The sequence below is a fragment of the Weissella paramesenteroides genome (genome assembly GCF_036327715.1).
Lineage (GTDB): Bacteria > Bacillota > Bacilli > Lactobacillales > Lactobacillaceae > Weissella > Weissella paramesenteroides.
Window position 1 is genome coordinate 1 of sequence record NZ_CP130559.1, and the last position, 115,343, is coordinate 115,343.

The following is a 115,343-nucleotide window of genomic DNA, read 5'->3' on the forward strand; positions in this document are numbered from 1 at the left end:
ATGGATCCTATCCAACTTTGGAACGCTATTAAAGAAGAACTGCGAAATTCAATCTCGCAAGGCTTTTCTTATACAAATTACGTTGACACACTCAAACCATTGCAACTGGTTGAAAACGAAAATAATACGGTAACCTTACAGTTGACAACTGCTTATGAACAAGTTGCATCAGAATGGTTAAACGCCAATAGTTCTTACTATCAAGCCTTTATGCAAGCTGCCATGACGGCTACATTAAAATTAACGGGACAACCAACGTTCATCATTCCTTCAGTAACGTATGTCTCACCAACACCAACAACATTATTTGATTTACCAGAAGATGAAGAAAAGGTGCAACAACAAAACAATGCCAGCCTTGCATCTGAATTCGTCACACAATCTATTTTGAATCCAGAATTCCGCTTCGAAACATTTGTTTCTTCAGATGAAAATCGTGAAGCCTACGCTGTTGCACAAGCTGTTGCTGATAAACCCGGTACACAATGGAATCCTTTACTTATCTATGGTGGTGTTGGTCTAGGTAAAACCCACTTAATGCAAGCAATTGGTAACAAAGTTTTAGAACGGACACCAAATGCGAACGTTAAATTTATTACGACTGAGGACTTCATCAATGACTTTACTGAAGCCTTGCGTCGCGGACAAAAAGAAACTGAAGCTTTCAAACGTGAATATCGGTCAACTGATTTACTAATGGTCGATGATGTACAATTCCTAGCTGGTAAAGAAAAAATCCAAGAAGAATTTTTCAACACATTTAATGCCATTACACGTGAAAATCATCAAATTGTACTGACATCTGATAAATTGCCAAAAGAAATCCCAGGTCTAGAAATGCGTTTAGTCACACGCTTTGGTCAAGGATACTCGGCAAACATTACAAAGCCTGATTTACCAACACGTGTCGCTATCTTAAGAAACAAATCCGATCTTGAAAATCTCAGCATTCCAAATGATGTCATCGACGAAATTGCTGCTGCTGTAGATACCAATGTTCGTGATCTAGAAGGGGTTTTCAATCAAGTTGTCGGCAAAATGCGTTTTTCAAACGTACCCGTCACTGTTGAAACTGCTCGTACAATATTAGAAACAATGAACTTCAAAAGACAGCGAGCAATTACGATTCCCATCATCCAAGAAGCGGTCGCTAACTTCTTTAACGTCACTGTCCAAGATTTAAATGGTAAAAAGCGTAATAAAGAAATCGTGGTTCCACGACAAATTGCAATGTACATTGCCCGCGAATTAACACAAGATTCTTTGCCTCAAATTGGTCGTGCATTTGGTGGTAAAGATCATACAACAGTCATGCATTCAACTGAAAAAATTGAAAATGCCATCGAAAATGATAGTATTTTAGCTGAACAAGTGCAAAACATTCGTGAAGAATTGAGCAATTGATAAAAATGTCATTGTGAATAATTCACTAACTATACAAAAGTTATCCACAGGTTTGTATACATAGACCAATTCTTGGTGTAATGGTATAGATTCTAGTTATCCACAATTTACACACCCCTTATTACTATTATTATCTTTTTTATTTATAATTAAGTAAGGCATTACGCACTTCATAATTATGTTTTTGTGCATTGAGGAGATCTTATGGAATTTACAATTAATCGAGCAGCTTTTATAAAAGCAATGAATAATGTTAATCGTGCGATTTCATCACGAACATCAATGACGATCTTAAAAGGGATCAAATTAGTTCTTGATGAAACCGGATTAATCTTAACTGGATCAAATACAGATATTTCAATTGAAATTTTAATTCCAGCTAATGATGATGAAGCTAAATTACAAATTATGGAGTCAGGTGCCATTGTTCTGCCAGCCACTTTCTTTTCAAATATTGTTAAGCGATTGCCTGGTGAAACATTTAAGTTAACCAATGCTTCTGGTTTACAAACGAAAATCACATCTGAAAATGCCGAATTTGATATTAATGGGCAAGATGCAAATAATTACCCACATCTACCTGAAGTTGAGGTACGTAATGATTTGACATTATCTGCTGACACATTGAATGAAGTTATTGGTCAAACCGTAATTGCGGTTTCAAAACAATTAAGTCAACCCATTTTGACAGGTGTTCACTTTATTTTGGCAAGTGGTAATTTAACAGCAGTTGCGACTGATCGCCATCGCTTAGCGCAACGTTCTGTTGCATTCGATGATTCAGATGTTAATGCAGATATTATTGTGCCAGGAACTTCATTGACACAGTTGCAAGCTATGTTAGATGAGGTTGAGAGTGTTGATGTTCGTGTTGCTGAAAATCAAGTTATTTTCCAATTAGGAGAAAATACAACTTTTTACTCACGATTATTAGAAGGAAATTATCCAGATGCGTCACGGTTAATTCCTACTGAAAAGCGAACGACTTTGACGATTAATGCTCGTGATTTGTTACAAACAATTGAACGTGCAGCTTTGTTAAGTCATGAAGGCCGTTCAAATGTTATCCAATTTGCAATCACAAGTGAAAAATCTTTAATTTCATCAAATTCACCAGAAGTTGGTCGTGTTGAGGAACAGATTTTTGCTGCTGAGACAGCCGGCGATGATTTAACCATTTCATTTAACCCAGACTATATGCGCGAAGCATTACGTTCATTTGGGGATGAACAGATTCAAATTGGTTTTAAAACAGCCCTGGACCCATTCACATTAGTACCAACAAATAATGAGACTAACTTTATTCAATTGATTACACCAGTTAGAACTTACTAAAAACATTTAAAAAGCCGAAAATTGCTATTTTACGATGAAAAAGCAATTTTCGACTTTTTTATTTAAACGTTATTAAACAACCTGAGAGACGCTATGAAGCCGTAATTAGATTGTGAAAAGCTACAAAAAAGCGTATAATATAAATAATATGGAACCGTGTAAATGCCATTTTAATTAATGGTAGGAAGGATGGAAAATTGGCAACAGAAGTGCAAATTCAAGCACCCTTTATTACATTAGGGCAATTGTTAAAAGAAGAAAGTATTATTGCAACTGGTGGTCAGGCAAAATGGTTCTTACGAGAGAATACTGTTTTAGTGAATGAAGAGCCTGATGATCGACGTGGTCGTAAACTATATCCAGGAGACGTGATTGCAGTCCCATCTGGTGAGCGTTTTGTTATTAATGGGACAGGTGCTAGTACGGACTAATGGAACTAATGTCGTTAAAACTAAACAACTTTCGAAATTATGAATCATTAGATGTTTCATTTTCATCGGGCGTTAATGTCTTTTTGGGTCCAAATGCACAAGGTAAGACCAATTTATTAGAAGCCATTTATGTTTTAGCTTTAACTCGTTCACATCGTACGTCAACTGATAAAGAATTAATTAGTTGGCAAGCAAAAGAAGCCCAAGTTGCTGGTACAGTGGCGCGTCAGTATAGTGATGTCCCATTATCGTTAAAATTTACAAATAAAGGTAAAAAGGCACGTATTAATCATTTAGATCAAGCAAAATTAGCTAATTATATTGGTCAATTAAATGTCATTTTATTTGCACCAGAAGATTTAGACTTAGTAAAAGGTGCACCAAGTGTGCGACGCAATTTTATTGATCGAGAATTTAGTCAGATGAGTGCAAAATACTTATATACTGCAAATCAGTATAAAGAGGTATTAAAGCAACGCAATCGTTATTTAAAACAGTTACAAAGCAAACAAGCCTCAGATAAATTATATTTGGATGTTTTAACCGAACAATTGGTCAATTTTGCGAGCGAATTAATTACTCGTCGTGTCACATTAATTAAAAAGTTGGATGCTGCAGCCCAACCAATTCAAGCGGCAATTACACAAAACAATGAACAGTTACACATCCAGTATGTTTCACAGCTTAATACTGAATCATTAGCTAATATTGAATCGGTTAAACAAGCAATGTTAACAAGATTTAAACAATTACGTGAACGTGAAATTATAATGGGGACGACACTGTTAGGACCACATCGTGATGATTTGCGTTTTGATGTGAATGAACATGATGTGGCTAATTTTGGCTCACAGGGCCAACAAAGAACGACTGCTTTAGCAGTTAAGTTAGCTGAAATTGATTTGATGAAAGAAGAGACAGGTGAATATCCAGTCCTATTATTGGATGATGTTCTTTCTGAGTTAGATAGTGATCGGCAAACACATTTATTAGCTGCAATGCAAGACAAAGTGCAGACATTTATTACCACACCTTCGCTAAGTGATGTGGCACGTCAGTTAATACATGAACCAAAGATATTTCATGTGGATTCAGGGCATTTAGTAGAAACTGAAGATGTTAAGGTAGACGATACTAGCGAAAATAACTAGTTGTTGAGTTTAAGGAGGGAAGCATGGCTGAAGAAGATGTATCACAAATGCATACACAGGCAGATGATTATGATGCCAGTCAAATTCAAGTTTTGGAAGGATTGGAAGCAGTTCGTAAGCGTCCAGGTATGTATATTGGATCGACATCAAGTCAAGGACTACACCATTTAGTGTGGGAAATTGTCGATAATGGTATTGATGAGGCCCTAGCAGGGTTTGCAAACCATATCACAGTAACGATTGAAAAAGATAATTCAATTACTGTTATTGATAATGGTCGTGGTATCCCGGTAGATATTCAAGTTAAGACTGGTAAACCAGCTCTTGAAACCGTGTTTACGATTTTACATGCTGGAGGAAAATTCGGCGGTGGCGGTTACAAGGTTTCAGGTGGGTTACATGGTGTTGGTGCTTCAGTTGTTAATGCGCTATCAACGAACCTAGATGTACTGGTTGTGCGTGATGGTAAAGGCTTTGCCATGGACTTTGAACGCGGTCATGTAAAGACAGAAATGCATGAGATTTCCGTTGATGATAAACCTGTTTCACGTGGAACAATTGTTCATTTTGCGCCAGATCCAGATATTTTCCGTGAAACAACTGTATTTGATTATAAGACATTGATGAATCGTGTTCGCGAACTAGCTTTCTTAAATAAGGGACTACGTATTTCAATTACTGATATGCGTCCTGAAGAGCCAGTTGTTGAATCATTTCACTATGAAGGTGGTATTAAGGAATACGTTGATTTCTTGAACGTTAACAAAGATGTCATTTTTAATGAGCCAATTTATGTTGAAGGCATGGAAAATGATATCGATGTTGAAGTATCACTACAATATACAGATGATTTCCACAGCAATTTGCTATCATTTACAAACAATATTCATACGTATGAAGGTGGAACGCACGAAACTGGGTTCAAGTCAGCTTTGACTCGTGTGATTAACGATTACGCTCGTAAAAATAAAATACTAAAAGATAATGATGACCCACTTTCTGGCGATGATGTTCGCGAAGGATTGACAGCCATCGTATCTGTGAAACATCCAGATCCACAATTTGAGGGTCAGACAAAAACAAAATTAGGTAATTCAGACGCACGAACAGCTGTTGATCGCATGTTCTCAGAAACATTTGCTCGTTTTATGATGGAAAATCCAACAACGGCTAAGCAAATAGTTGAAAAGGGAATTTTAGCTGGTAAGGCGCGTATGGCGGCAAAACGTGCACGTGAGGCAACACGTAAGAAGTCAGGATTGGAAATTGCTAACTTACCTGGAAAACTTGCTGATAATACATCAAAAGACCCAGAAATTTCTGAACTATTTATCGTTGAGGGTGATTCAGCCGGTGGTTCTGCTAAGCAAGGACGTGAGCGTTTAACCCAAGCCATTTTGCCAATTCGTGGAAAAATTTTGAATGTTGAAAAGGCATCAATGGAAAAGATTTTGGGTAATGATGAAATTCGTTCATTATTTACGGCGATGGGAACTGGCTTTGGAACAGACTTTGATGTGACAAAGGCAAAATATCATAAATTAATTATCATGACTGATGCCGATGTCGATGGTGCCCACATTCGTACATTGTTATTAACGTTAATTTATCGTTATATGCGACCACTATTGGAAGCAGGATACGTTTATATCGCACAGCCACCACTTTACCAAGTACGTCAGGGTAAATTTATTAAATATTTGGATGCTGATTCTGAACTTGAAGCACTGGTGCCAACATTACCAGCATCTCCCAAGCCAATTATTCAACGATACAAGGGTCTTGGAGAAATGGACGCTAGCCAATTGTGGGAAACAACCATGGATCCATCAGTTCGCCGTTTATTGCGTGTGGAAATGGATGATGCAATTGAAGCAGATATGATTTTTTCAATGCTTATGGGTGATAAGGTTGAACCTCGTCGTAAATTCATTGAAGAAAATGCACAGTATGCTGAATTAGACGTCTAAACAGGCACACAATTACAGTAAGAGAAAGGAAGTCAAATGGCTGAAGAAGAACAAACAAACAGCCGCATTAAACCTGCTAAACTTGGCGAGCAAATGCGAACATCTTTCTTGGATTATGCCATGTCAGTTATTGTGGCACGTGCACTACCAGATGTACGAGATGGGTTAAAACCAGTTCATCGTCGTATTTTGTATGGCATGAATGAGTTGGGTGTGACCCCTGATAAGCAACACAAGAAGTCAGCCCGTATTGTTGGGGATGTTATGGGAAAGTATCATCCACACGGAGACTCAGCGATTTATGAATCAATGGTCCGTATGGCGCAAGACTTTTCATATCGTTACATGTTAGTTGATGGTCATGGTAACTTTGGGTCTGTCGATGGTGATCCAGCTGCCGCCATGCGTTATACTGAGGCCCGATTGAGCAAAATTGCGACTGAAATGTTACGTGATATCAACAAAGATACGATTGATTTCCAAGAAAACTATGATGGTACTGATCGTGAACCGGTTGTTTTACCGGCTCGTTTTCCTAACTTACTAGTTAATGGGGCAAATGGTATCGCTGTTGGAATGGCAACGAATATTCCACCTCATAATTTGGGTGAAGTTATTTCGGGACTTCATATGTTGATGAAGAATCCAGATGTGACGACAGCTGAATTAATGGAAGCTATTCCAGGACCTGATTTTCCAACGGGTGCAATCGTCATGGGAAAATCGGGTATTCGTAAGGCTTACGAAACTGGAAAAGGTGTGGTTACCGTCCGTGCAAAAACGGAAATCGAGACTGAAAAATCAGGTAAAGAACACATCATCGTGACTGAGTTACCTTATATGGTTAACAAAGCCAAGTTGATTGAGCGCATTGCTGAATTGGGTCGTGATAAGCGTATTGAGGGTATCACTGGCGTTAATGATGAATCTGACCAAGAAGGTAATCGAATTGCAATTGAAATTCGTCGTGATGTGTCAGCATCTGTTGTACTGAACAATTTGTACAAAAATACGTTGATGCAAACAGGATTTAGTTTCAATATGCTTGCAGTACAAGATGGTCGACCAAAGTTACTTAGTTTGAAGGATATGTTGGTCGCTTATCTTGATCATCAGCAAAAAGTTGTTCGTCGTCGAACAGAATTCGAATTACGTAAAGCGCAGGCACGTGCACACATTCTTGAAGGGTTGCGCATTGCTTTAGATCATATTGATGCCATTATTAATATTATTCGGCATTCAGAGACATCAGAAATTGCTAAGCAAAAGTTGATGGTTGATTATGCCTTATCTGATAAGCAATCACAAGCTATCTTGGACATGCGTTTGGTTCGTTTAACTGGCTTGGAACGTGACAAGATAGAAAAAGAATATCAAGGATTGTTAACAGCAATTGCTGATTTCCAGGATATTTTAGCTAAACCTGAACGTATTGATGAAATTATCTATACTGAATTACTTGAAGTGCAATCAAAGTATGGTGATGAACGTCGTACTGAATTGCAAATTGGTGATGTCACAAGCATTGAAGATGAAGACTTAATTGAAGAAGAAGATATTATTGTTTCATTGACACATGCTGGCTATATCAAGCGCATGCTACAATCTGAATTCCGTGCGCAAAACCGTGGTGGTCGTGGTATTCAAGGTATGGGTGTCAATGATGATGACTTTATCGATGAATTGATTGGTACGTCAACCCATGATACGTTATTGTTCTTTACAAATTCAGGTAAAGTTTACAAAATGAAGGGATATGAGATACCAGAATATGGTCGTACAGCCAAGGGTATCCCAGTCGTCAATTTGCTCGGCATTGAATCTGGTGAGAGCATTCAAACGGTTATTAATGTCCGTGGTGATGCTAGCGAGAGTAGTGATTATCTCTTCTTCACAACCCGTCAAGGTGTGGTAAAGCGTACACCAGTTAATGAATTTGGTAATATTCGTGCGCATGGTTTGAAGGCAATTAACCTGCATGATGGTGATGAATTAATTAACGTCCTTGTTACCGATGGTGATCAAAATATCATTATTGGAACACATGGTGGTTATGCAGTATCCTTCAACAGTGAAGCAGTTCGTTCAATGGGGCGTTCTGCTGCCGGTGTTCGTGGTATTACCTTACGTCCTGATGATTATGTTGTGGGTGCCCAAGTATTAATTGATAACGGACATGTCCTCATTATTACTGAAAAGGGTTATGGTAAGCAAACGCCAGTAGACCAATATCCAATTAAGGGACGTGGTGGTAAAGGTATTAAAACTGCACAAGTCACTGAAAAGAACGGTCCATTGGCTGGTCTAAAGGTTGTAGATGGTAGTGAAGACATCATGTTGACAACTAACAAGGGTGTCATGATTCGCTTTACAGTTGATTCTATCTCAGAAACCGGTCGTGCCACACAAGGTGTGCGTGTTATCCGATTGGATGATGACTCAGCTGTGGCAACTTTTGCCAAAGTAGAGCACGTCGTTGCCGAAGAGGTTGATGATGAAGATACTGATTTATCTGAAGCATCTTCTGACTTACCAACGGCACCTACTGAAGGTGAACAGCCAGCGGAAGTAACTGAATTATTGCATCGTGCTGAAAACGATGATCAAGAGTAGTATTATTTTAATTGAATTTTGGAGGTTGGAACAAAAAATTTGTTCCAACCTTTTTGTGCTAAAATGTATTAATTATAAGCATGTCGGTTTTATAGCATAAACGCGCTCCAAAACGACTTTTGTCACGCGCTCTTTTTCAAAATAAATTGGGGGTACAATAATGAACAAAGCAGGATATCAAGCACATCAAAAAACTTGTACAACTATTCTAGTTGGCAAAAATGCAACAATTGATGGTTCGACCATGATTGCACGTAACGAAGATGGTGGTGATCAGCCTAATCCACAAAAGTTTGTTGTCTATCCAGCTAATGCTGCCAGTACAACTTATGAATCTGGAGCTAATCATGTCAAAATTCCGTTGCCTGGTAATAGTTTGCGGTATACTGCGACACCAGATGCAGATGATTCATTTGGTGTTTGGGCAGGAGCCGGCATTAACAGTGAAAATGTTGCAATGACCGCAACTGAAACAAGCACAACGAATACACACGTGCTAGCTGCCGATCCTTTGACTGATGATGGCATTGGTGAAGCCGATATCACGACGTTAGTGTTGCCGTATATCAAGTCTGCACGTGAAGGTGTTGTCCGTTTGGGAGAATTACTAACAGAATATGGTACTTATGAATCTAATGGTATTGCCTTTTCTGATCATGATGAGGTTTGGTATTTTGAATCAATAGGTGGTCATCATTGGGCAGCTATCCGAATTCCAGATGATGCGTTTGTTGTGGCACCAAACCGTTTTAATATCGATTATTTTGATTTTAATTCAAATGATACGATGTCATCAGCAGATTTAGAACAATTTATCGCTGACCATCACCTTAATCCAGATATTGATGAGACAACCGTCAATCTTTGTCATATTTTTGGTAGTGCAACTGATAAAGATCGCATTTATAACAATCCACGTGCTTGGTATGTGAATCAATTATTTGCCAAGGATAGTGAGAATGAGCAACCTGAAGATCAAAATTTACCATTTATCGTTTATCCAAAGAAAAAATTGTCAATTGATGATGTGAAATTTGCCTTAAGTTCACATTACCAAGGCACAGCCTTTGATCCATATGATCATGTAGAGAAACCAATAAAGTATCGACCAATCGGAATTAATCGTAATCAGGAATCACATATTCTACAAATTAGACCAAATGTTCCGGCTGATATTGCAGGCGTTCATTGGTTAGGATATGGTCCAAATACCTTTAACGCATTTGTGCCTTTTTATGTCAGTGTGTCAGCTACGCCAGCCAGTTTTGAAAAAACAACCCCAACATTTGATGTATCAACGAGCTACTGGCTGACACGAGTAATTGCAGTCATTGCGGATAAGGATTTTTCAACCTATCAAGATATGCAAGCCAGGTTTGAACAACAAATTGTCGCAGATAATGTACGATTACAACAACAGACGGATAAAGCTATCCAATTAGGCCAAACAGTTGATTTAGAAGCGGTCAATCAAAAAATGGCTGATAATTATATGCAGGCAGCCAATACGTTACTTGGCCAAATGACTATTTTGGGAACAAAGAGGATGCATCTACGTTTTTCAGTAGCAGATTAGAAGGTAGATGTTTAGTTATCTTAAAAAAATAAACTGAAATATATCATATATTGAACCTTGACAGTAACAGTTAATGAGTTTAAAATTCATATCAGATTAAAATAAGATTAAAAAGCAATGAAAAGATGAGTAAGTGCGTAATGTTTTCAGAGAACTTGTGGTGGGTGTGAGCAAGTAACTAAGCGAACTGAAGATGGTCTTTGAGCGAAAGATAGTGAGCTTTAGTAAGCTATCAATGGTTGACTGCCAATATCAAGTTAATTATGGCAACATGATAAGCTGGTTTTTACCAGGAATTAAGGTGGTACCGCGTACAAAACGCCCTTAGGAAAGATATATTTCTTGAGGGTGTTTTTTTAATCTGTCTATCAAGTTAAATAATGTGAGTCGGAAAGTAGTTGCAAAACAAATTTACAGAAAAACGATAAATGATGAGAGTCGTGATTTAGTTTGTAAACGAAAAATGGCCGATGATTAGGCAGTGTGAGCAATCATGTCAGCACTGTTCGGGTTGTCTCCGTTATTGGACAGACCGAAATATAGGTAAAGTATCTACATTTTGGTTAATGAGGTTTGTCAGAGTAATCGACAAACGAATCAGAATGGTAACGTGGTGCCCTCACTTCTGTTGTTACAAGCAGAAGTGAGGGTTTTTAATTTGTTATGAAAATGGCATTGAAAAGGGGATATAAACATGGGAAAAACAGCAATTATTACTGGTGCGGGTCAAGGGATCGGCGAAGCTGCGGCGTATCGTTTAGCTAAAGACGGCTTTAGTATTGCGGCAGCGGATATTAATCAACAAACGGTCACCAAAGTTGTTCAAAATTTACGTGATCAAGGATTCCAGGCAAAGGCTTACGTATTAGATGTTGCTGATCGGCAGGCTGTATTTGATTTAGTTGATGAGGCTGTTAGTGACTTGGGTGAATTAGCAGTATTTATCAATAATGCGGGAATTGCTTTTATTGATTCAGTGATTGATTCAGATCCAGAAAAAATATCTAGACTGTTTGATGTTAATTTGAAAGGAACTTATTGGGGAATTCAGGCTGCTGCAGCTAAATTTAAACACCAAGGTCATGGTGGTCGTATTATTAATGCAGCTTCGCTTGCTGGTATTGAAGCATCGGCTTTGCAAAGTGCTTATTCGGCTTCAAAATTTGGTATCCGTGGTTTAACGCAATCTGCGGCAAAGGAACTTGCACCAGATCAAATTACTGTGAATGCATATTGTCCTGGGATTGTTCGAACGCCATTACGTGACGCAATCGATGAGAAGACATCGCAAATTAAAGGTATCTCTGTTGCACAACAACAGGCGAATTGCTTAACAGAAATTGGTTTAGGTCGTGAAGCTACCTCAGAAGATGTGGCTGAAATTATTGCTTGGTTTGCATCGCCAAGCGCGGCCTACATTACCGGTCAATCGCTATTGGTTGATGGTGGTATGCATTTTAGCTGATTAATAGTCTTTATTGTTAGCAACAAAGAAAATAAAGGGGGACCATGCAATGGGTGTAGCAGATATTGCAATTGATCTGCAAGATATTAATGTTACTTTTAAGCGAAAAAATGAAACAGTAACCGCTGTCGATAATGTCTCATTACAAGTAAAAAAAGGGAGTATCTATGGCATTATTGGTTATTCAGGTGCTGGTAAAAGTACCTTGGTGCGCGTGATTAATTTATTACAACGACCTACCAGTGGTAAAGTGACAGTATCTGGCAAAGATTTACAGCAATTAACTGATAAAAAATTACGGGGTGTCCGACAAAAAGTGGGGATGATTTTTCAACACTTTAATTTATTACGTTCACGAACAGTTTTGAATAACGTTGAATATCCATTACTCAGTCGGAAAATACCACGTAAACAACGGCAGGATAAAGCCCTTGAATTACTGAAATTGGTTGGACTAGCAGAATATGCCCAGTCATATCCAGAAGAACTGTCAGGTGGGCAAAAACAACGTGTTGCAATCGCTCGTGCTTTAGCAAATGATCCTGACATATTAATTAGCGATGAAGCCACCAGTGCGTTAGACCCACAAACGACAGAATCTATTCTGAAGTTATTAAAAAAATTGAATGATGAGTTGGGTCTGACAATTGTGTTGATTACTCATGAAATGCAAGTGATTAAATCAGTTTGTCAGGAAGTAGCGGTAATGGAAAATGGCCAAATTATCGAGCGAGGTCCCGTTGGTGACCTATTCACCGAACCAAAACAACCATTAACAAAGAAGTTTGTTGAGTCAGCAGCAAATGTAACGGAAATGCGGCAACAGATCGTAGAAGATGAATTAGTAGAGAAATTGCAACCAAATGAACGGTTGCTCTATCTAAGGTTTTCAAGTAAGTCAACGAGTGAATCAGTTATTTCAGAATTGGCGATTCAGTATGACGTGAAGGCCAATATTATCTTTGCGAACGTACAAAAAGTAGCCCAATTATCTTTGGGTTACATGTTAGTTATTTTATCTACAGCAGATGGTCAATTTGATCAAACGTTCCATTATTTAGAGACAGCTGATGTGAAGGTCACTGATTTTTCTAATGATGTCAGAAAGAAAGGGGCAGCATATGTTAGCTAATTGGTTTCCAAATGTTGCTAGTATCTGGCCACAATTTGTCCAGGCTACTTGGGAAACATTGTATATGACATTTTGGTCAGCAGTAATTGCTGGTGTATTGGGTCTTGGTACTGGTATTTTTCTTGTGGTTACCCAACCAGGTGGCATCAATGCCGATCCACCATTTTATAGTTTTCTAGATAAAGTCGTTAATTTATTGCGATCGGTGCCATTTATTATCCTGCTAGCAGTGATGGCACCAGTTACAAAGTATATCGTTGGTACAACAGTTGGTACACCAGCAGCTTTAGTGCCATTAATTGTTGGTATCTTTCCATTTTATGCACGCCAGGTTCAAAATGCGTTACTAAATATTGAACCATCAGTCATTGAAGCTGCGCAAGCAATGGGATCAAGTACAACTGAAATTATTTTTCGTATTTATTTACGGGAGTGTTTACCAGATATTATTCGCGTTTCAGTCGTTACGATCATTAGTTTACTTGGTCTGACAACAATGGCGGGTGCTATTGGATCCGGCGGACTTGGTGATATTGCAATTAGTGTTGGCTATGCTCGTTTTGAAAATGATGTGACAATTGCGGCACTATTGGTCATTTTAGTTTTGGTATTTATGACACAAATTATTGGTGATTGGGTCGCTCGTCGAGTTGAACGACTATAGTATCAAACAATTCATATCTAGTCATCATAGTAAGGAGGGGCAGAAAGTGAAGATAAAAAATTGGTTGATATTAATTGGTAGTTTGGTGATACTTGGTGTTATTTCAGTTGGCTTGCATACGTTTAATACTTATAAAATAGTAAATGCACCTGACCAAATTACAGTTGGTTCAATGGGGAGTGATTATGAAGTCTGGCAGTACATTGCTAAAAGCAAAGAGGCTAAGGCACTTAATTTAAAAATTCGTGTGAAGCAAATCAATGATGGGGTGCAGCTGAATAATGCGACTTCAGAGCATAATGTCAATGTGAATGCTTTTCAATCATATTCATATTATGAGGCTTACAATCACGAGAATCCAAAGCATCAATTAACGGCGTTAGGAACCATATACTTAGAGCCAATGGGTATCTATTCAGATAAGTATCAATCAATTAAAGATATTGGTACTGGGGCAACCATTGCGATTGCAGATAATCCAGCAAATACAGCACGAGGATTGTTGCTATTACAAGATGCTGGACTAATTAAATTGAAGGCAGGCTTTAATTCATTAGGAAATGTGGGTGACATTGTATCAAATCCACGTCATTTACAGTTCAAGAAGATTGATGATACAACGGGTCCACGTGTATTAAAAAGTGTTGGTGCGGCTTTGATCTCGAATACAGTTGCGCTGGAAGGACATCTTAATGTATTGAAAGATTCACTGTATCATGAAAAAATTAATCAAAGTACACGCCAAAATATTAATATTTTAGCAACAGCAGCTGATATTTCTAATAAAGACAAGAAAGTGTATCAGAAATTAGTTAAGCTTTATCATGAGCCAGCTATCCAAAAGCATGTGAAAGATAAATATCAAGGTACAAAGATTGACGTACAAAAACCAGTTTCTTACTTGAAGTAGCATTGGTATAAAAAAGCAGGTAGATTGCTTATTAGTTGCGATTTACCTGCTTTTTTGATTAAATTAATTAATTTCTGGAAATTCTTCTGTTTGGTAAATACTGTCTAATATTTGATAATCATTAAACATATCATATTTATTTTCATGCATTTCATTCCAAAGTAAAATACCAACCATTTTACCAATATCCCAAAAAATCTTATCGTCTTTTTGCGTTGTAATTAACAATTCAATAAAATTACTTTGGATGGTTTTATTAAAGTCATGATCATTTTGTTGCTGGGTGATGATTTGTTCTAAAGCAGAAAAATAGACATCATGGATACTTTTAAATGGTTGTTGCTTGAAATGTTTAAGATTGATCGACTGATTTTCAAATAGGAAAGTTACCCCTTGTGATAATAAATCATATTTATCATTAAAGTACTTGTAAACGGTATTACGATGAACTAATGCTTTTGCAGCAATTTCAGTCATTGTGATTTCAGAAAATCTTTTTATAGCTAATAATTCACCAAAACTTTCCAAAATTATTCTTTTAATACGTTGTTGGCTTAAATTACTCATACAATTATCCTCCATTGCCTATTTTGTGTGCACTTCACATTAATTGTACATGGAATCTTTTTGTGAAATCAATTAAATTAAGTAAATGATAATATAGTCATGTATTGTTAGAAGGAGAGAGCGTATGAAAAATGGTTTAGCCAAGTTTGGAAAATGGGTTTATAACAATAAGTTTAAATCCATCCTTGCTTGGATTGTTATATTAATTGTTTTTGTAGGTAGTTTGGCCACAATGGGCTCAAACTTTAATACAAATTTGAAGATTTCAGGTGTACCATCAACTGATATACAGAGCGTTTTAAAGAAAGAATTTAATCAGTCTGTTGATGCTGGGACAATGAATATTGTTGTTCAGAATAAAGATGATGATAGTATTAAATCATCTGCTGATAAGCAACGTATTAACGCAGCAGTTGCCAAAATAAAGTCAGAACATAAGGATGATATCAAAACAATTACGAGTCCTTATGATTCACAAACAATCAGTTCAGATAACACGACTGGTATTATTAGTGTGACTTTTAAAAAAGAAGCGAATAATGTTTCAAAAAGTGTCGTTCATGACATTGAAAAAATTGGTAACGATAAAATTAAGTCACAAAATCTAAAGGTTGCTTACTCGGGAAATACGGTCGCTAGTTATGACATCGGTGGTACTTCTGAAATTATTGGTATTGCGATTGCCTTTGTTTTGCTATTAGTTTTGTTCCGTTCTTTTGTCACAGCTGGTCTGCCAATTATTTCAGCGCTTGTCGGTCTAGTAAGTGGGCTAGTGCTAGTTATGATTGGTACGAATTTCTTCTCAATAGCTAGTGTGGCACAAACATTATCAATTATGATCAGTTTGGCTGTTGGTATTGATTACGCGTTATTCATTATTCATCGTTTTATTGGGGAGTTGCGCACAAGTCGCCAGCATGAAATGGATAACTCAGGAAAAGTACTTGCGCCAGATGAAGCTATGGGAGTAACTTTAGCTAGTGCAGGAAGTTCAGTATTATTTGCTGGAATTACGGTTATTATTGCTTTAGTTGGGTTGTCATTAGTACGAATTAGTTTCCTAACTCAAATGGGAATTGCGGCAGCTGTGGGGGTCGTGTTTGCTGTCCTTTCAGCGATGACCTTATTACCAGCACTGATTTCACTACTGCACAAGTTTGTTAAACCATCAGAAAAGTCAGTCAAAGTAGCTAAGAATAAGAAGGATGGCTGGTTTACAAAGTCAATTATTCAGCATCCAATTATTATGAGCCTGTTGAGTGTCGTTGTCTTGGTTGCCTTTATGGTACCGGCAGGTCATATGCGCTTAGGGATGCCGTTTGATGGTGTATTACCTAAGAATAATACACAACGTCAAGCTTATGATATGACTGCAGACAAGTTTGGGGATGGTTATAATGCGACATTGGTTGGTGTCGTTAAGTTAGACACCTCCAATACTGATGCACAAAATAATAAAATTTTAGAGAAGGTCACAAACCACATCAAGAACATGGACAATGTGAAGATGTTGGCGCCAGTGGTTAATGAAGCAGCAGTCGCTAAGTTTAAGACACCAGAAATGCAACAAAAGTTGAAGGCAGAAGGTCAACAATATGTCCAAACTAAGGTGATGGACTATATGAAGGCTAATCCAACAGCTAGTCAAGCAGAACAACAAAGTGTTACAAAAAAGTATACCAGTGAATATCAGGCAAAAGTAAAAGCTGATATGAAAAAGGCAGCTATGTCAGGCGTACCAGCCAAAATTAGTAAGGATAAAAAATATGCTTTGATTGTCGTAATGCCTAAAACAAATACGGCGTCAGCTAAAACAGAAAATCTAGCGAAGAAGATAAATAGTTATTCTGATTCGCTAAAAAAGAGTGATCATACAAAGATTACATTGACAGGAACCAATGCGGTTAATATTGATATTACTGAAAAACTAAATAATGCGATTCCAATGTTTATGGGAATTGTTATGCTACTCGCATTTGTTTTGTTGATGTTCATGTTTAAGTCATTTATCATTCCACTAATGGCAATCATCGGCTTTGGTTTATCATTGATTGCATCATTAGGATTGACGACATTGATTATGCAAGATGGTGTTTTCCATATTAGTGAAGGATCACCAATTATTGCATTTTTGCCGGTTATTATGATTGGAATTGTCTTCGGCCTGGCGATGGATTACGAAGTGTTTATGGTTTCACGGATTAGGGAGACATACATTGCCACTGGAGATACAAATCGGGCTGTTAAAACGGGATTGCAAGAAAGTGGTCCAGTCATTATTACAGCCGCTTTGATTATGATCGCCGTCTTTGGTAGCTTTGCCTTAGTTGATGATCCAACAATTAAGTCAATTGGTATTTCATTAGCCAGTGGGGTCCTATTTGATGCCTTCTTGGTTCGTCTGATTATTATTCCAGCGACAATCAAGATATTTGGTCGCGCTAACTGGGTATTCCCAGGAGCAAATTACTATAATAAGTTTAAGGATGATGCCGAGTAATTAGGTATTTTGAAATTAAAAATATTTTTTAAGGAGTGATGTTGTTCACTCCTTTTTTTATATGTTTATGTTGCACTTTTGATGGTTTTACTATTTATAAAGCAATGCGAATAATTTTATTTTTAGGGTAATAAGATATAAAATAATACTAACTTGGCATTTGATATTTATAAAAGTTATGGGGGAGTAGCTGTGATAAAAACCAAAAAAACCAGCCTTTTCATTGGATTGATTTTGGGGGCAAGTTTAGGAATATATGGCAATATTGATGATGATGTTATGGCTGCAAAAACTGACAGTCAAACAACTAAGGCGGTAAAGCAGGCAAAATCATTAAGTCAACAGTACCAATATAAAGAAGCAAAATCAGTGTTATCTGGGCACAAAGGGTCAACGGTTAATCATCTAAAGAAGAGTATTAATAATCAACAGTCAAAGTTGGTCACATGGAATGATCCGACAAAAATTTCACATCTTTTTTATCATTCACTAATTGTTGATCCTGGTAAGGCTTTCTCATCTAAGCAGGCACAGGGATACAAAGATTATATGGTGACCATCGACGAATTTATGCCGATGCTGAATCAGTTATATGATAATGGCTATGTATTAATTAACTTTAAAGATATTATTTCGATTGATAAACAAGGGAAGGTGACTTTCAAACCAGTCAAATTACCTGAAGGCAAGAAACCTTTAATTATCTCACAGGATGATGTTAACTATTATGAGTATATGAAGAACTCGGGATTTGCAGATAAATTAGTCGTCAATAAGCAAGGTGATGTTAAAAATCAATATACCAATAATGGTCAGAAGAAAATTGGTGATTATGACATGGTACCAATTATTGATACCTTCATCAAAAAACATCCAGATTTCTCATACGGTGGCTCAAAGGGTGTGATTGCCGAAACGGGTTATAATGGGGCGCTAGGTTATCGTTCATCAGAGAGTCAATATGGTGATACAAAAAAGACACATCGTGAAGCTAAGAAGGCGAAAAAGGTTGCTAATGCCATGAAAAAGGAAGGTTGGCAGTTTGCATCGCATTCATGGGGTCATATAAATATGACTACGGCCAGTGTTGATGATATCAAAAAAGACACTGCGCTTTGGCAAAAGGAAGTACAACCAATTGTTGGTAAAACACCAGTATTGATTTTCCCATTTGGAGCAGATATTGGCTCATTTACAAATTATACAAATGATAATGCAAAGTACACTTATCTTAAGAGTAGCGGTTTCAGCATTTTCGATAATGTTGATGCGTCACAGACATCATGGGGTCAATTAACAAATGATTATTATCGTAATGCGCGGATAAATGTCGATGGTATTCGTTTACATGAAACAATGACTGGTGAGAACACGGTTCTAAATGACTTCTTTAATACAAAAGATTTTTATCATCGTGATAAATAATGAAGAGCGCGAGACAAAAGTCGTTTATGATTATTTAACGACTTAGGACTCAGTTATTAAATTAATAGAAAAATAGTTAAGATTCACTATTGATTTGTAAATTCGCGGTATAATGGTACGCAAGAGCAATATGTAGTGGAGGAAAGATTTATCATGGGAAAAAATCGCGTACCTGCTGAGGCAGTTCGGAATGCGTTAATACATTTTATTAAGAAACGTAATATTTCCATTCCGATTATTTTAAAGTCTGTTGATATCTCTAGATCGCGTTTGTATGACTATTTAAATGGTAATGGTCGAGTTAGCGCAACGACGTTTGTGAATTTGTTGAGCACAATTGGTGTATCTTACGATGAGCTTTTACTACATATTTATTTGAATCAGCCCGAATTGGTTGATTCAACGATTAAAGAATTGGGATTAGACCCAAATTCTTATACGCAAACACCAAATGAAGATATGGTGTATCAGGTCTTGGCGTTATTTGAAGAAACACAAGATACCCGATTATTGCTAAATGTAGTACGCGCAATTAATGCGCAAGTGGTTGATTTTGGGCAACGTTACCGCTTAGTTGAAATCGCTCGTCCTGCAATTGTGAAATTGTTAGGTCACCGTGATTCATATTCTTCGACAGATATGCTGTTGTTTGCGAATATCATTCGTCATGAACCATACGAAACGGTCAAGGTCATGGTAAAAAAGATGTCTGATCAAGTGCAACAAATTGCAACATTAGAAGGCTATGGTCTAGTGGAGATGGATAACTTTTTGCCAGCAGCTGTTTGGAATGTTGGTCTCTTAAACTTCCAGATGTTATTAATAGCTTTAGAAAATGGTGATCAGGAAACTGTTGAGGGGACATTGACCTTTATTAAAGAATGTCAATTACCAGACTTTGGTAGTTACTTTACATTCGTTAAGAAATTATCAGAAGTGGTTAAGTTAACCTTGGATGATCAGCAAGATGAAGCAGAAAAACTTTGGCAATCAACAGTTCATGCTTTAAAGTTTATGGTTGATGATCGTTTCTGGCCAAGTTTCACATACTTGTCACAGCAATCGTATCATGAATTTATCAAACCAGTTATCGATTATCGTCGTGTGATCGATGCAAAATAAAACAATATGAAAAAGAGAGCAAGACAAAATCATTTCGTTGACTTTTGTCTTGCTCTTTTTTTAGCTTTTATCTACTTTATAAAGTTAGAATCATATGGCGGTGATCAATGTTGGCATCTTTGAAAACAGGACCTTCAGCAATGAACCCAAGTTTTTCATAAAAACCAATTGCCGTTACTTGAGCACCTAAGTCAAGTGTTTGTACCTGTGCTTGCTGGGCATCAGCAATAATTTGTTTTAGCAGGGTCGCAGCATAACCTTTTCCACGAGCGTCACGTAACGTGGCAACACGCTGAATGTGCCAATTTTTGGTAGCTTCATTAATAGCCACTCGAGCAGTTGTTACTGGCATGTGTGATAGAAAACCAACATAGTGATTGGTTTGGTGATCAAGATTATCTATTTCAATAGTTGTTGGGACACCTTGTTCTTCGATGAAGACACGTTTGCGAATAGTTAGGGCAGCGTCATTGATGGCACCAAGACCTTGCGCATGTTTAATTTCTAATTTATTTTCTGACATAATGTGATCCCCACTTAATGATGTTTTTATTATTTTAACGCATATTTCTTAATTTAGAAAAAGTCTAAGGTGTATCAATCAAAATTACGCTATAATGGAAAAGATTATTATTTTTGGAAGTAATGAAACAAGATTTAGAAAGAAGAGAACAGACAACTATGATGCATAAGGGTCGTTTTTCTTGGATCAATACACGATTTGGTTTTGTTATGGTATTGATTGTATTGGTCTGGGCAAAAACACAACTAGCAAATATAATGGATTTTCATCTCTATTCAGGTGCATCTATTATTCAGGTAATTACCTTGTTGCTCAATCCAATACCGATTGCTGCGTTATTAATCGGAATAGCTTTTTATTTTCGGAAATCTAAGTTATTTTACCCCGTAGCAATTATTATGTATCTCATCAATACATTGTTGATACATTTAAATGTTATTTATTATCGTGAATTTACAGATTTTATGTCTGTGGCAACGATGTTGGGATACAACAAGGTCAATCAAGGATTAGGCGCATCTGGATTTGCGTTAACTAACATTCATGACCTACTGTACTGGATTGATGTACCTATTTTTATTGTATTGTTCTTATTAAAGAAGATGCATTTTGATAAGCAAGCAACAACGAAATTCATGGGCTTTGCATTTTCAACTTTTGCAATTTTTGGCGCCATGACGGTACTAGTACTAGGCGAGGCTGATCGTCCACAACTAATTACGCGCCAATTCGATAGTAAGATGTTAGTGAAATATCTAGGGATCGATACTTATACTGTGTTAGACGGTATTAAAACACACGGTGTAACAGAGATGCGTAAATCAGCTAAAAAGTCTGACATCGATAATGTATTATCATATGTTAATAATCATTATGCAGATGCCAATGCAAAATATGCTGGGATGGCTAAAGGAAAGAACGTTTTTGTGATTCATCTAGAATCATTCCAACAGTTTTCGCTTGATTTGAAAGTTAATAATCAAGCGGTCACACCAAATCTGAATAATATTTATCATTCGGATTCAACCATTGCCTTTGATAATTTCTTCCACCAGGTTGGACAGGGTAAGACCTCTGATGCTGAAAATATGCTAGAAACTTCAACGTTTGGCTTACCACAGGGATCGCTATTTGCTACCCAGGGGAATAATCAAACATTTGAAGCAATGCCTAATATTTTGAAACAAAATGGTGGTTACTCATCAGCAGTGTTCCACGGTAATAATGCTAGCTTCTGGAATCGTAGTAATGTGTACAAGAATATGGGTTACCAATATTTCTTTGATGCCAGTTATTATGATACTTCTGGTGATAAGGCGACTGGATATGGTTTGAAGGATAAATTGTTATTCTATGATTCAATTCCATATTTGGAAAAATTGCAGCAGCCGTTCTATGCAAAGTACATTACGGTAACGAACCATTTCCCTTACAGTCTTGATAACGAGGATAAGGATCCTAATTTTACAACAACGAATACAGATTCAGACGTTGTTAACGGATATTTTGAAACAAATCATTATCTAGATCAGTCAATTGGTGAATTCTATAACTATCTGAAGAAATCGGGATTATATAATAAATCAATTATTGTGCTGTATGGTGACCATTATGGTATTTCAAATTCTGAAAATAAGCAGTTAGCATCAGTATTAGGAAAAGATCCTAGTGATTGGAATGATTTTGATAATGCCCAATTACAACGTGTGCCATTTATGATTAATATTCCTGGTTGGCATGGGGGTGGTATTAATCACACATACGGTGGTGAGATCGATGTTATGCCAACATTGCTACATCTTCTAGGTGTTAATACTAAGAAGTATGTACAGTTAGGACAAGACTTACTAAGTACTAAGCGTCAACAGGTTGTTGCTTTCCGTGATAAGGACTTTGTCACACCGAAGTACACGTATACTAATCACGTGTTGTATGATAATGCTACAGGTGAAGCAATTAAAAATCCTTCTAAGAAGGTAAAAGCGCAAGTTGCTAAGTATAAACAAGAAGTTCGACAACAATTAAGCGTTTCAGATAATTTGAATCAAAAAGATTTGTTACGTTTTTATAAACCAAAAGGCTATAAATCAGTTAATGCTTCGGACTACAACTATTCAAATGGACTTGCTAAACTACAAAGGCTTGATAAACAGTTAGGAACCGGTTCAACTTCACTATGGCATGAACGTGGTGACAAGAAATCACAGTCGCTATATGAAACAGATGCACCAGAAAAGGACAAGCCAAAGTCTGATACGTCACGTATTCAACAGGTCAATCCAGATGGTGGTGATGATACTGATGGTGGCGATGATACACCAAATCCTTAGTAGTAAGAGAGCGAGACAAAAGTCGTTTTGAAGACGGTGTGTAACGTGATTTATGCTATCAAACTAACATGCTTTTAATTAATAACTTTTAGCACAAAAATTAGAGGTTGAGACAACATCCGTCTCAGCCTCTTTTTTTGATTTAAATTAAATTGTGCTATTTTTAACGAAGTTGACAAATTTGTTAGATAACCTGACAATAAAGGCGATGATATTTGAAGGAGAGAGATGATGGCATTTTCAGGAGAACATCACTTACGAATGAAAGCTTTAGCATCTGAATTGTTTCAATTCCGTATTGGTGAATTAGCGACAATGACTGGTGTGTCAACTCGCCAATTACGGTATTGGGAGAGTAAGGGCATTATTTCCTCATTAGAACGTGAGGGAGAACAAGATGCACGTGTCTATAATTATACGGCTTACGTCACTGTTGCTGCGATTAAGGAATTTTTAGATGATGGCTACACATTAAAAGGTGCTGTCAAAAAAACAAAAGAGCATCAAGAGAACTGGCAGGTCTTGCATGATGTGATGCATAATGCGGTGAAAGGCGTTGTTTTGTTAGACAATAAACCCGTTGTTGATCTAGGATTTTTTAATGAGGATGAAACCCAACGTTTGTATGCAACTATAGATAAAAATAACCAGGTAAAGTATTTAGTCCAATCTTGGCCAAGTGATGCAGAGAGCATTGAGTAGATAGAGGTTTCAGGTTTTTTGGAACGTGTTTATACTGTAAAACTAACATACTTTTAATTACTACTTTTTAGCACAAAAATTAGAGGCTGAGACAACATCTGTCTCAGTCTCTCTTTATATAAAACGCAAAATCTTGTTAAGAACTGTTAAACTAATAATAGATTAAATAAAGAGGGATAATGTATGACAAATTGGCATAGTTTTTATAAACGACCATGGTCAGAACGTCTAACTATTTTGACCGATAATCAAAATTTAACGATTGATGAACAGCAATTAATGCAGGACCAATATGATGATATCGGTGCGCAACAAGTTGAAAATTATATTTATAATTTTGGTGCACCGACAGGTCTATTATTACAATTACCAGTAGACGGTCAAGAATTTATTGTACCTATGACAACTGAAGAGCCTAGTGTCATTGCAGCTGCTAACAATGGCGCTCGTATGATGCGACAAGGTTCTGGCGTGAAGACGAAACGGCGAGAACATCTCATGCGTGGTCAAATTATGCTTGTTAACCTATCAGACATGGCGAAACTGCAGCAATTCATCCAGAATCAGGAGTTGCAATTGTTGCAAATTGCAAATGATGCTCATCCATCAATGGCAGCTCGTGGCGGTGGTGCAAAGCAGTTGACCATCGATGTGCTAGATGAAAAAACTGCGGCGGTTAATGTGTTGGTAGATACTAAAGAAGCTATGGGTGCAAATACAGTAAACACAATGGCGGAGGCTGTAGCAACACAATTACGTCAGCAAGGCTATCAGGTTTTGATGGCTATTTTGTCTAATTATGGCACAGAGGCATTGGTGGAAGCAGAAGTAGCTATCCCGGTGACAGCATTAGCAACGAAACAAGGGGTGTCAGGACAGACGATTGCAGAAAAAATTGCCTTGGCAAGTCATTTAGAAGAATTATCCCCACATCGGGCAGTCACATCCAATAAGGGTATTTTGAATGGTATTGAAGCAGTTGTATTAGCAAGTGGTAATGATACAAGGGCTGTTAATGCTGCTTTGCACGCATATGCCGCACATACTGGTCAATACAGTGGTTTGATCTCATGGCAAGTAGAACATGATCAATTAGTTGGTCGTACTGTCATGCCAATGTCAATTGGTGTTGTTGGCGGATCGATTGGTATCGTGCCAGCAGTGAAATTGAACCACCACATTATGGGTAATCCAAGTGCAGAACAATTAGCAGGTATTATCATTGCCACCGGTTTAGCACAGAATTTAGCAGCTTTGCGAGCCCTTGTTTCAACTGGTATTCAGGCAGGTCATATGGCTTTGCAGGCTAAATCACTAGCTATACAAGTCGGTGCGATGAGTGATGAAGTTGAACAATTAGTGGCGCAGCTAAATCAAACTAATCAGATCAACGCAGCGATGGCGCGTCAATTATTACAGAAGATGCGTGATTCACACGCAGAGAACTAAAGATAGGACAGAAAAAATGAAATTTGCGAAAGAAACAATTACATTGTTAGACCAGGTCAATGCACTATATCCTGGCTCAGTTGTCTTACGAGGTAACGAAGACGCTAGTGGCATAATTACTCACGATCAAGTATCAACATCAATGTTAGGTACACGACTAATGGTTGAAGTCAATGATGGGACTGCACCTGATTTTTTGGCAACATCAGAATTATTGCTGATGCTTTTGACATTGAACGGGTACCCACAGGTTTATTTCCAATTGAAAGATGATGATGTGGAATTAACGAACCAATTAATGGTTATGGCAACCTATCTTTATCAACCAGCATTACGTGCCATTGTTTATCGTGAGCAGGCAGCGCATGGGCTACTTACGGATGATGTTGTGGAAGGCGTGGTTGCTGGCGTACAGCAGACGATTTCAAAAGAGATTGCGGATGATAATGGTGAAGCAGCATTACGATTATTGACGTTATTAGATTTCCAAGTATTTTTGCATGCTGTGCCAAATGACACGACAGCAATCGTTGAAAAAATGGTGGCACTTTATCCAAAAGCTTGGTCAGCAGCTGAAAAAATAGCAATTGCTATGAAGATTGATGATATTAAAGATCCATTCAGTGTCCATCGTGCGGTTGTGACAGCTTTTTCAATGTTTGATGAGCAAATGGTTGCTTGGGACTTGCCAGAAATTTATGCTAGCGAATTTGCAACATTGACACCAGTTCTATCGGAACGTCAATTGCGGTTACCTCTTGCGCAAGTATTTGATATTAAACACATGACGATGAAAGATCGCCATACGGATAAAGATGCTTATGCAGGGTTATTAAAGGCTTCAGGTCAAAATAGTTTTGTACTTGCTGCACCAGAAGATAAGTTGGCTGACTTTTTTAAGGAACTCTATCAAACGCCAGTTAAAGAGGTGCTGACTAAACTTGGACAACCATTCGCAATACGATAGGAGGAAATGATGGCATTGGTAACATCAGACATACAACAACTATTTGATGATGCAAAGAATATCGTTTTTTTGACGGGTGCAGGTGTATCCACGGCTTCAGGTATTCCTGATTACCGATCAAAAGGTGGTATCTATGATGGTATGACATTACGTCCCGAGTATTTATTGAGTACGGAGGCATTAGCAAAAGAACCAGAAAAAATGTATGAATTTGCTAAGGAAAACATGTATTTTCCAGATGCACGACCAAATATTATTCATCAAAAAATGGCTGAATTGACGCAAAAAAATCGTGCACGTATCATTACGCAAAATGTTGATAGCTTGCATTTAAAGGCTGGGGCTAAGAATGTTATTGAATTTCACGGATCACTTTATAACATTTACGCAACAAAGGATGGTAAACCTAGTGATGTGAATACCTATTTACATTCACTTTATCGTGAAGATGGTGCGCTATTACGACCAGCAATTACATTGTATGGCGAGATTCCATTTAGAGTAGATGAGGCAGCCCAATGGATGTCGCAAGCAGATTTGGTTGTAATCGTTGGGACTAGCTTTGTGGTTTATCCATTTGCTGGGTTGCTACAGTATGCTCGTCCAAATGTACCGATACTAGCAGTTAATTTGGAGAAAATTCCTGCACCAGCTCATGTTGAGCAAATTGTTGGGGATGCACGCGAGTTTTTCTCAGAGTTGCAAGTATAGGGTGTGTTTGTCAGCTTAGCAATTATACTAATTTTTGTTACATTGAGGCTTCAGACTTTTGGAACGCGTTTATGCTATCAAACTGACACGCTTTTAATTAAGATATTTTTAGCAAAAAAAGTTGGAACATTTTCTGTTGTTCCGACTTTTTTGTTATATATCCGCGACTTATTTTTTTAGACTCGTTCTGTTTAATGAATTGTAATGTTCGTAAAAAAATAAAAACGATAATCTATTGACGAACATTATGATTGCTGGTATGATATTTAAGTGGTCGCGTGAGACAACTTAGTTACTAAAATTATTGATTAATAATTACATTAATTAATAGTTGACAATCATTTGATTGTACTGTAATATTAATTAAGTTGTCAGCGAGACAACAAAGATGTAGATCATTGAAAACTGAATATCGTTTCGATGAAACAAATGTGTAGGGTCATCAAGTATTTTACTTGATACAAAAACATTTGCGAAGTCAATTCGCTAGTAAATTCGTTTAACTTCTGTTAAACAACAAATAACAAATGAGTTATACTCAAGCTTTTAAAATGAGAGTTTGATCCTGGCTCAGGATGAACGCTGGCGGCGTGCCTAATACATGCAAGTCGAACGCTTTGTCTTTAACTGATATGAAGAGCTTGCTCTGATTTGATTTTATCTGACAAAGAGTGGCGAACGGGTGAGTAACACGTGGGTAACCTACCTCTTAGCAGGGGATAACATTTGGAAACAAGTGCTAATACCGTATAATACCAACAACCGCATGGTTGTTGGTTGAAAGATGGTTCTGCTATCACTAAGAGATGGACCCGCGGTGCATTAGCTAGTTGGTAAGGTAAAGGCTTACCAAGGCGATGATGCATAGCCGAGTTGAGAGACTGATCGGCCACAATGGGACTGAGACACGGCCCATACTCCTACGGGAGGCAGCAGTAGGGAATCTTCCACAATGGGCGCAAGCCTGATGGAGCAACGCCGCGTGTGTGATGAAGGGTTTCGGCTCGTAAAACACTGTTATAAGAGAAGAACGGCACTGAGAGTAACTGTTCAGTGTGTGACGGTATCTTACCAGAAAGGAACGGCTAAATACGTGCCAGCAGCCGCGGTAATACGTATGTTCCAAGCGTTATCCGGATTTATTGGGCGTAAAGCGAGCGCAGACGGTTATTTAAGTCTGAAGTGAAAGCCCTCAGCTCAACTGAGGAATGGCTTTGGAAACTGGATGACTTGAGTGCAGTAGAGGAAAGTGGAACTCCATGTGTAGCGGTGAAATGCGTAGATATATGGAAGAACACCAGTGGCGAAGGCGGCTTTCTGGACTGTAACTGACGTTGAGGCTCGAAAGTGTGGGTAGCAAACAGGATTAGATACCCTGGTAGTCCACACCGTAAACGATGAGTGCTAGATGTTCGAGGGTTTCCGCCCTTGAGTGTCGCAGCTAACGCATTAAGCACTCCGCCTGGGGAGTACGACCGCAAGGTTGAAACTCAAAGGAATTGACGGGGACCCGCACAAGCGGTGGAGCATGTGGTTTAATTCGAAGCAACGCGAAGAACCTTACCAGGTCTTGACATCCCTTGCTAATCCTAGAAATAGGACGTTCCCTTCGGGGACAAGGTGACAGGTGGTGCATGGTTGTCGTCAGCTCGTGTCGTGAGATGTTGGGTTAAGTCCCGCAACGAGCGCAACCCTTATTATTAGTTGCCAGCATTCAGTTGGGCACTCTAGTGAGACTGCCGGTGACAAACCGGAGGAAGGTGGGGATGACGTCAAATCATCATGCCCCTTATGACCTGGGCTACACACGTGCTACAATGGCATATACAACGAGTCGCCAACCCGCGAGGGTGCGCTAATCTCTTAAAGTATGTCTCAGTTCGGATTGTAGGCTGCAACTCGCCTACATGAAGTCGGAATCGCTAGTAATCGCGGATCAGCACGCCGCGGTGAATACGTTCCCGGGTCTTGTACACACCGCCCGTCACACCATGAGAGTTTGTAACACCCAAAGCCGGTGGGGTAACCTTTTAGGAGCCAGCCGTCTAAGGTGGGACAGATGATTAGGGTGAAGTCGTAACAAGGTAGCCGTAGGAGAACCTGCGGCTGGATCACCTCCTTTCTAAGGAAAATCGGAAACCTACACATTCAACGAAACGATATTTAGTTTTGAGTGGTTTACACTCAATGAAGACAGAGAGTCGAATCTCTGGGACTGTAGCTCAGCTGGTTAGAGCGCACCCCTGATAAGGGTGAGGTCGGAGGTTCGAGTCCTCTCAGTCCCATGATATGGGGAATTAGCTCAGCTGGGAGAGCACCTGCTTTGCAAGCAGGGGGTCATCGGTTCGAACCCGATATTCTCCATAACAACCATCTGGTTGTTAATTAGTTCTTTGAAAACTGAATCATAATTGTAAATTTTTAAATTCATTATAATTGATCATATCAATTAAATTGAGCCGAAAAAATACACCGCGTAATTTTTTGAGTTTTTTAAATAAGTTTAAAATCGCTTGTGACCATCGAGTCACAATACTCAAACGAAATCATCAACGACAGTTGATCGGTTAAGTTATTAAGGGCGCATGGTGAATGCCTTGGCACTAGGAGCCGATGAAGGACGGGACTAACACCGATATGCCTCGGGGAGCTGTAAGTAAGCTGTGATCCGGGGATTTCCGAATGGGGGAACCCAACTTGTGATGCAAGTTATCGTTTAATGAATACATAGTTAAACGAAGGTAGACGTTGTGAACTGAAACATCTCATTAGCAACAGGAGAAGAAAGAAAAATCGATTCCGTCAGTAGCGGCGAGCGAACGCGGAGGAGCCCAAACCAGAGTGCTTGCACTCTGGGGTTGTAGGACTACCGTTGTGGAGTTACAAATTTGTTTATTAGCAGAATCAGCTGGGAAGCTGAGCGAAACAGGGTGATAGCCCCGTATGCGAAAGTAAGCAAACTCCCGTGTAGGATCCTGAGTACGGCCGGACACGTGAAATCCGGTCGGAAACTGCGAGGACCATCTCGTAAGGCTAAATACTCCCTAGTGACCGATAGTGAACCAGTACCGTGAGGGAAAGGTGAAAAGCACCCCGGAAGGGGAGTGAAAAAGTTCCTGAAACCATGTGCCTACAACAAGTTAGAGCCCGTTAATGGGTGATAGCGTGCCTTTTGTAGAATGAACCGGCGAGTTACGATAGCATGCAAGGTTAAGGTGGAAAGACCGGAGCCGTAGCGAAAGCGAGTCTGAAATGGGCGTTTTAGTATGTTGTTGTAGACCCGAAACCAGGTGACCTACCCATGTCCAGGGTGAAGGTGCGGTAAAACGCACTGGAGGCCCGAACCCGTACATGTTGAAAAATGTTGGGATGAGGTGTGGGTAGCGGTGAAATTCCAATCGAACTTGGAGATAGCTGGTTCTCTCCGAAATAGCTTTAGGGCTAGCCTCGGAAGATAGCGTGTTGGAGGTAGAGCACTGTTTTGGTGCGGGGCCCATCTCGGGTTACTAAATTAAGATAAACTCCGAATGCCAATCACGTATGTCCGGGAGTCAGACAGTGAGTGATAAGATCCATTGTCGAAAGGGGAACAGCCCAGATCGTCAGTTAAGGTCCCTAAGTGTGTGTTAAGTGGAAAAGGATGTGAAGTTGCATAGACAACTAGGATGTTGGCTCAGAAGCAGCCACCATTTAAAGAGTGCGTAATAGCTCACTAGTCGAGTGATTCTGCGCCGAAAATGTACCGGGGCTAAACACACCACCGAAACTACGGGTGCCACATCAGTGGCGCGATAGGAGAGCGTTCTAAGGGCAATGAAGTCAGACCGTGAGGACTGGTGGAGCGCTTAGAAGTGAGAATGCCGGTATGAGTAGCGAAAGACAGGTGAGAATCCTGTCCACCGTATGACTAAGGTTTCCTGGGGAAGGCTCGTCCTCCCAGGGTTAGTCGGGACCTAAGGCGAGGCCGAAAGGCGTAGTCGATGGCTAACAGGTTGAGATTCCTGTACCAGGTGAACATGTTTGAACGATGGAGGGACGCAGAAGGCTAACAGAACCCAGCGGCTGGAAATGCTGGGCCAAGCAATAAGTCTTAGTGTGAGTCAAATGCTTGCACTTATACGGACAAGTTGTGATGGGGACCGAAATAAAGTAGGGAAGTCTGTGATGTCACGCTGCCGAGAAAAGCTTCTAGTTAGTGTTTACCTGCCCGTACCGCAAACCGACACAGGTAGTCGAGGAGAGCATCCTAAGGTGAGCGAGTGAACTCTCGTTAAGGAACTCGGCAAAATGACCCCGTAACTTCGGGAGAAGGGGTGCTCAGCGCAAGCTGAGCCGCAGTGAATAGGCCCAGGCGACTGTTTATCAAAAACACAGGTTTCTGCAAAATCGTAAGATGACGTATAGGGGCTGACGCCTGCCCGGTGCTGGAAGGTTAAAAGGAGTGCTTAGCTTCGGCGAAGGTACGAATTGAAGCCCCAGTAAACGGCGGCCGTAACTATAACGGTCCTAAGGTAGCGAAATTCCTTGTCGGGTAAGTTCCGACCCGCACGAAAGGCGTAACGATCTGGGCGCTGTCTCAACGAGAGACTCGGTGAAATTTAAAGACCCGTGAAGATGCGGGTTACCCGCGACAGGACGGAAAGACCCCATGGAGCTTTACTGTAGCTTGATATTGAGTGTTTGTGCAGCTTGTACAGCATAGGTAGGAGCCGTAGAAATCGGGACGCTAGTTTCGATGGAGGCAAACGTGGGATACTACCCTCGTTGTATGAACACTCTAACTCACACCACTCAGCGTGGTGGAAGACAGTGTCTGGCAGGCAGTTTGACTGGGGCGGTCGCCTCCTAAAAGGTAACGGAGGCGCCCAAAGGTTCCCTCAGAATGGTTGGAAATCATTCGCAGAGTGTAAAGGCACAAGGGAGCTTGACTGTGAGACTTACCAGTCGAGCAGGTACGAAAGTAGGGCTTAGTGATCCGGTGGTTCCGCATGGAAGGGCCATCGCTCAACGGACAAAAGCTACCCTGGGGATAACAGGCTTATCTCCCCCAAGAGTCCACATCGACGGGGAGGTTTGGCACCTCGATGTCGGCTCATCGCATCCTGGGGCTGTAGTCGGTCCCAAGGGTTGGGCTGTTCGCCCATTAAAGCGGTACGCGAGCTGGGTTCAGAACGTCGTGAGACAGTTCGGTCCCTATCCGTCGCGGGCGTAGGAAATTTGAGAGGAGCTGCCCTTAGTACGAGAGGACCGGGGTGGACGTACCACTGGTGTATCAGTTGTTCCGCCAGGAGCATCGCTGAGTAGCTATGTACGGATGAGATAAACGCTGAAAGCATCTAAGTGTGAAACTCGCCTCGAGATGAGATTTCCCATTCAGCAATGAAGTAAGACCCCTCAGAGATGATGAGGTAGATAGGCTAGAGGTGGACGTGCGGTGACGCATGGAGCGGACTAGTACTAATGGTTCGAGGACTTAACCAAGTAGCAAGTGGTGTAAGGCAAAAAATCGCAATTATGATTCAGTTTTGAGGGAACTAAGTTCACTCAATAAAAAAACGTGTCGTGATGATGGCACTGAGGTCACACCTGTTCCCATACCGAACACAGTAGTTAAGCTCAGTAGCGCCAAAAGTAGTTGGAGGATCGCCTCCTGCGAGGATAGGACATTGCGATGCAAATGAAAGTAGCTCACAGTAAAATGTGAGCTGCTTTTTTTGTATGAATTAATACGTTTTTAGCACAAAAATTAGAGGCTGAGACAACATCCGTCCCAGCCTCTTCTCGTAAATTTATATTAATAGACTAACATTAAAAATGTGGTCGTTGGCCATCACCAAATCCACCATGAAAATGATGTGGATGTCCATGACGGTGGGCATGTTCTGCATCCAACATACGTGAACGCTCACGTTCAAAACGAGCGCTCATTCTATCGAAGTGATTCCAACGTTCATCATCACTAAATACATCATGTAGTTGCTTTTTAAAGTCGTCATTTGAAATATTATCTATTAATCTTGTAAGATAATTATCAAAATTCGTCAGTTCATCATCAGTGAAGTCTTTAAACAAGGCATCTTGCAATGATTGTCCAGTTGCATCACTTTCGATTAAGCTTTCACGTCCTTTATCAGTTAGTTTTAAATAATTGATTCGGGAATCCGTGCCAGATTTTTCACGCGTAACCATACCACTGTCCTCCAATTTCTTAACGATCTGTGAGACACTTGAGGGTTTGATATCAAATTTTTCTGATAGGTAACTTGCAGTTACGTTCTCAGTAGTTGATAAAATTTTTAATGTTTCGATTGACTTATCATTCTGTGTATCTATTTTTGTAGAAAAGACAACATATGGTTGATGAGCAATAGTCAAAATATTTTTGATAATAGTTTCTTTTTTCATAATATCCTCCATTGAGTGTGTTTTATTATTTAGTTCGCTAATATATTAACTAACTAAATAATAAAACAATTTAGTTAGATTGTCAAATATTAAACTAACTATTAACAGGAAATTTAATTTCGAATTTGATTTTTCAGCGAGAAGTTCTAAACTTTGCTATAATTATTGTCAGACAAACAATATAGATACTAAATTAACACCTTACTCATTTGTAAGGTGGGAGGTAAAACGGAACATGGCAGAAGAGAAAAAAACTTTTTACATTACGACACCAATCTACTATCCATCTGGTAAATTGCATATTGGTAATACATACACGACAGTACTTGCTGATGCAGCAGCACGTTACCACCGCTTGTTAAATGAAGATGTATATTTCCTAACAGGAACTGATGAACATGGGCTAAAGATTGAGCAAAAAGCAGAAAAGCTAAATATTTCACCAAAAGAATATGTAGATCAGATGGCCGCAGATATTCAAAAATTATGGTCTGATTTGGAAATCAGTAACGATGGATTTATCCGAACAACTGATGATTATCATGAAAAAGCAGTTCAAAAGATTTTCCAGAAGTTTTTGGATCAAGGTGACATCTACAAAGGTCAATATGAAGGTTGGTACTCAGTTGATGATGAAGAGTATTTTACAGAGTCACAATTAGCTGAAGTATATCGTGATGATGATGGTAATGTGATTGGTGGGAAAGCACCTTCTGGTCATGAAGTTGAGTTAGTAAAGGAAGAATCGTACTTCTTCAATATGAGCAAGTATGCTGATTGGCTACTTGATTACTACAAGACACATCCTAATTTTATTCAACCTTCTGCTCGTATGAATGAAATGATCAAGAACTTTATTGAACCCGGTTTGGAAGACCTAGCTGTGACACGTACAGCATTTAAGTGGGGTGTTCCAGTAGCATCAGATCCAGATCATGTGGTTTATGTGTGGATTGATGCACTATCTAACTACATTACTAAGTTAGGTTATATGTCTGACGACACCACTATGTTTGATAAGTATTGGCCAGCTAATGTGCATCTAGTTGGTAAAGAAATCGTTCGTTTCCACACAATTTACTGGCCAATTATGCTACATGCATTAGGCTTAGAATTACCAGAAACCATCGTGGGTCACGGTTGGTTGACGATGCGTGATGGTAAGATGTCAAAGTCTAAGGGAAATGTGGTTTATCCAGATACATTGGCTGACCGCTATGGTATTGATGCTGTTCGTTACTATTTGCTCCGTGCAATGCCGTTTGGAAATGATGGTATCTTTACACCAGAAGACTTTGTCTCAAAGTTAAACTATGACTTAGCAAATGATTTGGGTAATTTGCTAAATCGTACGGTTGCGATGATTAATAAATATGAAGATGGTGTCATTCCTGAGCTAAATACAGGATTGACTGATTTTGATCGTGAATTAGTACAAACAGCCCAAGACACGATTGCAACGTATAATGCTAACATGCAATCAATGCATACTGCAGACGCTTTGGCAGCAATCTGGCAACTTATTTCACGTGCTAATAAGTACATTGATGAAACAACACCATGGACCTTAGCCAAGGATGACAGCCAAGCAGATGTTTTGGCATCAGTTATGGCACACTTAGCCGCTGCGCTTCGTGTTGTTGCTATCCTATTACAACCAATTTTGACACAGGCACCACAAAAGATTTTCCAACAATTAGGTTTGCAAGATTCTAATGTACAGATTTCTGAATTACAATTTGAAGATTTGCCTACAGGTGGCAAGGTTGTTGAAAAAGGTCAACCTATTTTCCCACGTGTTGATGTTGAGGCTGAAGTTGAATACATCCGTAACAACATGACAGGTAACGGTGGCAAGCAAACACGCTCAAGTACTAATCCAAAGGCACCAAAGAAGATAACAACCAAGGACGAGATTGTATTTGATGACTTTGATAAGGTTGAGTTACGTGTTGCTGAAATCAAAGAAGTATCAGAAGTTGAAAAATCTAACAAGCTATTACGCTTTAAGTTGGATGATGGTTCAGCTGATGGGCGAACAATCCTATCTGGAATTAAAAAATTCTATCCAGAATATGGGGAATTAGTTGGTAAGAAAGTTGCTTATGTTGCTAACCTAAAACCACGTAAGATGATGGGTGAGTTATCTGAAGGAATGTTACTTTCCGCAGAAAAAGATGGTAAGGTAACCTTATCAATTTTGCCGGATGAGATTGCAGCTGGTTCAGAATTAGGATAATTATTTATATCTATTGAATGGTTTAAAGGATTGGGGAATTTTCTCAATCCTTTTTTATTAAAACGGTCTACCAAATCCGAGGAGGAGATTGTTATGGCGACATTTTATGCATTAGCCTATGTATGTTTAACGATTATTATCGCTAATTTTTTAACACAAGCATTTCCAAAAATGCCCCAAGCTCTCTGGCAAATTATTGGCGGTATTTTATTAGCTAGTTTACCAGTGATCAATAAATTTGTGATTATGTTAGATCCTGAGTGGTTTATGATGTTAGTCATTGCACCATTATTGTTTTATGAAGGACAGCGAACACAAGCAAAGTTAATTTCGAAGCATTTTCGTTCGATTATTGAATTAGCAGGTGTCTTGGCGGTCTTAACGGTTGTGGTTTTAATGACTTTTGGTCATTTTGCAATTGGTTGGGCTTTGCCGTTTGCGTTAGCGTTGGCAGCAATCGTTACACCAACTGATGCAACCGCCCTTGAATCAGTTACAAACGGATTGGACATGCCAAAGAATATTAAAAGATCGCTAAGTTTGGAATCTTTGTTTAATGATGCCACTGGTTTGGTTATTTTAGAGTTAGCTATTTTGTGGATGAATACAGGAAAATTTTCTTTCGTACACGGATTTGGTCAATTCTTGATTGTTGCAATAGGTGGTGTTGTTGCGGGTGGCGTTGCTGGATTTATTTATATATATCTTCGTCAACACTTATTAAAAGGTGAGTTTGACGATACAGTTGCACATGTTTTAATATACTTTATTGCACCAATCATCGTTTTTGGGATTTCAGAACATGTTTTGGGCGTCTCAGGAATTATTGCTGTTGTTGTGATGGGTGTGATGTCTAATATTGAACAGCAACAAACACAGTTTATGGCGCCAAAATTAAATCATTTAACGCTGCAACTAACAGATATTATTGCACAACTCTTAAACGGCTTAGTGTTCGTATTGCTTGGTACATCATTGGTTAAGGTTGCAAAAGAGTATATTCTACAACCAGTTAGAACATGGCTGACACTGATTGGTATGGGGTTAGCGTTATATATCGTTATGACGGTGTTTAGATACCTTGCGCGACGTTATAGTGATCGTCGTAGTAATGATCCAAATACAAAAATGGATAGTTTTGTATTTGCTATTGGTGGCGTCCATGGAGCGGTTACAATGTCAATGGCGTTCTCATTACCATTTACATTAAGTCATGGTGTTGCTTTTACGGAAAGAAACGACTTGTTATTGGTTGCATCGACTGTCATCATTTTGAGTTTACTAGTGCCAGTAATTCTGTTACCTAAATTACTAAAACGATCAGCACCTTCTTTTGAAGAATCAGCATATGTTCAAGTGCATACAAGCATGGTGAATGCGGCCATTGCCTATGTTAGTGATGTTGAGACGTCTCAAAACACAAAGCATGAAGTTATGAAACAATTGCAAGATCAGCTTGGCTATAGCGACTTACAAATAAGTAAATCTGAACGTAAGCAAGCGTACCGTACGTTGTTTGAAGTTGCAGATAATGCAATGGCAAAAGCCACTGAAAATAGTGCGGTTTCAGATCAGGCACTCATGTTGTATAACCGTATGCAATCATTACAGAATGGATTTGGAAAAGTTGGTAAGCATCGGTTCAAAATTTGGCAAGGGCTTATTAAACGATTGTTTATCCATAAATCAATCAATAATCAAAAACTAAGAGCGTATAGCCATAGTCAAGCTGTGGAAGAAGTAATCAACATTATGAATACCGCAATGACGGATTATATACAGCAGCTACCAAAGGAGACAGATAATCCACGACAATTGATTGCTTTACGAAATGCTTATACACAACAACAAGCAATGCTACAAAATCAAAAATCAAATTCATCAGACCAACAACGTATTCTATTGGAAGCCTTTCAAGTTGAATTAACTTATATCCAAGAACAACGTGCAAGTGGCGATAGTAATCCAAGTTTGCTAAAAACATTGTACGATGAAGTGATTAATGCGGAAGCAATTACATTGGCAAATAGTGTCGAAGAATAGATGGATAAAAACCGAAATTACTATGTTGTGGGATTGGCTGTCGTGTTATGCTTAATACACTGGTATGAGTGAGTTTTTTGGTATTTTTAAAAGACATTTGCTAGAATAATAAAGGTCTAGCATTAAAAAAATGAAGAAAAAATAAGTAATGATATAGAGGAGTCAAAATGGCAATTTATAATTCTGGTAATCAGCCAGCAGATGGCTATGATACACATACACATTTGAATGATGATACATTCTGGCACGATGTTGCTGCTTACTGGGCACGTGCACGTGAATTCCGAATTGTCGAAATGAATATTGTGGGCTATGATATGCAATCAAATGAACGTGCGCTTCAATTAGCTCGTGAATTTAAGGGTATGCATGCAATTATTGGATGGCAACCTGAAGATATTTCAGAAATTAATGATGACACATTAGCTATTTATCGCGAACAATTACAAGATGATCAAGTTATTGGTGTTGGTGAAACGGGCTTGGATTACTATTGGGATGAAAATCCATCAGCAGCTAGTCAAAAAGAAGCTTTCCGTCAACAATTAGCCTTGGCACGTGAATTTAAACTACCAGTGACGGTTCATACACGTAGCGCAATGAATGATACGTACAACTTATTAACAGAGGCGCATGTTGAAGAATTTGGTGGCGTTATGCATTCATTTACGGGAACACCAGAGGAAGCAAAACAGTTTATTGATTTAGGCATGTATATTTCATTCTCGGGGATTGCAACATTTAAGAATGCTAAGGATGTCCAAGAGACAGTTAAATCAGTACCCTTGGATAGATTATTAGTAGAAACAGATGCGCCATATTTGGCACCAACGCCTATGCGTGGTAAACCTAATGAACCAATGTATGTACATTATACAATTGCATATATTGCTGAGCTATTAGGCAAAAGTTACGATGAAATTGCTGAAATTACGACAAATAATGCCCATCGCTTATGGCATTTAGATCAAAAGTAGATGAAAATTAGAGAAGTTATTGTCGTAGAAGGACGTGCAGATACGGAAGCACTTCGACGGGCCGTTGTTGCTGATACGATTGAGACGAATGGGTCTGCATTAAATGAGCAGACGGTGGCAGCAATCAAGCAAGCAGCAGCGACGAGAGGCGTAATTATATTTACTGATCCCGATTTTAATGGGGAGCGTTTAAGAAAATTAATTAGTAAATCTGTTCCTGAAGCAAAACATGCTTTTTTGACCAAAGATGAAGCAGGACGCTTGATTAAGCACCATAGTCTTGGCATTGAATATGCCACACCCGAGACTTTACGCACAGCACTAAAATCGGTTTATACTGCTGAGACTGCTGCTGTAACATCTGACATTACGTTATCGGACTTACGCCATTTGGGCTTGATTGCCGGTCGTGAATCTGCCAAGCGACGTGAGCATGTAGCTGAGAAAATGGGGCTAGGATACGTTAATGGTAAACAATTAATGAATCGATTAACAATGTTTGGTATTAAAAAGCAAACGTTGTTAGAGGTTCTGAAAGAATTAGATGAGGAAGATTAATGACAGATGTACCAGATATTGCGACGCCAATGCGAACGCAAGCCATTATGAATAGTTTTGGTATTAATACCAAAAAGTCTTTAGGTCAAAATTTTTTGACAGACATTAATATACTAAAAAACATTGTTGCAGCTGGGGATGTACAACCAACGGACAATGTTATTGAAATTGGACCAGGAATTGGGGCTTTAACGGAACAATTAGCGCGGGCAGCTAAACAAGTTGTCGCATTTGAAATTGATGATCGTTTAATTCCGGTTTTGGAACATACAATGGCACCATATGATAACGTGACAGTGGTCAACCAAGATATTTTAACGGTTGATTTAGAACAAGCGATCAAAGAACATTTTACTGATCCTGAGTCACCATTAAAGCTTGTTGCGAACTTACCTTATTACATTACAACACCAATTTTGATGCAGGTACTACAATCAGATGTAAAGTTTGCAAATATTGTGGTGATGATGCAAAAGGAAGTGGCTAGTCGATTGTCGGCCGAAGTCGGAACAAAGGACTATGGTGCGCTAACTTTGGCGGTGCAATATCGTATGAATGCAACACTAGCATTTACGGTCTCACGAACGGCATTTGTCCCTAATCCAAATGTAGATTCCGCAATTATCTCTTTGACACCACGTGAACCATTAAAAGTCTTGCCACATAATGAAAAGCAACTATTTAATTTGTTCAAAATTGGATTTACAATGCGCCGAAAGACACTGTGGAATAATTTGATTACAGCTTTTGGTAAGGATGATGCGATGAAGGCGAAATTAACAGCAGCACTAGCTGATATTGATTTAGATCCAAGAATTAGGGCCGAAAAATTGTCATTAGAAAAATTTATTGATTTACACAATGCTTTAGTAAAAACAGGTGTGTACAGCAAGTAGCGCTGTTTGGTATAATCATAACTAGAACTAATTTTGAAAGAAGGTATATCATGGATTCCGGTCCGTCTATTATCACTAACTTAGTGATTATTATAATTATTTTGCTGTTAGCTGTTTTGTTCACTTTAACGGAGTATTCTTTAGTTAAAGTGCGTCCAAGTTCTTTGCGTGCGATGCAAGAAGCACGTGAGAAACCTTCAGGTAAGATTTCTCATGCATTGAACATGTTGGATCATTTATCAGAGTATCTATCAACTGCTCAGGTCGGCATTACATTGACGTCATTGATTTTAGGTTGGTTGGGTGAAGATTTTATTGCCACACTTATTATTAATGCAGAAATATTGCCAGCTGCGATTGCCCACAGTGTGTCATCTGTGGCTGCCATTTTGATTTTTACGTTCATACACGCGGTGTTTACGGATTTGGTTCCCAAGAACATTGCGATTGATCAACCAGTCAAGATGTTGCTAGCAATTGTACGTCCTGTGATGTTTTTCCACGTTATTCTATATCCATTAATTTGGTTATTTGATCGTGCAGCTGCATTTTTTACCAAGATTTTGGGATTCAGTGCACATCCTGATGAAGACATTTATTCAGAAGCCGAGATTCTATCATTATCAAGAGATGCTGCCGACGCAGGTGAACTTGATGAAGAAGACTTGACTTTCATGAAGCGTGCCTTTGCGATGAATGATAAAGAAGCAATTGATATTATGATTGATCGAACACAATTAACGGTTGTTAATGTGACGGATTCTATTTCAGATGCTTTGAATTTGTATTTGGAAGAAAAGTTTTCGAGAATGCCGGTAGTTGCTGACAATGATAAGGATAAGATTCTTGGCTATGTCTTTTCATATGATTTAGTACGTCAAGGACGTATTAGTCCAGAAGCTTCTATTAGAACTGTTTTGCGTAATTTACCGGTTGTCTCTGAAACGCAACCAATCACAGAAGTTTTACAAGAAATGATTGAACATCGTGCACCTATCGTCGTTGTAAAGGATGAGTTTGGTGGTACGTCAGGAATTGTTACTGATAAAGATATTTATGAAGAACTGTTTGGTTCTGTTCGTGATGAGGTGGATGATGTTGCCGATGACTTGGTTGAAAAATTAGGGTCTGATGCGGCAGGTAACATGCATTACAAAGTATCTGGTAAAATGACGCTATACGATTTTGAGCGTTTCTTTAAAACAGAAATTCAATCTTTCGAAAACTCAGAAAAAGTTACTTTGACAGGATATGTGTTAGATGAACATCCAAACTTCCAAGTTGGTCAAGGTATTCGCATTGCAAACTTTGAGATAACGGCACTAGATTTTAAAGATGCTTATATCGAAGAATTCGAAGTTGTGGCACTGCCAATTGAGCAAGAGGAAGATGCAGAAGAAGTCAATGAAAAGTCAGTACGTGCTTAATTGACTAATTCATGAAACGCTCGATAAATGTCGGGTGTTTTTTGCTATAATTTGCCTTATAAACAACTATATTCGAAAGTAGGAAATTAATTTGAGTGAAGGAAGATTAATCCTATCAATTATTGTGATAATCTTAGTGTTAATGTTCGCAGCATTATGTGTTTCGGCAGAATTTGCTTTAGTAAAAGTTCGGCGTAGCGCATTAGTGGAGTTACAAGAGGCACGTGAAAGACCATCGCGTAAAATTGCAGCTACGATTCACATGATTGATAATTTAAATGAGTATTTGTCAACAACCCAGGTTGGTATTACGGTTACTGGTTTGGTATTAGGTTGGATGGGTGAAGAAACCATTGCCCACTTATTACTTATCGGTGGTGTGTTAAAAGAAATGACCGGGCCTAGTGCAGCAGCGATTGCATCAATTGTCGCATTGATTTTGTTAACCTACATCGAAGTGGTGTTGACTGAATTAGTACCAAAGAATGTATCAATTGAATTTCCTGTCAAGGTTGCATTATTTGTTTCCGGACCCTTACGTTTTTTCCATGTGATTTTCTATCCATTTGTTTGGTTATTAAATAAATCAGCAACTGGTGTCACTCACTTGATGGGACTACGTACGGCTTCTGAAGAAAACGAAGTCTATTCAGAAGCGGAAATTCTGAGCTTGTCACGTAATGCAGCACGGCTTGGACAGTTACAAGATGAAGACTATGTCTTTATGGAACGTGCCTTTGAAATGAATGATAAAGTGGTCAATGATATTATGATTGATCGTACCCAATTATTCGTTGTAGATGTTCAAGATAATATTGATGATGCTTTGCATGCATATTTTGAAACGAAACATTCACGTTTCCCAGTCGTAGCGGATGGTGATAAAGACAAGATTTTAGGCTATGTTTTTAATTATGACATTATGCGTCAGGCAGAAGTTGACCGTCAGGCGCCTGTTCGTAAAATTATCCGTAATATGCCGAATGTACCTGAAAATATGCCAATTCAAGATGTTTTGAAGTTGATGATTTCAAAGCGAACACCGATGATTGTCGTTAAGGATGAGTACGGTGGTACATCGGGAATTGTGACTGATAAGGATATCTATGAAGAGTTGTTTGGCTCAGTTCGTGATGAAGTTGATTGGGTTGTTGATGATTTAGTTGAAAAGCTAGGATCTGATGATAAACAACAAATGCATTATAAAGTATCTGGAAAAATGACAGTTTATGATTTTGAACGTTATTTTAAAACGGATATTCGGGCCTTTGATAAATCAGATATGGTAACATTGACAGGATTTATCATTGAACAATTCCCAGAGACTAGAGCTGGGGATACAGTGCGACTAGAAAACTTTGAGATTACACCGCTGGATTATGAAGCAGCATATATTAACGAATTTGAAATTGTTCGTTTAGCTAAAAAAGATACTGAATTAACAGAATAAATAAAAAAGCGTTAACCATAATGATGATTTCAGTATGGTTAACGCTTTTTCAATATTATGCAAAAGCAATTTCAATGTTTTCAGTTAAAATATCAGTGTAACTAAATGAAGCGCGATCAAATTCGTGACCGTCTTGCTCTAAATCAAGGACGAAAACTGAACGGAAGGTATCTCGAACGATTGCTTGGTGTTCAATGGTGCGGTGACGACTTTCATGGGTTGTCAAAGTAATTTGTTCACCGATGTGTGCATCTAATTGTTGCTTAATTTCTGCTAATGCTGCAGGCATAAGAACTCCTCTCATGGGGCACCCCCATAGCCAGCGACAAATGAAATCGCTGCGTGAATATTATCTAAAATTAGATAAACCAAAGTTAATCTAATTTTAACATAAATTAAATTTAAAATCAATCAGGTCTATGTTAGACATTTGGAACAATGAAATTCTGTAAATTTATAGACTTAGGTAAGAAAGTTTGATAAAAATTAATTTCAGGTTGTGGGCATGATTGTGTAGAGGTTTTTTACTTACTTGAAAAATTTTAGGACTTTTATTTCAGTTCTATCCTTGCTAAGATTAGGAACAACTAAGACAAACAAGAAGGTTCTTTAAAATGGCGGATGAACGAATAGCTTGGGAAAAATATTTTATGCTACAGGCCATTATGCTGGCGGCACGCAGTACCTGTACACGTCTACATGTTGGTGCTGTCGTAGTGAGAGATGGTCGGATAATTGCCAGTGGCTATAATGGATCAGTATCAGGGACACCACACTGTACAGAAGTTGGCGATTTGGTTGTTGACGGGCATTGTATTCGCGCGGTACATGCCGAGCAAAATGCATTGATGCAACTTGCCAAAATGGGAATAAGTGCTGATGGTGCACAAGTTTTTGTGACAGATTTTCCATGTGTACATTGCACAAAACTTTTGTTGCAAGCAGGTATTAAAAAAATTAATTACTTACGAAACTATCATAATGATGATTTTGTAACAGAATTACTACAAACTAAAAATGTGGCAATTGAACAAATTAACGTGACATCAGCAGATTTACAAAAAATTGATTTTGATGCTTATCTATAAGAAAGGTTGTATAAACTAATATGAGTAAAAACGAACAAGGATATTTAGATTTGGCACAAGATATACTCGATAATGGTGCTGTTAAAGGAGATCGTACAGGGACCGGTACACGATCAGTTTTTGGTCGCCAATTGCGTTTTGATATGAGTGAAGGTTTTCCGTTATTAACAACAAAACGCGTACCATTTGGATTGATTAAAAGTGAGTTATTGTGGTTCTTACGGGGTGATACGAATATCAAGTTTTTATTGGAGCATAAGAATCATATTTGGGATGAGTGGGCTTTTAAAAATTGGATTGAATCAGCAGAGTATGATGGTCCGGATATGACTGATTTTGGTCGTCGTTCCCTAGTAGATGATGCATTTAAAGCACAATATGATGAACAACATGCAATATTTGTCGATCGTATTCTAAATGATGATGAATTCGCACAAAAGTATGGCGAGTTGGGAGATGTTTACGGTGCGCAATGGCGGCATTGGCGACGTGTTCAAGGTGGTTTTATCGACCAAATTAAAGATGTGATCGACCAAATAAAGACGAATCCAAATTCACGTCGTTTAATCGTAACAGCCTGGAATCCGGAAGATGTGCCAACACAAGCCCTACCACCATGCCACACGTTATTTCAATTTTATGTGGCGGATGGTAAGTTAAGTCTACAATTGTATCAACGTTCAGCCGATGTTTTCTTAGGTGTGCCATTTAACATTGCTTCATATTCATTGTTATTACACATGGTTGCCGCTCAGACTGGTTTAGAGCCAGGCGAATTTGTGCATACCTTTGGAGATACTCATATTTATTCAAACCATATTGAGCAAGTGACAGAACAATTACAACGTGAAATGCGTGAATTGCCTACCATCACGTTAAATCCAGATGTTAAGGACATTGCAGAGTATACAATGGCTGATATTAAGATTAATAATTATGATCCGCATGCTAGTATTAAGGCACCCGTAGCCGTTTAGTGGTATAAATTATCACAAACTGCTTAATTTTGATTAACGATTATACATGTTAGATTTCAAATTATGGTAAGATATATAAGTTACTATAAGCTTTTTCAAAGAAATCTTTTATAAAATCAAAAAGATTAATTCTTGAACAAAGTCATTGTGTGAATAATCAATTATTGAAGTTAAGAGAGGAGATGCTCATGGATAATGAGCCACAAACTCGATCGGCTCGTCGTGAAGCTGAAAATAAACAGAATAGGCGTAAAAAACGTGAAGGTGGACCACGCGAGCATAAAGATTCGCTGCCAGGCGGTGGCGGAAAAGGTCCGCGGAAACACCACACCATTCGTAATGCTATTCTGTTTGTAATCGCATTAATTGTTCTGGCAGTCGGTGCAATGTTTGGTATCGCTTATAATAATACAAAAAATGCGGTTGATAACTCCTTTCAAGGGACTGGCCTAACTAAAGAACGAAATGTCTCAAATGTTATTAAAAATGGTAAGCCATTTTCAATTCTATTATTAGGGACTGATACTGGAGAATTAGATCGAACTTATAAAGGGCGTACTGACTCATTAATGTTAGTTACCGTTAATCCGAAAAAAGAAAAGGTGACAATTATGTCACTACCTCGTGATTCGGTGGTTGCGCCAGTAGGATATGAAGATCAATTCCCACAAAAACTAAATTCAGCATATGAATTTGGATCAGCTAAAACAACAATCCAAACGATTCAAAAGTGGTTAAATGTTCCTATTGATTATTATGCGTTAGTTAATATGAATGGATTAGAGAAGGTTATTGATCAATTAGGTGGTGTACAAGTAAAGTCACCATTAACGTTCGGTTATAACCCATATACTGCTCATGATAATGGTGATGTCATTTATAACTTTACCAAGGGTTCATCTACTTATACGTTAAATAAGAATGGTTCTACAAAAACATACACGAAAATGGATGGGGCTGCTGCACTAGCATTTTCTCGTATGCGTTATGATGATCCACAAGGTGATTATGGACGTCAAGCTCGGCAACGTTTGGTTTTGCAAGCGATTGTTGATAAGGCAAAGAGTAATCCAACTAAGTTAATTAATCAAAAGTTTTTGAGTACAATTTCTGACTCTACAAAGACTGATTTGACCTTTGGTGATATGTTGACGGCTGCTTCAAAGTACTTGGGTGCTGCGAAAACAATTAAGACAGATCATGCGCAAGGAACATCAGTGTCATTAACTTCTGGTTCTTCAGAGTTAATTACGCAAAGTGAGAAACAACGCGTAACGAATGTTTTGCGTTCTTCGTTAGGGTTGAAACATAAGAAAACGGGAACACTTTACGGTGGTAACGTTTCTGAATCAACATTAGCAGCTAATGGATTGCCATCAGATAGTAATTCTTCATCAACGTCAACAACGTCAACTGATAGCACGTATGGTACGACATCGACAGATAGTACTTACGGGACAACAGATAGTACGTATGGTGGTACTGGGACAACTGGTACAGGTACTGATTATTATGGTGGCGGCGGAGCTGGTGCCGGTGCAGGTTATTAGAATTTTAAAATTATTGAAAGTAGTAAACGAATGTCGTTTACTGCTTTTTTTGTATAATTTTTGCATAAAAATGCGAACAATAAATTGGTACTATCCAATTTTTACTTTTATTTTTAAATATAACTGAACAATTTAAGTGTTGACGTTTTTATCGTTCGTTGTTATTATTTAAGTAACCTTTAAGAAATCGTATACGCGGGTATACAAGACAAAAATTTAAGGAGCACATAGGGCATGTTTAAGAGACTTGTTGCGGGAGCCACTGTTGCAATGTTGGCAACGACAGTAGTATCAGCTGTACCAGCACTATCAGCAGATGCAGCATCAAAGAAGGTTGATTTGAAAGAGTTGAATGTACAATTCGTACCATCATCTCAAGCAGACACAATTCAAGCAAAGGCAAAGCCATTGGAGAAATTGTTAAAGAAGCAACTGGGTATTCCAGTACACGTAACAATTTCAACTGATTACAACACAGTTGTTGAGGCAATGGGTTCAGGAAAGGTGGATATGGGATTCTTACCACCTGACCCATACGTACAAGCCCACAAGCAATATGGTGCTAAAGTTATCTTACAATCACAACGTTATGGTATTAACGATAAGAAGAATGATGGTTCTAATACAGATAAGCTAGTTGATTACTACCGTGCATTGGTTGTTGTTAAGAAGGATTCAGGTATTAAGAACGTTAAGGATTTGAAGGGTAAGAAGATTGCTGTTCAAAACCCAACTTCTGATGCTGGATATATCTTCCCAGTTGTTGATTTGAACAAGAAGGGCATGAATGTTATCAAAAATTCTAAGCTTGTGACTGTTAAGGGTCATGATCAAGGAGTTATTTCAGTTGTCAACGGTGACACGGATGCTGCTTTCATCTTTGATGACGCCCGTAACCTAGTTAAGAAGGATAATCCTGATGTCTTTAAGGATACACGTGTTCTAAAGTACACGGCTAAGATTCCTAACGATACAATTACTTTGCGTAAGGGTATCTCAAAGGCTGATGCAAAGACTATCCAAAATGCTATGATCAAGGTTTCAAAGACTGAAAAGGGTAAGAAGGTCTTGAACGATGTTTATAGCTGGGCTGGTGTAACAAAGTCAAAGGATTCAAACTTTGATACTGTTCGTAAGTACCAAAACAAGGTTGAAGATATTAAGTAATCTTTTATAACAGCATTTCTGAAAGTGAGGCTTGTCATACAATAATGCTATGGCGAGTCTCGCTTTGTACATATTTGAAAAATATATTATTTGTAGAGCTATATAGGATTGGATGGCAGAAGTATGAGCAATGGTGTAGGCACCATAAAAGTTAATGATGTTTCAAAGATTTATCCTAATGGAACGATTGGTTTAGATCATATCAACTTAGATATACAATCAGGCGAGTTTGTGGTGATTGTTGGTTTATCTGGTGCGGGTAAAAGTACCTTATTAAGAGCAATTAATCGTTTACATGATGTAAGCGAAGGGGAAATTTTACTTGATGGTGTGGATATTACTAAGGCAAAGGGTAAAGAATTACGTCAACAACGACGTAATATTGCGATGATATTCCAAAACTTCAATTTGGTGAAACGTGCAACAGTTGCTCGTAATGTTTTGGCTGGTCGAGTTGGTTATTATTCAACGTTTAGAAGTACATTTGGTTTATTTTCAAAAGAAGACAAAGAAAAGGCTGCTGCTAATTTGGATCGTGTGAATATGTTAGACAAATATTACACACGTGCTGATGAATTATCAGGTGGACAACAACAACGTGTGGCAATTGCTCGTTCAATGATGCAATCACCAAACATTGTTTTGGCCGATGAACCCATTGCTTCACTTGATCCAAAAACAACCAAGATGGTTATGGATGACTTGCAACATTTGAACGACATGGGGATGACCGTGGTTGTTAATTTGCACAGTGTGGAGTTAGCAATGGCATATGCAACACGTATTGTTGGATTGCGTGGCGGTAAATTAGTTTACGATAAACCCATTGCTGAAGTGAATGCCGACGATTTTGATGGTATTTATGCTGAAACTGGAGATGAGGAGTAGGATATGAACGCAACTTTACCTGAACGCCAATTCAGTGAAAAGTGGCATGTTAAGGGCATTTTGTCTGTCCTCCTATTTGTCTTAATTTTTATTGGATCGGGTTATAATACTGGTGCGACTGCAAACTTTAGTTGGGATCAATTCTGGGATTTATTGTTGCGGATGATGCACCCAGATTGGACATTTGTTTCGGCAATTATTACCCCTATTGCTGAAACCATTCAAATGGCGCTAGTTGGTACATTGTTGGGAACAATCATTGCAGTACCTTTTAGCTTGTTAGCAGCACGAAACATTGTAAAAAACACATATTTACGTGGTATTATTCGTTTCTTTTTGAATTTAGTACGTGCATTACCAGATTTACTGTTGGCAGCGGTCTTCGTAGCTATCGTCGGTATTGGTCCGATGGCCGGAGTTGGCGCGTTAACTATTTTTAGTTTTGGTATGATCTCTAAGTTGTTCTATGAAGCAATTGAAACAATTGATGATGGACCGATTGAAGCATTAACATCTGTTGGTGCGAATGGTATTCAGAAAATTGTTTTTGCGGTGATTCCACAAGTTATGAATCAATTCTTAAGTTACTTCCTGTACACATTGGAAATCAATGTGCGAGCATCAACTGTATTAGGTTACCTGGGAGCTGGTGGTGTTGGTTTGTACCTAGATCAGACACTGTCACTATTCCGTTACGATCGAACAGCTGTGGTTATTTTGGCTATTCTGGTTGTTGTTATTATCGTCGACGGTATTTCTAATCGATTACGGGAGGCGTTGGCATAATGCAAAAAATTCAACGAAATCCGTGGCAAAAATATGGCCCATGGATCATAGCAACCTTGGTGGTATTACTATTTATTTGGGCTTTCTCAGGTATTCCTTTGTCAACGGTGAAGCCTCAAGCAATGCAGGTAACGAAATCTATTATTCACGGACTATTCCATCCAGATTGGTCATACGTTTATTCGGGTGATGGTGAAGATTTGATTAGTGCCTTGATTGAAACATTGGCGATTGCTTTCCTAGGAACGTTTATCTCAGCCGTGTTGACGTTACCATTTGCATTTTTGGCAGCACGTACAAAGAAGGGATTCTTTACACCACGTTCAACGATTGGTAAGCTAATTTTGACGATTATTCGTGTCTTCCCAGAAATCGTTCTGGCAATTATGTTTATTAAGGCAGTTGGTCCTGGTGCTTATGCGGGTGTTTTGGCCGTGTCAATCCACTCGATTGGTATGCTGGGAAAGCTATTCTCAGAAGCTATTGAAAATATTGATCGTGGACCGAATGAAGCGATTGTTGCTGCGGGTGGATCAGCCCTTGATGGCTTAACTTTGGCAACTATTCCTGCAGTGATGCCAGAGTTTATGAACTATACACTTTACCGATTTGAGATTGCAGTTCGTTCTGCAGCTATTTTAGGAATTGTTGGTGCTGGTGGTATTGGAGCACCATTGATTTTCGCTTTGCAAACACGTCAGTGGTCAAAGGTTGGTATTATTCTTTTGGGAATTATCGTGATGGTCACAGTGATAGATTTCTTATCTGGACAATTACGTAAGCGTTTGGTTTAATTAGTAACGATACGAGATGATGAAGGCTGGCACACGATGTGGTACCAGCCTTTTTATTATTTATAAATAAGGAGAACAAAATGCAACTATCTATTTTGTCAACGTCAGATGTTCATGGCTATATACGAGCAGATGATTTTCGTCGCCCTTTATTAAACGATGGACTGGGACTATCACGTGCGGCGACAGTTATTTCAGATTATCAACAACAGGCGCAACAATCAGAAAATATTACGTTAATCATTGAAAATGGTGATTTTATCCAAGGGTCGCCATTAACCAACTATATTGAAAAAGTTGCAACTGATCAGACGGACGTCTATCAAAAATTAGCCGATACGGTGAAATACGATGTACGGATTCTGGGAAATCATGAATTTAATTTTGGACGTGAGTATATTGAAAAGGTCTTTTCAGAGACGCCTAATTTATTAAATGCCAATATTTTGGATGAAACAACACAACAACCGTTTGTGGGCGAGCCATATAAAATTTTTGAACGTCAAGGTGTAAACATTGGTGTCATTGGGTTAACAACCCAATTCATTCCCCATTGGGAACAACCAGCACATATTAAGGGACTAGTTTTTGAAGATCCAGTCGCAGTTGCTAAAAAGTATATTGCAGAAGTACGACCACACGTTGATGTGTTAGTGTTAGCTTATCATGGTGGTTTTGCCGAAGATTTAAAAACTGGTCAGCCTTTAGAGCGGGTAACTTCAGAAAACCAAGGTTATCAATTGTTACAACTAGCAGGAGTTGATGCACTTGTAACAGGTCATCAACACCGTGAAATTGCGGAGGTTGTTCATGGTGTGCCAACGACTCAACCAGGCTATCGGGGTGATCATGTTGGCTTGATGACCCTAACACTTAATGAATCAAATCAATGTGTTTCAGCAACAGCAGAATTATTGGCGACAGGCAATGCTCCAGAACGTGAGGATATTGTTGCTATCATCGAACCTTTGCAAGAAAAGGTGGATCAATGGTTAGACACGCCTGTTGGTCATGTTGGTGATAATATGCAGGTGGTTGATCACTTTGCAGCACGTGCACATAATCATCCATTTATTGAATTAGTCAATCAGGTGCAAATGGCTGCAACGGATACGGATATTTCCAATACGGCATTGTTCAATGATGAAGTTCGCGGTCTAGGAAATGCTGTGTCACAACGTGATATCATGACGAACTATATTTTTCCTAATACACTAGTTGTTGAAAAGCTGACGGGGCAAGATATTAAAGATGCTTTAGAAGTAAATGCCCGATACTTTAAGGTTGCAGATGATGGACAGCTAACTATTAATCCACTATTCACAACGCCTAAAGTCCAGCATTATAATTACGATATTTGGAGTGGGATAGATTATACCTTTGATATTAGTCAACCCATGGGACAACGAGTAGTTGCTATTGAAAAGGATGGTCAACCATTGGACATGATGGCCACTTATGAAGTTGCTATGAATAATTATCGTGCTGGTGGTGCTGGCAACTTCCCAATGTTTTCGACAGATAAAGTCGTTCGTGAGGTACAGCGCGAAACGGCAGATTTAATTGGTGAGTATATTATGGCTCATCCTGAAATTCATATTGAACAACCAACGAATTTAACTGTTATCTTCTAAATTGCTTTTTTTAAGGGAGTTTGTTAAACTAAGACGACCTTAGGAGGTGATAAGATGATACGTTTAGTATCTTCTAGTGACGCGGTTAACAATTGTTAACTGAATCACTAGAAACTTTCTTTCTAATGATTCTGATCGGAAGAAAAGAAAGGAAATAAAAAATGACATTAACTATGCAACCCTATCAATACATGAAAATCAATGAAATTGTGTACAATTTAGTGCATCAATATCAATCGGTAAATGATTTAAGTACTGTTGCTGCTTTGCAAGAATTAGCAGCAGAGGAAATTCATGAAACAGTACCAGGCGATTATCCAGAAATTGATCAATTATTGACAAATATTATGGATCGTCGTTTGCGTCATCGTGCAACCGAGAAGATGGTGCAGGAACTGAAACCATTTGTTACACCATTTGTTGCGCCTAACAAGAAGCAAATTGCACAGGTCTTTCGTAAAACGAAAAAATTAACGTTACCTGATTTGACGGTGGTTGATTGGCGTGATTATACATTCTTTGCTTGGAATGATATTGCAACGCAACGTAAGTATATCTTGTATTACGAGGATGAACAGTTATTGGGACTTGTTGGTGATGTTTCAAGTCCAGTTGTTAAAGGGTATTGCGCTATTTGTCATCATGAAGAAAATGTGTCGATGTTCTTGGCGTTAAATAAACGACGAGGAGATGGTCGGTATACAAAGAAGGGCAATTATATTTGTGTGGATAGCTTACAGTGTAACCGTAATTTACATGAACGAGCTTACTTTGATGAATTTGTGACGACAATTAAAAAACAGTAAAAGTGATATTTTATAGGAGAGCCATGAATCTACTCAGAAAATGGGTAGATTCATGGCTCTATTTTTATGAAGAAGCTAATTTCAAAATACTTAAATTCACGGTTTCAATGAAAACTTTACACAACGCTTACGTAAAATCGGTTAATTCGTTACCTTAAAATTTTACGATTGACTTGTACAGGTGGTTTTCTTGAATGTGAAAGGAGTATGTTGTATGTCAGTTGCTAGACAAAAGCAATTTTTTGGAATCAGTGTCATCGTTTGTTTTGTTCTTTTATTTATTGCAGCATTTGCAGACTTACAGATTAGCAATACTTTTATCAATTATAATAGTGTATTTGGTACCATGTTTCAGAGTTTTGGTGAATTTCCACAGTATTTAATTTTTGTTGTTAGTGGACAAATAGCAGTTGCTTATGCATTAAAAGTACAAGAGACAACTCTTTTTAAAGGCCTTTTGGCATTTAGTGGACTAGCACTATCGGGTTGGCAATTAAAACAGTATCTTAACGAAGTTGAAAGTTATCTTTTGTCGGTACAGTCGAACAGTGATCATCATAAAGCAATTGGTCTTGCAAATAGTGATGGTGCGACAACGGCGCTCAGTGTTGGTAAGGCTTATGGTATCTGGATTATTATTTTTATTATTTTGACCTTGGCTTTGCAATATTGGTTTAATCGTCTTGAGTTAGTGCGAATCAAACAATTATTAGTGATTGCTATTTTTGCCTCATTAACTGTTTGGTTTTCTTTGCAAGTCAATCTGGGGCTAAAAGAAATATGGGGGCGGGTACGTCCGTATGAGTTGAATAAAAGTCAAAGTAACTATACTAATTGGTTAACTATTAATGGTGTTAATGGTCATATGTCATTTCCTTCAGGACATACCCAGGCGGCAACATTGTTGATTATTCTTTCTTGGTTCTTTCAAGGTAAGACACAAAAAACTTGGTGGGTTATTGGTATTGTTTATGGTGCGCTGATGGGAATTGCGCGTGTAATCATTGGCGCCCACTTTATGGGGGATGTCGTCGCTTCGTTCTTCATTACAGCAACGATTATTTATATCTTCCGGATTCTTTATTATCAGTATGTGATTAAGGGACAAACGTTAGGAGAGCGAGACAAAAGTCGTCTTGAAGCTGGTGTGTAACGTGAATTGCGCTATTTTTTCCTAAACTTTGTGCTCACAAAAATTTTCATGTTTAACATACGTTAACTCAGACAAATAACAGAAATTGCGTTACAATCAACATCAAAGTTGAAGTAGAATCGCAATCAGATATGGGTGATAGTATGCTTAGACAAGATCTCAGACAATATTTATTAAAATTTGTGGTTAAACATCCAAAATTAACTGTTGATGAAGGGTATATAATTAGTGAGGCAACTAATCGTTTACAACGTCAAAAACGCTCGCAAGAAAAAGAGATGATTGATATAATCAGAGCTTTACGACAATTATCTTATCAGCAACATTTATCACAGGATGGGTGGCAGCTTCTAACAAAATTGCAACGTAAACAATGGATTTGGGGAGTTGTTAATACCTTTCAGTTATTTGGGCATTAACAGTTTTTGTTGTAAAGCAATCCTGCTACTGAGTTCATATTATAAAATTAAGTTTTAGTGGGTTGGAATAGTTTATACTGTTCTAACCCTTTTTGTTTGCGTAGTTATTCAGAAAATAAAACTAGGTATAAAATACGATTTCTATGTGATATTATTTATTTACTAAATGGGTTTGTGGGGAAACAAATATGATTGAGAAGCGTGTGAATAATATCATTGATGTTTGTGGTTTGGTTGCAAAAATATTGCTTGAAAGTGGTGCAGAGACGACACGAGTAGAGTCGACAATTGCGTATATTGGTCAAGCAGCAGGCATCAATCTTAACTGTCATGCCACAATGACAGCAATATTTATCAGTACTGAAAGTGGCTCAACAACCCATCTTGTTAAGCCGAATGTCTCAAGTTTTAATCTGCAAAAGGTGGATGAAATAAATACGCTATCCCGACAATTTTCTGCTCATGAGATTGACTTTAATGAGTTAGAACGTAAGGTGCATATTATTGATCATAAGGTGATTGATTTCACATGGACTCAGAAAATTATTGGCGCCGGTTTTGTGTCAGTTGCGCCAATGTTGTTATTCAAAGCTTCTTGGACGGATCTTGCATTGGCATTCTTCGTTGGTATTTTAGGATATCTTGCTTCACAGTGGGGAAATGCACACTCAACAGCACCTTATCTAAGTGCCATTGTTGGTGGCTTGGTTATTAGTTTATTAGCAACTTTATTACAATATTTTGGTATTGCAGATAGTGCAGCCAATATTATGATTAGTTCGCTGATGCCATTAGTGCCTGGTGTACCATTAACAAATTCATTACGAGAAATTATTGATCGTGACATTTTATCTGGTCTTGTTCGTGGTGTGGATGCAATTATGATTGCTGGTTCAATTGGAATTGGTGCCATTGTTGGCAGCTTTATTGCCCATATAATGACGGGAGGCCTATAAGTGGAACTTGTCTTAGGATTTATTTTCAGTTTTTTATCAACAGTCGGTTTCGGAATTATTACTAATGTGCCCCGACGTGTCTTGTTTCTAGCTGGTGTGACTGGTGCATGTGGTTGGACAGTTTATTTGCTGACTGTTCAAGTAACTGGCAATATCATTCTACAAAATTTTTTGGCGGCTCTAACCATTGGTTTACTGGGTAACGTATCCGCCATTCTGATCAAAGCACCTGTTAATATGATGTATGTTCCGGGACTCGTTTCACTGGTACCAGGAATCATTATTTACACCAGTCTAAAAGAATTTACGTTAGGTCATTATCTTAATGCCGGACGAAGCTTGATTAAAACGTTGGTGATTGCCATGGCAATTGATATTGGCTTCGCAATTGCGGAGGCAATTTTTAGACGTATTCGCCGGGGTATTACCCAGCATAACAGGAAGAGAAACTTTTGAAGCCCTTGATTTATTTTATATGGTTCGATATACTTACTTATAGTAAGTAATAAGGAGAAGCATATGAATATTTTTTTGTGGGTAGTACAAGCTTTAATTGCAATTATTTTCTTAAACTCAGGGTTTCAAAAAACTTTTAAATTCAGTACTAAAGGTGAAGAATTGAAAAAAATGGATCACCTTGATTCAGAAGCATTTATAAAATTTATTGGAACAGCTGAGCTTTTAGGTGCGCTTGGTCTTATTTTACCTTTAGCACTTAACATTTTGCCATTTTTAACACCACTAGCAGCTATTGGGTTAGCCATTATTATGGTTGGAGCAGCATTTACGCACGGTCGTTACAAGGAATGGTCAGGGGTAGGATTTGTTAGTTTATTAACAATTTTGCTAATTATTATTGCTGTTTTCCGTTTTTAATAAACAACTACTAAAAGAAGCTAAGCCAGAAAAATTTTGGCTTAGCTTTTTCGTTAAAATTATTCAACTTATAATCAAATAAAGTGCATGATGGCTAACACCACTGGTGGCACCAACAACGCAGGTAGTAGATTCAGTGTATTGATTTTTTTGATTTCTAGTACGCTTAAACCGGAAGCTAAAATCAATATACCACCGATAATTGTAAGTTCATTTAATAGGGTAGTGCTCAATGCTGTTTGGAAGAGTAGCGCTAAGAGATACAGTCCACCTTGCCAGCAAAATAAAACGACAGCAGCCCACATGATACCAAGACCAAAAGTTGCACTTAAGACAATTGAAGTAATAAAGTCTAAGCCACCATTGGTCAACAGGAAAGTATAGTCATGCTGCAAGGCAGCTTTGATTGGACCTAAAATAGAGAGTGATCCAAAACAATAAAGTAAAATGGCGGTTGCTAGTCCAGTAGATAGATCACTATTTGTAAATTTTTGAATTGTTTGGTCAAATCGATCCTGAATATTAATGGCTGTCCCGATAATACCACCAATCGCCAAACTGATAATAAAAAGTACGGGTAAGGTACTTTGATCTAACGGTTTAATGACTGCATGAATACCAATCACAATAGCAGCTAGCCCAATGGATTGCATTAACACAGTATGATAGACAGGTTTAATATATTTTTTGGTTAAACTACCGATTAGGCTCCCCAGGATAATCATGGTCACATTAAAAAAAGTACCAAACATAGATTTGCTCCTTGATGTAAAAATTATTAACACATTTTAAGCATAAAGGGGATGGAACGCTCATTGTTCCATCCCTTTAAAACGCTATTATTTAATTTAACTGAAGTAAGTTTGCTTTAGATTTGGTCATCTTCGTCAGGAGTAACGTCACGGCGCTTTTCTTCAGCATCTTCATCAAATCGATACTTATACTGGTGGGTATTTGGTGAATCGGGCATAATTACGACGGCAACAATGTAAATGAACACAAATGGGAAGAACCCAGTGAAAATTGTTGCTGCGGCGAAAATTAAACGGACTAGCGAAGCATCCAAGTCAAAGTATTCTGACACTCCTCCAAGCACGCCACTTAGCACACGGTCATTTGATTTTGTTAATTTCTTATCTTTAGCCATAATGTTTCTCACTTTCTCATAGAATATCGTGGGAATTAAAACACTTTACAGACAAGTTTCGATTCCCTATACTTGTATTATATTATATGACTTATAGTATTGTAAAGGAAGTTGAATTATGACAATGCAATTATCAAGTGACCTCATGGACGGGTTGGTATTGGCGCTACTTTCTAAAGAAGATTTATATGGTTACTCACTGACAAAACAAGTTCAGGAGCGCTTTGCAGTGTCAGAGTCAACAATGTATCCTGTTTTGCGTCGCTTAAAAAAACGTGATTGGGTAACAACATATGATGAACCTTTTGAAGGTCGTAATCGTCGATATTACAGTATCTCCGACTTGGGTTATAAAGAAATGACACGTATTCAAGATGAGTGGCGTGACTTTAGTCGTAAAATTAATGATTTGATGTTAGAGGGAGACACTAATGGAAAATAGTATTTATTTTACGCAGGTTAAAGTCTATTTAAACCAATTGACAGTGGATGAACAGGAAGATGTTATTCGTTTTTATCAGGAATATGCTGCAGATGCCCAGTTATCTGGAGAGCGTTTAATTTCAGAGTTAGGAACACCAAAACAGCTGGCACGTCGTATTTTGGTTGACTATTCATTGCGCCTTGAAGAGGACGATATACATAATACATATGAGCATGAAAGTACTCATCAAGATCGCCAAAACTGGATCAAACAAGAATTTAACTTAATTAGCATTGTTTTGGAGGGATTACTGACATCAATTGTTTGGGTGCCGGCTATGCTGTTAATTTTAATTTGTTTGTTTGCGACAATTGGTATTGCCGCAATTGTGATTGTGGCGCTAATTTATTATCTACTGACAGGCTTATTTCAAATCGTTGGCGGCTTGGCAATTATGCCTAGTAATTGGGCCACCGGTTTATATCAAGGTGGTATCGGATTAATTATTGTCGGGCTACAGTTTGTTGCCTGGCCTGTTGGAGTGACCATTATTCGCACAGTCTTTAGAGCATTGATGCGTTTTGTTAAATATGTTGGGCGTCGATTCTCACATAAGGGTAAAGAGGTAATACATCATGCATAAAGGTTTTCGATTTGTTTTAACTGGATTCATTGTGATTTCTTTTGGTGTCATCATTATGATTGTTGGTCTAGCGCATGGTGGTCAAAATAACTTGGGCTGGCATAATGGCCATTTTGAGGTTTCACAAATTAAATCTGTGCATCATTACGTAAAATCAGTGACTAAGATTGATGTGGAAACAGCGAATGTGCCGGTTACTTTTCAAACAGGAACGCAACAAAGTATTGAAATTAAAGGGCGCATCACTAACCCTAATTTTCTACATGTCAAACAAAATGGTAAGCAACTAAAAATTCGCTATGTGCCTAATCAAGAAAAGGGTTATGAAGTGGGCTTTGGTAAGCATGAGCCAGAAAAATTGATTATTAGTGTGCCAAAGAATAAAAAATTAACTGAATATCGACAATCATCTATGTATGGTGCCATGAATATTGCAAACCTACGTGCAAATCGTGTGACACTAACTGCAACGGCTGCTGATATTCAAATGAATAACACACAATTACAAAATTTGTCAGTTGCTGCTCATGATTCAAAGATGTCATTAAATAATTTACAAGCTAGTCAGACAACGGTAAACAGTAGTGATAGTGATATCAATACAAATAATTCAAAACTTGGTCGTCTGATGTTATCGGCGGATAGTAGTAAAACGATTTTACAAAAAACGATGATTGATGCCAGCGCCATTCAGGTAAATAAGGGAAGTGTTAAGCTAGTTAATAGTCAACTTACAGGTCATAATATTATGACGATTATGGATGGTTCATTAAAAGCATTAGGATTAACTAACATTGGTCTACAGATGCAGGCATCGGCTGGACGAGTCAAAGTTTATGGTACCAATTACGGTAATAGTTATCTGAATAGCAGTCAATCATTTGATAATCAATTTAATGTTGATGTTTCGGATGGTAATATAACGATTAAATAGTGTTGTGGGGGATTTTATGATGACATCAAAACGTTGCCAATGGGTTGATGAAAAAGATGCGTTGATGGTTCAATATCATGATACCGAATGGGGACAGCCAGAGCATCGAGACCAGATGCTATTTGAATTGTTAAGCTTAGAAACTTATCAAGCGGGTTTGAGCTGGCGAACCGTTTTACATAAACGGCAGGCTTTCAGGCAGGCATTTGCAAATTATGATTTAGAACAGGTTGCACAGTATACGGAAGCAAATATTGAACAATTAATGCAAGATGCAACAATTATTCGCAATCGCTTAAAACTCCAAGCAACTATTAATAATGCGCAAGCGATTTTAGCACTGCAACAGACAGGGCAGACTTTCGATCAATGGTTATGGTCATTTGTCGACAATCAGACCATTGACCACCACGTTATCAACTATCAAGATGTACCAGCAAAAGATGATTTAGCAATATCCGTGTCTAAGGCAATGAAAAAAATAGGACTTAAATTTGTGGGTCCAGTTACTAGCTATTCTTTTCTACAGGCAGCTGGCTTAATTAATGATCATGAGATGACATGTCCATATCACAAAAAATAAGACAAATAAAAAGCACCAGCAACGTGGGATTACTGGTGCTTTTCTAATGCCATTACCTAAAGGGTATACAATAGCATTGACCATAAACACAAGAGTAAGAAATGTCTATGGATATATTTTAAGGAGTAGGTTGTAGGTCAGTTAGTCCTACGGCTAAGCCGGTTGACTTAGTGTTATGAGTCTGTTGTACATATAGTCAAAGGGAATGCGATTCCTATTAACTGTTATTAATATAACTCATATTGTCCGACAATACAACTATTTTTTTGTGTTTTTTCCTGAATTGCGGAAAAATAATTTTAAAATGTACCAATTGCTGGCTCTGTCACTTGATCGTGGTGGAAATAGTTCCTCTAAAATGGCTGTAATTATTGTCCCAATCAATGATGCTAGGGCGATAAAATTGATCCATAGTAACAAAATAATTGCTGAGCTTAAAGCTTGGTAAAAAGTAAAGGCTTGTGCAGCAATGTTAACATACCATCCAAATGCTTTGGCAAGCCAAATAACAAGTGTGATTTGAATGATTGTACCAATTGAAATCCAAATAATTCGAGGTTTCTTGATGGGTAAAAGGGTATTGAATAAAAACGCGCCAATAAATAATCCTAGAATAACAACTAAACGTTTTGCTGATTCAATTTGATAAACAATGTTGCCACTAATCGGTAAGGCTTCTAAAATATTTGAGCCAACTGATGCAATAATTAATAAGACACCAATAATGGCCAAAATAATAATTAGCCAAAACATTGATATGAAACGGTCAAAAATAGCGACACTGTTTGCTTGTACATTGTAAATACCATTTTGGGCAATACGAATTGAAGAGACAACACGAGATAGTGACCAAAGCGTGATAATAATAGAAGCTGATAGAACGCCAACGCCATTTTGACTTAGAATTGATCGAATAATTGGTTCAATAAAAGTAAAGACAGATTCGGGAACAGCAGTCTGGGCATATTTTAATGCGGTATCAATTTTTAATCCTAAATAAGGTAGTAAAGTTCCCAATATAACGATTGCAGGGAATATTGATAGTAGTCCGAAGTAGGCAATCGATGAACTAGCTGTAATAATATCAACCCGAGAGGTCACGTCGATAATTGTCGCTACCAGTTTGTTATTCATAAGATTTTTAAAAAATTGTTTCACGACTTCAATTCTCCTGATAAAATTGACAATAATCATTTTATTTTAGCAAATAAATGGCTAGTTCGTACAATTAATTATTTTTAACTATCGTATAAGTCAAAAATTATAAAATGTGTGCAAAATATCCATAGACATGTTACGCTATTCACAATAATTAACAAAGGTGAGAAAATATGAAATCAAGACGTCCTTCACGATTGAAATTTTGGACATTTATCTTTATCGGTTATGTGGTGTTGTTTGCTATTGGTTTTACCGTGCCAGTTGCTTATGGTGCACTAACGAATAAAGATACCCAACAAACAGCCGCTTCAACTAGTTCTAGCAGTAGTGGTGAATCAAGTTCAACAACTGAAGCTGCATCATCATCAGATAGTGCTGTAGACAGTTCTACAAGTAGTAAAGCAACAACTTCTTCTAAAAAGAAGGTTACTGTACAACAAGGGGAAACGGGTTATGCAATTGCTACAAAATATGGGTTAACTGTTACGCAATTACAGAATTTAAACCCATCAGTTGATTTGGACAATCTAGAAGCTGGACAGACCCTGAAGGTAAAAAGTTCTTCATAAATTTAATTACTTGCTGGAGATTGGGACAAAAGAAAATGTTCCAATTTTTTTGGCTAAAATTGTCTTAATTATGGATATGAAAGTTTGATAGCATAAACGCGCGCCAAAAGTCTGAAGCCTCAATGTAACGTAATTTACGCAATCCCTGTCCTTCGCTTTGCTACTGACAAAAATTGCGCAAATCACGTTACACACCGGCTTCAAAGCGACTTTTGTCGCGCTCTTTTTTTTGTAACATAAATGATACTTACACGCTACAAAAAAATGTGCTTAAATGGAAATCAGGCACTTTTAGATAAGTAGGAGGAGTTATGAACGAAGAAAAAGTTTCATCTAGAGTTATTTGGTCGATTGTTGCATCAGCAATCTTGGGCTTTTCAGGTATTTTAACGGAAACGTCAATGAACGTGACCTTTCCAGAATTAATTCAACAATTTCACCAGTCAATGGGAACTGTCCAATGGTTAACAACAGCATATCTTTTGGTCGTTGCTCTATTGATGTTAACATCAGCACATTTTAACGCCATTTTAAGTAAACGACAAACCTACATAATTGGCTGGATTGCCTTTGTAGTGGGCGATATTATTGCAATTATTGCACCAAGTTTTTGGTTATTACTATTCGGTCGATTGGTTATGGCAGTCGGAACCGGCTTTGCCTTACCACTGGTCTTTAATGTTATATTTACCAGTGTCCCAATGTCGCAACTTGGTAAATATATGGGCTTTGGAACATTGATTATTTCTTTGGCCCCAGCTTTAGGACCAGTTTATGGAGGAGTTGTCACTTATACATTGGGTTGGCGGGCTATTTTTATGATTATTCTACCCGTGACAATTATTTCATTGTTAATTGGCTGGTTTAATTTAGATAATCAAAAGCCAACATCAAAAAATAAATTTGCTTATGGTCAATTTATATTAATCGGTATTTCTCTAGTATCAGCGATATTAGCTTTAGGGCAACTAGAGTCTGGTAGACTCACTGCAGCGATTATCATTTTGGCATTAGTAGCCGTTGTTGCGATGATTGGATTTATCCAAGCTGCAAAACGCTCAACTAATCAATTAATTGATATCAGTGTTTTCCGTAGCAAGGCTCTGGTTATGGCATTATTAATTTATGCAACATCCCAAGCCATTAACTTGGCCGTTAATTTTGCTTTACCACAGTATAGTCAATTAACATTGGGGACAACAACAATGGTTGCAGGATTTATTCTAATGCCAGGGTCATTATTAGGTTCAGCAGTTGCACCAGTTTATGGGTCAATGTATGATCGTTTAGGAGCTAATAAGCCATTGACATGGGGATCACTTGGATTCCTGGTTGTCATGATTATTTTCTCAGTGATGGCACCTAATATTGCGACGATTGGCTTAACAGTTGTGTATGCTGTATTCACTTTGGCACGAAACTTAACGTTTAGTGTGGCAATGACTGCCGGAGTGGCTGAAGTTAAACCCCAACAATCTGGGGATGTTAATGCCATTTTTAATACGGTGCAACAATTCATCGGAGCTGTTGGGACAACTGTTGCGGCATTGTTTATCCAAACATCAGGAACAACCAAAGCAGCAATCGCAACTCAGACAGCAACTGGCTTTAGTCATTTGATCTGGTTTAGCACAGTCATTGTTGCTATCAGTTTGATTTGGTTAGTAATTTATATGAAGACAAAGACAGCAAAATAGTTATAGTTGAGCGACTAGTATGGTTTACATATTGGTCACTTTTTTGATATCGTACAAATGGATAAAAGAGGGAGGAAAATCATGATTAACTATAAAGTACTAAAGCAATCAAATATTGCTCCTAATATTTGGGACAACTATCAACAGCAAGTCAATCACTTTGAATGGTCGGGAGCAAAATTTATTGCTAAGAAAATGGCCAAGCAAATGGGCAATAACGAAAGAGTAGTTATTGCATTGGATGAAGATCAAGTTGTGGGTGTTGGTGCGTTAGTTGATCAGGATATTGCCAATATCCCTGAATCCCCTTATTTTAGTACATTGTATGTACTACCAGACTATCGTAGTCAAAATATTGCTAGTCATATTGTTAAAATGGTGCTTAATGAAGCGCGGATACTTGGTTATCAAGAAATTTATGTCATGACACAATTGAAAGATTTTTATGAGAAGCTAGGGTTTCAATATCAAAAAATGATAACAGACTTTATGGATAGACAGATGAAATTGTATAGGCAAACATTAGCTTAAATGCATAATTTTTGATATTTACTAGTTGTACCAGAGAAGGGGGAAGACGATGACTCTATCTACATACGAAGAAGCAATTGATTTTCTGCAACAAAATGATATTTCATATCACGAAGTCAAGCATGAGGCTGTTTGGACAATGGCAGAAGCCAATAAATTAGATTTGCCAAATGATGTCGTGATAAAAAATCTTTTCCTTAAAAAAAGAAAAACAAATGAATTCTTTCTCTGTATCGTTGTTGGACAGAAGAAAGTTGACTTTAAGACATTGGCACCACAATTACAATTGAGTCGGAGTAAATTGGGCTTTGCAAACGAAATGGATTTGGCGGATGTTTTAGGTTTAAAACCAGGCTTTGTTACACCACTTGGCTTACCACATGACGTCCAAAATCAAGTGACGGTGTTGTTGGATAAAGAGTTACAAAAAGTTGATAGTATTGGTATTCATCCTAATAGTAATACAGCAACTGTTTTTGTAACGTATGAGAATTTATTAAAAATTATAAAATGTTCACATCATCAAATAATGATTGTTGATTTAGATTAGGGGGGACAGGATGGTTGAATTACGTATCATGACTGAAGATGAATTTCAGACATATCTAGAGCAAGGTATGCAATCGTATGTTACAGAAAAGGTGAAGGCAGAAAAAATCTCTCTATCTAAGGCGACTACATTGGCCCACAATGAATATCAAACATTACTACCAAATGGTCTAGAAACAGAGAAAAATTATTTTTATATGGTTGAAGAGGATGGTCAGGTTAAAGGATATATTTGGTTAGCAGCTTATCGTGGAAATGATGAGATTGCATTTGTTTATGACATTAATATTTATCCTGACTTCCAAAATCAAGGATTAGGGACGCAAACATTAGAATTAGCGACCGAAAAAATGAAGCAATACGGTTATAAATATTTGCGGTTACATGTATTTGGACACAATAAAAGAGCAATCCATGTTTATGAAAAACTAGGATTGCATGCAACAGATATTGTGATGGAGAAAGAAATTTAACTATGAATGATCACTTATTGGTCTTTTGGCAGATAATGCCTGTAGGAATGTGACACCAATAATTAATACACCGCCGAGTATTTGAACCAGACTAAAGGGCGTACCTAAGAATACCACTGCAAGAAAAGTGGCCGTTAGCGGTTCAAAAGCACTTAGCATACTCGTTGTCGTGGGTTTTAAATAATTTAGACTGGATAGATAAAAGAGATAAGCAATGGCTGTTCCAAACACAATGATGAAGATAATTTCAAGCCAAGAATTAAGCGAAAATGTTGGCATTGCATGAGACGTTAACAGTGGTAGGAAAGGGATGCTCCCTAACAGCATTGCCCAACCAGTTATTAATTCTGTCGCATAGCTTTTCAATAATTTACCGGGCAGAAGTGTATAAAATGCTTGGCTTAGCCCTGATAAAATTCCCCAAACAATAGCACTGATTGAAAGCGCTAGTTGGGTAACATTACCTTGTGTTACCAGCAGGAAAGTGCCTAAAAATGCTAGTAAGACAGATAGAATATCTGTACGAGAAGGCTTTAGGCGCCAACGTATAATTAAAAATAGTAAAATAAAAATTGGCCCTAAGAATTGTAGAATTGTCCCAGTAGCAGCGTTACCATATTTAATAGCCATAAAATAAGCTAGCTGTGAGGGAAGCATGCCAATAAAAGAAAAAATGAGTAATTGAATGGCCATTTTAGGTGACCGCCAAATGGTGAAAATACTTTGATGTGTATGTAAATAACTGTAAATTAATAATAAAATACCCGCACATAGTAGTCGCATGCCAGTTAACCAGTATGTCGAAAGACCAGTGTCATGTAAAAGTATTTGAGCGCAAGTTCCGGATGCACCCCATAGTATGCCGCCAACGATGATAAAAAATAACCCTTTATTTTTTGCCATAATCTGCCCCAATCATTCAAATTAAGGTTAGTATACTACAAAAAAATTGGAAAAATTAGAGAATTTCACATTAATTACAATGTAGATAAATGTATATCATTTTAAATGGCATCATATCAATAAATGCTGATATGATGTCTTTTTATATGCGCTAAATACGAACAATTTATTGATAAATTACAATAAGATTAGAATAAAATTAAAAAACAACTTGAAGTATCAAAGTCAGTTTATTATAATATTAAAAAATTATGATAAATTTAAGCAGGGGATGTTAAGTCGTAATGATTTGAGGTGAGTAGATTGGTTGAAGACAATGTGTTGCTAGAATTAAATGATGTTTCGACATCTTTTAAAATTAGTGGGAAGTACTATGATGCGGTGTCGCACGTAAATTTAGAAGTAAAAAAGGATGAAATATTAGCAATTGTCGGTGAGTCTGGGTGTGGAAAGAGTACATTGGCGACGACTATCATGGGGTTGCATAATCCAGATGCAACCCATATTACAGGGCAAGTCTTATTTGAAGGGCAGGATTTATTACAATTTGACGAAAAAGGTTTAAATGAAGTACGTGGCGCTAAGATTGGGATGATTTTTCAAGATCCGCTATCAGCTTTAAATCCTTTGAAGCGAATTGCGGATCAGATTAAGGAAGTATTGGATTATCATACGAAAATGACAGCCAAAGAGAAACATGATCGTGTCATTGAATTATTAGAGCAAGTAGGCATTGTTAATCCAGAACGAACGGCGAATCAATTCCCGCATGAACTTTCTGGTGGTATGCGACAGCGAGTAATTATTGCCATTGCGATTGCTTGTAAACCAGATATCATCATTGCAGATGAACCAACGACAGCTTTAGATGTCACGATTCAAGCACAGATATTAGATGTTTTGCGGGGAATTCAACGCGAAAATCATGCGGGAATTATTCTGATTACTCATGATTTAGGGGTTGTAGCCGAAACAGCGGATGAAGTTGCGGTGATGTATGCCGGTGAAATTGTTGAACGTGGCACAACAGAACAAGTATTTGGTGACCCACGTCATCCATATACAAGGTCGCTGCTACGTTCGATGCCACAAGGTAATCAAGATGTCGATAATGACGACTTGTACGTTATTCAAGGAAGTGTGCCATCTATTGAACGCATGCCTCAGACAGGTGATCGTTTTGCGGCACGAATTCCTTGGATTTCAGCAGAGGCTCATGAAGAGAATCCAACGATGCATGAAATTGTACCCGGGCATCAGGTTAGATGCACGTGTTATAAAGAATTTTATTTTAAAAACTTGGGGGAGAGTCGGGTATGAGTTTAATTGAAATCAAAAATTTAAAAGTCCATTACCCAATTCGTTCAGGTTTTTTGAATCGAGTGACCGATCAGGTTAAGGCTGTAGATGGCATCAATTTTAATATTGAGGCTGGTGAAACCTACGGATTAGTTGGTGAGTCTGGTTCAGGAAAATCAACAACGGGTAAGTCAGTTGTGGGTCTAGAAAATGTAACATCAGGATCGATTCTTTATGAAGGAGTCGATATTACGAAAGGTAGCGCCCGCCGCAATATAAAATATAACCAGAATGTTCAGATGATTTTCCAAGATTCGTTATCTAGTTTAAATCCCCGAAAAAGAGTGTTAGATATTATTGCCGAACCACTAAGAAATTTTCAACACTTATCGGCTGAGGATGAGAAAATCCGTGTTTTGCAACTACTAAATACAGTTGGTTTAAATCCAGAGTCATTGTATAAGTATCCACATCAATTTTCAGGTGGACAACGGCAACGTATTGGCATTGCACGTGCAGTAGCAACTAACCCAAAACTAATTATTGCGGATGAGCCAGTATCTGCGTTGGATTTATCCGTACAAGCACAAGTTTTGAATTTTATGAAAAAAATTCAACGTGAATTTGGCATTTCTTATTTATTTATCTCACACGACTTAGGTGTCGTTCGTCATATGTGTCAGAATATTGCCATTATGAATAAAGGACGTTTGGTTGAAGTTGGGACGCGTGAAGATATCTATGAACATCCGATGCACATTTATACCAAGAGGTTATTAGCAGCAATTCCAGAAGTTGATGTGGCACATCGTCAAGAAAGACAGCAGCAACGAAAAGAAATTGAGAAAATCTATCAAGAGCAATCAAACCAATATTATGATAAAGATGGCTTAGCGTATCCACTAATTCAAGTGTCACCAACGCACTTTGTCGCATTGCCAGAAGAAAAGCTAGCAAAGGGGTGATGATTAATGTGGAAAACAATTTTTCGAAGAATTTTAATCATGATTCCCGAAGTCATTTTGTTAAGTATATTGGTATTTTTGTTAGCTAAGGCAATGCCAGGTGATCCATTTACAGGTTCAATCAATCCGCGATCAAGTGCAACTCAAATTGAACATTTGAAACAAATTAATGGTCTCTATGACCCATGGTATCAACAGTATTGGAATTGGGTGGTTCATTTATTCCATGGTGATTTGGGGCAAAGTTATCAGTATCATGAGGCAGTTTCTAATTTGATTGGTGAACGAGCCATCAACACGTTGTGGTTATCATTGTTTACCATGATATTAACCTATTTAATTGCTCTGCCACTTGGTTTATATGCAGGAAAACATGAAGGTAAGTTACCAGACACAATTATTCGAGTGTATACCTACGTGACTTACTGTATTCCATTTTTCGTTATTTTAGTCATTGGATTGTGGATTTTCGGTTACGTCTTAAATTGGTTTCCAACAACGGGATCGGTTTCCGCAAATGCTGAAGGGTTTGGTACCTTAGGCTCACGCTTCTTCCACATTTTATTGCCAGGATTATTAGGAGCATTATTTGGAACCGTGAATATTGTGCAGTATATGCGTTCTGAGGTTATTGATGCTAAGCATTCTGATTATGTTAGAACGGCACGGTCAAAGGGGGTGCCAAGTAAAGCGATTTATCGGCACCATATTTTCCGCAATTCCCTCTTACCGATTGCTGCATTTGGTGGCTATTCAATTACCGGATTATTGAATGGATCAATTTTTACTGAAACAATCTTCTCTTATCCAGGTATGGGCATGTTATTTATTGATTCAATTAGTTACCGTGATTACACCGTTATTACGGCACTGGTATTGTTGTTTGGTATTTTGAACTTACTAGGAACATTATTATCAGATATTATTTTGAGCATTGTGGATCCACGGATTCGAATCAGTTAGAAAGGGGGCATATGAAATGGCATCAACGAGTAGAGTGGCTGAAATATCACCTCAAGAATTGCAACGTTTGACTGCTGAAGCCAAGCAAGAGGCGGCCCCTTCATCAACGAAGATTTTGTGGAACGAATTTAAGGCGGATCGGCCAGCGTTAATCGCGTTGATTATTGTGGTTGGGTTCATATTATTTGTCATGATTGCACCACTATTTATTAATAGTGACAAGATGATGACAACTAACATCATGGCGTACTTAACGCCACCTGGACATGATGGTTTTTTACTAGGTGCAGATGCTAATGGACGATCAATTGCGATGCAATTAATTGTTGGGTCGCGTAATTCGATTGGTATCGCGATTGGGTTGACGGTTATATCATCAACTTTTGGTATTGCTTGGGGACTAATTTCTGGATATTTTGGTGGCTATATTGATTGGGGGATGCAGCGTGTTTATGACTTCATGATGATGCTTCCTATGACCATGATGATTATTGTACTTGTCACCATTATTGATAACTATAATTCAGTCACATTGACATTAATATTCTCATTATTTTATTGGATGGGAACATCACGATTGATTCGATCTCGCACGTTGGCGGAAAGCAAGAAAGATTATGTATCTGCCTCAATTACCTCTGGAACTAGTGCTTGGAAAATCATTTTTAGAGAAATCATGCCAAATATTTCTTCATTGATTATTGTTGATACGACTTTGTCATTTGCTGAAAATATTGGTGTTGAGACCGGGCTGTCATATTTGGGATTTGGGTTGCCAACAAATATTCCATCATTAGGTACTTTGATTGCGAATGCCAATGATCCCAACAATATTACGCAATACTGGTGGACATGGTTACCAGCAGCAATCGAAATCATTATCTTGTGTCTATCAATTAGTTATATCGGTCAAGTGATGAGCCGAGCTGCAAATGCATCACAACGTCGAGCAGCTAAATAACATATTATCTGGATTTTTAAATATTTAGGGTGGTGGTGCATCAGGTGATAAATATTAATTAAATTTGTCGTTATATTAGGTGATTTCATGAGTTGAAAGGAAATGGGGAAAGCGTATGAACAAGACCAGTAAAAAATGGGCTGTATCATCAGCGGCTGTTTTGGCCGCCGTATCGTTAGCTACTTTCAGTATCGATAATACAACCACAGTTTCAGCGGCTACGAAAAGGGCGAAACTATCCGACACATTTAAGAATAGTGCTAAGGAAAGTACGAAGGCAAATAATGACAGTACTTTAAAGGTGGCTGAGCCAAATGATTCACCCTTTAAGGGAATTACAGAGCCAACACTAGCAGATAACCAAGAAGATTCTAACGTATTCAGTCCGGGTGGAAACAGTACTTTGTTCAATGTGGATGATAATTTCAAAATAATTGATGGTGGGTTAGCTAATCAAAAACTAGATCGACAGAATAATACAGTTACGATTACTATTCGTGATAATGCCAAGTGGTCTGATGGACAACCAGTTGTTGCCCGTGATGTTGAGTACCCATATGAAATTATTGCTAATCCTAAGTCAACATCATCACAATATTCAGCTGATTTTGAGCGAATTGAAGGCATGGCTGATTATCATTCAGGAAAGGCTTCAACGATTTCTGGTTTCAGTTATCCTGATGGTGAAAATGGTAAGACGGTTGTCATTAAGTACAATTCATTGTCACCAAGTATGAAATTTGCTGGTAACTCCTTTGTTTGGGGGACTGTCGCACCGTACCATCTATATAAGGGTGTCGCTATTGATAAACTAGCAGCTTCTGACCAGGTTCGAAAGAATCCAGTCTTTGTTGGTCCATATAAGTTGGATAAGGTCGTTGAAGGAGAGTCGACCAGTTGGTCTCCAAATAAGTACTATTGGGGCAAGGCACCAAAGATTAAGCACATCACGATCAATGTTGTTTCATCTAATAGTATTGATAAAGCCATCCAAACCAAAAAGTATGACTTTACCACACCAGCAGGTGTTATGCGTGGTACCAGCTATAAGAATCTGAAAAATCTCAAGAATTACAAGATTGTTGGTCATCCTGATTTAGGATACAACTATTTTGGATTTAACGTTGGTGAATATGACACAAAGAAACAAGTTAACGTGATGGATCCTAAGTCTAAGATGGCAAATAAGAATCTACGGCAAGCAATGATGTACGCGATTAATGAAGATGCCATAAATGAGAAATTCGGAAATGGTGTTAGATGGCGTGCCAAGACTTTGATTCCACCAATCTTTGATAAGTATTCTGACCAATCGGCTAAGGGATTCCCATACAGTCCAAAGAAAGCAGCTAAGTTACTTGATAAGGCTGGCTATAAGAAAGATGGTAAGTGGCGTACACAACCAAATGGTAAGAAGTTGGTTATTTACTTTGGTGCTATGAAGGGTAGTTCTACAAGTCACGCAACTTATCAAGATTACTTGCAACGTTGGCGTAAGATCGGTTTGAACGTCAAGATGGCTACTGGTAAGGAAATGGAAATGAACAGTTTCTATGATACTTTGCAAAAGCCAAAGCAAAACAAAATTGATATCTTTGCTGCTGCTTGGAGTTTGTCTTCTGAACCAACACCAACACAACTATATGGCGCAGATGCACCATTTAACATGGGTCACTTTGTTACGAAGAAAAATACGCAGTTGATTAATGACTTGAACAGTGAGAAGGCTTGGAATGATAAATATCGTACCGATAAGTTCAAGGAGTGGCAAGACTATATGAATGATCAAGCTGCTTACGTTGCTTCAGATAATAGTTACCAATGGGTACCTGTTAACAAGCGTGTGAAAGGCTTTGATTTGAGTAATGGAAACAATTATTTCTGGAATAATTTGACATTGACTTCTTCAAAATTGAAGTAGAATAAATGAGCTAGAGATAGATATAAAAAAATAAAAAGTAAAGGAAGGACTTTGAAATTGTTTCAGGTTCTTCCTTGTTTTATTTAATGGCAAATCATATAACCTTATGTGTTAACTGCATTTAAGTATAATTAGTATACTGATGTTAGGATAGTGACTTTAAAGAAACGCCTGAGAAATTTATAGAGGAATTGATCAAAACTGTTCAGGATATACCTGATAAATATTTTGGTTAGTACTAAGGGGAGGTTTAAATGCACAATATGTTAATTGACAAAAAAATAAAAACAGTATTAGGAACATATAAAGTGTCTATCCGTAATGGGGAAAAGATGATTGTTTTTTTAAGTGGGGCAGCTAGTTTTGATACTGAACAAACATTTCGACCGATTATTAATTTATTACCAGAGAATATTGGTGTTTTTGCGATAGATTACATTAATTCTGGACTTAGTTCAACTGAAGTCCAGCCGTTTGATCTGGTTCAAGAAGCAACAGTAATTGCAAATCTAATTAAGAAGCAGCAAGCAAAACAAATTATTCTTGTGGGACATAGTTTGGGAGGCCTATATGCATTACATATAGTGAAGCAGCTTGATAATGTTATCGGGTTTATAGGAATAGAGCCGTTAAATCGTGAATCTGTATTGAATCCACCACATGGACCTGCATACCGAAAGGTTGAGATGGAGGCCGCTAAATTGAGTGAAGAAGGTAAGATACAATTAGTTAAAGATAGAGTATATGAAAACTTTCCTAAATCCCTAGCTGATGAAATTTGGCAGACACATATATTAGATGAGGCAAGGGAAGATGGAGTAGTAGAAGAAAAACATAGAGATAATTGGATAGAGACGATAAAACAATATTCTGAAATAATGTTACCCAAAACATTACCAAGTATACTAATTTCGCAATCATTTCGTGCTAACGAATACCGACGTTCAGAATATTATACAGATAACTCTGTCGTAGTATCAGCAGGAGACTTTCATCAAATTCACTGGGAACATCCAGATATTGTTGCAAGGGCAATAAAAACAATACTTGGAGATGAAGTTCTATAATAACATCAAAGGTAGTATGATGATTCGTTATTAAAGGGGGATGTCATGAAAGAAAATATGAAACCAATTTTTGATGTTTTTGATGCTAATCTAAAAAAGATTGATGCTGGTGAAAAGTTCTCGTTGCCAAGTTTGTATGGTGAGTCAGATTGGGACCAATTGTATATCGGGGACAAAGTGATGGCTGGTAATCAGTTTTTGCGGCAAGTCCGGCAGGGGCGTTATCCAGATGTTAAAGAATTAACAAAAGATAAGCAACACGGACGACGTCAGTACCAGAAAAAATAATGATTCATGCATATTTGAATGTTAGCTAGTTAAAAGTATTGTTATAATTAATCAATATTAAGGGTAGTTGCAGGCGAAACCCATATCAAATTGCCGGTGACACTTTTTTGGTGTGGAAAGGTTTTTATGCGAATAAATATATTGCAACATACGCCTAATGAAGGTCCTGGTTCGATTTTGGACTGGGCACAAGCAAATGGTCATCAAACATTTATTTATCATCCTTATCAATTTGGCTATTTACCAACGGTTGATGAAACCAATTTGTTAGTTATTTTGGGCGGACCAATGAGTCCAAATGATGATTTGTTATGGATCAAACAAGAACGCGAACTCATTCAGGAGTTGTTAGACAAAGACATACCGATGTTTGGTGCCTGCTATGGCGCTCAACAAATCGCTAAGACGCTAGGCTGTGAAATTTCAAAGGCACCAGCTAAGGAAGTTGGTTGGGCGCCAGTGTATCGGCAAAGTCAAATTATCCCTGACATCCCCGAAGAATTAGTGGCATTACATTGGCATGAAGAAATGTTCGAAGTGCCTAAAGAGGCTGAATTACTGTTTTCTAGTGATGCAGTGACAAACCAAGGATTTGTGATGAACCATCGGGTAGTTGGACTACAGTTTCATTTTGAACCACTAGCTGATAATGTTCGTGAGATGGTGGTTAATGACTTTCCGTATATTCAGGGATCAATTTTTAACCAGACAGCAGATGATATCTTAGCAACACCGGTTCCTGATATCAATAAAGCGGTCATGTTTAAAATTTTAGATTTTATTACGGCTGATAAGTGAGTATCTAGTTATTGGGGAAAGTATGATTTATTGAAAAGGGGTTTTCAAATGGGGGAAAAAGAAGCAGTAGCACAATTACAGCAGCGGGAAATGGACGTTTTAAGGAAATATGTCAAAGCAAATAAATCGGCATTGCCAGACCAAATTGTCTTTGCAGGTTCTTCGCTAATGGAGATGTTTCCGATCGAAAAAATGCAACAAAACTTAGAGCTAAAACAAACAATTTATAATCGTGGTGTTAGTGGGACGACAACACAGTTTTTATTACAACACATTGATGAATTAGTACTTGATTTACAACCTGCCAAAATTTTTATTAATATAGGTAGTAATGATATTGATTTCGGTATTTCAGAAAAAACGTTCATTAGTAATTATGAAAGCATCTTACAAACCTTTAAGCAAAAACTGCCACAAACAATAGTTTATACCATGGCTTATTATCCTATGAACCCAACAATTCAAGCAGCTAAGAATAATAATCAAAACAGTGCTAGAAGTAATGAGCGTTTAGCGCAAGCAAGTCAGCAGGTCGCACAACTTGTTGATAAATTTGATTATGAATTTATCAATGTCAATGATGGGTTGGCTGACGAAAATGGTGATTTGTTACCAAAATTAACCTTTGATGGTGTGCATATGTTTCCAGCTGGTTATGAAGTCGTCTTAAAGAATATGTATCGATATTTGTGAAAGAAAATGCCATGTAAATGGAAAAGGTGTGAATAAAATAGAGTGAGGTCGGGACAACAATAGCATGTCCCGACCTCTTTTTATGCTAATACACCATTTTTTAAGTAATACAAAGTGACTTTTGCCATTTCATCGGGGGATTCTTTAGCCCCAGACAACAGCCATTCTGAAAGGATACTAAACACAGTACCAATGACTACATATAAGCGATAGCGTTCAGTTGAGTTAGCTGGCATATCACCAGCAGCACTTATAATGCGATCAGAAAGCAGCTGGTAAAAATAATCTGATAAACCATTTTCTAATAATAGTGTAATACGCTCCCGCTCAGCATAAATTAATTCAAAACTTTCTTGCACACCAGGTAAATCATCTTGTTTGTCTTGCAGGGGGTTACCCTGCAATGGATATCGACGATCACGTTGCAGATCTTGGAAATAATAGATAAGGATATCTTCTATCTTATCAAAATTGCGATAGTAACTAGCGCGAGCAACCTTGGCTGATTGGATAAGATCCGTAATTTTAATGCTTGAAAAAGATTTCACTTTTAGAAGTGAAAAAAGGCCATTGACAATTTGATCTTTAACACGTAAATTTTCTTGTTGGCTATGATTCATTATCTTCTCCTATGAGACATGTTTTGTGATTTTGTGTCACTGATACATATTGTATCATAGTTGTTTGAGTGTTATTCTGTTAAACATTGATTGATACATTATGTCTCAATGAAAAATAGGATGAGATTGAGGAGAGAAGAGATGAAAGTAGATCAACATGGTAGATCATACAATCGTACAGTTGTACTGATTGTGATGATGATTGCTGCTATGTCAGGTGGACTAATGCAAACTTCATTAGGAACAGCATTACCAACTTTAATGAAGGCATTTGATATTGACTTAGCAACAGCACAACAGGCAACGACTTGGTTTTTACTAATGAATGGGATTATGGTGCCATTATCAGCGTATTTTGCTAATCGTTTTTCAACAAAGTATTTGCATATTATTTCATATAGCTTATTGACTGTTGGGGTGCTAATGAGTATGTTTACCCCAGAAGATGCAAACTATTGGTGGTTATTTGTAGCTGGTCGAATCGTTACAGCAATCGCTGTTGGCGTGATGTTGCCCTTGTTACAAGTGGTTATTATCAATATGTATGAACCACAAGAACGTGGTGTTGCAATGGGGTTGATGGGACTTGTTGTTGGAATGGCACCAGCATTTGGGCCAACGTTAACTGGATTAATCTTGAATAAAGATCATACCTTTTTAGGGTTAACAATAACAAATGACTGGCGCTCAATTTTTATTTTGCCATTAATTTTGATTATTATTGCGACAGTATTATCACCATTCTTCATTAGGGATGTTTTAAAAAATCGACCAGTGAAGTTGGATTTGTTTTCAATTATTACTTCGACCATTGGATTTGGCTTATTCTTGTGGGGCTTTACCAATGTCAGCTCAGATGGTTGGGGAGATTTAGGAAGCGTTATTACACCAATCGTCGTTGGTATTATCATTCTAATTGTTTTTGGAATGCGTCAATTAAAGTTATCTGAACCATTCTTGGACATACGTGTTTTCTTGAACAAAAACTTCACGATTCCAACAATTGGTTTGTTGTTAGTTTCAATGGCGATGTATGGTGTTGAAATGATGTTACCAACGTATCTGCAAAATGTGCGTGGTCTTACACCATTAGACTCAGGATTAACACTTTTGTGGGGAGCATTGTTTATGGGATTTGTGAGTCCTATTGCGGGTGCGCTCTATAATCGAGTAGGTATTAAACGATTATCTTTTGTTGGTTTCTTTATCTTACTATTAGGGACACTACCATTTGTTTTCTTATCTGAACAAACACCAACCATTATTATTACTGTGCTATATGCCTTACGAATGGTGGGAATCGCTTTGCTCATGATGCCATTAACAACGGCAGCGATGAGTGCTTTGCCTGATGAGAAAGCAGCTGATGCAACGGCAGCCAATAATACGTTGCGTCAAGTATCAAGTTCAGTCGTGGTTGCTCTGATGACGTCAGTTGTTCAAAGTGTTATTAATAACAACACACCAAATGACAGTATGAAGAAGACAGCACCATTACAGTATGCAAAGAAAGTATTAGATGCATCTTTGGACGGCTTCCAATGGGCATTTATTATCAGTCTAGCATTTGCAGTCATTGGGCTAATATTTGTCATCTTTATGCAAAGCGAAAAGGAGGATTAATAATGATTCTTTGGATTATTGTAATATTGATGGTGTTAACAATTGTTAGCTTGTTATTAATTAAAAATAAGAGGTTACGCTATGGGTTGGGTGGTCTGTTTGCCATTTTACTAATTGCTTCTGTCGCTGCCCTGTCTGCCAATATGTCTAATCATTTTGGTATGGAAAAAGTAACACAAACCAAAACGAAAGCAATCTATTCGGCAGCGCCAGCTAATGTGCCGGTTGGGATGCTAATGGCAAAAAAGATTGAACAGCACCATTACGTTCTGGTCTATAAAGATGCAGCGACTGATAAAAAAGCAACCGCACATTTTGCACCAGATAAAGATGACATGCTAAATAGTCTTAAAAAGACAGCATCATTTAAAAAAGTAGATATTAAGCAGGCACAGCTAACAACAAGGACAACCAAGTGGCAGTATTCATCTGATTTTACAAAATGGTTATTTAAAATGAAAGAAGACAATCATTTAGTTCATGTCAAATATACAGCTAAAGTGCCATTAAATTGGCAAGTTATTGAGAAATAAATTCGATATTCGTTAAATAATACGAATAAATTAAAGAGGTGGTAGAAAAATCCATGGATTTTTCTACCACCTCTGTTTTATTTAATAACGATGATTACCGACCTTGATCATCTACACGTAAAGTTGGTACTTCAGTCCAGTGATCAATGGCATCGCCAATAAATCCTTCATGATAAGAAACAACTTGAGCCATCAGTCTTTGACCTTCTTTGTTGTCGTCACCATGAGAAGCCTTATAAAGAGATTGAATATAATCGTCGTAGTCTTCAAACTTATCTACGAACATCCAGTATTCTTTTTCAGGATCTTCCTTATCAGGCATGGTATAGGTGCGTGTTGAAGAATAATGATAAATTTCTGGATGAGCACTTTCATAATCATAAAATTCACGCATTGTACGTTCAATTGCTTCATGATCTGACTTTTTAGCTCTAAAACGACCAATTCCAAGATTTTCAACTGCCATAATAGTCCCCTCGTTTCTTAAATATAGTTTTAGTTAGTAATTAGTAAATTTCTTTGATTTGTGGATCACCGACAATTTCGCCACAACCACGACCAGTTACTTCTTCACCGTTGTAGGTTCCTTGAATATGAGTGACACTTTCAATTCGATGGAATCCTTCGAAAGTTTCTTGTCCTTGGAAATCAATAGTAATCTTCAACTTTGCATTCACGCTAGGAATAGTTACATTCCATCCAGATGGCCAATTGATGCTACTCTTTGAACTCGTCCAGATACCAAACATATTCTCTGAGATAGGATCAACATCCGCAATCGTGTGACTACCATCAGCGTGCAAGATATCAGCCCAACTGTGTTCTTGTTTACCGGTAGCACTCCAAACGGCTACTACCTCACCATTAGAAAGAGGCATTGATATCCAGATCCAGCGTGTATCACCAGATGCTAGGGTTGAAGCGTCCGCTACGGGGAACCATTGTCGATCAAACCAGCCATTACCAGTCACTGGATAATTTTTACCATTGACAGTAACGCTACCTGTAATGTCCATTCTTGGGAATCCATATTCATAGGTGGTTAGTTTATTGTCAATCAATGGGAAACTTCCGGTACCGTTATAAGCAATAGTTGGTCCCTGGCGCTTTAATTTCAAATCAAATGAATCGCCAGCATCTGTTTTTCCTTGGGCTGCCATTGTCGTTGCATCTGCAGACCACTGTAGATTATCACTTGAAACTTTAAAACCTTGGCCGACAGTTTCGTAATCAGCTTCTTTTGCTTCATCAAGTAAATAGCGACTAGTTGAAATGTCAGCAATTGCAATTGTACTTGTACCAGATAGAGTAGGCTTTTTAATGTAGTGGACGAGCACACCGAATTCTCGATCTTCAGCTTCAAGAGTGGCACAAATGAACCATGAATCTCCCATCATGCCGACTTGAGGTTGTAAATCTCCAATTGGATCAATAAACATTGGTCGATTTGGACGTTCGTTGTTATCTGGTTTTGCTTGAAAATTTGTTCCCATTATATATTTCCCCCTTAATTCAAAAGAACTAATAGATATTGTCATTTTATTTGTGTCATCAGATGCTTTTTTACTTTAATGTCACACCTAATGTACTGTTATAATATCATTAGAGATTTTTTAAAAAACCAGCAATTTTGCTAATCTGTTGGAGGGGATGTAATGGTCAGACCTAAAAAAAGTGAAAATGAGAATCCAGTCCGTAGTCGTATTGGACAAGAGTTCTGGAAACTATTGCGAAACAAACCTTTAGCACAGATTACAGTAAGTGAACTGGTAAAAAAAGCTGAATGTAATCGAGCAACTTTTTATTACTATTTCGATAATGTGGATGATTTAGCTTGGAAGATGCTTAAGGAAAGCATACCTGTTGAACTAACTAAAATAGCCCAGGCTTATTTTACTGGTGAAATTGAAAATGTCACCATAGATCCAGAAACAATGCATGTCATTGAACGCTTAAGTGTCTTAATTGGTAAGGACGGGTCATCGGAACTTGCTAATCTTGCTGCGGATGCACTAAAGAAAGTGTGGAGCAAAGAATTCTTAACAGAAGAAAATAAAAATGATGAAGAACTTTCGTATATGTTTGATTTTATGGCAAGTGGGATTATTGGCATAATTAGTCGATATGGTAGATCATTAGATACGGTGCGACTGAAAGAAAGCCTATTACTGATTAATACGCTCTTTTCAAAAACATCATTGGATTTTATTGCATCTAAAAAATAAATCAAAAACGACTGAGCTCATTGTGAATCCAGTCGTTTTTTGATAACGATATAATTAATTAATCAATAGTTTGTGTCCAGTTGTATGGATCAGGACGGTCACCATATTGGATACCAACTAATTCGTTGTACAATTTTGTTGTTGCAGGTCCAGCCTCAGTTTCACTGTAGAAAACATGCTTCTTACCATCATAAGTTAATGAACCAACAGGTGAAATAACTGCAGCTGTTCCCATAGCACCAGCTTCAGTAAATTGATCAATCTCATCAAAAGGTACTGGGCGTTCAACCGGATCTAATCCTTGATCTTTTGCCAATTGTAGTAGAGAACGCTTGGTAATAGAAGGTAAAATCGATTCTGACTTAGGGGTTACAAATTGACCTTCTTTAGTGATACCAAAGAAGTTAGCACCACCAAATTCATCAACATACTTGTGTTCACGAGGGTCTAAGAATAGGCAATCAGCATAACCTTCTTGATGAGCCTTTGCTGAAGAGAATAAGCTACTTGCATAGTTTCCTGAGGTCTTTGCTTGACCGGTACCAGCGTGTGAAGCACGGTCATACTCACTCACAGTATATGGGGCAGGATTTAGACCATTTACATAAGCACCAACTGGTGTTGCATAAATATGGAAAGTGTATTCAGTTGCTGGTGATACACCAACTACGCTACTTGTTCCGATCATAAATGGCCGTAGGTAGAGAGATCCACCTGTACCATATGGTGGAATAAATTCTTCATTAGCCTTAACAACTTGCTTAACGGCATCGACAAAAGCATCGACTGGATAAGGAACCATCATCATACGTTCAGCAGAATCAACCATACGTTCAGCATTCAATTCAGGACGGAATAGATTGATCTTACCATCCTTACGACGATAAGCTTTTAAACCTTCAAAAACTTCTTGGCCATAGTGGAGCACTTCGGCAGCAACTGATAATTCGACGGTTGAACGAGTCGTTAATTCACCTTGTTGCCACTCACCATCTTTGTACTTTGCCTCAAAGTCATAGGGCAAATCGTGATATTCAAATCCTAAATTGTTCCAATCCAAGTTTTCAACTTTTTCTTTCATGATATATTCTCCTCGTGATAATAAATTGATTGATTAAATTGTAATATGTTTACTGTGAAACGGCAGTAACTTTTTGCTCGCTAGCTTTATCATCTTCAATGACCTGATTAATAAAACCATTGACATCGAACTTATCTGTAAACTCGGTGAGATGAACCAGATGACGTAAGAAATTGTGAGTAGATGCTTCGTAGTTATACTTTTTGCCTAAATCATAGATATAGCCATTGATATAATCCACTTCGGTTTCACGACCATTTGATAGATCCTGATACATCGAAGGGAAGTGCAGGGGGTTACCGGTCTGACTAACAGTGACCACTTGCTGCCATTCTTCTTGGCGTGAGGTTAATAATTTAATACCAGCACGTTCACAAACATCATAAGCTTCGTTAATTAACTGGACAGATAAAGCACGTGTTGTTGGTGCCTGGATGAATTCACCCATACGGACCTTAAACATTGTGCAAAGCGTGTTTACCACTGAGTTGAAAACAACTTTCGCCATTAACGTACCATTGAAATTGGTTGTTAACGTTGGATTCATACCAGCTGTCTTAAAATCAGCGACCACTTGCTGGGTCACATCATCTGGTTGTTCAGTTTGATTCGCAAAGTTAACTGATCCAGCACCTTTTTGACCAATGAAATCCACATCGCCTGCTTTGTTTAGCACGGTACCAATCATGGCTGTGCCGCCAATGACATGCTCAGCAGAGAAGTACTGGTTCAATTTTTCAATATGTCCCATGCCGTTCATGCAAGTCAGTGCATAATGCTTGTCATTAAAGAAATGTGCACAGCGATCCAAAAGTTCAGCTAGCATATACTGCTTGGTAAAGACAATCAGAATGTCTGCGCGTCCGTCATATTCTTCGGGAGAGTATACGTTGATTGGTACGAGGTGTTTATTTTGCCCGTCACGGGAGACATAAACGCCATGCTGTGACCGAATGGTACTGACTTGTTTATCCCATGTATCTACAAAATCCACTTCAAAACCGGCTTCTTGTAGTAAGACACCAAACCGCAATCCCATTGCACCTGATCCTAATACTGCATATTTCATTCTGATTGCCTTCTTTCTGCGACTGGTTAGCCATAAAAGTTGGACAAATTATCCATACGAGGCGTCTGTCTTATTATTATGGCTAAATAGATGATTGATTGTCGGATTATTATTTATTAAATGACTAATATCGGATTCTATAAGACATCACCTCCCAAAATTTACAAATTATTATGAAAAAAGCCCTTAACTTTGACCAAATTTCTGGTCAAAGTTAAGGGCGCATTAGCACGGTACCACCTTAATTGTTTTAAAAACATCTCACGTACAGCAAAAACACTATACGTTCACACGATAATGGGTGTCCCCAATGCTGTTTAATAATCAATTGATGTTCACAACATAGCTGAGAGATGATCATTATCAATTTTTGTGTATCACTTTTCACCAAACAGCGACTCTCTAAACACAGCGAAAGATAAAATTCTCCTTATTGCTTTTTAATCATAATTTAATTTAATAAGAGATTAACGCGTTAGGGGATACTTTGTCAACTACATTTGAGAAATAAGTTTATTTTATTTGTTATTTGATGTATGTTCTGATTTTCGGCGGTTGATAATCCGCAATAAACTTAAAAATTTCGTCTAGGGAGTCAGAAAAAAGCAATTTTTCACGATCTTCAACTGTTAGGAAACCTTTTTCAGTCATATTATCAAACATTGTTCGCAAAGGATCATAATAGCCATTGACATTGAAAAAAATGCAAGGGTTGTCATTATCTCCGATGCGTGCCCATGAAAAAGCTTCAGAAATTTCTTCGAGTGTACCTGGACCACCTGGTAGTGCAATGCAAGCATCAGATAATGATAGCATCATTGCCTTACGGGTTGCCATATCATCTACAATCTTCAGATTCGTTAATCTAGAGAATGCAGCACTACGTTCATAGAGTTCTTTTGGCATAATACCTTGCACTGTGCCACCAGCATCTAAAACCTCGTTGGCTAATAAGCCCATCAAACCAACACCGCCGCCACCATATACGAGTTCAAGATTGTGACCGGCTAAGTAATGGGCCAGTGTAACAGTGGCCATTTGATAAGCTTGATCATTTCCTGTGGCAGCACCACAGTATACCGCAATTCGTTTCATTTTTAGCGACCATCCTTGTTCATTATTCTATAGTTGTCAAACCTTTGCTAATAAGTTGCCATAATAACTCGAAACGTGGCTGATAGTCTGGTAAATGCCAGGTTTCTTTAAAATTAGGTAAGGTAAAAACGGAAAAAGCAGATAGAATAGCTTCAGCTTTTTCAAAATTAGAATCATTATACCCCATGATTTGGTTAATCATCTTATAGGCACTCGTTAGGACTTCATGTAATGCAAGCGGGTTGTTGTCGACATAATAAGTGTTGAGCAGGAACATTTGTGGATCATTATTGTAGGCATTCTTTTTAGCGTTAACAAATGCCCAAAGCCAATCATGTAATTCCGCCTGTTTGTTTTGCTGCTTGTTGGGAGTGAAGTGTACATTGTTAATAATCGTTTGTTCAAACCAATCAGCTGCAACTGCCTCCCATAAAGCTTGTTTGTTTTTAAAATGTTTGTAAATGGCTGCATGAGTGATACCAAGTTCATTAGCAATTTTAGATAGCGGTACTTCAGCAGTGTTTGTTTCTTTAATCAGACGCCTAGCGGTGGTAATGATTATTTTATTAGTTATTCGTTCCACGGAATTGTCCTCCAATCATTTGTTTTTCATAAAATCTTCTTTATTTTAGCACGCAAAATTTTTAGTTACAATATTTGACTAATGTAACTTTGTGCATTACACTGTGGGTGTTGGTTACAAAAATATAAAAAAGTAACCACGATGACCTAAACATAGTAAGGAGGGTAACGTATGAAGGCAGCACAATTGTCAAAATATGATAAAAATTTCAAGTTAGACGTGAATAACGTTGCCATACCAACAATAAAACCAAATGAAGTATTAGTAAGAGTCAAAATGGCAGCAGTTAATCCACTTGAAACATTAATTGGCACTGGTAGCGTTAAGCTCATTCAAGATTATGACATGCCCGTGACCATGGGAAATGAATTAACAGGGATTGTTGAGAATGTTGGCCAGCAGGTTGCTAATTTTAAGAAGGGGGATGCAATTTACACACGGTTGCCCTCAAATAAAATCGGGGCTTTTGCAGAATATGTCGCCATTGACAGTGCGGCAGTTGCACGGTTACCAGAAAATCTGGATTTTAGTACCGGAGCAGCGGCTGCCTTGACTGGCTTAACAGCATATCAAGGCCTTCATGAAGAATTAGATGCAAAACCTGGAGAGACAGTATTTATTCCTGGTGGGTCTGGCTCGTTTGGTCAAATGGCAATACCAATCGCTAAGGATCTGGGATTAACAGTCATTGTTAGTGGAAATGAAGCAGCAAAAAATCGCACTTTAGCTATAGGAGAAGACCAATACTTAGATTTTCGTACTGAGAACTATTGGGAAATGCTAGCCAATGTTGATTATGTCATTGATACGCTAGGGCCAAGTGAGTTTGACCATGAATTGTCAATCATTAAACCAGGTGGTCGATTATTGTCATTAAGGACAGGTCCTAATAAACGTTTTGCAACTGATCATGGTATTACGGGTGTTAAGAAGGGATTGTTCACCTTAGCAGGTGCAAATTTTGATCGAAAAGCTAAGGTCGCGAATGTGCAGTATCATTTTATTTTTGTTAGAAGTGATGGTGCGCAATTAACAAAAATTACAAAGATTATTGAAAAAAATAATATTGTGCCAGCGATTGATTCTCGAAGTTTTTCATTGAATGAAATCAATAAAGCACTTGACTTAGTTAATCATGGAAAAACAACTGGAAAAGTTCTAATTAAATTTTAAAAGGAGATAATATTCATGGGAAATCGTTTAGCAAATAAAGTAGCAATTGTGACAGGTGGTATTTCAGGAATTGGTAAAGCCATCGCAACAGATTTTTTAGCTGAAGGGGCAACAGTGGTTATTACTGGCCGGAGAGAAAAGGTTGGTCAACAAGTTGCTGAAGAGTTAAGTCAACAAGGTGAAATTATTTATTTAAAGCAAGATGTTAGTCGAGAAGCGGATTGGGAAAAAGTTGTTGAGACAACGCTGGCTACTTTTGGTCATTGGGATATCTTAGTGAACAACGCAGGGATTGGTGGCGCTAATAAGCTCATTGCTGATACTAGTCTGGCAGAGTGGCAACAGGTCATGGACATTAATTTAACAGGAAACTTCATTGGTGTTCGTGAAGCATTAAATAAAATGACTAGTGGTAGTATTATCAACGTGTCTTCCGTCTTAGGGATTATTACACCAATGCCAGGTGTTGGTAGTTACGCTGCCTCTAAAGCAGGAACTCGGTTATTGACAAAAGCAGCTGCTGTTGAGGCAGTGAAAACAGGAAAACCAATCCGTGTAAACTCTGTCCATCCTGGACTGGTCAGCACAGACATTGTTTCTGATGATATTAAAACGGCACTACAAGCATCTGATGATGTTATTCCGGCCATTGGAAAGCCCGCAGATATTGCAAAGGCGGTCACATACCTTGCGTCGGATGAATCAGCGTATACAACTGGTTCGGAGATTGTATTGGATGGTGGGACTTTAGCCGGTCGATAATAGCAAAGGAGATAGAAGCAATGAGAGATTTATGGACATCAGCTCGGATTGGTGACATGACTTTGAAAAATCGTTTGGTTATGGCACCAATGACAAGAAGTCGGGCGTTAAATAATGGGGTACCTGGACCGTTTGCACCTGAGTATTATGCCCAGCGTGCGACCATGGGATTAATTATTTCGGAAGGAACACAACCTTCTCCTGAAGGCCAAGGGTATACGAATACACCAGGCATTTACACACGCGAACAAGTAGATGGTTGGAAAAAAGTAACGCAAGCTGTCCACGATCAAGGCGGGAAAATATTTATTCAATTGATGCACGTGGGTCGTATTGCGCATCCAGATAATTTGCCAAATCATGAACAGGCAGTTGCTCCTTCGGCAATTGCACCAGGTGAGCAAATTTTTACAAAACAGGGGATGCAAGATATTCCTGTGCCACATGAATTGACAAAAAGTGAGATTGATAAAACAATTGATGATTATCGTCAGGCAGCTGCTGCAGCGATTGCAGCCGGCGCGGATGGTGTAGAGATTCATGGCGCTAACGGATATTTAATCCATCAGTTCTTGGGCGAAAATTCAAACCAGCGTACAGATGAGTATGGTGGTTCAGTAGAAAATCGGATTCGTTTCGCGATTGAGGTGACAAAGGCTGTTATCCAAGAAATTGGTTCTGAACGTACAGGATTTCGTATTTCACCATTAAATCTATTAGGTGGTGTTAATGAAGGTGAACAAACCGCTGAGCTGTATCATGAGCTAGTTAGCCAATTGAATGCATTTGATTTAGCATATTTGCATATGATGCATGTGGGACATGAAGATATTTTAAAGCAAGTTCGGGCTGATTGGCATGGACCATTAATGGTTAATCGTGCTAATCGACCACTAGAAAAATTAACCATTGATTTGGATAATCGGATTGCAGATCTTGTTTCAGTTGGTAATTATGCATTGGCTAATCCAGATTTGGTGAAAAGACTAAAGGAGGGTCTACCTCTCAATCAACCTAATCCGGAGACGATTTATGTGAATAATGGTGCCGTTGGTTATACGGATTATCCAACTGTTGAATAGTGGGTTGTATGACGTAAGTAAAGATAAAAAAGTTGGGACAAAATAATTTGTTCCAACTTTTTTTGCTAAAAATGTATTAATTATTTTTCAACGTGGTACTTTTCTAAAAAGTGACTAATGGGGGTCAAACCAGCTGCATGATACTTTTCAATGAAGGCGTCAACATAAGCCTGATCAAAGTTTTCATTAGGTTCTAGAGCCAATTGCTCAACTGGTAATGGCCGTAAATTAGAAATCTTAACATCAATCACGACGGGGCCTTGTGTTGATTTTGCTTCATCAAAGGCGTGTTTTAATTCTGATAATGTACGCACTTCATAACCTTTGGCACCTAAAGCAGTCGCAGCGTCCCCAAAGTTTGCATCAATTAAATCGACGCCGGAATGAGGTTGCTGACTATCATCTTGTTCACCTTCAATAAATCCTAATGATTCATTAGTTAGAACAACATTGATAATTGATTGGTTGTACTTTACCTGTGTGAGGATGTCTTGCATATTCATTGTAAAGCCACCGTCACCATTAATTGAAAAGACTTGGCGATCTGGGTATGAGGCTTTTGCGCCAATGGCAGTTGGCAATGCGTAGCCCATTGTGGCATACCAAGCCGACGTGGTAATTTTTTGTGTGGGCTTCATCTTTAATAGTCGATAACTATCGATGGTTACATTTCCAACATCGACTGAAAAGATAGCATCATCATCGGCAATGCGATTGATTTGTGCAAATACAGTATCCACCGCTAATGGTGTTTCATTTTGGTCCTCAAATTGGGTTAACCAATTATTCCAATTCTGTTTATCAGCAACTAGTGCATCATAATATGGTCGTGACGTTACAGTATCACTAGCCTTGATTAAGGATTGCAAGGTTGTTTTTGCATCCGCTAAGATACCAACGTCTACTTTATGACGCTTGCCCATATTTGATGGCTTGATATCAACTTGAATAAATTTTGCATTTGGATCAGCAAAGAATGATAGGTAAGGCATGTTGGTTCCAATGAACAAAATTGCATCTGCGTTTGAAATTGCATCAACACCGGGTTTTGTTGCGACACGACCAGCGCTCAACATATAAGCCTTGTGTGAATTATCAATGACTCCCTTAGCCAGAGCTGATGACATTAATGGAATCTGCAACTTTTCCGAAAATTCTTGCAATTCAGCACGGGCATCTTTAGCACCCAATCCAAAGTAGATCAATGGCCGTTTTGCATTGGTTAGAATATCAACAGCCTGCGCAACAGCTGTTTCATCAGGCAATGGATAGTTGCCTGTAAATGTAAAAGTATCAGCAGTCGATTCAAAGCTATCATCAATTTCAGTCCAACCAAGATCTTTTGGAATTGTTACCATTGCAACACCTGAATTTTCATAAGCTTTACGAATTGCTTGATCAACAACAGCTGGTAGTTGTTCCGCTGTCATGACGGTCCGATTATAAACAGAAACATCCGCAAAAATTGGATTTTCATTTAATTCTTGAAAGTAGTCGGTATTCATTGTGGCTGTCGGCACTTGGCCAATGAGCGCTAGCACTGGTGCATGATCATGCTTAGCATCATATAATCCATTGAGTAGGTGGACAGCACCAGGTCCAGCTGAGCCAAATGTCACACCAATTTTACCAGTTAATTTTGCTTCTCCAGATGCAGCAATGGCACCAGTCTCTTCATGTCGTACTTGGATGTACTTAATTGTATCTTGACGATTATGAATCGCATTCATTGTTGAATCAAATGAACCACCTGGTAGACCAAATAGATGGTCAACGTGCCAGTCTTCTAAAACTTTTAACATGGCGTCTGCTGCATTAATCTTTTTGCTCATTTAACATAACCTCCTATGATTCTATGAAAACAACATAACTTCACCATCACTATAGTCCGCTTACTAAAAAGAAACAAATAAAAGCGTCTACACTTGATATAAAGTACAGTAGCACCTGCATAATATCGTAAGCTTAATATTTGTTTCAGTGATTAAGGCATATTTTGTTAGTCATTTAGAATCATGACTGAGATCAGAATCATAGTTACATACATTTATAAAAATTCAGCAACAAATTCTTTGTTCATCGGATTTTTGGCTAGTTCTGCTTGACTAATTTTTTGTAGCACACTGCTTAAAAAAATGTGTTTCATTTTTTCTTCTACAACTTGCTGTAACAAGAGATACTCGTCAGACAGTACATCTTGGATATTACCGCCGACAATACATTTTGGTTCCGTATTGGCATCTATCTGGAAAAGCTGAGTATGATCCAAACTCTGATAAATATCAAAGAATGAAATATCATGTGGATCTTTAACTAGGTATGGCTTCGGAATACCATTAGTTGTTTTGATGAGGTCAGCATCACGTAACTGACACATTATTTTACGCACGTTACTTGGATTAGTTTGGATACTTGCAGCTATATCAGTACTTGATAATTGATTTGATTCCCGAAAAATAGCGATATAAGCAAGAATGTGGACGGCATCACTAAATTGTACAGAATGTTTCATGTGAATTACCTCGGTATTAGTTAGTTTTAGAAAAGAAGATTGACCAACTTCACTCAATGCTTTATTATAAACCTGTATAAAATAAAAATACAGGTATTGCTTATCAAGATTAGAAAGGGTGTATTGTCATGACTATTTTAGTAACTGGTGCAACAGGGAACTATGGCTCTGTTGCCTTAGATGAATTAAAAACATTGGTACCACAAGAAGATATTTTTGCTTTAGCAAGAAGTGAGGAAAAAGCAGCTACTCTGCGTGACAAAGGTTTCCAGGTTAGAATTGCAACTTATGATGATCCTGAGTCATTAGAGAAGGCTTTTTCAGGTATTGATAGGTTGTTATTTGTTTCAAGTAGTGAAGTTGGATCACGTAAGTTGCAACATCAACATGTTGTTGATGCAGCAAAAAATGCAGGTGTATCATACATTGCCTATACCAGTTTTAACAAGGCTGACACATCAACGAGTCCATTAGCTGAAGAACATGCTTATACTGAACAAGCTATTCTTGCATCAGGCATTGCACATACGTTTTTACGTAATAACTGGTACATTGAAAATGATTTGCCAGTTATTGAAGCAGCATTGAAGACTGGTAAGCTTGTACATGCAGGTGGTGATGGCAAAGCAGGTTGGGTGCTACGTAGTGAGCTAGCTAAGTTAGGTGCTCGTGCAGTATCTGGTAAGTTCGATTTCCCAAGCATTTTAGAAGCTGGCAACCCATTGATTACCTATAAGCAACTAGCAGAAGTGGTTGAATCTGTTACAGGGACTAAACTAGACGTTGTTGATGCTGATGTGGATACAGCTTCACAATTTTTGCAAGATAATGCCGGTATGCCACAAAACTTTGCTGACATGATGGCTGGATCACAGTCGGTTGTGAAAAGTGGTAGTTTAGCTGTTGAACCTGATGATATTGAACAATATCTTGGTCGACCATTCCTTACGGTAAAAGAATCATTACAACAATTATTAGGTAAATAATTATTGGGCATCAAGCCACCGACAACAAATCGATGACTTGATGCTTTTTTTAATCATTATGGTATGCAAAAGCAAAAAAATGAATCAAATTCTGCGAATTATTTGCAAATTAAGATAAATGCGTTAGAGTAATTAGCAAATAAGTTTCATAGCTGTAATATCAGCTGGACTTTTTAAGGTTATATTGACCTTTTTTCGATCGTAATGATTATTTTTGTTTGATTCAAAGGGGGATTGTTCATGCAACTTAATTTAGATCCTAAAGTGACAGATTTAGGTGTCGTTATCGATGGTGTAGAGATTTCAGGCGTTGATAATTCGCATTATCCAACAGAACTCTCAGATTATATTAACGAGGAAGTGACAAAGGTTTTAGCAGACTTAGATGCTGATAAGATAAAAAGTAGTCCAATTATTCAAGGTTTTTTCGATCTTCATAAGCGTATTCACCTACCTAAACGGAATAACCGACCTTCACCAGAAACATTGTTGAAATTAATTTTAAAAAGAGGTGAACTTTTCCCAATTAATCCAGTTGTTGATTTATATAATGTCATTTCAATTAAGAGTCAGCTTGCACTCGGGGCACACGATATTGATCATATTGTCGGGGATGTTAACTTACGTATAACTACTGGCGATGAAAAATTTGTGCCAATTGGTGCTAACAATGAACCACAAGCTATTAAGGCAGGCGAGTATGGTTATATTGACGATGATAATGAAGTTATTTGTCATCTAGAGACACGCCAAGTTGAGAAAACGAAAATAACGCCAGCAACAAACCATATTTTTTACATTGTACAAGGCAATACAGCAACATCCCAAGAATATGTCGATCGAGTTGCTAATGAGTTACTAGTAGCAACGACAAAATATTTAGGTGGTCAAGGAAAGTTATTGACCATTCAGCCATTGCAATAGTTTAGAGGGGCATTAGTCTACCAGTTTCATATTGGTGAATTAATGTCCTTTTTTGTATGCAATTTATTCCTTTAATAGTTAATCAAAATGTTTGCCTAATATTGCTAAGTCTAAATGGCGACCATCAATTTCGGCAACTTCAGGTAATAGTCCCCATTGTTCAAAACCTTGTTTTTTAAATAGTGTCATACTAGGAATATTTTGTCTGAAAACGTAGGCGACAATATTTTGTAAATCATGTTGTTTGAGTTGCGTTGCTAAAAATTGAATGGTTTGAGTACCAACATGTTTACCACGGGTAGTCTCGTCAATATAAATACTGATTTCAGCAGTATGTTGATAAGCAGCACGACCATAAAATGCTTCAAGGCTACACCAACCGACTACCTGATCATCGTCAGTGATAATCCAAATTGGGTATTTTTCATGTGATGATGCATCAAACCATTTTTCACGATCTGATACTGAAATCGGTGCTAAATCAGCAGTCACATTTTTGAGTTTGATCACTTGATTATAAATAGTTACTATTTTTGGCAAATCGTCCTTCGTCGCAAATCTAAAATTGATGGTCATCGTCTATTCCCTCGTTGTTTTTAAGATATATTCTAGTATAGAGTGTTGCTAAAAATAATAAAGCATGATGTGATGAATCATTTCAGGATTGTAAATAATAAGATAGTTTTGTTGCTTTTTAACATGAAGATGATTTTATAAGTTAAAATAAATGCAAGAATTAAACAAATCTGGGGGGATAAGTTGAATGATTAAACAAATTTTTTTGGATATGGATGGGACTTTACTGGATGCTCAGGGGTTGCTTACAAAAAATACAATTACCGCAATCAAAAATTCACAAATACCAGTTACATTGGTGTCAGCACGGGCACCACAAGAAATGATCTTTGCAATTCATGACTTGGCATTAGATGAACCACAAGTGGCATTTAATGGCGGGTTGATTTATCAAATGAATGGTACGGATATGCAAGTATTACAAGCGTATCCGATTGAACGGATGGTCAGCATTAAACTAATTAATTGGTTAGCAAGTACGTATCCGGAGGTTAGTCTAAGTTACTATACGCAGGACAGTTGGTTAGTTAATCATGCTTCAGCAGCGATAGAACGGGAAATATTATTTACGGGAATGAAACCGCAATACTCAGATTTGTCAGAGGTTACACAGAATAGTCAGACTGGTATTTTTAAAATTATGTTGATTGATTTGAGCGAGACGCAATTAGATTTTATTCAACAAGCAATTCTGAATTTGGAGTTACCAGGTATTAACGTGCAACAATCAGATGCTAGTCACTTGGAAATTACCAGTGATATCGCAGAAAAAGCATTTGGCGTCTCATATATTATTGCTCGTGAACAATTATCACAGGTAGAAACAGCTGCATTTGGGGATGGACAAAACGATTTGTCAATGTTCTATGAAGTTGGGACATCAATTGCGATGGGAAACGCACCGACGAACGTCAAGCAATCTGCAAATTATGTGACGAAAACTAATACAGCTGATGGTGTTGCCTATGGCATTGAAAAGTTCTTATTAAATCAACCGTAATTGATGTGTGAGGGGGAGAGTATGGCTAATATTAAAGATATTGCACGATTGTCAGGGTATTCCGTGGCAACCGTCTCACGATACATAAACAAAAATGGCTATGTTTCAGAGAAGGCCGCAAAAGCAATCCAACGAGTGGTTGAAAGCACGGATTATGTGCCAAACACGATTGCTCGTGATTTAAGTACTGGGCAAACAAAAACAATTGGTGTTGTTGTGCCTTTTTTGGAATATTCTTATTTCTCACAACTATTTGCGAGCATTGCCAAAGCTGCATTTAATGCAGGATACAGTGTGATTGCCCTAAAATCAAATTATGATTCTGAATTAGAAAGACAGTATTTAGAACAACTGCATCAAAAAAAATATGATGGACTGATATTTACATCGCATACATTATCGCTCAAAACGATGCTGTTGTATAAAAAATATGGTCCGATTGTATGCTGCCGCAATCTTGGTGATGTGCCAATTGCCTCGACATATGCAGTTCGTAATAAAACATATTTAGAAGTGTTTGATCTCATAAAAAAAGAAAATTTTCAGCGTGTGGCCATGACTTTGAATCGGGCCTATGGTTTTAGTCCAACAACGCGAGCCACAATTGATTGTTACGAACAAGTATTCCATCAGAAGCCAAAATCAGAATATATAGTAACTGGTATTTTAGGATTTACAGATGGCTATCACGCCGCAGAACATTATCTATCATTACCTGAACCACCAGATTTTATTTTTGCGAATGGTGACAATATTGCAGCTGGTATTTACCAATGTTATCGTGACCACCACCAACCAGTACCGGCAATGATTGGTCAAGAAGATGAGGTCGCCAGTCGTTTAATGAACATATCAACGATTGACCATCATTATGCAGAAGTTGGTGAAAATGCAGTGAATTTGGTCATTAGTAAAAGAATTGAACATATACCAGTAGCATCTGAATTGATTTTGCGAACAGGTCAGACAATTTAAGTGAGAGCTTTTTATTTTACTAATTAGTCCATGTGTTCTAAACTAGCTGAATATTTGAAGGTAAGGGGATGATTGTGTGTCTTTTGAAAGTGTTAGTCAATATTTTGAGCAAGTCGGCTTAGGGAATCGGGTAAAGCATTTTGATGAATCTAGTGCAACAGTACTAGAGGCAGCACATGCTTTGGCTTGTGAACCGGAACATATTGCTAAAACAATGTCGTTTTTGGTGAATGATGAACCGATACTAATCGTGATGGCAGGGGATGCCAAAGTAGATAATCAAAAATTTAAGCAAGAGTTTCATAAGCGTCCTAAAATGATTCATAGTGATGAGGTTGAAAGTTATATTGGACATGCCCCAGGGGGTGTATGTCCGTTTATGACAAACGATGGCGTTGGTATATTTTTAGATAACTCATTAAAACGTTTTGAAATTGTGTATCCTGCTGCAGGGGATGACCATAGTGCGGTTGAATTATCATTATCAGAGTTGAACAACTACACACATGCTGATCATTGGGTAGATGTCTGTAAGGGGTGGCAAAATGAAACGGTTTAAAACGAAATTATTTTAGCTATTGGAGAAACATAGATGATAACGATTCGACCCATTCAAAAAAGCGATGATTCATATTTGAAAAAGTTGGTTCAGGATTCTTTAAAGGCTTATCAATTAGATATACCAGGTACAGCTTATTTTGATCCGGAGCTGGCACATCTCAGTGATTTTTATAAGCTGAAAGCTGGTCGTCAGTACTTTGTTGCCATTAATAGCTTTCAAGAAGTAGTAGGCGGCGCTGGGATTGCTGAGTATGATGTGCAGAATAAGGTTGCTGAATTACAAAAATTGTACATTGATAAAAAGGCACAAGGCCATCATCTAAGCTATCAGTTATTGGATCAAGCGCTTCGATTTGCCAAAGAATTTGGTTATCAGCAGGTTTATCTTGAGACGCATCATAACCTTGAAACAGCAATTCATGTCTATAAAACGTATGGATTTACAGAGCTGACTAAGCCTTTAAAAGAAGCTGAACATTCAGAAATGGATCATTTCTTTGTTATGTCAGTATAAAATGAATATGTTTAAAGCCACTAATCGACCGATTGCAGATGGAAGATTGGTGGCTTTAATTGTAGCTATACATTGTTGATAATTAATAGATTATATAATTGCTCTGCAATTTGTTCTGGCGAATATTTGCGAACAGATCGTTGAAAAGTATAATATTCATGGCTTAGGGCAGTAATTAACAAATCAGCGCAGAAAACCGCATCGACTTTAGTGGCTGGTCCATATAAGTCGTCAAGTAGTGGTACCAAAATATCATGTAGACGACCAAAAATAGGACCATTAAGTTTAGTTTCTAGTGAATTAATCTTTGGTGTTCCTTCGACACCAGTTAATAACTGTGCTTTTCTTTCACGAAACTGGATAAATAAAGATAGTACGTGCTTTAATTGTTCTGCAGTTTTATCAGAATGATTAGTGGTTAAATAATTATCAATATCTTCAAACAATTTTTTTATATTATCGTGTATTAGTGCCCAGCATAAATCACTTTTATTTTGAAACCGCCGATAGAGTGTACCCACACCAACTTTAGCTGCTGTAGCTATTTGATTCATACTAGTTTTTTCAACACCATATTGATCAAATAGGGTTACTGCAGCGGATAAAATACGCGCACGATTTTCAGCAGCATCTTTACGCTCGCTGACTGGGTGATTGACTGTTTTATCTGACATGAACTAACTCCTATTTTTATTTGGTAATCTAATTTTACTTGACATCATCCAATTTAAGATTACAATTTCAATTATAAGCGGAATGCATTCCACTTAACAAGAAGATTGGAAGTGAATAAATTTAATGGTAAACAAAGATAACAAAACAGCTTTGTTGGTCATGGATGTTCAAAAATGGAACATTACAGAGAAGCACAAAGATGTCGTACGTCACATGCAACAAGCGATTCAACATGCGCGTGAACTTGGTCAGACAATTATTTGGGTTCAGCTAGCCTTTGGTGCAAATTATCCAGAATTAAATCCGCAAAATAAATTCTTTTCAATGATTACACCTGAAAGTCATATGACTAAGTTGGATGAGGCAACCCAACCACACCCAGAATTGGTGCCCCAGGCTAATGACTATATCGTCAATAAGTACCGTGTAAGTGCTTTTGCAGGTAGTAATCTAGAAAGCATTTTAAAAGCACAGTCGATTAATCATCTTATTTTATGCGGCATTTCTACCAGTGGGGTAGTTTTGTCAACATTGACTGAGGCCTCAGATAAGGATTATCAATTGTCAGTATTGCATGACGCCTGTTTTGATAGAAATGCATCCGTTCATGATGTTCTAGTTCATAATGTATTTCCAAGACATGCTGATGTTTTGTCAGTGGGTGAATGGGTAGCGCAATCTACCAAACAACCTTAATCATATTATTGAATTAAAAGAATACTTGGTCAACCATTGATATCAATAATATGTATGAGAAGGTGAAAGTTATTTTAAAAAAAGAATCAAAAATATTTAGTTGGCAATTTTTGATGCCTTTAATGTTGGCATCTTCACTGAATCCATTGAATAGTTCGATGATTGCGACTGCATTACCTAAAATTTCAGTGTCTTTGGGTATCTCTGCAGGAACTGCCGCAGTACTAGTCAGTGCTTTGTATGTTGTTAGTGCAGTTGCACAACCAACTTTTGGTAAATTAGCAGAAATACTTGGACCACGTAAGGTTTTACTGACAGGTGTCTGTTTTGCAGCTATTGGTGGTTTGATAGGTGGTGCAATTGCTACTTTTCCAAGTCTATTAGTTGCTAGAGTTTTGATCGGTTTAGGAACATCGGCAGGTTATCCATCCGCCATGTTTATGATTACACAACGTGCAAATCATGAGAATATAACAGTACCAGGAAGTGTTTTGGGAGGTCTGCAAATTGCTTCCATGGCAACTTCTACTTTAGGATTACCATTAGGTGGACTTTTAGTTGGTTGGTTAGGTTGGACATCAATTTTTTATATTAACTTGCCGGCCGTATTGATCATTTTAGTTTCTGCTTATTTCTGGTTACCTAAAGACAAACAAGCTCATATTCATGATAAGAAACAATTAATGCAAGAAATTGATGTCATTGGTATTATTTTGTTTGCCTTAACGATTGTCAGCTGGCTAATGTGGTTGTTTGTTTTGCCACAAATTAATTTCTGGTTGCTAATTTTTGCAGTTATTTTTACTGTTATTTTAGTCATTTGGGAACGTAAAGCTGCAACGCCATTCTTTGACGTTAAGTTCTTACAAAATCATACCAATGTCGTTCTTACGCTAGTCAGAATATTGATACTGGCAATGTGTGTTTATACCGTTATGTATGGTGTAAGTCAGTGGCTAGAGGCAGTACACGCCTTTTCTTCAGAGTTGACCGGATTGCTTTTGTTGCCAATGAGCGCAGTGTCAGCATTGGTCGTATTGCCATTAGCCGCACGTAATCTTGTGCGAACATCATTGGTTATTTCGGTTTCTGCCGCAATCGTTGGCGCTGTTGGATTATTGATTTTTAATGCAGCGACACCGATTTGGGTAATTATTTTGATAACTAGTATTTTTGGAATTGTTATGGGGACGATGTCACAAGGTAATCAAATGGCATTATACCTGCAAGTACCACCAAGAATGATGGGGACAGCATCTGGTCTATTACGTACGTTTACTTATATTGGATCGATTATCTCGTCTTCACTAATTAATATTGGCTTTCATGATGGGGCGACAACAGCCGGATTACATCTTATCGCTATACTAATGGTCGTCGTTAGTTTAATCGCGACATTTATAACCATCGCAGATAAATCTTTGCGAACCATTGATAATTAAATACTACTTTAATGCATCATGTTGGCGTTTAGTCACTAATTATGATGCATTTTTTAGTGTAGAATGAAATAAATAGTATGCCGTAGGTTTCTGGGTGAAAAGTAATCATAAGGAGTGGGAAATGACATTTTATACTTATCAGTATTTATTAGATCATCAAACAAAATTTCCATATTTAAGAATCGCAATTATTGTGATTTTGGCCACAACATTCATTGTTCTATTGACACGTTATTTTTCAAATAAGGGTGATATTAAATATAAGGACTTGGCTGTTATTGTTGGGACGTTAATGGTACTAACTGTTGCTATCCAATTTAATGACTACACAAATTTTAAAACAACTAGTCAACAAAGCGGCCAAGAAGTGTCACTTGTCAAAAGCGTGGCTAAGAAACTACAAGTAAAACCACAAAAACTAAGTGTCAACAATCTACAAACGGGGTCAGGCGACGTTCTTGTACGTAGTTCCAAAGGATATTATCGAATTATTTTTAATAATGATAATTCAGAATATGTATTAGAAAAAATTAGGCTCAAAGCAGGCGATATCAACGTTAAAGGGGATTAAATATGTTTTCATATTCAGATATTTTTTTGAAGCTAGTCATTGGATTCGTTTTTATCACATTATTGATTAAATTTAGTGGTAAAGGTAGTTTAGCACCAACATCACCATTGGATCAGTTACAAAATTATGTTCTAGGTGGCATTATTGGTGGTATATTATATAACCAAGCAATTTCGGTTGCACAATTTGTAGTTGTTTTGTCAATATGGGCATTATTGATGTTGACTACACGTTATTTGAAAATACACATCCATGCTGTCGGTAAGTTTATCGATGGTGAACCCATGACGATTATCTATAACGGCGAACTCTTAGTTAAAAATTGTATTCAAGCAAATTTATCAGCAAAAGAAATTGATTTTAAATTACGATCAGCAGGTGTATTAGACATCAGTCAGGTTAAACGAGCAATTTTAGAACAAAATGGTAGTATTACGATTCTTAGTAAATACGATGAAGATGTTCGTTTTTCAGTAATTATTGATGGCAAAGTTGATACGGATGTTTTACAAGTTATGGATAAAGATCAACAATGGTTAGACCATGAATTAGATGGTCAAGGTATTGTTGATATTAAGGATGTTTATATGGCAAAATACCGTCATCATAAATGGGAAATTGCTACGTATGGTAGTCAGGATAAAGTATAGTTATTTAGAATATATCTTTTGAGAGTTTTGAAGAATAAAATCAGGATAAGAAGCATGTAGATAATTATGCCAACCATCATTTTCAATATAAAATGCCAAATTGAAAATGATAAAAGTTGGTTAACATATAATAAGGTCATGAACATGATTATTACTGCAATTAGGATTTTTGAGCTATCAAGAAGCATTTGCTGAATGTCTAAATGCTTTCTGACAGTATAAAATTGATAACTTGTTACAGCGACTTCAGCCATAATCGTGGCGTAGACAACACCGATATCATGGAATATGAGTATAAAAGGATAGACTAGTAGCAAGTTAACAAATGCACCAATAGTAACTGAGTAAAAATATTGTTTCATTCTTTGGGTTGGAATTAGAAATTGAATACCTATTACATTACTCCAACTGATAATAATAATTAGTATTGTATCGATGGAAATAAAGCAGTCTATACCAGAGAACCTATTAGAAAAGAATAACAGAGAGAAATCTTTTGAAAGTGCAAGCATACCTAGAGATATTGGCAAACATAGGAAGTTGGTTATTAAAAAGCTGGTGTTTATTATCTTTTTAATTTGCTCAAACTTTTGATGTGCGTATAGATAATTTATTCTTGGAATTAATACAGCGCCCGAAGCTGTTATAAAAGTAATTAATACTTTTGTAATTCGATCTGCATTTTCAAAATAAGCAACAGCAGAAATGTTGTTTGTTATTCCCAATATTGTCTTATTAATAGAAACATACAGAGGAATAACCATTTCAGGTAATAACAATAAAATGGCTGGTTTAATATGTCTTAAAAAATTACTTTTTTGTATGTGGGGTTTTTCCAGTTCATTTTTTAAAGATGGAAAGAGTAATAGATTGCAAATAAGAGCTGTCAAAGAAATAATGTAAATGTATGCTAATAGATCCGTTGTATCTTTTACTAAGACGAATATGCAAACTGCTGAGACAATGCGAATCAGAAAATTACGCATGATAATTAATTTAAATTTTTCTAATCCCTGAAAGAACCAAGACGTATCAAGGGTGATTGCAATAATTTGAAGTGACTGTGCAAAGTAGTAAATTCTATATATGTTCTTGGTGTACGTAGTAAAAATAAAAAACAAAATGATAACAAATGCTGAAATTAGTAATCTTAACAATAACAGCTCCCAAAAAATCTGGGATTTTAGATACTTATTTTGTCTATTTGCAGATATTTGTTGGCAGCCATAGGTTATGCCAATGCTAGCGACTAAAATAAAATATTGTGTATTAGCAGCCGTATAAGAATGTATACCAAGTGATGAGGGTCCCAAAACACGTGCAATATAGGGCATTGTTAATAGTGGGAGGAACAGTGAAAAAAGTTGATAACTGGCATTATAAAAGTAACTACGCTTTAAACCATTCACGCATTTCACCTGCTTATCTCTGTAAATTTGTTTTAATACTATATCATCAAACAGCGACTAAATTACTATGAAAAATTGAGTGTAGAAAAAACATAAGTAATCGTAATGTGTTATTTTGACAGAAGTAGTTATTACATATTAAAAGGACCATCAGTCTATCGACTTGATAGATTAATGGTCCTTTTAACGTGTTTTGAAATCATATTTTAAACTTTTAGGCAAATAGCATAATGATAACGACAGCAAACGGAAAGATAAAGATACTTTCTGTCAAAACACGGGTTGAAAATTCAACATCCATGTTATTTTGTTCAGCTAGCATTGGTAGGACCGTTAACATAGGTGTGACTGACTGAATTAATAATGTTTTGATAAATAAATCGGGTAAATTGACCCAACCAAGCAACTGATTGATCCATAAAACAAGAGACATCATTAATGGTGCCATGATAAACTTTCCAAATTGTGCAATAAGATCGATTTTTTCTATTTTCATAGCGGCCATTTTTGTTCGTGCTAGTTGTAACCCAAGGAAAATTAATGAAAGTGGCGTCACAATGTTAGCAATATAGCTGAATGACTGATACAAAAAACCGTGTATGGGTAATTTTATATTAATGAAGAAACAGATAATACCAATGATAAATCCCCACATTGGTGGTGTGAATAAACTTAGGATACGTCGCCAGGTGGTTTGATAATTAGCGATTGATTCGGGATTATCCTTGTAGATCAATTTGACGCCGATTCCCCATGTTGTAATCGTGTTCGCCACAAAATAGGCTAAAAAGTATGGCAAGCTTTTATTACCAAATAGCGCAATGTTCAAAGGAAGACCAACAAACAAAGTGTTTGCATTAACAAAAGCATTGGTGAATAAGCTTTTTCGATCCTTTTGTAAATGCAGTGAACGACCAATAGGGATAGCAATCAAAAAGCAGAGGCCAATTGATATCATTGATAGGATGAAACCAATCAACAGCGTATTGAAATTTTGTTTAGTGATATAGTTTTGTGAAGAAATAAATACTGAAATAGGTAGCGCTACATTCACAACAATTGTTGAGACATCGTTAATGAAGTACTGACTGACGATTCTTGATTTGCCAATTAAGAAGCCGATAATAATAACAGTAATAATAATCAAGACACTATTTAGTGAAATGAAAAAAGTTGACAACATATAGATTGAGCTCCTTAATAATTAGTTTTTGATAATTAATAGCCGCAAAACCATCTTACACCCATTTATCCTGTATTTCAGATAAAGTAGTTATGTGACATAACTAATTGGATAAATAAACGATTATATAGTAAAAGTGGATGATTTATTTAAAAATCAGTCTGCTTTTTTATTTGCGCTCGCTTTATATGTTATTCATTGTAGGTCTGATATATAATGAGGTGAATTAATGAGGACGTTGGGAGGGAATCGATGGCTATTTTAGGTTTGCAAAAAGTCGGGTTTGAGACAGATGGTAAGGAATTATTAAAAGACATTACATTGCAAGTACAAGCAGGTGATTGGTTGACGATTGAAGGACCTTCAGGATCTGGGAAAAGCCTACTACTAAAATTAATCGCTAGTTTATTAACGCCAACGGCAGGAAACATCTATTTTAATGGCCAGAACCAAACCACATTTAATAAAGTTGATTACCGAAAGCAAATATCGTATTGTTTTCAGCAACCTAGTTTATTTGGTCAAACAGTGAAGGATAACCTGTTATTTCCATTTGCTATCAGAAATATTGCGTTTGATGAGCAACGGGCGATAGCAGCTTTAGATAATGTCGATTTGCCCAAAGAATTTTTAGAGAAAGAAATCAAAACCTTATCAGGTGGTCAAAAACAACGGGTAGCGCTCATTCGTAATTTGTTATTTCCACCAAAGGTTTTGTTACTTGATGAAATAACAACGGGATTAGATGCACAAACAAAAGATATTGTGAATCACTTACTTGTTGGATATCAGAATGAAGGAATGACAATGTTATCTGTTACGCATGATGAGCGTGAAATTTCAGAAGCAGATCATCTTATTCGAATTGTGTCAGGAAGGATGGCGGAGAGTCATGAATAGTGATTTACTAGTGAGTCCGACGGCGCTGATGTTTGCGGTCATTTTGGTAGTTATTGCGTTACTTATTAACTTACGTGAAAAAATTGGTCTTGAAAAGGATATGTTGATTGGCGTATTCCGAGCCGTTGTGCAATTAGTCGTTGTGGGCTATGTCTTAACTTATGTGATTAAAATTAATCAATATTGGCTAACCTTATTGATGATTTTAATCATTATATTTAATGCGGCCGCCAATGCTCGCAAGCGTGCGCATAACATGCCATACGGTTTCTGGATCAGCTTATTTGCCATCAGTATTTCAACAGGTGTGACTTTGGCATTACTTATTCTAACTGGGGTCATTAAATTCATTCCAAGTCAAATGGTACCTATTTCAGGCATGATTGCAAGTAACGTGATGATAGCTATCGGATTAGCCTACCGAAGTATGTATGAAAATTTTAATGATCAGCGGCAGGCGGTTTTAGAGAAATTAGCATTGGGTGCAACTGCCAAACAGGCGTCGATTGAAATTGTGCGTCGCGCAATCAGAACGAGCTTATCACCAACAATTGATTCAGCAAAAACTGTTGGACTTGTTAGTCTACCAGGGATGATGTCAGGATTGATTTTTGCTGGTGTTGACCCCACAAAAGCAATTATGTACCAAATTATGGTAACGTTTATGCTTTTAGCTTCGACAAGTATTGGTAGTGTTATTGCTTGTTATTTAATGTATCCACAATACTATAATAAAGATTTACAATTATTATAAAAGAATATTTCTAATTTTTTTTGCTAAAAATATCTTAATTAAAAGCATGTCAGTTTGATAGCATAAACGCGTTCCAAAAGTCTGAAGCCTCAATGTAACGCAATTTACGCCATTCCTGGCCTCCGCTTTGCTACGGCCAAAAATGGCGCAACTCACGTTACAAGCCGGCTTCAAAACAACTTTTGTCTCGCTCTCTTCTCACTTACAATTAATAAACAATTTTATATTTAATGATATAAAAATAAAGTGCAAATATTCACAATATTTGCATGTTTGATATATAATAATATTAGGCAATAATTATACTGTGGAACATATGCGCAAGAGGGAGGCCATGTGATGAGACATCTTGGGAAACTGATTAGTATATTTGTGATTGCAGCTATTGCGGTACTTTTTCAGTTTGGTCTGCAACAACCGCAGTGGGCCCAATTATTGATTTCATTAACCGGGCTAGTGCTTGCCATTTCAATGTTTATCGAGATGGTTAAAACATTAATGTCTGGGAAATACGGCGTTGATTTACTGGCGATTACAGCAATTATTGCGACCCTAGCTGTTGGTGAGTATTGGGCAGCAATGATTATTTTATTGATGTTAGTTGGTGGTGATACGCTTGAAGATTACGCTGCCAAAAAGGCAAATTCAGAACTAAAAGCCTTATTAGAAAATTCACCACAATCTGCCCACCGAATCGAGAACGGTCATCCGGTTGAGATAGGTGTTGACGATGTGAATATCGGCGATAAGCTATTAGTAAAACCCAAAGAACAAGTACCGGTTGATGGTCATATTTTACATGGTAGTACGATGTTTGATGAATCCTCATTGACAGGAGAATCTGTGCCAGTTCAAAAAGATGTTGGTGATGAAATATTATCAGGATCGATTAACGGGGATGACGCCATTACAATGTATGCTGATAAGTCGAGTAATGATAGTCAGTACCAACGTTTGATTGCGTTAGTGCGAGAGTCAGAAGCGCAACCAGCCCATTTTGTTCGTTTGGCTGATCGTTATGCAGTCCCCTTTACCTTGATTGCTTATGTTATTGCGGGTATTGCATGGTACGTGGCACAAGACCCAATCCGTTTTGCTGAAGTGTTGGTTGTTGCTTCACCATGTCCATTGATTTTAGCAGCACCAGTTGCGATGGTATCAGGAATGAGTCGCTCATCCCGTAATGGAATTGTTGTTAAGACCGGGGATGTTCTAGAGAAATTGGCGCAGGCGAAGACCTTTGCCTTTGATAAAACAGGGACGATTACGCAAGGCGTCTTGCAAGTCAACCAAGTTTTAGTGGCAGAGGGTAATGATAAAGATGAATTACTTCGTTTGGCAGCGAGTTTGGAACAGAATTCTAGTCACATTTTAGCCAGGTCACTAGTTAATTATGTACGTTCACAAGGGTTGACACTTGAAATGTTGGATGAAGTACAGGAAGTGACTGGGAACGGGTTAATCGCTAAGTATCAGGCACATACTGTAAAAGTTGGTAAGCGAAGTTTTGTTGCCGAAGATGTACCAACGAAAGTGCAGGGGCAAACAGCTATCTACGTTAGTGTTGACGATCATTATTTTGGGCACATCACTTTTAAAGATCAAATTCGTCCAGAAGCGGCCAAAACTATGCAGGATTTGTTAAAGCGGCAGGCACATATTTTGATGTTGACTGGTGATAAAAAAGAGACGGCACAGAAAATAGCATCTCAAGCATGTATTAAAGATGTGCATGCAGAATTGTTACCTGACGAAAAAATTCAATTTATTCATGATACACCAGAAAATGAAAAACCAATTATTATGGTTGGTGACGGTGTTAATGATGCACCAGCATTAGCGACGGCAGATGTTGGGATTGCGATGGGCGCCCATGGTGCGACAGCAGCGAGTGAGACGGCCACAGTTGTTATTTTAAAGGATGATCTATCACGAGTTGCAAAGTCAGTAGAAGTTGCTGCTGATACAATGAAAGTTGCTCGACAGGCAGTATTAATTGGTATTGTTATTTGCACAGTACTCATGTTAATTGCTAGTTTTGGTTTCTTGCCACCATTGTTTGGGGCGTTACTGCAAGAAGTTGTAGATACAGTGTCTATCTTATGGGCATTGAAGGCACGTTAAGTACATTTTAAAAACATAGAATGTTTGAAAATCGGTAATTCTCCATTTTTTGATTGGGAATTGCCGATTTTTTTATATGAATTATAGACTACTTTAAAACATGAGTGTGATAATAATAAAGACCCTAATTTTCTCATTTAATGTGAATTTTAGGTTACGATTACCAGAAAACAGTGCAGTAGTAAAGGTTTCGTGGTATTATAATTAGATTAGAAACTAAGGATAGGAGTTGTCTAAATGCTAGCGACATTGGTAAAATCTCGAGATGTGTTAACAACACTCAGTGAAAATGCAACACTTCAAGATGCATTAGATATCTTTGATCATTCCGGATTTCGGGCTATTCCTATTTTGGATGAAAGTGGACAATTGTTTCGCGGGGCTATTTATAAGCTACATATATATCACCACATTATTGAAGGTGGTACTTTGGATGTGCCGGTTACTAGTTATATGCGGAATATGACAAAGTTTGTACGTGTGGAAGCAACCTTTTATGAAGCATTTTTTACGCTAAAAGATTTGCCATTCGTTTCAGTATTGGATAAAGATAACCATTTTATGGGCATTCTGACACATAGTCGTATGATGAGATTACTAGCGGATTCTTGGGCAACGAATAAGGGCCGGTATAGTTTAACGTTAGTATCAGACGGTGAGCGTGGTAGCCTGGAAAAGGCAGCCCATATCATTTCACGATATACAACGATTTCATCAGCAATGACTTTGGATCCAGATAGAAATCCACGGACAACCCGGCTTTTGTTTACACTGCCAGATACGGTTAGTGAAGGATCGTTATCAAAAATCATCAAAATTTTATCTAGAAAAGGCTACCACTTGGAGTCATTAGAGGATCTATCACAGTCATCATATATGTGATGAGTTACGAATATAGCGGTCGGCGAATTTGCCTGACCGCTTTTTTTATAGAGGGGAATATATGTTAATTGACATGCATAGTCATAGTGATGGTGACGTTACTTTTATTGAAGAACAGCAACGGGCACACATTGCCACTATTTTAAATGCAACGACGAGTGCGGAATTTCATTTTAATGAAAAATATGCGGGTAGCCACCAGTTACTAAGCTATGACGTTCATCCATGGGAAACACAACGACAGCGGATGGATGAGCAGTTATTGTCAAAAGTGGCAATTATTGGTGAAATTGGATTGGACACTGTGTGGACGGATGTCCCATTATCAGTGCAACGCCCAGTTTTTTTGCAACAACTGCATATTGCGAATGACCTGCAACGCCCAGTTATTTTACATACAAAAGGTTGTGAATCAGAAATTTTAAATGATATCAATGAATTGCCTGATTTGACAGTATTAGTACACTGGTATTCATCCGCGAAGTTACAATCAGCATACATTGTGCGTCCGAACAGTTATTTTTCAATTGGACCAGATGTTCTAACTGATGAAGTCGTACAAAATTTTGCGCAGAAAGTGCCACTATCGCAGTTGTTTATTGAATCAGATGGGCTGGAGAGTTTTCAGTGGGTTTTAAAAAGAGATGTTCATATTAATGAATATGCAGGATTGCTAAAACAGGTTTATCAGAAAGTAGCCGATTTGCGAGCAATGTCAGTGACACAGCTAGAAGCGCAAATCGAAAAAAATTGGCAACATTTGTTTAGTTAGTTACTATGGTTGTCTAGACGCTGAGGAATAACTAGCCGTTATAAACTGAAAGAAGTTGGGACAAAATAAAATGTTCCAACTTCTTTTTGCTAAAAATATCTTAATTAAGAGCATGTCAGTTTGATAGCATAAACGCGTTCCAAAAGTCTGAAGCCATACTGTAACACTCTCTAGTTAAAAGGTGTTGACACAGGAGAGTAGAGCTTTTCTAGGGCGCCATCACCATTTAATGAATTAAAGTATGTTTCAAAGGCTGCCCAACGATGTGGATACATGGTTTGGATAGCTTGAATATCGTATGGGTTACCCAAACTAGAAAAGACTAACTGCGTAAATTCTGCAAATCCTTCATCATTGTTAGAAGAACCATAATCAGAGACAGCATCGGCATCGGCCTTAACAGCATCTGTCCATGCTTGCGTGTGTGAATAATCATCTGAATTGGTATCATTAAATGATAAACTATGGCCAAATTCATGGGCACCAGTCATCGCAATTTGACCATTTTGAGGTAAGAAGTTCATGCGAATGGCCATCATGTCTTTGCCGGTATTAAAAGTATTTGCACTATTATTCGTTTGGAAAATATTGGTAATATATTGCCTAAATTCATATGGAATAACGGCATAAGCTTTTGCGACTTGTTCGGCTTCATCAGCTTGTGTCGTATAAACATTGATTGTTTGTTGTGGCTGTCTTGTGAGTGAATTATTTAACGTTACAGCTGTCCGGTACCCTTTTACACTGCCGTCTGTAGAATATTCAGAATAAGTTGTTTTTTTAGATTTAGATAATTTATAGGTTGTGGAATAACCAGTTGCATCGGCATTAACGCCACGATTGACTTCCGGTGAACCACCATTACTTAATACTTTGCGCAATGCAGCTGCTTGATCGCTAGCAGACTCACTAAAGAATTCATCAGTAGCAATTCCTTTCAATACACCACGCATGTGTGCTGAGCGAGAAGAAGTTGCAGATGTATAGTTGAATAGGCCAGTCTGTTCATCCTGGCTTAATGACTTAAAACCATCAGTTGTAAATACTCTGGCAACATTATCCATTGTTTGAGGATCTAGTTCCCAATAAGCTGACTTATTATGATTGATGGAAGAGATAACTGAAGTTTGACTACCATCTTGAGCTAAATAGTGATCAGTATCAGCATTTTTGATTAAGTAGACGTTTTTTTGACCATTAACTTCGCTAGCAGGAACGGATTGTAATTCCCATTGACTATCTGTAACGGTTTTATCGTTCGTTGTTTCAGAGAAACCAATTTTGCTATAACCATTACCAGTCAACAACTGTTGGTTATTGTTATTAGTCAATTGATAATGTCCTGAAGTGATGTAGTTTCCTGTCCATAAAGATTGTGAATCTGCACTAGGTTGATTGGTAAGGGCAGGGGAATTTGATTCATTGCTTAGGTAGTGATTGGATTGATAGTTTTTTAAATAGAAATTTGAAGCTAGTAAATGTGTATTGGCTAATCCTGTTGGATCGAGTAAATTCACTAATTGTGAGTTAGTGTTTGAATCTGCTTGTACCGTGGCGGCGTTTAAATATGTCAGTCCTGAATTAAGCACGATACCTCCAGATATCAAACTTAATGTAATCCCTGAATATATGAATATTTTTTTGCTAAATAAATGCATGAAAAATTCGCCTTTTTATATCATTTGAACTCAATGGGTTTTATTGTAAAATATTTTATTCACAAACGCTAATTATGAAAGATGTTAAATCGTTACTTTTTTAGGGTATTGTAAGTTGCAAAAACCGTGACAATGCGATTTCAAAGTTACAAAAAAATTACAAAAATAATTTGTGGATTTGCCAAAATAAGTAAATATATTCTTGAAAGGCGTAATATTAGCGGGCTAATTAATTAGAGAATATAATATTAGATAAGGAGGAGAACGAGAAAAAGGAGGAAATTAAAATGGGACGTTTAGCTGGCAAAGTTGCGATAATTACAGGTGCTGCACGTGGACAAGGTGCGTCTGAAGCAGAATTATTTGTGAAGGAAGGCGCAAAAGTTGTCATTACTGATATGCTTGAAGATGAAGTCAAGCAAGTAGCAGACACATTAAACGCACAATTTGGGGATGTCGCACTAGGATTTAAACAGAATGTTGCCGAAGAAACAGAGTGGCAGGAAACGATTTCAAAAACGGTTGCAAAGTTTGGCAAAGTAGATGTATTAGTCAATAATGCCGGGATTACAGGCAATACACCTAAAAAACCGGAAGGCTACGCATTGTCTGAGTATGAAAAGGTTATGGCTGTTAATGCAACAAGTAATTTCTTGGGTATAAAATATGTTGTGCCTGAGATGAAGAAAATTGGTGGTGGTTCAATTATCAATATTTCTTCACTTGCCGGTATTGTTGGTATGGGTGGCTTTAGTGGCTACTCTGCTTCCAAAGGCGCAACTCGTTTACTAACCAAGGGAGCTGCTATTAGTCTGGGTGCAGATCATATTCGGGTAAATTCTGTACACCCTGGTTTTATCGAAACACCAATGATTAGCGATTACACAGATAATGCTGATATCAAAAAAGGGATTGAAGCTAAAATTCCATTAGGTTATATGGGTAAGCCAGAAGATGTTGCTTACGCTGTGGTATTCTTAGCTTCAGATGAAGCACGGTTCGTTGATGGTGCAGAATTAATTATTGATGGCGCCCAGTCACAGAATGTTTAAAATTAAAAACTTAGGACATATGAAATAAGGTGTGTTTCAAGAGGAACATAGTTAAAGGCCGCCAATCTAACAAAATGATCAGATTGGCGGCCTTGTTATGTATCCAATGAGTAGTTATGGGTTTAACGACTTCCCATGATTAATCAAATGAAATCAAATCATGGGGTGCCATAAAACGGCTACGCATTAAAATGTCAGCTAGTTCTTCAGGTGATTCTGGATTTTCTTTGTCGATCCAGTGCCGAACGATATTTAAAATGCTGTTAATTGCAATTTCCTTAGTGTAATCGATGGGGATTGCAGCGGAAAAATGGCCAGCATTTTTTTCAAGTTGCATAGTAAAAAGATGATCAACAACGTCTTTTATCTGTGAAAAAAATTGGGGATCACCATTTGCTGAAAATAATGCATGCATGGTTTCACGTTCACCATCTACATATTCAAGTGCTTGATTAAATACACGATAAGTTGCCCCAGACCTATCATGAGTTGAATCATTACTTAATGGTTCTTTGAGATTATCTTTCAAAGCATTTGTAATGTTCATGATCAATTCGTCTTCTATTTTCGACAGTAATTCATATTTATCCGTATAATGTACGTAAAATGTCCCACGACTAACCTGGGCATCACGTGTGATGTCAGATACCGTGATATTGGTAAAACCCTTTGTTTCAATCAACTGGATAAACGACTTTTTGATATTTTGTTGCGTTCTTGCGTTACGTTCTGCTTGTCTCATAATTTATGCTCCATTTATTAAACAACGTGTTAAAAATTGTCTATTGCACTAACTCCCTAATAGCATTAATATAATGCACATAGATAAATTATTCAACAAGTTGTTCAATAATTTTTTCAGGAGGAGAGTGTACAATGCTAAAATCAGAGTGGCAGTGGCTAAAAGGTCATAAATTTTATATGTTAGTCATTTTTGTATTGTTTTTTGTACCATCTATATATGCAGTTACCTTTTTAGGATCATTGTGGAATCCTTATGGTGAGGTGAGTAAGTTACCAGTAGCAGTGGTTAACAAGGATCAGGCAGTTACTTACCAGGGTAAGAAGCTAAGGGTTGGTCATGATTTAAAAAATGAATTAGAGAAATCTGATGCGATGAATTTTAAATTCCCATCACAAAAGGCTGCTAAAAAAGGTTTGGCGGACGGCAAATACTATACCGTCATTACGATTCCAAAGAATTTTTCAGCAAATGCAACGACATTGTTAGACAAAAAGCCCAAGCAAATGAAGCTAAAGTATGAAACAAGTTCGGGTCATAGCTTCATTGCGGGTAAATTATCTGAATCAGGTGCAAAACAAATTGGTAATCAAATTTCTGGGAAAGTCACTAAGATATATACCAAGACGATTTTTAAAGAAATGCAACAAGCAGGTGCTGGTATGACGAAGGCAGGTGCAGCCAATAAAAAACTGGCGGATGGTGCTGATACCCTAAAATCAGGTAGCGATCAAGTCACTACTAATCTTGAAAAATTAGCAGCTAGTTCGTTGACTTTTGAAGATGGTGCCCAAACATTAACTCAGGGATTAGGACAATATACGACTGCCGTTGGTACAGCTAGTGATGGCAGTGCACAATTAGCCAGCGGATTGAATCGGATGAATCAGCAAGCACCGACACTGATTAATGGTATTGATCAATTACGTCAGGGTACGCAACAATACACTGCTGCCGTTGGTACAGCAGCAAATGGTAGCCAGACATTGTCAACAGGATTAAATCAGTTAAATCAGCAAATACCGACTTTTGCTAATGGTGTCACGAAGCTTAATGATGGCTTATCACAGTTGAATAAAGAAATGGTTGATAATGATGTGAAGGGCAACCTGACGAAAGTACAAAAAGAGGTTGCGGCATTATCTAGTGTCGTGGATGACACGAAAACAGCATTACCAGACAATCAAACCATTAACAATCAATTCAACACACTACAATCAGATTTAAAGGCTTTGGCGAAGGCTAATGCAGCTGATAAGGATGCACTTTCTAATAATGTGAATGCCGCTATGCAAGAAGCCGGGATCAACATTACTGCAGCACAAAAGGCAAAATTTGTTCAAGCATTGGCAAGCAAACAAAGTGACACCCAAACTGCCCAAGTATTGGCAACAATGACTGAACATGCAGCAGCGCTACAGTCAAATGTGACGCAATTGGAACAGGTTGCGCAGAAACATCAAGCAACTTTGACAGAATTAGCACAAACGGCCAATAATACAGATTTGCATCAGGTTAATAATCAATTAATTGAAATGGAAAAGTTACCTGACGCAGTTTCGCAGTTAGCAGCTGGTTCACAACAACTCAATGACAAAGTGCCCACTGTGCAAAAAGCAGTTGGACAGTTAGCGGGTGGTGCCCAAACATTAAGTAGTGGTTTGCAAACGCTGCAGGGAAAGTCAGCAACGTTAAATAATGGTGTTGCAACTTTGCAATCTGGTGCTCAGACATTAAGTGGTGGTGTTAGCCAACTTTCTAACGGGGCGCAAACACTAAATAATGGGTTGCAGACCTTATCTGGTATGAGTGGTCAGTTAAATAGTGGCGCTAATCAACTTGCTAGTGGTGCTGGACAAATTAGCAATGGCTCTGGGCAATTAGCTAGCGCAGCCAAACAAATGGGACCAGCATTATCAGAAATGAATGCTGGTAATACCACACTTGCTACACAATTAAGCAAGGCTGGTGCACAGGCTGATCAATTAAAGGGTACAAAGGGTACACTCAAGCAGATGGCAACACCAACGACGGTATCTCATACAGAAAAGGATCGAGTACCTAATAACGGGACTGGTATGATTCCATATATGTTCTCTGTTGGTATGTTTGTTGGGATGATGGCACTTAACCTTATGCTGGATATGGTTTCACCACGAGGGAAAGTATCGTCACTTGGTGCCTGGTTTGGATCAAAGATGTTCATTCTCTTTGCTATTGCTACGATGACAGCATTGACACTTTATGCGTTAAGCGACTGGGTCCTCGGCATGAATCCTGTTAATCCGGGACAGACATTACTATTTATGCTGTTGACCAGCTATGTTGATGCAGCATTAGTTACAGCAATTTACATGTGGTTTGGCAAAGCGGGGGCTTTTGTTTCGATGGTGCTACTCGTCTTACAACTTAGTGTCGCAGCTGGAACCTATCCAATAGAACTTTCAAATAAGTTCTATCAGTGGTTGCACCCGCTTGTACCTATGACTTATTCAGTGAGTGGGTTGCGTGAGACAATCATGATTGGTGGTTCAATAGCAACAGAAGTGGTGGTGTTAGCCAGTGTGGGTATTGTGTCGATTTTGGCAATGTTTATCTACTTTGTTGTTCATCTGCACAATTTTCGTGTCCTTAAAGGCATGCAAGCAGATTAATTAGGATAAAGACTTTTAGTTAGATTTTAGAGCCGGTCAGAAAAGTTTATGTACTTTTCTGACCGGCTTTATTTTTTAATAAAAATAGCACAGTTAATAAGCTTGTTATATAAATCACATTAATATAAAAAACCAGTATATTTGCATAATAATAGATTGACAGTATAATTAATTGTATAGATTTATATAATCTATATTTTGGTTGACAGATGAATTATGAATGGGGGAAATAATGACCAATAAATTAACAACACAAGCAGGACAGCCATGGGCTACTAATCAACACAGTTTAACAGCAGGAGAACGGGGTCCTGTCCTGATGCAGGACTACCAATTATTGGAAAAGTTAGCGCACTTTGATCGCGAACGTATTCCTGAGCGTGTCGTTCACGCAAAAGGTGCTGGAGCTAAAGGTGTATTTAAATTGACCCATGATATGAGTCAATTTACTAAAGCCAATTTGTTCAATGGGGAGAACAAAGAGACACCACTTGCTGTTCGATTTTCATCAGTAGCAGGCGAATCTGGATATCCAGATACTATTCGTGATGTGCATGGGTTCTCAGTGAAATTTTATACAGAAGAAGGTAATTACGATATTGTTGGTAACAACACACCAGTCTTTTTTATCAATGACCCATTAAAGTTTCCGGATTTTATCCATTCACAAAAACGTGATCCGCGAACTCACAAACGTGATGTCAACATGCAGTTTGACTTCTGGGCACATTCACCAGAATCAATTCACCAAGTGACCTATTTAATGGGTGATCGTGGTAATCCAACCAGTTTTCGTACGATGAATGGTTATGGGAGTCACACATACAAATGGGTGAATGCTGAGGGTGAACAATTTTGGGTAAAATATCACTTTATTAGCAACCAAGGTGTGTCAAATATGTCTAATGAGCTTGCTGCTAAATTAGCGAGTGAAGATACCGACTATCTACAGAATGAAATGTTTAATGCCATTGAGGATGGTGACTACCCTTCATGGACACTTTCGGTACAGATTATTCCTTATCAAGAAGGTCTTGATTATAAGTATGATATTTTTGATGTAACGAAAACAGTGTCGCACAAGGATTACCCACTTCACGAAGTTGGTGTCATGACATTGAATGCTAATCCTGACAATTACTTTGAAGACGTTGAGGAAATTGCGTTTTCACCTGCTAACTTAGTACCAGGTATTGAACCTTCAATGGATAAATTATTACAAGGACGTTTGTTCTCATACAAGAATGCGGCTCGTTATCGTTTAGGTGCTAATTTTGAACAATTAAAAGCTAATCGCCCTCGTCACGAGGTTCATAATTATGCACGTGACGGATTTATGGCGCAAAACCAAGATGGTAGTGTTAATTATGAACCAAATAATCAAGGTGGTCCGGTTGAGAATCCACATGCAGCAATAACAGGTGATATGTTCCAGGGTATGACGGGAGCCTTTAAACCTTATGATACAGATTATTATTCAGCTGCTGGCCGTTTGTATAACATTATGTCCGAAGATGAGAAACAACGTTTAGTAGAGACATTTAAGAGTAACTTGGGTACGATTGATAGTCTTGAAAATAAGCAGTTGATGGTACAACAAATGGCTCGCGCTGATATAGATTATGGTAAACGTGTGGCCGAAGCCATTGGCGTCAACATTGATGATATAGATATTTAATTTATTTTAACCATGAGTCCGGTTCTAATCTTTTAGAATACGTTTAAGGGCATTAATCCTAAATTTGGTGGATTGATGCCTTTTTTAAGCTTAATTAGTCTATGAATGGACAACATACGAACAATCCTGATACAATTGTCTGCTAGGATGGTCTGGTAGGTAGTTGTATTGATATAAAAAAAGGAAGCGTACTTAATGGAAGTTAGTATATGGGTTTGGATTGGATTTTTTCTATTTGTTATTGCAATGTTGGCGTTAGATCTAGGGGTTTTGAATAAAAAAGAAGAAGTGCCAACATTTAAGAAATCTCTTTTGCAGACAGCAATGTGGATTGTGTTAGCTTTTATTTTTGCGGCAGGTATTTGGTATTTCGAGGGAAGTGGCCATGCCATCGATTTTGTTACTGGTTATTTGCTAGAGGAATCGCTAAGTATGGATAATTTATTTATCTTTATCTTAGTTTTTGGATTCTTTGGTATTGAGGCACGTTACCAGCATAGAGTGTTGTTCTGGGGAATATTTGGGGCAATTGTGATGCGAGTGCTTTTTATTCTGGGGGGTGCAGCATTGTTGCACAAGTTCGAATGGTTAATGTACCTCTTTGGTATTTTCCTAGTTTATACCGGAATAAATATGTTATTCGATAAAGGCAAGGATAAAGATTTAAATGATAGCAAAATGATCCAAGGTTTGCGAAAAATCTTGCCAGTTAAGGATGATGTTAGCAAACCACATTTTATGGTGAAAGAAAATGGTAAATGGTTTGTGACGCCTTTTCTAATTGCTTTAATTTTTATTGAATTTTCGGATATTTTATTCGCAGTTGATTCAATTCCCGCTGTGCTAGCAGTTACGCAAGATACGTTTATTGTTGTGACTTCAAACATTTTTGCAGTTTTGGGACTAAGATCGTTATTCTTTGCTTTATCAAAGCTATTACCAATGTTTCGGTACATCAAATATGCTTTGGCACTCATCTTAGCCTTTATTGGTGCGAAAATG

106 protein-coding genes, 2 tRNA genes, 3 rRNA genes and 1 other annotated feature (1 of these 112 running past the window's edge) are annotated in these 115,343 nt (G+C 37.8%); of the genes, 88 read left to right on the plus strand and 23 right to left on the minus strand.

What is annotated here, in order from left to right; all coding sequences use genetic code 11:
* The 11 genes from dnaA (at window position 1) to QRX23_RS00055 (ending at window position 14,651) form a co-directional block, all read left to right on the plus strand.
* Entirely contained in the window at window positions 1–1,404 is a 1,404-nt protein-coding gene (dnaA, locus tag QRX23_RS00005) for a chromosomal replication initiator protein DnaA (RefSeq protein WP_002828339.1), read from the plus strand.
* A 204-nt stretch (window positions 1,405–1,608) separates the two neighbouring features.
* Window positions 1,609–2,739: a DNA polymerase III subunit beta gene (gene dnaN / locus QRX23_RS00010; protein WP_330155488.1), complete on the plus strand. Its 1,131-nt coding sequence runs from the start codon at window positions 1,609–1,611 to the stop codon at window positions 2,737–2,739.
* 197 nt (window positions 2,740–2,936) lie between these two features.
* Complete coding sequence (gene yaaA / locus QRX23_RS00015) at window positions 2,937–3,170, plus strand: S4 domain-containing protein YaaA (protein ID WP_002828341.1); 234 nt, start codon at window positions 2,937–2,939, stop codon at window positions 3,168–3,170.
* Window positions 3,170–4,321 carry a DNA replication/repair protein RecF gene (recF, locus tag QRX23_RS00020; RefSeq protein WP_330155489.1) on the plus strand — a complete coding sequence of 384 codons (1,152 nt, stop codon included), beginning with the start codon at window positions 3,170–3,172 and terminating at the stop codon, window positions 4,319–4,321. The genes yaaA and recF overlap by 1 nt, the downstream gene beginning before the upstream one ends.
* Before the next feature lie 23 nt (window positions 4,322–4,344).
* The gene (gene gyrB / locus QRX23_RS00025) at window positions 4,345–6,291 is read left to right on the plus strand and encodes a DNA topoisomerase (ATP-hydrolyzing) subunit B (RefSeq protein ID WP_216813953.1); all 1,947 of its coding nucleotides are present in this window, start codon (window positions 4,345–4,347) and stop codon (window positions 6,289–6,291) included.
* Window positions 6,292–6,327: 36 nt separating this feature from the next.
* Window positions 6,328–8,904, plus strand: coding sequence for a DNA gyrase subunit A (gene gyrA, locus QRX23_RS00030; protein WP_330155490.1), 2,577 nt, complete (start codon window positions 6,328–6,330; stop codon window positions 8,902–8,904).
* 160 nt (window positions 8,905–9,064) lie between these two features.
* Window positions 9,065–10,480: a C69 family dipeptidase gene (locus tag QRX23_RS00035; RefSeq protein ID WP_330155491.1), complete on the plus strand. Its 1,416-nt coding sequence runs from the start codon at window positions 9,065–9,067 to the stop codon at window positions 10,478–10,480.
* 108 nt (window positions 10,481–10,588) lie between these two features.
* Window positions 10,589–10,809: a binding site (T-box leader), on the plus strand.
* A gap of 365 nt (window positions 10,810–11,174) precedes the next feature.
* The gene (locus QRX23_RS00040; protein WP_330155492.1) at window positions 11,175–11,945 is read left to right on the plus strand and encodes an acetoin reductase; all 771 of its coding nucleotides are present in this window, start codon (window positions 11,175–11,177) and stop codon (window positions 11,943–11,945) included.
* Window positions 11,946–11,994: 49 nt separating this feature from the next.
* A complete protein-coding gene (locus QRX23_RS00045) occupies window positions 11,995–13,077 on the plus strand; it encodes a methionine ABC transporter ATP-binding protein (RefSeq protein ID WP_330155493.1) in 1,083 nt (360 codons plus the stop codon).
* Window positions 13,067–13,741, plus strand: coding sequence for a methionine ABC transporter permease (locus QRX23_RS00050; protein ID WP_330155494.1), 675 nt, complete (start codon window positions 13,067–13,069; stop codon window positions 13,739–13,741). The genes QRX23_RS00045 and QRX23_RS00050 overlap by 11 nt, the downstream gene beginning before the upstream one ends.
* A 46-nt stretch (window positions 13,742–13,787) precedes the next feature.
* On the plus strand, window positions 13,788–14,651 hold the full coding sequence (locus tag QRX23_RS00055) for a MetQ/NlpA family ABC transporter substrate-binding protein (protein WP_330155495.1): 864 nt from the start codon (window positions 13,788–13,790) through the stop codon (window positions 14,649–14,651).
* A gap of 63 nt (window positions 14,652–14,714) precedes the next feature.
* On the opposite strand, the gene QRX23_RS00060 is transcribed toward QRX23_RS00055, so the two are convergent.
* On the minus strand, window positions 14,715–15,218 hold the full coding sequence (locus QRX23_RS00060; RefSeq protein WP_330155496.1) for a TetR/AcrR family transcriptional regulator: 504 nt from the start codon (window positions 15,216–15,218) through the stop codon (window positions 14,715–14,717).
* A gap of 124 nt (window positions 15,219–15,342) precedes the next feature.
* Here QRX23_RS00060 and QRX23_RS00065 point away from each other — a divergent pair, with 124 nt between their 5' ends.
* The 3 genes from QRX23_RS00065 (at window position 15,343) to QRX23_RS00075 (ending at window position 20,265) form a co-directional block, all read left to right on the plus strand.
* The gene (locus QRX23_RS00065) at window positions 15,343–17,718 is read left to right on the plus strand and encodes an MMPL family transporter (protein WP_330155497.1); all 2,376 of its coding nucleotides are present in this window, start codon (window positions 15,343–15,345) and stop codon (window positions 17,716–17,718) included.
* A gap of 192 nt (window positions 17,719–17,910) precedes the next feature.
* On the plus strand, window positions 17,911–19,143 hold the full coding sequence (locus QRX23_RS00070; RefSeq protein ID WP_330155498.1) for a polysaccharide deacetylase family protein: 1,233 nt from the start codon (window positions 17,911–17,913) through the stop codon (window positions 19,141–19,143).
* Between the two features lie 153 nt (window positions 19,144–19,296).
* Window positions 19,297–20,265, plus strand: coding sequence for a helix-turn-helix domain-containing protein (locus tag QRX23_RS00075; protein ID WP_002828356.1), 969 nt, complete (start codon window positions 19,297–19,299; stop codon window positions 20,263–20,265).
* A 76-nt stretch (window positions 20,266–20,341) separates the two neighbouring features.
* Here QRX23_RS00075 and QRX23_RS00080 read toward each other — a convergent pair whose 3' ends face one another.
* Window positions 20,342–20,788, minus strand: a complete 447-nt coding sequence (locus tag QRX23_RS00080) for a GNAT family N-acetyltransferase (protein WP_330155499.1) — start codon at window positions 20,786–20,788, stop codon at window positions 20,342–20,344.
* 158 nt (window positions 20,789–20,946) lie between these two features.
* Between QRX23_RS00080 and QRX23_RS00085 the strand changes: the two genes are divergently transcribed.
* The 10 genes from QRX23_RS00085 (at window position 20,947) to rrf (ending at window position 32,622) form a co-directional block, all read left to right on the plus strand.
* Entirely contained in the window at window positions 20,947–23,118 is a 2,172-nt protein-coding gene (locus tag QRX23_RS00085) for an LTA synthase family protein (protein ID WP_330156110.1), read from the plus strand.
* Window positions 23,119–23,349: 231 nt separating this feature from the next.
* Window positions 23,350–23,820 carry a MerR family transcriptional regulator gene (locus tag QRX23_RS00090; RefSeq protein WP_330155500.1) on the plus strand — a complete coding sequence of 157 codons (471 nt, stop codon included), beginning with the start codon at window positions 23,350–23,352 and terminating at the stop codon, window positions 23,818–23,820.
* Window positions 23,821–24,003: 183 nt separating this feature from the next.
* Entirely contained in the window at window positions 24,004–25,269 is a 1,266-nt protein-coding gene (locus QRX23_RS00095; protein ID WP_330155501.1) for a hydroxymethylglutaryl-CoA reductase, degradative, read from the plus strand.
* A 16-nt stretch (window positions 25,270–25,285) separates the two neighbouring features.
* Entirely contained in the window at window positions 25,286–26,236 is a 951-nt protein-coding gene (locus QRX23_RS00100) for an IpaB/EvcA family protein (RefSeq protein WP_330155502.1), read from the plus strand.
* Between the two features lie 9 nt (window positions 26,237–26,245).
* Window positions 26,246–26,947 carry an NAD-dependent protein deacylase gene (locus tag QRX23_RS00105; protein WP_330155503.1) on the plus strand — a complete coding sequence of 234 codons (702 nt, stop codon included), beginning with the start codon at window positions 26,246–26,248 and terminating at the stop codon, window positions 26,945–26,947.
* 547 nt (window positions 26,948–27,494) lie between these two features.
* A 16S ribosomal RNA gene (locus tag QRX23_RS00110) occupies window positions 27,495–29,069 on the plus strand.
* A gap of 89 nt (window positions 29,070–29,158) precedes the next feature.
* Window positions 29,159–29,232, plus strand: a tRNA-Ile gene (locus QRX23_RS00115).
* A gap of 6 nt (window positions 29,233–29,238) precedes the next feature.
* Window positions 29,239–29,311: transfer RNA gene (locus QRX23_RS00120), tRNA-Ala, on the plus strand.
* Window positions 29,312–29,512: 201 nt separating this feature from the next.
* Window positions 29,513–32,428, plus strand: a 23S ribosomal RNA gene (locus QRX23_RS00125).
* 77 nt (window positions 32,429–32,505) lie between these two features.
* Window positions 32,506–32,622 (plus strand): 5S ribosomal RNA (rrf, locus tag QRX23_RS00130).
* The 16S, 23S and 5S rRNA genes sit together here with 2 tRNA genes alongside, the layout of an rRNA operon.
* Window positions 32,623–32,755: 133 nt before the next feature.
* Here the strand turns inward: rrf and QRX23_RS00135 are convergent.
* Entirely contained in the window at window positions 32,756–33,352 is a 597-nt protein-coding gene (locus QRX23_RS00135) for a MarR family winged helix-turn-helix transcriptional regulator (RefSeq protein ID WP_330155504.1), read from the minus strand.
* A gap of 235 nt (window positions 33,353–33,587) precedes the next feature.
* Here QRX23_RS00135 and metG point away from each other — a divergent pair, with 235 nt between their 5' ends.
* The 7 genes from metG (at window position 33,588) to QRX23_RS00170 (ending at window position 42,942) form a co-directional block, all read left to right on the plus strand.
* Window positions 33,588–35,591, plus strand: coding sequence for a methionine--tRNA ligase (gene metG, locus QRX23_RS00140; protein WP_002829232.1), 2,004 nt, complete (start codon window positions 33,588–33,590; stop codon window positions 35,589–35,591).
* Between the two features lie 93 nt (window positions 35,592–35,684).
* Window positions 35,685–37,634: a cation:proton antiporter gene (locus QRX23_RS00145; RefSeq protein WP_330155505.1), complete on the plus strand. Its 1,950-nt coding sequence runs from the start codon at window positions 35,685–35,687 to the stop codon at window positions 37,632–37,634.
* Window positions 37,635–37,801: 167 nt separating this feature from the next.
* Window positions 37,802–38,611 carry a TatD family hydrolase gene (locus QRX23_RS00150; RefSeq protein WP_140837629.1) on the plus strand — a complete coding sequence of 270 codons (810 nt, stop codon included), beginning with the start codon at window positions 37,802–37,804 and terminating at the stop codon, window positions 38,609–38,611.
* On the plus strand, window positions 38,612–39,169 hold the full coding sequence (gene rnmV, locus QRX23_RS00155; RefSeq protein ID WP_330155506.1) for a ribonuclease M5: 558 nt from the start codon (window positions 38,612–38,614) through the stop codon (window positions 39,167–39,169). It begins immediately after the preceding gene.
* Window positions 39,169–40,065 carry a 16S rRNA (adenine(1518)-N(6)/adenine(1519)-N(6))-dimethyltransferase RsmA gene (gene rsmA / locus QRX23_RS00160; protein WP_330155507.1) on the plus strand — a complete coding sequence of 299 codons (897 nt, stop codon included), beginning with the start codon at window positions 39,169–39,171 and terminating at the stop codon, window positions 40,063–40,065. Before rnmV ends, rsmA begins: the two co-directional genes overlap by 1 nt.
* Before the next feature lie 50 nt (window positions 40,066–40,115).
* Window positions 40,116–41,492 carry a hemolysin family protein gene (locus QRX23_RS00165; RefSeq protein ID WP_140837632.1) on the plus strand — a complete coding sequence of 459 codons (1,377 nt, stop codon included), beginning with the start codon at window positions 40,116–40,118 and terminating at the stop codon, window positions 41,490–41,492.
* Between the two features lie 91 nt (window positions 41,493–41,583).
* The gene (locus tag QRX23_RS00170) at window positions 41,584–42,942 is read left to right on the plus strand and encodes a hemolysin family protein (protein ID WP_002829225.1); all 1,359 of its coding nucleotides are present in this window, start codon (window positions 41,584–41,586) and stop codon (window positions 42,940–42,942) included.
* A 55-nt stretch (window positions 42,943–42,997) separates the two neighbouring features.
* On the opposite strand, the gene QRX23_RS00175 is transcribed toward QRX23_RS00170, so the two are convergent.
* Window positions 42,998–43,246, minus strand: a complete 249-nt coding sequence (locus QRX23_RS00175; protein ID WP_002829224.1) for a Veg family protein — start codon at window positions 43,244–43,246, stop codon at window positions 42,998–43,000.
* Window positions 43,247–43,556: 310 nt separating this feature from the next.
* Between QRX23_RS00175 and QRX23_RS00180 the strand changes: the two genes are divergently transcribed.
* From QRX23_RS00180 to QRX23_RS00245, 14 genes are all read left to right on the plus strand, one after another.
* A complete protein-coding gene (locus tag QRX23_RS00180) occupies window positions 43,557–44,030 on the plus strand; it encodes a deaminase (protein ID WP_330155508.1) in 474 nt (157 codons plus the stop codon).
* 20 nt (window positions 44,031–44,050) lie between these two features.
* Window positions 44,051–45,007 (plus strand): thymidylate synthase, encoded by a 957-nt coding sequence (locus tag QRX23_RS00185; RefSeq protein WP_330155509.1) that lies wholly within the window; start codon window positions 44,051–44,053, stop codon window positions 45,005–45,007.
* 188 nt (window positions 45,008–45,195) lie between these two features.
* Complete coding sequence (locus QRX23_RS00190) at window positions 45,196–46,557, plus strand: LCP family protein (protein ID WP_330155510.1); 1,362 nt, start codon at window positions 45,196–45,198, stop codon at window positions 46,555–46,557.
* Window positions 46,558–46,791: 234 nt separating this feature from the next.
* Entirely contained in the window at window positions 46,792–47,724 is a 933-nt protein-coding gene (locus tag QRX23_RS00195; protein WP_131474010.1) for a phosphate/phosphite/phosphonate ABC transporter substrate-binding protein, read from the plus strand.
* Between the two features lie 123 nt (window positions 47,725–47,847).
* Window positions 47,848–48,612 (plus strand): phosphonate ABC transporter ATP-binding protein, encoded by a 765-nt coding sequence (gene phnC / locus QRX23_RS00200; RefSeq protein WP_330155511.1) that lies wholly within the window; start codon window positions 47,848–47,850, stop codon window positions 48,610–48,612.
* Between the two features lie 3 nt (window positions 48,613–48,615).
* Entirely contained in the window at window positions 48,616–49,398 is a 783-nt protein-coding gene (gene phnE / locus QRX23_RS00205) for a phosphonate ABC transporter, permease protein PhnE (protein ID WP_002829216.1), read from the plus strand.
* Window positions 49,398–50,192 (plus strand): phosphonate ABC transporter, permease protein PhnE, encoded by a 795-nt coding sequence (phnE, locus tag QRX23_RS00210; RefSeq protein WP_002829214.1) that lies wholly within the window; start codon window positions 49,398–49,400, stop codon window positions 50,190–50,192. Before phnE (QRX23_RS00205) ends, phnE (QRX23_RS00210) begins: the two co-directional genes overlap by 1 nt.
* An 80-nt stretch (window positions 50,193–50,272) precedes the next feature.
* Entirely contained in the window at window positions 50,273–51,826 is a 1,554-nt protein-coding gene (locus QRX23_RS00215; protein ID WP_330155512.1) for a bifunctional metallophosphatase/5'-nucleotidase, read from the plus strand.
* A 161-nt stretch (window positions 51,827–51,987) separates the two neighbouring features.
* Window positions 51,988–52,632, plus strand: coding sequence for a FusB/FusC family EF-G-binding protein (locus QRX23_RS00220; RefSeq protein ID WP_002829212.1), 645 nt, complete (start codon window positions 51,988–51,990; stop codon window positions 52,630–52,632).
* Window positions 52,633–52,846: 214 nt separating this feature from the next.
* Window positions 52,847–53,785 carry a phosphatase PAP2 family protein gene (locus QRX23_RS00225; protein WP_330155513.1) on the plus strand — a complete coding sequence of 313 codons (939 nt, stop codon included), beginning with the start codon at window positions 52,847–52,849 and terminating at the stop codon, window positions 53,783–53,785.
* Window positions 53,786–53,928: 143 nt separating this feature from the next.
* Window positions 53,929–54,204 carry a hypothetical protein gene (locus QRX23_RS00230; protein WP_330155514.1) on the plus strand — a complete coding sequence of 92 codons (276 nt, stop codon included), beginning with the start codon at window positions 53,929–53,931 and terminating at the stop codon, window positions 54,202–54,204.
* A 188-nt stretch (window positions 54,205–54,392) separates the two neighbouring features.
* Entirely contained in the window at window positions 54,393–55,160 is a 768-nt protein-coding gene (locus QRX23_RS00235) for a threonine/serine exporter family protein (RefSeq protein ID WP_002829209.1), read from the plus strand.
* The gene (locus tag QRX23_RS00240; protein ID WP_330155515.1) at window positions 55,161–55,616 is read left to right on the plus strand and encodes a threonine/serine exporter family protein; all 456 of its coding nucleotides are present in this window, start codon (window positions 55,161–55,163) and stop codon (window positions 55,614–55,616) included. It abuts the gene before it with no gap.
* 63 nt (window positions 55,617–55,679) lie between these two features.
* Window positions 55,680–56,036: a DoxX family protein gene (locus QRX23_RS00245; protein ID WP_330155516.1), complete on the plus strand. Its 357-nt coding sequence runs from the start codon at window positions 55,680–55,682 to the stop codon at window positions 56,034–56,036.
* 74 nt (window positions 56,037–56,110) lie between these two features.
* Here the strand turns inward: QRX23_RS00245 and QRX23_RS00250 are convergent, their stop codons facing one another.
* The gene (locus tag QRX23_RS00250; RefSeq protein WP_330155517.1) at window positions 56,111–56,788 is read right to left on the minus strand and encodes a DUF554 domain-containing protein; all 678 of its coding nucleotides are present in this window, start codon (window positions 56,786–56,788) and stop codon (window positions 56,111–56,113) included.
* A 116-nt stretch (window positions 56,789–56,904) separates the two neighbouring features.
* Complete coding sequence (locus QRX23_RS00255) at window positions 56,905–57,183, minus strand: PspC domain-containing protein (RefSeq protein ID WP_002829206.1); 279 nt, start codon at window positions 57,181–57,183, stop codon at window positions 56,905–56,907.
* A 118-nt stretch (window positions 57,184–57,301) separates the two neighbouring features.
* Here QRX23_RS00255 and QRX23_RS00260 point away from each other — a divergent pair, with 118 nt between their 5' ends.
* The 4 genes from QRX23_RS00260 to QRX23_RS00275 are packed head-to-tail and all read left to right on the plus strand — an operon-like array spanning window position 57,302 to window position 59,767.
* Window positions 57,302–57,625 carry a PadR family transcriptional regulator gene (locus QRX23_RS00260; RefSeq protein ID WP_131474000.1) on the plus strand — a complete coding sequence of 108 codons (324 nt, stop codon included), beginning with the start codon at window positions 57,302–57,304 and terminating at the stop codon, window positions 57,623–57,625.
* On the plus strand, window positions 57,615–58,250 hold the full coding sequence (locus QRX23_RS00265; protein ID WP_330155518.1) for a DUF1700 domain-containing protein: 636 nt from the start codon (window positions 57,615–57,617) through the stop codon (window positions 58,248–58,250). Before QRX23_RS00260 ends, QRX23_RS00265 begins: the two co-directional genes overlap by 11 nt.
* On the plus strand, window positions 58,243–59,184 hold the full coding sequence (locus QRX23_RS00270; RefSeq protein WP_330155519.1) for a DUF4097 family beta strand repeat-containing protein: 942 nt from the start codon (window positions 58,243–58,245) through the stop codon (window positions 59,182–59,184). Before QRX23_RS00265 ends, QRX23_RS00270 begins: the two co-directional genes overlap by 8 nt.
* A 19-nt stretch (window positions 59,185–59,203) precedes the next feature.
* Window positions 59,204–59,767 (plus strand): DNA-3-methyladenine glycosylase I, encoded by a 564-nt coding sequence (locus QRX23_RS00275; protein WP_330156111.1) that lies wholly within the window; start codon window positions 59,204–59,206, stop codon window positions 59,765–59,767.
* Between the two features lie 258 nt (window positions 59,768–60,025).
* On the opposite strand, the gene QRX23_RS00280 is transcribed toward QRX23_RS00275, so the two are convergent.
* Window positions 60,026–60,925: a YihY/virulence factor BrkB family protein gene (locus QRX23_RS00280; RefSeq protein WP_330155520.1), complete on the minus strand. Its 900-nt coding sequence runs from the start codon at window positions 60,923–60,925 to the stop codon at window positions 60,026–60,028.
* A 173-nt stretch (window positions 60,926–61,098) separates the two neighbouring features.
* Here QRX23_RS00280 and QRX23_RS00285 point away from each other — a divergent pair, with 173 nt between their 5' ends.
* The 5 genes from QRX23_RS00285 to QRX23_RS00305 all read left to right on the plus strand — a co-directional run bounded on the left by QRX23_RS00285 (window position 61,099) and on the right by QRX23_RS00305 (window position 64,747).
* Complete coding sequence (locus QRX23_RS00285; protein ID WP_330155521.1) at window positions 61,099–61,497, plus strand: LysM peptidoglycan-binding domain-containing protein; 399 nt, start codon at window positions 61,099–61,101, stop codon at window positions 61,495–61,497.
* 311 nt (window positions 61,498–61,808) lie between these two features.
* The gene (locus QRX23_RS00290; RefSeq protein ID WP_330155522.1) at window positions 61,809–63,194 is read left to right on the plus strand and encodes an MFS transporter; all 1,386 of its coding nucleotides are present in this window, start codon (window positions 61,809–61,811) and stop codon (window positions 63,192–63,194) included.
* Window positions 63,195–63,275: 81 nt separating this feature from the next.
* Window positions 63,276–63,725: a GNAT family N-acetyltransferase gene (locus tag QRX23_RS00295; RefSeq protein WP_330155523.1), complete on the plus strand. Its 450-nt coding sequence runs from the start codon at window positions 63,276–63,278 to the stop codon at window positions 63,723–63,725.
* A 49-nt stretch (window positions 63,726–63,774) separates the two neighbouring features.
* Entirely contained in the window at window positions 63,775–64,275 is a 501-nt protein-coding gene (locus QRX23_RS00300) for a YbaK/EbsC family protein (RefSeq protein WP_330155524.1), read from the plus strand.
* Window positions 64,276–64,285: 10 nt separating this feature from the next.
* Window positions 64,286–64,747 (plus strand): GNAT family N-acetyltransferase, encoded by a 462-nt coding sequence (locus QRX23_RS00305; RefSeq protein ID WP_330155525.1) that lies wholly within the window; start codon window positions 64,286–64,288, stop codon window positions 64,745–64,747.
* Here QRX23_RS00305 and QRX23_RS00310 read toward each other — a convergent pair whose 3' ends face one another.
* The gene (locus tag QRX23_RS00310) at window positions 64,748–65,650 is read right to left on the minus strand and encodes a DMT family transporter (protein ID WP_330155526.1); all 903 of its coding nucleotides are present in this window, start codon (window positions 65,648–65,650) and stop codon (window positions 64,748–64,750) included.
* A 294-nt stretch (window positions 65,651–65,944) separates the two neighbouring features.
* On the opposite strand from QRX23_RS00310, the gene QRX23_RS00315 reads away from it, so the two are divergent.
* The 9 genes from QRX23_RS00315 (at window position 65,945) to QRX23_RS00355 (ending at window position 74,605) form a co-directional block, all read left to right on the plus strand.
* The gene (locus tag QRX23_RS00315) at window positions 65,945–66,970 is read left to right on the plus strand and encodes an ABC transporter ATP-binding protein (RefSeq protein WP_330155527.1); all 1,026 of its coding nucleotides are present in this window, start codon (window positions 65,945–65,947) and stop codon (window positions 66,968–66,970) included.
* Entirely contained in the window at window positions 66,967–67,914 is a 948-nt protein-coding gene (locus tag QRX23_RS00320; protein WP_330155528.1) for an ABC transporter ATP-binding protein, read from the plus strand. Before QRX23_RS00315 ends, QRX23_RS00320 begins: the two co-directional genes overlap by 4 nt.
* Window positions 67,915–67,920: 6 nt before the next feature.
* A complete protein-coding gene (locus QRX23_RS00325; RefSeq protein ID WP_330155529.1) occupies window positions 67,921–68,877 on the plus strand; it encodes an ABC transporter permease in 957 nt (318 codons plus the stop codon).
* Between the two features lie 16 nt (window positions 68,878–68,893).
* The gene (locus tag QRX23_RS00330) at window positions 68,894–69,838 is read left to right on the plus strand and encodes an ABC transporter permease (RefSeq protein WP_330155530.1); all 945 of its coding nucleotides are present in this window, start codon (window positions 68,894–68,896) and stop codon (window positions 69,836–69,838) included.
* A 115-nt stretch (window positions 69,839–69,953) separates the two neighbouring features.
* Complete coding sequence (locus tag QRX23_RS00335; RefSeq protein WP_259705390.1) at window positions 69,954–71,759, plus strand: oligopeptide ABC transporter substrate-binding protein; 1,806 nt, start codon at window positions 69,954–69,956, stop codon at window positions 71,757–71,759.
* A gap of 254 nt (window positions 71,760–72,013) precedes the next feature.
* A complete protein-coding gene (locus QRX23_RS00340) occupies window positions 72,014–72,826 on the plus strand; it encodes an alpha/beta fold hydrolase (protein ID WP_330155531.1) in 813 nt (270 codons plus the stop codon).
* Window positions 72,827–72,871: 45 nt separating this feature from the next.
* Window positions 72,872–73,114, plus strand: a complete 243-nt coding sequence (locus tag QRX23_RS00345; RefSeq protein WP_330155532.1) for a single-stranded DNA-binding protein — start codon at window positions 72,872–72,874, stop codon at window positions 73,112–73,114.
* Between the two features lie 126 nt (window positions 73,115–73,240).
* Complete coding sequence (locus tag QRX23_RS00350; RefSeq protein WP_330155533.1) at window positions 73,241–73,912, plus strand: type 1 glutamine amidotransferase; 672 nt, start codon at window positions 73,241–73,243, stop codon at window positions 73,910–73,912.
* 48 nt (window positions 73,913–73,960) lie between these two features.
* Window positions 73,961–74,605, plus strand: coding sequence for a GDSL-type esterase/lipase family protein (locus QRX23_RS00355; RefSeq protein ID WP_330155534.1), 645 nt, complete (start codon window positions 73,961–73,963; stop codon window positions 74,603–74,605).
* 80 nt (window positions 74,606–74,685) lie between these two features.
* Here QRX23_RS00355 and QRX23_RS00360 read toward each other — a convergent pair whose 3' ends face one another.
* Window positions 74,686–75,225 (minus strand): TetR-like C-terminal domain-containing protein, encoded by a 540-nt coding sequence (locus QRX23_RS00360; RefSeq protein ID WP_330155535.1) that lies wholly within the window; start codon window positions 75,223–75,225, stop codon window positions 74,686–74,688.
* 141 nt (window positions 75,226–75,366) lie between these two features.
* Here QRX23_RS00360 and QRX23_RS00365 point away from each other — a divergent pair, with 141 nt between their 5' ends.
* Together QRX23_RS00365 and QRX23_RS00370 are read left to right on the plus strand one after the other, a co-directional pair.
* Window positions 75,367–76,848, plus strand: coding sequence for a DHA2 family efflux MFS transporter permease subunit (locus tag QRX23_RS00365; protein WP_408068650.1), 1,482 nt, complete (start codon window positions 75,367–75,369; stop codon window positions 76,846–76,848).
* Window positions 76,849–76,850: 2 nt separating this feature from the next.
* Window positions 76,851–77,381 (plus strand): DUF4811 domain-containing protein, encoded by a 531-nt coding sequence (locus tag QRX23_RS00370; RefSeq protein ID WP_330155537.1) that lies wholly within the window; start codon window positions 76,851–76,853, stop codon window positions 77,379–77,381.
* A gap of 94 nt (window positions 77,382–77,475) precedes the next feature.
* Here the strand turns inward: QRX23_RS00370 and QRX23_RS00375 are convergent, their stop codons facing one another.
* Both QRX23_RS00375 and QRX23_RS00380 read right to left on the minus strand, forming a co-directional pair.
* A complete protein-coding gene (locus tag QRX23_RS00375) occupies window positions 77,476–77,847 on the minus strand; it encodes a hypothetical protein (RefSeq protein ID WP_330155538.1) in 372 nt (123 codons plus the stop codon).
* 40 nt (window positions 77,848–77,887) lie between these two features.
* Entirely contained in the window at window positions 77,888–78,874 is a 987-nt protein-coding gene (locus QRX23_RS00380) for a lipocalin-like domain-containing protein (protein WP_330155539.1), read from the minus strand.
* 162 nt (window positions 78,875–79,036) lie between these two features.
* Between QRX23_RS00380 and QRX23_RS00385 the strand changes: the two genes are divergently transcribed.
* Window positions 79,037–79,606, plus strand: a complete 570-nt coding sequence (locus QRX23_RS00385) for a TetR/AcrR family transcriptional regulator (protein WP_330155540.1) — start codon at window positions 79,037–79,039, stop codon at window positions 79,604–79,606.
* A 58-nt stretch (window positions 79,607–79,664) separates the two neighbouring features.
* On the opposite strand, the gene QRX23_RS00390 is transcribed toward QRX23_RS00385, so the two are convergent.
* From QRX23_RS00390 to QRX23_RS00405, 4 genes are all read right to left on the minus strand, one after another.
* Window positions 79,665–80,687 carry a branched-chain amino acid aminotransferase gene (locus QRX23_RS00390; RefSeq protein WP_408068651.1) on the minus strand — a complete coding sequence of 341 codons (1,023 nt, stop codon included), beginning with the start codon at window positions 80,685–80,687 and terminating at the stop codon, window positions 79,665–79,667.
* Window positions 80,688–80,736: 49 nt separating this feature from the next.
* Window positions 80,737–81,756 carry a ketopantoate reductase family protein gene (locus tag QRX23_RS00395; protein WP_330155541.1) on the minus strand — a complete coding sequence of 340 codons (1,020 nt, stop codon included), beginning with the start codon at window positions 81,754–81,756 and terminating at the stop codon, window positions 80,737–80,739.
* 525 nt (window positions 81,757–82,281) lie between these two features.
* Window positions 82,282–82,851 (minus strand): LOG family protein, encoded by a 570-nt coding sequence (locus QRX23_RS00400; RefSeq protein WP_330155542.1) that lies wholly within the window; start codon window positions 82,849–82,851, stop codon window positions 82,282–82,284.
* A 22-nt stretch (window positions 82,852–82,873) separates the two neighbouring features.
* Window positions 82,874–83,434, minus strand: coding sequence for a TetR/AcrR family transcriptional regulator (locus QRX23_RS00405; protein ID WP_330155543.1), 561 nt, complete (start codon window positions 83,432–83,434; stop codon window positions 82,874–82,876).
* Window positions 83,435–83,605: 171 nt separating this feature from the next.
* Here QRX23_RS00405 and QRX23_RS00410 point away from each other — a divergent pair, with 171 nt between their 5' ends.
* The 3 genes from QRX23_RS00410 to QRX23_RS00420 are packed head-to-tail and all read left to right on the plus strand — an operon-like array spanning window position 83,606 to window position 86,451.
* Window positions 83,606–84,607, plus strand: a complete 1,002-nt coding sequence (locus QRX23_RS00410; RefSeq protein ID WP_330155544.1) for an NADP-dependent oxidoreductase — start codon at window positions 83,606–83,608, stop codon at window positions 84,605–84,607.
* 15 nt (window positions 84,608–84,622) lie between these two features.
* Window positions 84,623–85,369 carry an SDR family NAD(P)-dependent oxidoreductase gene (locus tag QRX23_RS00415; protein WP_330155545.1) on the plus strand — a complete coding sequence of 249 codons (747 nt, stop codon included), beginning with the start codon at window positions 84,623–84,625 and terminating at the stop codon, window positions 85,367–85,369.
* Between the two features lie 20 nt (window positions 85,370–85,389).
* Complete coding sequence (locus QRX23_RS00420; protein WP_330155546.1) at window positions 85,390–86,451, plus strand: alkene reductase; 1,062 nt, start codon at window positions 85,390–85,392, stop codon at window positions 86,449–86,451.
* 80 nt (window positions 86,452–86,531) lie between these two features.
* Here QRX23_RS00420 and spxB read toward each other — a convergent pair whose 3' ends face one another.
* Window positions 86,532–88,283: a pyruvate oxidase gene (gene spxB, locus QRX23_RS00425; RefSeq protein ID WP_330155547.1), complete on the minus strand. Its 1,752-nt coding sequence runs from the start codon at window positions 88,281–88,283 to the stop codon at window positions 86,532–86,534.
* 215 nt (window positions 88,284–88,498) lie between these two features.
* Window positions 88,499–89,020, minus strand: a complete 522-nt coding sequence (locus tag QRX23_RS00430) for an Rrf2 family transcriptional regulator (protein ID WP_456294458.1) — start codon at window positions 89,018–89,020, stop codon at window positions 88,499–88,501.
* A 71-nt stretch (window positions 89,021–89,091) separates the two neighbouring features.
* Between QRX23_RS00430 and QRX23_RS00435 the strand changes: the two genes are divergently transcribed.
* Window positions 89,092–89,949 (plus strand): SDR family oxidoreductase, encoded by an 858-nt coding sequence (locus QRX23_RS00435; RefSeq protein WP_330155548.1) that lies wholly within the window; start codon window positions 89,092–89,094, stop codon window positions 89,947–89,949.
* Between the two features lie 240 nt (window positions 89,950–90,189).
* Window positions 90,190–90,873 (plus strand): B3/B4 domain-containing protein, encoded by a 684-nt coding sequence (locus tag QRX23_RS00440; protein ID WP_330155549.1) that lies wholly within the window; start codon window positions 90,190–90,192, stop codon window positions 90,871–90,873.
* A 78-nt stretch (window positions 90,874–90,951) separates the two neighbouring features.
* On the opposite strand, the gene QRX23_RS00445 is transcribed toward QRX23_RS00440, so the two are convergent.
* The gene (locus QRX23_RS00445) at window positions 90,952–91,449 is read right to left on the minus strand and encodes a GNAT family N-acetyltransferase (protein ID WP_330155550.1); all 498 of its coding nucleotides are present in this window, start codon (window positions 91,447–91,449) and stop codon (window positions 90,952–90,954) included.
* A 187-nt stretch (window positions 91,450–91,636) separates the two neighbouring features.
* Between QRX23_RS00445 and QRX23_RS00450 the strand changes: the two genes are divergently transcribed.
* The 4 genes from QRX23_RS00450 to QRX23_RS00465 all read left to right on the plus strand — a co-directional run bounded on the left by QRX23_RS00450 (window position 91,637) and on the right by QRX23_RS00465 (window position 94,499).
* Window positions 91,637–92,449, plus strand: a complete 813-nt coding sequence (locus QRX23_RS00450) for an HAD family hydrolase (RefSeq protein ID WP_330155551.1) — start codon at window positions 91,637–91,639, stop codon at window positions 92,447–92,449.
* Window positions 92,450–92,470: 21 nt separating this feature from the next.
* The gene (locus tag QRX23_RS00455) at window positions 92,471–93,424 is read left to right on the plus strand and encodes a LacI family DNA-binding transcriptional regulator (protein ID WP_330155552.1); all 954 of its coding nucleotides are present in this window, start codon (window positions 92,471–92,473) and stop codon (window positions 93,422–93,424) included.
* Between the two features lie 76 nt (window positions 93,425–93,500).
* On the plus strand, window positions 93,501–93,983 hold the full coding sequence (locus QRX23_RS00460; RefSeq protein ID WP_330155553.1) for a YbaK/EbsC family protein: 483 nt from the start codon (window positions 93,501–93,503) through the stop codon (window positions 93,981–93,983).
* A 33-nt stretch (window positions 93,984–94,016) separates the two neighbouring features.
* The gene (locus QRX23_RS00465; RefSeq protein ID WP_330155554.1) at window positions 94,017–94,499 is read left to right on the plus strand and encodes a GNAT family N-acetyltransferase; all 483 of its coding nucleotides are present in this window, start codon (window positions 94,017–94,019) and stop codon (window positions 94,497–94,499) included.
* Between the two features lie 65 nt (window positions 94,500–94,564).
* Here the strand turns inward: QRX23_RS00465 and QRX23_RS00470 are convergent, their stop codons facing one another.
* Window positions 94,565–95,173 carry a TetR/AcrR family transcriptional regulator gene (locus QRX23_RS00470; RefSeq protein ID WP_330155555.1) on the minus strand — a complete coding sequence of 203 codons (609 nt, stop codon included), beginning with the start codon at window positions 95,171–95,173 and terminating at the stop codon, window positions 94,565–94,567.
* A 124-nt stretch (window positions 95,174–95,297) separates the two neighbouring features.
* Here QRX23_RS00470 and QRX23_RS00475 point away from each other — a divergent pair, with 124 nt between their 5' ends.
* From QRX23_RS00475 to QRX23_RS00490, 4 genes are all read left to right on the plus strand, one after another.
* Window positions 95,298–95,870, plus strand: coding sequence for a cysteine hydrolase family protein (locus QRX23_RS00475; RefSeq protein ID WP_330155556.1), 573 nt, complete (start codon window positions 95,298–95,300; stop codon window positions 95,868–95,870).
* Between the two features lie 50 nt (window positions 95,871–95,920).
* Entirely contained in the window at window positions 95,921–97,312 is a 1,392-nt protein-coding gene (locus QRX23_RS00480) for an MFS transporter (protein ID WP_330155557.1), read from the plus strand.
* A gap of 121 nt (window positions 97,313–97,433) precedes the next feature.
* Window positions 97,434–97,883, plus strand: a complete 450-nt coding sequence (locus QRX23_RS00485) for a DUF3290 family protein (RefSeq protein WP_330155558.1) — start codon at window positions 97,434–97,436, stop codon at window positions 97,881–97,883.
* Between the two features lie 2 nt (window positions 97,884–97,885).
* A complete protein-coding gene (locus QRX23_RS00490; protein ID WP_330155559.1) occupies window positions 97,886–98,533 on the plus strand; it encodes a DUF421 domain-containing protein in 648 nt (215 codons plus the stop codon).
* On the opposite strand, the gene QRX23_RS00495 is transcribed toward QRX23_RS00490, so the two are convergent.
* Both QRX23_RS00495 and QRX23_RS00500 read right to left on the minus strand, forming a co-directional pair.
* Window positions 98,518–99,942, minus strand: coding sequence for an oligosaccharide flippase family protein (locus QRX23_RS00495; RefSeq protein ID WP_330155560.1), 1,425 nt, complete (start codon window positions 99,940–99,942; stop codon window positions 98,518–98,520). The genes QRX23_RS00490 and QRX23_RS00495 overlap by 16 nt on opposite strands.
* Window positions 99,943–100,156: 214 nt before the next feature.
* The gene (locus tag QRX23_RS00500; RefSeq protein ID WP_330155561.1) at window positions 100,157–101,125 is read right to left on the minus strand and encodes an AEC family transporter; all 969 of its coding nucleotides are present in this window, start codon (window positions 101,123–101,125) and stop codon (window positions 100,157–100,159) included.
* Between the two features lie 252 nt (window positions 101,126–101,377).
* On the opposite strand from QRX23_RS00500, the gene QRX23_RS00505 reads away from it, so the two are divergent.
* The 5 genes from QRX23_RS00505 (at window position 101,378) to QRX23_RS00525 (ending at window position 106,557) form a co-directional block, all read left to right on the plus strand.
* Window positions 101,378–102,025, plus strand: a complete 648-nt coding sequence (locus QRX23_RS00505; RefSeq protein WP_330155562.1) for an ABC transporter ATP-binding protein — start codon at window positions 101,378–101,380, stop codon at window positions 102,023–102,025.
* Entirely contained in the window at window positions 102,018–102,779 is a 762-nt protein-coding gene (locus tag QRX23_RS00510) for an ABC transporter permease (protein ID WP_330155563.1), read from the plus strand. The genes QRX23_RS00505 and QRX23_RS00510 overlap by 8 nt, the downstream gene beginning before the upstream one ends.
* 339 nt (window positions 102,780–103,118) lie before the next feature.
* Window positions 103,119–104,903, plus strand: a complete 1,785-nt coding sequence (locus QRX23_RS00515) for a heavy metal translocating P-type ATPase (RefSeq protein WP_330155564.1) — start codon at window positions 103,119–103,121, stop codon at window positions 104,901–104,903.
* Window positions 104,904–105,140: 237 nt separating this feature from the next.
* Window positions 105,141–105,785 (plus strand): cyclic di-AMP binding protein CbpA, encoded by a 645-nt coding sequence (gene cbpA / locus QRX23_RS00520; RefSeq protein ID WP_330155565.1) that lies wholly within the window; start codon window positions 105,141–105,143, stop codon window positions 105,783–105,785.
* Between the two features lie 61 nt (window positions 105,786–105,846).
* Entirely contained in the window at window positions 105,847–106,557 is a 711-nt protein-coding gene (locus tag QRX23_RS00525) for a TatD family hydrolase (protein WP_330155566.1), read from the plus strand.
* A gap of 170 nt (window positions 106,558–106,727) precedes the next feature.
* Here the strand turns inward: QRX23_RS00525 and QRX23_RS00530 are convergent, their stop codons facing one another.
* Window positions 106,728–108,146 carry a hypothetical protein gene (locus QRX23_RS00530; RefSeq protein ID WP_330155567.1) on the minus strand — a complete coding sequence of 473 codons (1,419 nt, stop codon included), beginning with the start codon at window positions 108,144–108,146 and terminating at the stop codon, window positions 106,728–106,730.
* Between the two features lie 356 nt (window positions 108,147–108,502).
* On the opposite strand from QRX23_RS00530, the gene QRX23_RS00535 reads away from it, so the two are divergent.
* Window positions 108,503–109,267 (plus strand): SDR family NAD(P)-dependent oxidoreductase, encoded by a 765-nt coding sequence (locus QRX23_RS00535; RefSeq protein ID WP_330155568.1) that lies wholly within the window; start codon window positions 108,503–108,505, stop codon window positions 109,265–109,267.
* A gap of 139 nt (window positions 109,268–109,406) precedes the next feature.
* On the opposite strand, the gene QRX23_RS00540 is transcribed toward QRX23_RS00535, so the two are convergent.
* Window positions 109,407–110,009 (minus strand): TetR/AcrR family transcriptional regulator, encoded by a 603-nt coding sequence (locus QRX23_RS00540; protein ID WP_131473962.1) that lies wholly within the window; start codon window positions 110,007–110,009, stop codon window positions 109,407–109,409.
* 134 nt (window positions 110,010–110,143) lie between these two features.
* Here QRX23_RS00540 and QRX23_RS00545 point away from each other — a divergent pair, with 134 nt between their 5' ends.
* The 3 genes from QRX23_RS00545 to QRX23_RS00555 form a co-directional block, all read left to right on the plus strand.
* Window positions 110,144–112,663 (plus strand): YhgE/Pip domain-containing protein, encoded by a 2,520-nt coding sequence (locus QRX23_RS00545; RefSeq protein ID WP_330155569.1) that lies wholly within the window; start codon window positions 110,144–110,146, stop codon window positions 112,661–112,663.
* A gap of 232 nt (window positions 112,664–112,895) precedes the next feature.
* Complete coding sequence (locus QRX23_RS00550; protein ID WP_330155570.1) at window positions 112,896–114,341, plus strand: catalase; 1,446 nt, start codon at window positions 112,896–112,898, stop codon at window positions 114,339–114,341.
* Window positions 114,342–114,536: 195 nt separating this feature from the next.
* Window positions 114,537–115,343, plus strand: the 5' portion of a protein-coding gene (locus tag QRX23_RS00555; RefSeq protein WP_330155571.1) for a TerC/Alx family metal homeostasis membrane protein. 153 nt of this gene lie beyond the right edge of the window; 807 of the gene's 960 nt are visible here — the first part of the coding sequence; its start codon is at window positions 114,537–114,539; its stop codon lies beyond the right edge, outside the window.

What these genes read in the sequence shown, in the direction of transcription:
- QRX23_RS00360 (WP_330155535.1), bottom strand. Translation starts at nt 75,225, where the DNA reads ATGAATCATAGCCAACAAGAAAATTTACGTGTTAAAGATCAAATTGTC.
- QRX23_RS00340 (WP_330155531.1), top strand. Translation starts at nt 72,014, where the DNA reads ATGCACAATATGTTAATTGACAAAAAAATAAAAACAGTATTAGGAACA.
- QRX23_RS00265 (WP_330155518.1), top strand. Translation starts at nt 57,615, where the DNA reads ATGGAAAATAGTATTTATTTTACGCAGGTTAAAGTCTATTTAAACCAA.
- QRX23_RS00060 (WP_330155496.1), bottom strand. Translation starts at nt 15,218, where the DNA reads ATGAGTAATTTAAGCCAACAACGTATTAAAAGAATAATTTTGGAAAGT.
- QRX23_RS00545 (WP_330155569.1), top strand. Translation starts at nt 110,144, where the DNA reads ATGCTAAAATCAGAGTGGCAGTGGCTAAAAGGTCATAAATTTTATATG.
- QRX23_RS00260 (WP_131474000.1), top strand. Translation starts at nt 57,302, where the DNA reads ATGACAATGCAATTATCAAGTGACCTCATGGACGGGTTGGTATTGGCG.
- QRX23_RS00190 (WP_330155510.1), top strand. Translation starts at nt 45,196, where the DNA reads ATGGATAATGAGCCACAAACTCGATCGGCTCGTCGTGAAGCTGAAAAT.
- QRX23_RS00355 (WP_330155534.1), top strand. Translation starts at nt 73,961, where the DNA reads ATGGGGGAAAAAGAAGCAGTAGCACAATTACAGCAGCGGGAAATGGAC.
- cbpA (WP_330155565.1), top strand. Translation starts at nt 105,141, where the DNA reads ATGCTAGCGACATTGGTAAAATCTCGAGATGTGTTAACAACACTCAGT.
- QRX23_RS00420 (WP_330155546.1), top strand. Translation starts at nt 85,390, where the DNA reads ATGAGAGATTTATGGACATCAGCTCGGATTGGTGACATGACTTTGAAA.
- QRX23_RS00320 (WP_330155528.1), top strand. Translation starts at nt 66,967, where the DNA reads ATGAGTTTAATTGAAATCAAAAATTTAAAAGTCCATTACCCAATTCGT.
- QRX23_RS00365 (WP_408068650.1), top strand. Translation starts at nt 75,367, where the DNA reads ATGAAAGTAGATCAACATGGTAGATCATACAATCGTACAGTTGTACTG.
- recF (WP_330155489.1), top strand. Translation starts at nt 3,170, where the DNA reads ATGGAACTAATGTCGTTAAAACTAAACAACTTTCGAAATTATGAATCA.
- QRX23_RS00445 (WP_330155550.1), bottom strand. Translation starts at nt 91,449, where the DNA reads ATGACCATCAATTTTAGATTTGCGACGAAGGACGATTTGCCAAAAATA.
- QRX23_RS00515 (WP_330155564.1), top strand. Translation starts at nt 103,119, where the DNA reads ATGAGACATCTTGGGAAACTGATTAGTATATTTGTGATTGCAGCTATT.
- QRX23_RS00145 (WP_330155505.1), top strand. Translation starts at nt 35,685, where the DNA reads ATGGCGACATTTTATGCATTAGCCTATGTATGTTTAACGATTATTATC.
- QRX23_RS00480 (WP_330155557.1), top strand. Translation starts at nt 95,921, where the DNA reads ATGTATGAGAAGGTGAAAGTTATTTTAAAAAAAGAATCAAAAATATTT.
- QRX23_RS00395 (WP_330155541.1), bottom strand. Translation starts at nt 81,756, where the DNA reads ATGAAATATGCAGTATTAGGATCAGGTGCAATGGGATTGCGGTTTGGT.
- gyrA (WP_330155490.1), top strand. Translation starts at nt 6,328, where the DNA reads ATGGCTGAAGAAGAACAAACAAACAGCCGCATTAAACCTGCTAAACTT.
- phnE (WP_002829216.1), top strand. Translation starts at nt 48,616, where the DNA reads ATGAACGCAACTTTACCTGAACGCCAATTCAGTGAAAAGTGGCATGTT.
- QRX23_RS00035 (WP_330155491.1), top strand. Translation starts at nt 9,065, where the DNA reads ATGAACAAAGCAGGATATCAAGCACATCAAAAAACTTGTACAACTATT.
- spxB (WP_330155547.1), bottom strand. Translation starts at nt 88,283, where the DNA reads ATGAGCAAAAAGATTAATGCAGCAGACGCCATGTTAAAAGTTTTAGAA.
- QRX23_RS00385 (WP_330155540.1), top strand. Translation starts at nt 79,037, where the DNA reads ATGGTCAGACCTAAAAAAAGTGAAAATGAGAATCCAGTCCGTAGTCGT.
- QRX23_RS00040 (WP_330155492.1), top strand. Translation starts at nt 11,175, where the DNA reads ATGGGAAAAACAGCAATTATTACTGGTGCGGGTCAAGGGATCGGCGAA.
- QRX23_RS00135 (WP_330155504.1), bottom strand. Translation starts at nt 33,352, where the DNA reads ATGAAAAAAGAAACTATTATCAAAAATATTTTGACTATTGCTCATCAA.
- QRX23_RS00050 (WP_330155494.1), top strand. Translation starts at nt 13,067, where the DNA reads ATGTTAGCTAATTGGTTTCCAAATGTTGCTAGTATCTGGCCACAATTT.
- QRX23_RS00225 (WP_330155513.1), top strand. Translation starts at nt 52,847, where the DNA reads ATGTCAGTTGCTAGACAAAAGCAATTTTTTGGAATCAGTGTCATCGTT.
- QRX23_RS00180 (WP_330155508.1), top strand. Translation starts at nt 43,557, where the DNA reads ATGGCGGATGAACGAATAGCTTGGGAAAAATATTTTATGCTACAGGCC.
- QRX23_RS00245 (WP_330155516.1), top strand. Translation starts at nt 55,680, where the DNA reads ATGAATATTTTTTTGTGGGTAGTACAAGCTTTAATTGCAATTATTTTC.
- QRX23_RS00185 (WP_330155509.1), top strand. Translation starts at nt 44,051, where the DNA reads ATGAGTAAAAACGAACAAGGATATTTAGATTTGGCACAAGATATACTC.
- QRX23_RS00535 (WP_330155568.1), top strand. Translation starts at nt 108,503, where the DNA reads ATGGGACGTTTAGCTGGCAAAGTTGCGATAATTACAGGTGCTGCACGT.
- QRX23_RS00490 (WP_330155559.1), top strand. Translation starts at nt 97,886, where the DNA reads ATGTTTTCATATTCAGATATTTTTTTGAAGCTAGTCATTGGATTCGTT.
- QRX23_RS00470 (WP_330155555.1), bottom strand. Translation starts at nt 95,173, where the DNA reads ATGTCAGATAAAACAGTCAATCACCCAGTCAGCGAGCGTAAAGATGCT.
- QRX23_RS00220 (WP_002829212.1), top strand. Translation starts at nt 51,988, where the DNA reads ATGACATTAACTATGCAACCCTATCAATACATGAAAATCAATGAAATT.
- QRX23_RS00370 (WP_330155537.1), top strand. Translation starts at nt 76,851, where the DNA reads ATGATTCTTTGGATTATTGTAATATTGATGGTGTTAACAATTGTTAGC.
- QRX23_RS00085 (WP_330156110.1), top strand. Translation starts at nt 20,947, where the DNA reads ATGATGCATAAGGGTCGTTTTTCTTGGATCAATACACGATTTGGTTTT.
- phnE (WP_002829214.1), top strand. Translation starts at nt 49,398, where the DNA reads ATGCAAAAAATTCAACGAAATCCGTGGCAAAAATATGGCCCATGGATC.
- QRX23_RS00270 (WP_330155519.1), top strand. Translation starts at nt 58,243, where the DNA reads ATGCATAAAGGTTTTCGATTTGTTTTAACTGGATTCATTGTGATTTCT.
- QRX23_RS00275 (WP_330156111.1), top strand. Translation starts at nt 59,204, where the DNA reads ATGACATCAAAACGTTGCCAATGGGTTGATGAAAAAGATGCGTTGATG.
- QRX23_RS00380 (WP_330155539.1), bottom strand. Translation starts at nt 78,874, where the DNA reads ATGGGAACAAATTTTCAAGCAAAACCAGATAACAACGAACGTCCAAAT.
- QRX23_RS00150 (WP_140837629.1), top strand. Translation starts at nt 37,802, where the DNA reads ATGGCAATTTATAATTCTGGTAATCAGCCAGCAGATGGCTATGATACA.
- QRX23_RS00165 (WP_140837632.1), top strand. Translation starts at nt 40,116, where the DNA reads ATGGATTCCGGTCCGTCTATTATCACTAACTTAGTGATTATTATAATT.
- QRX23_RS00235 (WP_002829209.1), top strand. Translation starts at nt 54,393, where the DNA reads ATGATTGAGAAGCGTGTGAATAATATCATTGATGTTTGTGGTTTGGTT.
- QRX23_RS00095 (WP_330155501.1), top strand. Translation starts at nt 24,004, where the DNA reads ATGACAAATTGGCATAGTTTTTATAAACGACCATGGTCAGAACGTCTA.
- QRX23_RS00455 (WP_330155552.1), top strand. Translation starts at nt 92,471, where the DNA reads ATGGCTAATATTAAAGATATTGCACGATTGTCAGGGTATTCCGTGGCA.
- QRX23_RS00475 (WP_330155556.1), top strand. Translation starts at nt 95,298, where the DNA reads ATGGTAAACAAAGATAACAAAACAGCTTTGTTGGTCATGGATGTTCAA.
- QRX23_RS00400 (WP_330155542.1), bottom strand. Translation starts at nt 82,851, where the DNA reads ATGAAACGAATTGCGGTATACTGTGGTGCTGCCACAGGAAATGATCAA.
- QRX23_RS00390 (WP_408068651.1), bottom strand. Translation starts at nt 80,687, where the DNA reads ATGAAAGAAAAAGTTGAAAACTTGGATTGGAACAATTTAGGATTTGAA.
- QRX23_RS00255 (WP_002829206.1), bottom strand. Translation starts at nt 57,183, where the DNA reads ATGGCTAAAGATAAGAAATTAACAAAATCAAATGACCGTGTGCTAAGT.
- metG (WP_002829232.1), top strand. Translation starts at nt 33,588, where the DNA reads ATGGCAGAAGAGAAAAAAACTTTTTACATTACGACACCAATCTACTAT.
- QRX23_RS00250 (WP_330155517.1), bottom strand. Translation starts at nt 56,788, where the DNA reads ATGTTTGGTACTTTTTTTAATGTGACCATGATTATCCTGGGGAGCCTA.
- QRX23_RS00505 (WP_330155562.1), top strand. Translation starts at nt 101,378, where the DNA reads ATGGCTATTTTAGGTTTGCAAAAAGTCGGGTTTGAGACAGATGGTAAG.
- gyrB (WP_216813953.1), top strand. Translation starts at nt 4,345, where the DNA reads ATGGCTGAAGAAGATGTATCACAAATGCATACACAGGCAGATGATTAT.
- QRX23_RS00450 (WP_330155551.1), top strand. Translation starts at nt 91,637, where the DNA reads ATGATTAAACAAATTTTTTTGGATATGGATGGGACTTTACTGGATGCT.
- QRX23_RS00300 (WP_330155524.1), top strand. Translation starts at nt 63,775, where the DNA reads ATGACTCTATCTACATACGAAGAAGCAATTGATTTTCTGCAACAAAAT.
- QRX23_RS00415 (WP_330155545.1), top strand. Translation starts at nt 84,623, where the DNA reads ATGGGAAATCGTTTAGCAAATAAAGTAGCAATTGTGACAGGTGGTATT.
- QRX23_RS00195 (WP_131474010.1), top strand. Translation starts at nt 46,792, where the DNA reads ATGTTTAAGAGACTTGTTGCGGGAGCCACTGTTGCAATGTTGGCAACG.
- dnaN (WP_330155488.1), top strand. Translation starts at nt 1,609, where the DNA reads ATGGAATTTACAATTAATCGAGCAGCTTTTATAAAAGCAATGAATAAT.
- QRX23_RS00350 (WP_330155533.1), top strand. Translation starts at nt 73,241, where the DNA reads ATGCGAATAAATATATTGCAACATACGCCTAATGAAGGTCCTGGTTCG.
- QRX23_RS00305 (WP_330155525.1), top strand. Translation starts at nt 64,286, where the DNA reads ATGGTTGAATTACGTATCATGACTGAAGATGAATTTCAGACATATCTA.
- rsmA (WP_330155507.1), top strand. Translation starts at nt 39,169, where the DNA reads ATGACAGATGTACCAGATATTGCGACGCCAATGCGAACGCAAGCCATT.
- QRX23_RS00500 (WP_330155561.1), bottom strand. Translation starts at nt 101,125, where the DNA reads ATGTTGTCAACTTTTTTCATTTCACTAAATAGTGTCTTGATTATTATT.
- QRX23_RS00105 (WP_330155503.1), top strand. Translation starts at nt 26,246, where the DNA reads ATGGCATTGGTAACATCAGACATACAACAACTATTTGATGATGCAAAG.
- QRX23_RS00330 (WP_330155530.1), top strand. Translation starts at nt 68,894, where the DNA reads ATGGCATCAACGAGTAGAGTGGCTGAAATATCACCTCAAGAATTGCAA.
- QRX23_RS00540 (WP_131473962.1), bottom strand. Translation starts at nt 110,009, where the DNA reads ATGAGACAAGCAGAACGTAACGCAAGAACGCAACAAAATATCAAAAAG.
- rnmV (WP_330155506.1), top strand. Translation starts at nt 38,612, where the DNA reads ATGAAAATTAGAGAAGTTATTGTCGTAGAAGGACGTGCAGATACGGAA.
- QRX23_RS00550 (WP_330155570.1), top strand. Translation starts at nt 112,896, where the DNA reads ATGACCAATAAATTAACAACACAAGCAGGACAGCCATGGGCTACTAAT.
- QRX23_RS00410 (WP_330155544.1), top strand. Translation starts at nt 83,606, where the DNA reads ATGAAGGCAGCACAATTGTCAAAATATGATAAAAATTTCAAGTTAGAC.
- QRX23_RS00440 (WP_330155549.1), top strand. Translation starts at nt 90,190, where the DNA reads ATGCAACTTAATTTAGATCCTAAAGTGACAGATTTAGGTGTCGTTATC.
- QRX23_RS00290 (WP_330155522.1), top strand. Translation starts at nt 61,809, where the DNA reads ATGAACGAAGAAAAAGTTTCATCTAGAGTTATTTGGTCGATTGTTGCA.
- QRX23_RS00080 (WP_330155499.1), bottom strand. Translation starts at nt 20,788, where the DNA reads ATGTCAGAAAATAAATTAGAAATTAAACATGCGCAAGGTCTTGGTGCC.
- QRX23_RS00465 (WP_330155554.1), top strand. Translation starts at nt 94,017, where the DNA reads ATGATAACGATTCGACCCATTCAAAAAAGCGATGATTCATATTTGAAA.
- QRX23_RS00285 (WP_330155521.1), top strand. Translation starts at nt 61,099, where the DNA reads ATGAAATCAAGACGTCCTTCACGATTGAAATTTTGGACATTTATCTTT.
- QRX23_RS00045 (WP_330155493.1), top strand. Translation starts at nt 11,995, where the DNA reads ATGGGTGTAGCAGATATTGCAATTGATCTGCAAGATATTAATGTTACT.
- QRX23_RS00090 (WP_330155500.1), top strand. Translation starts at nt 23,350, where the DNA reads ATGGCATTTTCAGGAGAACATCACTTACGAATGAAAGCTTTAGCATCT.
- QRX23_RS00075 (WP_002828356.1), top strand. Translation starts at nt 19,297, where the DNA reads ATGGGAAAAAATCGCGTACCTGCTGAGGCAGTTCGGAATGCGTTAATA.
- QRX23_RS00325 (WP_330155529.1), top strand. Translation starts at nt 67,921, where the DNA reads ATGTGGAAAACAATTTTTCGAAGAATTTTAATCATGATTCCCGAAGTC.
- QRX23_RS00375 (WP_330155538.1), bottom strand. Translation starts at nt 77,847, where the DNA reads ATGGCAGTTGAAAATCTTGGAATTGGTCGTTTTAGAGCTAAAAAGTCA.
- QRX23_RS00100 (WP_330155502.1), top strand. Translation starts at nt 25,286, where the DNA reads ATGAAATTTGCGAAAGAAACAATTACATTGTTAGACCAGGTCAATGCA.
- QRX23_RS00525 (WP_330155566.1), top strand. Translation starts at nt 105,847, where the DNA reads ATGTTAATTGACATGCATAGTCATAGTGATGGTGACGTTACTTTTATT.
- dnaA (WP_002828339.1), top strand. Translation starts at nt 1, where the DNA reads ATGGATCCTATCCAACTTTGGAACGCTATTAAAGAAGAACTGCGAAAT.
- QRX23_RS00510 (WP_330155563.1), top strand. Translation starts at nt 102,018, where the DNA reads ATGAATAGTGATTTACTAGTGAGTCCGACGGCGCTGATGTTTGCGGTC.
- QRX23_RS00215 (WP_330155512.1), top strand. Translation starts at nt 50,273, where the DNA reads ATGCAACTATCTATTTTGTCAACGTCAGATGTTCATGGCTATATACGA.
- QRX23_RS00485 (WP_330155558.1), top strand. Translation starts at nt 97,434, where the DNA reads ATGACATTTTATACTTATCAGTATTTATTAGATCATCAAACAAAATTT.
- QRX23_RS00435 (WP_330155548.1), top strand. Translation starts at nt 89,092, where the DNA reads ATGACTATTTTAGTAACTGGTGCAACAGGGAACTATGGCTCTGTTGCC.
- QRX23_RS00065 (WP_330155497.1), top strand. Translation starts at nt 15,343, where the DNA reads ATGAAAAATGGTTTAGCCAAGTTTGGAAAATGGGTTTATAACAATAAG.
- QRX23_RS00345 (WP_330155532.1), top strand. Translation starts at nt 72,872, where the DNA reads ATGAAAGAAAATATGAAACCAATTTTTGATGTTTTTGATGCTAATCTA.
- QRX23_RS00310 (WP_330155526.1), bottom strand. Translation starts at nt 65,650, where the DNA reads ATGGCAAAAAATAAAGGGTTATTTTTTATCATCGTTGGCGGCATACTA.
- QRX23_RS00295 (WP_330155523.1), top strand. Translation starts at nt 63,276, where the DNA reads ATGATTAACTATAAAGTACTAAAGCAATCAAATATTGCTCCTAATATT.
- QRX23_RS00230 (WP_330155514.1), top strand. Translation starts at nt 53,929, where the DNA reads ATGCTTAGACAAGATCTCAGACAATATTTATTAAAATTTGTGGTTAAA.
- phnC (WP_330155511.1), top strand. Translation starts at nt 47,848, where the DNA reads ATGAGCAATGGTGTAGGCACCATAAAAGTTAATGATGTTTCAAAGATT.
- QRX23_RS00335 (WP_259705390.1), top strand. Translation starts at nt 69,954, where the DNA reads ATGAACAAGACCAGTAAAAAATGGGCTGTATCATCAGCGGCTGTTTTG.
- QRX23_RS00175 (WP_002829224.1), bottom strand. Translation starts at nt 43,246, where the DNA reads ATGAGAGGAGTTCTTATGCCTGCAGCATTAGCAGAAATTAAGCAACAA.